104 protein-coding genes and 3 tRNA genes (2 of these 107 only partly in view) are annotated in these 113,546 nt (G+C 70.7%); 73 read left to right on the forward strand and 34 right to left on the reverse strand.

Annotated features, from left to right (window positions below; all coding sequences use genetic code 11):
- The 3 genes from AOP78_RS00770 to AOP78_RS00780 all read right to left on the reverse strand — a co-directional run.
- On the reverse strand, positions 1 to 691 hold the 5' portion of the coding sequence (locus AOP78_RS00770; protein ID WP_160297575.1) for a DUF4349 domain-containing protein. Its footprint begins 305 nt before the window's first position; only the first 691 of its 996 coding nucleotides appear in the window; it begins with the start codon at positions 689 to 691; the stop codon falls past the left edge of the window.
- Positions 692 to 870: 179 nt separating this feature from the next.
- Positions 871 to 1,533, reverse strand: coding sequence for a potassium channel family protein (locus AOP78_RS00775; RefSeq protein ID WP_062200526.1), 663 nt, complete (start codon positions 1,531 to 1,533; stop codon positions 871 to 873).
- On the reverse strand, positions 1,526 to 2,917 hold the full coding sequence (locus AOP78_RS00780) for a TrkH family potassium uptake protein (protein ID WP_062200527.1): 1,392 nt from the start codon (positions 2,915 to 2,917) through the stop codon (positions 1,526 to 1,528). The genes AOP78_RS00775 and AOP78_RS00780 overlap by 8 nt, the downstream gene beginning before the upstream one ends.
- Positions 2,918 to 3,114: 197 nt before the next feature.
- Between AOP78_RS00780 and AOP78_RS00785 the strand changes: the two genes are divergently transcribed.
- Together AOP78_RS00785 and AOP78_RS14675 are read left to right on the forward strand one after the other, a co-directional pair.
- Positions 3,115 to 3,354, forward strand: coding sequence for a helix-turn-helix domain-containing protein (locus tag AOP78_RS00785; protein ID WP_062200530.1), 240 nt, complete (start codon positions 3,115 to 3,117; stop codon positions 3,352 to 3,354).
- Between the two features lie 65 nt (positions 3,355 to 3,419).
- Positions 3,420 to 3,518 carry a 30S ribosomal protein bS22 gene (locus tag AOP78_RS14675; RefSeq protein ID WP_005504750.1) on the forward strand — a complete coding sequence of 33 codons (99 nt, stop codon included), beginning with the start codon at positions 3,420 to 3,422 and terminating at the stop codon, positions 3,516 to 3,518.
- A gap of 103 nt (positions 3,519 to 3,621) precedes the next feature.
- Here AOP78_RS14675 and AOP78_RS00790 read toward each other — a convergent pair whose 3' ends face one another.
- A complete protein-coding gene (locus AOP78_RS00790; protein WP_062200533.1) occupies positions 3,622 to 4,464 on the reverse strand; it encodes an HAD family hydrolase in 843 nt (280 codons plus the stop codon).
- Positions 4,465 to 4,560: 96 nt separating this feature from the next.
- Here AOP78_RS00790 and AOP78_RS00795 point away from each other — a divergent pair, with 96 nt between their 5' ends.
- The 7 genes from AOP78_RS00795 (at position 4,561) to AOP78_RS00825 (ending at position 10,896) form a co-directional block, all read left to right on the forward strand.
- Entirely contained in the window at positions 4,561 to 4,812 is a 252-nt protein-coding gene (locus AOP78_RS00795) for a glutaredoxin family protein (RefSeq protein WP_062200536.1), read from the forward strand.
- 79 nt (positions 4,813 to 4,891) lie between these two features.
- On the forward strand, positions 4,892 to 5,512 hold the full coding sequence (locus AOP78_RS00800; protein WP_062200538.1) for a histidine phosphatase family protein: 621 nt from the start codon (positions 4,892 to 4,894) through the stop codon (positions 5,510 to 5,512).
- Positions 5,509 to 6,186: a TlpA family protein disulfide reductase gene (locus AOP78_RS00805; RefSeq protein WP_062200541.1), complete on the forward strand. Its 678-nt coding sequence runs from the start codon at positions 5,509 to 5,511 to the stop codon at positions 6,184 to 6,186. Before AOP78_RS00800 ends, AOP78_RS00805 begins: the two co-directional genes overlap by 4 nt.
- A complete protein-coding gene (locus tag AOP78_RS00810; RefSeq protein ID WP_062200544.1) occupies positions 6,183 to 6,968 on the forward strand; it encodes a cytochrome c biogenesis CcdA family protein in 786 nt (261 codons plus the stop codon). The genes AOP78_RS00805 and AOP78_RS00810 overlap by 4 nt, the downstream gene beginning before the upstream one ends.
- Before the next feature lie 8 nt (positions 6,969 to 6,976).
- On the forward strand, positions 6,977 to 8,626 hold the full coding sequence (gene resB / locus AOP78_RS00815; protein ID WP_160297576.1) for a cytochrome c biogenesis protein ResB: 1,650 nt from the start codon (positions 6,977 to 6,979) through the stop codon (positions 8,624 to 8,626).
- Position 8,627: 1 nt separating this feature from the next.
- Positions 8,628 to 9,722 carry a c-type cytochrome biogenesis protein CcsB gene (gene ccsB, locus AOP78_RS00820; RefSeq protein ID WP_062200549.1) on the forward strand — a complete coding sequence of 365 codons (1,095 nt, stop codon included), beginning with the start codon at positions 8,628 to 8,630 and terminating at the stop codon, positions 9,720 to 9,722.
- Between the two features lie 55 nt (positions 9,723 to 9,777).
- Positions 9,778 to 10,896 (forward strand): glycosyltransferase family 4 protein, encoded by a 1,119-nt coding sequence (locus tag AOP78_RS00825; protein ID WP_062200552.1) that lies wholly within the window; start codon positions 9,778 to 9,780, stop codon positions 10,894 to 10,896.
- Positions 10,897 to 10,907: 11 nt separating this feature from the next.
- Here the strand turns inward: AOP78_RS00825 and AOP78_RS00830 are convergent, their stop codons facing one another.
- Positions 10,908 to 11,204, reverse strand: coding sequence for a PLD nuclease N-terminal domain-containing protein (locus AOP78_RS00830; protein ID WP_062200554.1), 297 nt, complete (start codon positions 11,202 to 11,204; stop codon positions 10,908 to 10,910).
- A 37-nt stretch (positions 11,205 to 11,241) separates the two neighbouring features.
- On the opposite strand from AOP78_RS00830, the gene AOP78_RS00835 reads away from it, so the two are divergent.
- A complete protein-coding gene (locus AOP78_RS00835) occupies positions 11,242 to 11,538 on the forward strand; it encodes a DUF4229 domain-containing protein (protein WP_062200556.1) in 297 nt (98 codons plus the stop codon).
- Here AOP78_RS00835 and AOP78_RS15160 read toward each other — a convergent pair.
- A complete protein-coding gene (locus AOP78_RS15160) occupies positions 11,535 to 11,702 on the reverse strand; it encodes a hypothetical protein (RefSeq protein WP_160297577.1) in 168 nt (55 codons plus the stop codon). The two genes, AOP78_RS00835 and AOP78_RS15160, sit on opposite strands and share 4 nt — an antisense overlap.
- Before the next feature lie 246 nt (positions 11,703 to 11,948).
- Between AOP78_RS15160 and AOP78_RS00840 the strand changes: the two genes are divergently transcribed.
- The 3 genes from AOP78_RS00840 to AOP78_RS00850 all read left to right on the forward strand — a co-directional run bounded on the left by AOP78_RS00840 (position 11,949) and on the right by AOP78_RS00850 (position 13,406).
- The gene (locus AOP78_RS00840) at positions 11,949 to 12,182 is read left to right on the forward strand and encodes a ribbon-helix-helix protein, CopG family (RefSeq protein WP_152659345.1); all 234 of its coding nucleotides are present in this window, start codon (positions 11,949 to 11,951) and stop codon (positions 12,180 to 12,182) included.
- Positions 12,179 to 12,523 carry a type II toxin-antitoxin system PemK/MazF family toxin gene (locus AOP78_RS00845; protein ID WP_062200559.1) on the forward strand — a complete coding sequence of 115 codons (345 nt, stop codon included), beginning with the start codon at positions 12,179 to 12,181 and terminating at the stop codon, positions 12,521 to 12,523. Before AOP78_RS00840 ends, AOP78_RS00845 begins: the two co-directional genes overlap by 4 nt.
- A gap of 91 nt (positions 12,524 to 12,614) precedes the next feature.
- Entirely contained in the window at positions 12,615 to 13,406 is a 792-nt protein-coding gene (locus AOP78_RS00850) for a DUF2202 domain-containing protein (RefSeq protein ID WP_062200562.1), read from the forward strand.
- Positions 13,407 to 13,428: 22 nt separating this feature from the next.
- Here the strand turns inward: AOP78_RS00850 and AOP78_RS00855 are convergent, their stop codons facing one another.
- Together AOP78_RS00855 and AOP78_RS00860 are read right to left on the reverse strand one after the other, a co-directional pair.
- A complete protein-coding gene (locus tag AOP78_RS00855) occupies positions 13,429 to 14,301 on the reverse strand; it encodes a 1,4-dihydroxy-2-naphthoate polyprenyltransferase (protein WP_062200564.1) in 873 nt (290 codons plus the stop codon).
- A complete protein-coding gene (locus AOP78_RS00860) occupies positions 14,298 to 15,401 on the reverse strand; it encodes an AMP-binding protein (protein ID WP_062200567.1) in 1,104 nt (367 codons plus the stop codon). Before AOP78_RS00860 ends, AOP78_RS00855 begins: the two co-directional genes overlap by 4 nt.
- A gap of 43 nt (positions 15,402 to 15,444) precedes the next feature.
- On the opposite strand from AOP78_RS00860, the gene AOP78_RS00865 reads away from it, so the two are divergent.
- Entirely contained in the window at positions 15,445 to 16,506 is a 1,062-nt protein-coding gene (locus AOP78_RS00865; RefSeq protein WP_083979635.1) for a DUF3048 domain-containing protein, read from the forward strand.
- Positions 16,507 to 16,845: 339 nt separating this feature from the next.
- Here AOP78_RS00865 and AOP78_RS00870 read toward each other — a convergent pair whose 3' ends face one another.
- Positions 16,846 to 17,775 carry a 1,4-dihydroxy-2-naphthoyl-CoA synthase gene (locus AOP78_RS00870; RefSeq protein WP_062200571.1) on the reverse strand — a complete coding sequence of 310 codons (930 nt, stop codon included), beginning with the start codon at positions 17,773 to 17,775 and terminating at the stop codon, positions 16,846 to 16,848.
- 84 nt (positions 17,776 to 17,859) lie between these two features.
- On the opposite strand from AOP78_RS00870, the gene AOP78_RS00875 reads away from it, so the two are divergent.
- The 10 genes from AOP78_RS00875 (at position 17,860) to AOP78_RS00920 (ending at position 28,058) form a co-directional block, all read left to right on the forward strand.
- On the forward strand, positions 17,860 to 18,408 hold the full coding sequence (locus tag AOP78_RS00875) for a sigma-70 family RNA polymerase sigma factor (RefSeq protein ID WP_160297578.1): 549 nt from the start codon (positions 17,860 to 17,862) through the stop codon (positions 18,406 to 18,408).
- The gene (locus AOP78_RS00880) at positions 18,405 to 19,949 is read left to right on the forward strand and encodes a hypothetical protein (protein WP_062200577.1); all 1,545 of its coding nucleotides are present in this window, start codon (positions 18,405 to 18,407) and stop codon (positions 19,947 to 19,949) included. The genes AOP78_RS00875 and AOP78_RS00880 overlap by 4 nt, the downstream gene beginning before the upstream one ends.
- A 112-nt stretch (positions 19,950 to 20,061) precedes the next feature.
- A complete protein-coding gene (locus AOP78_RS00885; protein ID WP_062200579.1) occupies positions 20,062 to 20,613 on the forward strand; it encodes an RNA polymerase sigma factor in 552 nt (183 codons plus the stop codon).
- Positions 20,610 to 22,046 carry a hypothetical protein gene (locus AOP78_RS00890; protein ID WP_062200581.1) on the forward strand — a complete coding sequence of 479 codons (1,437 nt, stop codon included), beginning with the start codon at positions 20,610 to 20,612 and terminating at the stop codon, positions 22,044 to 22,046. The genes AOP78_RS00885 and AOP78_RS00890 overlap by 4 nt, the downstream gene beginning before the upstream one ends.
- 47 nt (positions 22,047 to 22,093) lie before the next feature.
- Positions 22,094 to 22,981: an o-succinylbenzoate synthase gene (locus AOP78_RS00895; RefSeq protein WP_083979639.1), complete on the forward strand. Its 888-nt coding sequence runs from the start codon at positions 22,094 to 22,096 to the stop codon at positions 22,979 to 22,981.
- A complete protein-coding gene (menD, locus tag AOP78_RS00900; RefSeq protein ID WP_062200584.1) occupies positions 22,978 to 24,741 on the forward strand; it encodes a 2-succinyl-5-enolpyruvyl-6-hydroxy-3-cyclohexene-1-carboxylic-acid synthase in 1,764 nt (587 codons plus the stop codon). Before AOP78_RS00895 ends, menD begins: the two co-directional genes overlap by 4 nt.
- Positions 24,738 to 25,916 carry a hypothetical protein gene (locus AOP78_RS00905; protein ID WP_062200586.1) on the forward strand — a complete coding sequence of 393 codons (1,179 nt, stop codon included), beginning with the start codon at positions 24,738 to 24,740 and terminating at the stop codon, positions 25,914 to 25,916. Before menD ends, AOP78_RS00905 begins: the two co-directional genes overlap by 4 nt.
- Before the next feature lie 15 nt (positions 25,917 to 25,931).
- Positions 25,932 to 27,293, forward strand: a complete 1,362-nt coding sequence (locus AOP78_RS00910; protein ID WP_062200589.1) for an alpha-amylase family glycosyl hydrolase — start codon at positions 25,932 to 25,934, stop codon at positions 27,291 to 27,293.
- A gap of 199 nt (positions 27,294 to 27,492) precedes the next feature.
- Complete coding sequence (locus AOP78_RS00915; RefSeq protein WP_152659348.1) at positions 27,493 to 27,801, forward strand: hypothetical protein; 309 nt, start codon at positions 27,493 to 27,495, stop codon at positions 27,799 to 27,801.
- Positions 27,798 to 28,058, forward strand: coding sequence for a hypothetical protein (locus AOP78_RS00920; protein WP_062200593.1), 261 nt, complete (start codon positions 27,798 to 27,800; stop codon positions 28,056 to 28,058). The genes AOP78_RS00915 and AOP78_RS00920 overlap by 4 nt, the downstream gene beginning before the upstream one ends.
- Before the next feature lie 183 nt (positions 28,059 to 28,241).
- Here the strand turns inward: AOP78_RS00920 and AOP78_RS00925 are convergent, their stop codons facing one another.
- A complete protein-coding gene (locus tag AOP78_RS00925) occupies positions 28,242 to 29,507 on the reverse strand; it encodes an isochorismate synthase (protein ID WP_236685252.1) in 1,266 nt (421 codons plus the stop codon).
- 94 nt (positions 29,508 to 29,601) lie between these two features.
- On the opposite strand from AOP78_RS00925, the gene AOP78_RS00930 reads away from it, so the two are divergent.
- The 19 genes from AOP78_RS00930 (at position 29,602) to AOP78_RS01020 (ending at position 50,281) form a co-directional block, all read left to right on the forward strand.
- Entirely contained in the window at positions 29,602 to 29,862 is a 261-nt protein-coding gene (locus AOP78_RS00930; protein WP_152659349.1) for a hypothetical protein, read from the forward strand.
- A gap of 48 nt (positions 29,863 to 29,910) precedes the next feature.
- Complete coding sequence (locus AOP78_RS00935; protein ID WP_062200599.1) at positions 29,911 to 31,254, forward strand: geranylgeranyl reductase family protein; 1,344 nt, start codon at positions 29,911 to 29,913, stop codon at positions 31,252 to 31,254.
- 39 nt (positions 31,255 to 31,293) lie between these two features.
- The gene (locus AOP78_RS00940) at positions 31,294 to 31,653 is read left to right on the forward strand and encodes an NADH-quinone oxidoreductase subunit A (protein WP_083979643.1); all 360 of its coding nucleotides are present in this window, start codon (positions 31,294 to 31,296) and stop codon (positions 31,651 to 31,653) included.
- A 5-nt stretch (positions 31,654 to 31,658) separates the two neighbouring features.
- A complete protein-coding gene (locus AOP78_RS00945) occupies positions 31,659 to 32,210 on the forward strand; it encodes an NADH-quinone oxidoreductase subunit B (RefSeq protein WP_062200602.1) in 552 nt (183 codons plus the stop codon).
- Between the two features lie 14 nt (positions 32,211 to 32,224).
- Entirely contained in the window at positions 32,225 to 32,905 is a 681-nt protein-coding gene (locus tag AOP78_RS00950; protein WP_269082092.1) for an NADH-quinone oxidoreductase subunit C, read from the forward strand.
- Positions 32,902 to 34,251, forward strand: a complete 1,350-nt coding sequence (locus AOP78_RS00955; protein ID WP_062200606.1) for an NADH-quinone oxidoreductase subunit D — start codon at positions 32,902 to 32,904, stop codon at positions 34,249 to 34,251. The genes AOP78_RS00950 and AOP78_RS00955 overlap by 4 nt, the downstream gene beginning before the upstream one ends.
- Positions 34,248 to 34,910: an NADH-quinone oxidoreductase subunit NuoE gene (nuoE, locus tag AOP78_RS00960; RefSeq protein ID WP_062200609.1), complete on the forward strand. Its 663-nt coding sequence runs from the start codon at positions 34,248 to 34,250 to the stop codon at positions 34,908 to 34,910. The genes AOP78_RS00955 and nuoE overlap by 4 nt, the downstream gene beginning before the upstream one ends.
- Entirely contained in the window at positions 34,907 to 36,247 is a 1,341-nt protein-coding gene (gene nuoF, locus AOP78_RS00965) for an NADH-quinone oxidoreductase subunit NuoF (RefSeq protein ID WP_062200612.1), read from the forward strand. The genes nuoE and nuoF overlap by 4 nt, the downstream gene beginning before the upstream one ends.
- Positions 36,244 to 38,700 (forward strand): NADH-quinone oxidoreductase subunit G, encoded by a 2,457-nt coding sequence (locus AOP78_RS00970; RefSeq protein WP_062200615.1) that lies wholly within the window; start codon positions 36,244 to 36,246, stop codon positions 38,698 to 38,700. The genes nuoF and AOP78_RS00970 overlap by 4 nt, the downstream gene beginning before the upstream one ends.
- Positions 38,700 to 40,244 carry an NADH-quinone oxidoreductase subunit NuoH gene (gene nuoH, locus AOP78_RS00975; RefSeq protein ID WP_083979645.1) on the forward strand — a complete coding sequence of 515 codons (1,545 nt, stop codon included), beginning with the start codon at positions 38,700 to 38,702 and terminating at the stop codon, positions 40,242 to 40,244. Before AOP78_RS00970 ends, nuoH begins: the two co-directional genes overlap by 1 nt.
- The gene (gene nuoI / locus AOP78_RS00980) at positions 40,241 to 40,930 is read left to right on the forward strand and encodes an NADH-quinone oxidoreductase subunit NuoI (protein WP_083979647.1); all 690 of its coding nucleotides are present in this window, start codon (positions 40,241 to 40,243) and stop codon (positions 40,928 to 40,930) included. The genes nuoH and nuoI overlap by 4 nt, the downstream gene beginning before the upstream one ends.
- Positions 40,927 to 41,715, forward strand: a complete 789-nt coding sequence (locus AOP78_RS00985) for an NADH-quinone oxidoreductase subunit J (RefSeq protein WP_062200617.1) — start codon at positions 40,927 to 40,929, stop codon at positions 41,713 to 41,715. Before nuoI ends, AOP78_RS00985 begins: the two co-directional genes overlap by 4 nt.
- Positions 41,712 to 42,011 carry an NADH-quinone oxidoreductase subunit NuoK gene (gene nuoK, locus AOP78_RS00990; RefSeq protein ID WP_062200619.1) on the forward strand — a complete coding sequence of 100 codons (300 nt, stop codon included), beginning with the start codon at positions 41,712 to 41,714 and terminating at the stop codon, positions 42,009 to 42,011. The genes AOP78_RS00985 and nuoK overlap by 4 nt, the downstream gene beginning before the upstream one ends.
- A gap of 3 nt (positions 42,012 to 42,014) precedes the next feature.
- Positions 42,015 to 43,895, forward strand: coding sequence for an NADH-quinone oxidoreductase subunit L (nuoL, locus tag AOP78_RS00995; RefSeq protein ID WP_062200621.1), 1,881 nt, complete (start codon positions 42,015 to 42,017; stop codon positions 43,893 to 43,895).
- A complete protein-coding gene (locus AOP78_RS01000) occupies positions 43,896 to 45,386 on the forward strand; it encodes an NADH-quinone oxidoreductase subunit M (RefSeq protein ID WP_062200623.1) in 1,491 nt (496 codons plus the stop codon).
- Positions 45,386 to 46,963: an NADH-quinone oxidoreductase subunit NuoN gene (gene nuoN, locus AOP78_RS01005; RefSeq protein ID WP_062200625.1), complete on the forward strand. Its 1,578-nt coding sequence runs from the start codon at positions 45,386 to 45,388 to the stop codon at positions 46,961 to 46,963. The genes AOP78_RS01000 and nuoN overlap by 1 nt, the downstream gene beginning before the upstream one ends.
- A gap of 10 nt (positions 46,964 to 46,973) precedes the next feature.
- Positions 46,974 to 47,990: a polyprenyl synthetase family protein gene (locus tag AOP78_RS01010; protein WP_062200627.1), complete on the forward strand. Its 1,017-nt coding sequence runs from the start codon at positions 46,974 to 46,976 to the stop codon at positions 47,988 to 47,990.
- Between the two features lie 261 nt (positions 47,991 to 48,251).
- The gene (locus tag AOP78_RS01015) at positions 48,252 to 48,785 is read left to right on the forward strand and encodes a sigma-70 family RNA polymerase sigma factor (protein ID WP_062200630.1); all 534 of its coding nucleotides are present in this window, start codon (positions 48,252 to 48,254) and stop codon (positions 48,783 to 48,785) included.
- Positions 48,782 to 50,281, forward strand: a complete 1,500-nt coding sequence (locus AOP78_RS01020; protein WP_062200633.1) for a hypothetical protein — start codon at positions 48,782 to 48,784, stop codon at positions 50,279 to 50,281. Before AOP78_RS01015 ends, AOP78_RS01020 begins: the two co-directional genes overlap by 4 nt.
- A gap of 306 nt (positions 50,282 to 50,587) precedes the next feature.
- Here the strand turns inward: AOP78_RS01020 and rarD are convergent, their stop codons facing one another.
- The 8 genes from rarD to AOP78_RS01060 all read right to left on the reverse strand — a co-directional run bounded on the left by rarD (position 50,588) and on the right by AOP78_RS01060 (position 62,948).
- Positions 50,588 to 51,625, reverse strand: coding sequence for an EamA family transporter RarD (gene rarD, locus AOP78_RS01025; protein ID WP_236685253.1), 1,038 nt, complete (start codon positions 51,623 to 51,625; stop codon positions 50,588 to 50,590).
- Positions 51,626 to 51,674: 49 nt separating this feature from the next.
- Positions 51,675 to 52,205, reverse strand: a complete 531-nt coding sequence (locus AOP78_RS01030) for a tetratricopeptide repeat protein (RefSeq protein ID WP_062200635.1) — start codon at positions 52,203 to 52,205, stop codon at positions 51,675 to 51,677.
- Entirely contained in the window at positions 52,202 to 52,927 is a 726-nt protein-coding gene (locus AOP78_RS01035) for an efflux RND transporter periplasmic adaptor subunit (RefSeq protein ID WP_062200638.1), read from the reverse strand. Before AOP78_RS01035 ends, AOP78_RS01030 begins: the two co-directional genes overlap by 4 nt.
- A gap of 86 nt (positions 52,928 to 53,013) precedes the next feature.
- Complete coding sequence (locus AOP78_RS15450) at positions 53,014 to 56,067, reverse strand: glycosyltransferase family 2 protein (RefSeq protein WP_083979653.1); 3,054 nt, start codon at positions 56,065 to 56,067, stop codon at positions 53,014 to 53,016.
- Positions 56,068 to 56,404: 337 nt separating this feature from the next.
- The gene (locus AOP78_RS01045) at positions 56,405 to 58,465 is read right to left on the reverse strand and encodes a glycosyl hydrolase (protein ID WP_062200644.1); all 2,061 of its coding nucleotides are present in this window, start codon (positions 58,463 to 58,465) and stop codon (positions 56,405 to 56,407) included.
- Positions 58,466 to 58,494: 29 nt separating this feature from the next.
- Positions 58,495 to 59,226, reverse strand: a complete 732-nt coding sequence (locus AOP78_RS01050) for a phosphoadenylyl-sulfate reductase (protein WP_062200647.1) — start codon at positions 59,224 to 59,226, stop codon at positions 58,495 to 58,497.
- Positions 59,223 to 61,052: a nitrite/sulfite reductase gene (locus AOP78_RS01055; protein WP_062200650.1), complete on the reverse strand. Its 1,830-nt coding sequence runs from the start codon at positions 61,050 to 61,052 to the stop codon at positions 59,223 to 59,225. The genes AOP78_RS01050 and AOP78_RS01055 overlap by 4 nt, the downstream gene beginning before the upstream one ends.
- Positions 61,053 to 61,505: 453 nt before the next feature.
- Positions 61,506 to 62,948 (reverse strand): HNH endonuclease, encoded by a 1,443-nt coding sequence (locus AOP78_RS01060; RefSeq protein ID WP_083979655.1) that lies wholly within the window; start codon positions 62,946 to 62,948, stop codon positions 61,506 to 61,508.
- A gap of 164 nt (positions 62,949 to 63,112) precedes the next feature.
- Between AOP78_RS01060 and AOP78_RS01065 the strand changes: the two genes are divergently transcribed.
- Entirely contained in the window at positions 63,113 to 63,412 is a 300-nt protein-coding gene (locus tag AOP78_RS01065; protein ID WP_160297579.1) for a zinc-ribbon domain-containing protein, read from the forward strand.
- A gap of 97 nt (positions 63,413 to 63,509) precedes the next feature.
- Entirely contained in the window at positions 63,510 to 63,965 is a 456-nt protein-coding gene (locus tag AOP78_RS01070) for a hypothetical protein (protein WP_152659350.1), read from the forward strand.
- A 175-nt stretch (positions 63,966 to 64,140) separates the two neighbouring features.
- On the opposite strand, the gene AOP78_RS01075 is transcribed toward AOP78_RS01070, so the two are convergent.
- On the reverse strand, positions 64,141 to 65,196 hold the full coding sequence (locus tag AOP78_RS01075; protein ID WP_062200667.1) for a phospholipase D-like domain-containing protein: 1,056 nt from the start codon (positions 65,194 to 65,196) through the stop codon (positions 64,141 to 64,143).
- 134 nt (positions 65,197 to 65,330) lie between these two features.
- Here AOP78_RS01075 and AOP78_RS01080 point away from each other — a divergent pair, with 134 nt between their 5' ends.
- The 6 genes from AOP78_RS01080 to AOP78_RS01105 all read left to right on the forward strand — a co-directional run bounded on the left by AOP78_RS01080 (position 65,331) and on the right by AOP78_RS01105 (position 72,605).
- A complete protein-coding gene (locus tag AOP78_RS01080) occupies positions 65,331 to 67,292 on the forward strand; it encodes a tetratricopeptide repeat protein (RefSeq protein ID WP_062200669.1) in 1,962 nt (653 codons plus the stop codon).
- A gap of 70 nt (positions 67,293 to 67,362) precedes the next feature.
- Positions 67,363 to 68,004, forward strand: a complete 642-nt coding sequence (locus AOP78_RS01085) for a DUF4125 family protein (protein ID WP_062200671.1) — start codon at positions 67,363 to 67,365, stop codon at positions 68,002 to 68,004.
- Positions 68,005 to 68,197: 193 nt separating this feature from the next.
- Positions 68,198 to 69,571 (forward strand): FAD-dependent oxidoreductase, encoded by a 1,374-nt coding sequence (locus AOP78_RS01090; protein ID WP_062200673.1) that lies wholly within the window; start codon positions 68,198 to 68,200, stop codon positions 69,569 to 69,571.
- A 140-nt stretch (positions 69,572 to 69,711) separates the two neighbouring features.
- Positions 69,712 to 70,659, forward strand: coding sequence for a zinc metalloprotease HtpX (gene htpX, locus AOP78_RS01095; RefSeq protein ID WP_083979659.1), 948 nt, complete (start codon positions 69,712 to 69,714; stop codon positions 70,657 to 70,659).
- Positions 70,660 to 70,817: 158 nt separating this feature from the next.
- Complete coding sequence (locus AOP78_RS01100; protein WP_062200674.1) at positions 70,818 to 71,570, forward strand: SDR family NAD(P)-dependent oxidoreductase; 753 nt, start codon at positions 70,818 to 70,820, stop codon at positions 71,568 to 71,570.
- Between the two features lie 135 nt (positions 71,571 to 71,705).
- Positions 71,706 to 72,605 carry an oxygenase MpaB family protein gene (locus AOP78_RS01105; RefSeq protein WP_201774737.1) on the forward strand — a complete coding sequence of 300 codons (900 nt, stop codon included), beginning with the start codon at positions 71,706 to 71,708 and terminating at the stop codon, positions 72,603 to 72,605.
- A 68-nt stretch (positions 72,606 to 72,673) separates the two neighbouring features.
- Here AOP78_RS01105 and AOP78_RS01110 read toward each other — a convergent pair whose 3' ends face one another.
- A complete protein-coding gene (locus tag AOP78_RS01110) occupies positions 72,674 to 73,162 on the reverse strand; it encodes a YajQ family cyclic di-GMP-binding protein (RefSeq protein WP_062200676.1) in 489 nt (162 codons plus the stop codon).
- 103 nt (positions 73,163 to 73,265) lie between these two features.
- On the opposite strand from AOP78_RS01110, the gene AOP78_RS01115 reads away from it, so the two are divergent.
- Positions 73,266 to 73,347: transfer RNA gene (locus AOP78_RS01115), tRNA-Tyr, on the forward strand.
- 370 nt (positions 73,348 to 73,717) lie between these two features.
- On the opposite strand, the gene AOP78_RS01120 is transcribed toward AOP78_RS01115, so the two are convergent.
- The 3 genes from AOP78_RS01120 to AOP78_RS01130 all read right to left on the reverse strand — a co-directional run bounded on the left by AOP78_RS01120 (position 73,718) and on the right by AOP78_RS01130 (position 77,146).
- Positions 73,718 to 75,148: a sugar porter family MFS transporter gene (locus AOP78_RS01120; protein ID WP_062200677.1), complete on the reverse strand. Its 1,431-nt coding sequence runs from the start codon at positions 75,146 to 75,148 to the stop codon at positions 73,718 to 73,720.
- 113 nt (positions 75,149 to 75,261) lie between these two features.
- Entirely contained in the window at positions 75,262 to 76,638 is a 1,377-nt protein-coding gene (locus tag AOP78_RS01125) for an NAD(P)/FAD-dependent oxidoreductase (RefSeq protein ID WP_062200678.1), read from the reverse strand.
- Between the two features lie 31 nt (positions 76,639 to 76,669).
- Complete coding sequence (locus AOP78_RS01130) at positions 76,670 to 77,146, reverse strand: Lrp/AsnC family transcriptional regulator (RefSeq protein ID WP_062200679.1); 477 nt, start codon at positions 77,144 to 77,146, stop codon at positions 76,670 to 76,672.
- Positions 77,147 to 77,403: 257 nt separating this feature from the next.
- Between AOP78_RS01130 and AOP78_RS01135 the strand changes: the two genes are divergently transcribed.
- Genes AOP78_RS01135 through AOP78_RS01150 form a run of 4 tightly spaced genes read left to right on the forward strand, consistent with a single transcriptional unit; the run spans position 77,404 to position 81,409 of the window.
- Positions 77,404 to 78,585 carry a polyamine ABC transporter substrate-binding protein gene (locus AOP78_RS01135; protein ID WP_062200680.1) on the forward strand — a complete coding sequence of 394 codons (1,182 nt, stop codon included), beginning with the start codon at positions 77,404 to 77,406 and terminating at the stop codon, positions 78,583 to 78,585.
- Positions 78,572 to 79,723, forward strand: coding sequence for an ABC transporter ATP-binding protein (locus AOP78_RS01140; protein ID WP_062200681.1), 1,152 nt, complete (start codon positions 78,572 to 78,574; stop codon positions 79,721 to 79,723). The genes AOP78_RS01135 and AOP78_RS01140 overlap by 14 nt, the downstream gene beginning before the upstream one ends.
- A gap of 1 nt (position 79,724) precedes the next feature.
- Entirely contained in the window at positions 79,725 to 80,588 is an 864-nt protein-coding gene (locus tag AOP78_RS01145; protein ID WP_236685254.1) for an ABC transporter permease, read from the forward strand.
- The gene (locus AOP78_RS01150; protein WP_369401072.1) at positions 80,585 to 81,409 is read left to right on the forward strand and encodes an ABC transporter permease; all 825 of its coding nucleotides are present in this window, start codon (positions 80,585 to 80,587) and stop codon (positions 81,407 to 81,409) included. Before AOP78_RS01145 ends, AOP78_RS01150 begins: the two co-directional genes overlap by 4 nt.
- Before the next feature lie 411 nt (positions 81,410 to 81,820).
- Here AOP78_RS01150 and AOP78_RS01155 read toward each other — a convergent pair whose 3' ends face one another.
- Positions 81,821 to 83,203 (reverse strand): aspartate aminotransferase family protein, encoded by a 1,383-nt coding sequence (locus AOP78_RS01155; RefSeq protein ID WP_062200682.1) that lies wholly within the window; start codon positions 83,201 to 83,203, stop codon positions 81,821 to 81,823.
- Positions 83,204 to 83,436: 233 nt separating this feature from the next.
- On the opposite strand from AOP78_RS01155, the gene AOP78_RS01160 reads away from it, so the two are divergent.
- Positions 83,437 to 84,657 (forward strand): MFS transporter, encoded by a 1,221-nt coding sequence (locus tag AOP78_RS01160; protein ID WP_062200683.1) that lies wholly within the window; start codon positions 83,437 to 83,439, stop codon positions 84,655 to 84,657.
- A gap of 34 nt (positions 84,658 to 84,691) precedes the next feature.
- Here the strand turns inward: AOP78_RS01160 and AOP78_RS01165 are convergent, their stop codons facing one another.
- Complete coding sequence (locus AOP78_RS01165; RefSeq protein ID WP_062201639.1) at positions 84,692 to 85,999, reverse strand: winged helix-turn-helix domain-containing protein; 1,308 nt, start codon at positions 85,997 to 85,999, stop codon at positions 84,692 to 84,694.
- Positions 86,000 to 86,119: 120 nt separating this feature from the next.
- Between AOP78_RS01165 and AOP78_RS01170 the strand changes: the two genes are divergently transcribed.
- From AOP78_RS01170 to rpmG, 3 genes are all read left to right on the forward strand, one after another.
- Positions 86,120 to 86,192, forward strand: a tRNA-Thr gene (locus AOP78_RS01170).
- A gap of 34 nt (positions 86,193 to 86,226) precedes the next feature.
- Positions 86,227 to 86,300 (forward strand) — tRNA-Met (locus AOP78_RS01175).
- Positions 86,301 to 86,366: 66 nt separating this feature from the next.
- Positions 86,367 to 86,531 (forward strand): 50S ribosomal protein L33, encoded by a 165-nt coding sequence (gene rpmG, locus AOP78_RS01180; protein WP_062200684.1) that lies wholly within the window; start codon positions 86,367 to 86,369, stop codon positions 86,529 to 86,531.
- A 264-nt stretch (positions 86,532 to 86,795) separates the two neighbouring features.
- Here the strand turns inward: rpmG and AOP78_RS01185 are convergent, their stop codons facing one another.
- Entirely contained in the window at positions 86,796 to 87,362 is a 567-nt protein-coding gene (locus AOP78_RS01185; RefSeq protein WP_062200685.1) for a TetR/AcrR family transcriptional regulator, read from the reverse strand.
- A 145-nt stretch (positions 87,363 to 87,507) separates the two neighbouring features.
- Here AOP78_RS01185 and AOP78_RS01190 point away from each other — a divergent pair, with 145 nt between their 5' ends.
- From AOP78_RS01190 to AOP78_RS01205, 4 genes are all read left to right on the forward strand, one after another.
- Positions 87,508 to 88,371: an alpha/beta hydrolase gene (locus AOP78_RS01190; protein ID WP_062200686.1), complete on the forward strand. Its 864-nt coding sequence runs from the start codon at positions 87,508 to 87,510 to the stop codon at positions 88,369 to 88,371.
- 72 nt (positions 88,372 to 88,443) lie between these two features.
- A complete protein-coding gene (locus AOP78_RS01195; RefSeq protein WP_152659351.1) occupies positions 88,444 to 89,463 on the forward strand; it encodes an endonuclease/exonuclease/phosphatase family protein in 1,020 nt (339 codons plus the stop codon).
- Between the two features lie 34 nt (positions 89,464 to 89,497).
- On the forward strand, positions 89,498 to 89,944 hold the full coding sequence (locus AOP78_RS01200; RefSeq protein ID WP_062200688.1) for an FAS1-like dehydratase domain-containing protein: 447 nt from the start codon (positions 89,498 to 89,500) through the stop codon (positions 89,942 to 89,944).
- Positions 89,941 to 90,372 (forward strand): MaoC/PaaZ C-terminal domain-containing protein, encoded by a 432-nt coding sequence (locus AOP78_RS01205; protein ID WP_062200689.1) that lies wholly within the window; start codon positions 89,941 to 89,943, stop codon positions 90,370 to 90,372. Before AOP78_RS01200 ends, AOP78_RS01205 begins: the two co-directional genes overlap by 4 nt.
- 13 nt (positions 90,373 to 90,385) lie before the next feature.
- Here AOP78_RS01205 and AOP78_RS01210 read toward each other — a convergent pair whose 3' ends face one another.
- Both AOP78_RS01210 and AOP78_RS01215 read right to left on the reverse strand, forming a co-directional pair.
- Positions 90,386 to 90,742, reverse strand: coding sequence for a hypothetical protein (locus tag AOP78_RS01210; RefSeq protein ID WP_152659352.1), 357 nt, complete (start codon positions 90,740 to 90,742; stop codon positions 90,386 to 90,388).
- Between the two features lie 117 nt (positions 90,743 to 90,859).
- A complete protein-coding gene (locus tag AOP78_RS01215) occupies positions 90,860 to 91,915 on the reverse strand; it encodes a LacI family DNA-binding transcriptional regulator (protein WP_062200691.1) in 1,056 nt (351 codons plus the stop codon).
- Between the two features lie 56 nt (positions 91,916 to 91,971).
- On the opposite strand from AOP78_RS01215, the gene AOP78_RS01220 reads away from it, so the two are divergent.
- The 5 genes from AOP78_RS01220 to AOP78_RS01240 all read left to right on the forward strand — a co-directional run bounded on the left by AOP78_RS01220 (position 91,972) and on the right by AOP78_RS01240 (position 97,915).
- Complete coding sequence (locus AOP78_RS01220) at positions 91,972 to 93,300, forward strand: MFS transporter (RefSeq protein WP_062200692.1); 1,329 nt, start codon at positions 91,972 to 91,974, stop codon at positions 93,298 to 93,300.
- A 156-nt stretch (positions 93,301 to 93,456) separates the two neighbouring features.
- The gene (locus AOP78_RS01225; RefSeq protein ID WP_062200693.1) at positions 93,457 to 94,101 is read left to right on the forward strand and encodes a TetR/AcrR family transcriptional regulator; all 645 of its coding nucleotides are present in this window, start codon (positions 93,457 to 93,459) and stop codon (positions 94,099 to 94,101) included.
- Positions 94,098 to 95,126, forward strand: coding sequence for an agmatine deiminase family protein (locus AOP78_RS01230; protein WP_062200694.1), 1,029 nt, complete (start codon positions 94,098 to 94,100; stop codon positions 95,124 to 95,126). Before AOP78_RS01225 ends, AOP78_RS01230 begins: the two co-directional genes overlap by 4 nt.
- Position 95,127: 1 nt before the next feature.
- Positions 95,128 to 96,852, forward strand: coding sequence for an amidase (locus AOP78_RS01235; RefSeq protein WP_062200695.1), 1,725 nt, complete (start codon positions 95,128 to 95,130; stop codon positions 96,850 to 96,852).
- 4 nt (positions 96,853 to 96,856) lie between these two features.
- On the forward strand, positions 96,857 to 97,915 hold the full coding sequence (locus AOP78_RS01240) for a UDP-N-acetylmuramate dehydrogenase (RefSeq protein ID WP_062200696.1): 1,059 nt from the start codon (positions 96,857 to 96,859) through the stop codon (positions 97,913 to 97,915).
- A 261-nt stretch (positions 97,916 to 98,176) separates the two neighbouring features.
- Here the strand turns inward: AOP78_RS01240 and AOP78_RS01245 are convergent, their stop codons facing one another.
- The 6 genes from AOP78_RS01245 to AOP78_RS01270 all read right to left on the reverse strand — a co-directional run bounded on the left by AOP78_RS01245 (position 98,177) and on the right by AOP78_RS01270 (position 107,154).
- Positions 98,177 to 100,717: an ABC transporter permease gene (locus tag AOP78_RS01245; RefSeq protein WP_062200697.1), complete on the reverse strand. Its 2,541-nt coding sequence runs from the start codon at positions 100,715 to 100,717 to the stop codon at positions 98,177 to 98,179.
- The gene (locus AOP78_RS01250) at positions 100,717 to 101,451 is read right to left on the reverse strand and encodes an ABC transporter ATP-binding protein (RefSeq protein WP_062200698.1); all 735 of its coding nucleotides are present in this window, start codon (positions 101,449 to 101,451) and stop codon (positions 100,717 to 100,719) included. Before AOP78_RS01250 ends, AOP78_RS01245 begins: the two co-directional genes overlap by 1 nt.
- 223 nt (positions 101,452 to 101,674) lie before the next feature.
- Positions 101,675 to 104,215 carry an ABC transporter permease gene (locus tag AOP78_RS01255; RefSeq protein WP_062200699.1) on the reverse strand — a complete coding sequence of 847 codons (2,541 nt, stop codon included), beginning with the start codon at positions 104,213 to 104,215 and terminating at the stop codon, positions 101,675 to 101,677.
- A 1-nt stretch (position 104,216) separates the two neighbouring features.
- Entirely contained in the window at positions 104,217 to 104,981 is a 765-nt protein-coding gene (locus tag AOP78_RS01260) for an ABC transporter ATP-binding protein (RefSeq protein WP_062200700.1), read from the reverse strand.
- Positions 104,982 to 105,163: 182 nt separating this feature from the next.
- Positions 105,164 to 105,880 carry a response regulator gene (locus tag AOP78_RS01265; protein ID WP_062200701.1) on the reverse strand — a complete coding sequence of 239 codons (717 nt, stop codon included), beginning with the start codon at positions 105,878 to 105,880 and terminating at the stop codon, positions 105,164 to 105,166.
- Positions 105,877 to 107,154: a sensor histidine kinase gene (locus AOP78_RS01270; protein ID WP_062200702.1), complete on the reverse strand. Its 1,278-nt coding sequence runs from the start codon at positions 107,152 to 107,154 to the stop codon at positions 105,877 to 105,879. The genes AOP78_RS01265 and AOP78_RS01270 overlap by 4 nt, the downstream gene beginning before the upstream one ends.
- 159 nt (positions 107,155 to 107,313) lie before the next feature.
- Between AOP78_RS01270 and AOP78_RS01275 the strand changes: the two genes are divergently transcribed.
- The 4 genes in view from AOP78_RS01275 to AOP78_RS01290 are tightly spaced (at most 48 nt apart) and all read left to right on the forward strand, a layout consistent with a single transcriptional unit that may run on beyond the window.
- Positions 107,314 to 111,816, forward strand: a complete 4,503-nt coding sequence (locus tag AOP78_RS01275; RefSeq protein ID WP_062200703.1) for a type VII secretion EssC family protein — start codon at positions 107,314 to 107,316, stop codon at positions 111,814 to 111,816.
- Positions 111,817 to 111,864: 48 nt separating this feature from the next.
- A complete protein-coding gene (locus AOP78_RS01280; RefSeq protein ID WP_062200704.1) occupies positions 111,865 to 112,164 on the forward strand; it encodes a WXG100 family type VII secretion target in 300 nt (99 codons plus the stop codon).
- A 20-nt stretch (positions 112,165 to 112,184) separates the two neighbouring features.
- Positions 112,185 to 112,520: a hypothetical protein gene (locus AOP78_RS01285; protein ID WP_062200705.1), complete on the forward strand. Its 336-nt coding sequence runs from the start codon at positions 112,185 to 112,187 to the stop codon at positions 112,518 to 112,520.
- Positions 112,517 to 113,546, forward strand: the 5' portion of a protein-coding gene (locus AOP78_RS01290; RefSeq protein ID WP_062200706.1) for a hypothetical protein. It continues 404 nt past the right edge of the window; the window shows 1,030 of its 1,434 coding nt (coding positions 1-1,030); it begins with the start codon at positions 112,517 to 112,519; its stop codon lies beyond the right edge, outside the window. Before AOP78_RS01285 ends, AOP78_RS01290 begins: the two co-directional genes overlap by 4 nt.

Raw genomic sequence — 113,546 nt, forward strand, 5'->3', positions numbered from 1 at the left:
GGTCGATGGTCGACAGCGACACCTGGTCGTCGAGCCCTCGCTGCTGCGCCTCGAGGCTCTGGAGCTCGGCCTGGCGGCTCGCGAGCTCGTCCTCGAGCGAGATGATGTCCGCGATCTTCTCCGCGTCCGCGAGCAGCGCCTCGATGCGGTCCGTCGAGGCGCGCAGGGTCGAGATCTTCGCGTCGAGGTCGATCACCTCGGTCGTGACGTCGGCTGCGCTGGTGCTGAACTCGTCGACCGTGCCGAGCGCGCGCAGGTCCTCCACCGCGGCGTCGAGCTTGTCGGAGGGGATGCGCAGGGTGAGCCACGCGGAGCCGCCGTCCCACTCGTCGGCCGCCGTCTCGCTGCGGGCGTCGATGCGCCCGCCCGCGCCCTCGACGATGCTCGTGGCCTTGTCGGCCGCCGCGATCGGGTCCTCGACAGTCATGTACATCTCGCCGGTGACGATGATCGAGCGAGTCGTGGTGGTCGTGGAGGAGTCGGCCGCCGCGGACGCCTCGCTCATCGAGTCCGCCTCGTCGTAGTACTCCTCCCCGCCGTCGGCGGCATCGTTCGCGTACGAACCCGCCGAGTCGGAAGCGCTGCCCGAGCAGCCCGCGAGCACGCCCGCCATGCCGATGAGCCCTGCGATGACCCACGCGCGGCCGGCACCCCTGCCTGTGCGGCGCGTTCCCCCTTGAACTGCGTTCATGATGCTCATACAAGTCCGACGCGCGCGGGCGCGCAATCGTTGGGTGGTCACGATTCGGCCACGCTCAAGATGCCCCCGGGCGCCGCATCGTCCCTGGTGAGGCGACGATCTCGGGACCACCGAGGCCGAGGTGAGGCGCAAGGCGGCTCGCCCCCGCATCGTCCCGATGCGACGCGGTCCTACGGTCGCTGCGAGAAGCGCTCCAGGACGTCGGTGTCGCCACCGACCACGAGGATGCAGTCGGGCGTGATGATCGTGTCGGCGCCGCCGTACTCGAAGTCCTCGCCCGGCACCTTGACGCCGATGACCTGGAGGTCCCACTTGTTGCGCAGGTCGAGGTCCGCGAGGCGGAAGTTGTGCGTCTCCTTCGGCGGGCGCATCTTGACGATCGCGAAGCCGTCCTCGACCTCGATGTAGTCGAGCATCTTGCCGCCGACCGAGTGGGCGACGCGCGTGCCGGACTCGGACTCGGGCAGGACGACGCGGTGGGCGCCGATGCGCTGCAGGATGCGCTTGTGCTCGTTGGAGATGGCCTTGGCCCAGATCTCGGGGATGCCGACGTCGACGAGGTTTCCAGTGATGAGCACCGACGCCTCGAGGGACGTGCCGACGCCGACCACCGCCGCGCCGAAGTCCTTCGCGCCGATCTGCTCCATGGTGCGGGGGTCGGTCGCGTCGGCCTCGACCACGGGAAGGCGCTTGGACCAGCGCTCGACGAGGTCCTTGTCCTTCTCGACCGCGAGGACCTCGACGTCCATGCTGTCGAGCTCGTCGGCGAGCGCCGAACCGAAGCGGCCGAGCCCGAAGACCAGGACGCCCGATGAGGTGGTGTCGTTAGCCAATGAGGGGCCTTTCTGACGGGTAGCGGATCACCCGACGCTGCTTGTTCAGCGCCAGCGCCGCCGCGAGCGTGACCGACCCGAGTCGGCCGGCGAACATGAGGACCGACGTGAGGTGCTTGACCGAGTCAGGCATCTCGGCCACCTGGTCCGAGGTGAGCACCGACAGCCCGCAGGTCGCATAAGCCGAGACTACTTGGAACAGCACGCGATCGAGGTCCCAGCCGAGATCCCTGGTCCACGCGAGCATCAGGCCCGACCCGAGGAGCACGAAGGTCAGGCCGACCAGGGTGACGGCGACCGCCTGGCGGAGCGACTCGGTGCCGATGCGCTTGCCGAAGGCCTCCATGTCGCGGCGTCCTCGGGCCTCCGCGGTGACGGCGAGGACCAGGACCGCGAGCGTCGTGACGCGGATGCCACCGGCCGTGCCGGCGGAGCCGCCGCCGATGAACATGAGGACCTCCTCGAGCAGCCACGTGTGCTCGTAGAAGGTGCCGTGGTCGATGGCGGCGAAGCCGCCCGAGCGCTGGTTGACGCTCGCGAAGAAGACGGTGACGATGCGGGTGCCGACGTTCTCGGCGCCGAGCGAGTTCGGGTTGTTCCACTCGAACAGCGCGAGCAGGCCAGCCGAGATGACGCTCAGGATGACGACCAGGACCAGGGTGAGCTTGGTGTGGAGGCTCCACGTGCGGGGCTTGCGCCAGGCACGGATGAGGTTGAGATAGACGGGGAAGCCGAGCGCCCCGACGAAGACGCCGAGCGCGATCGGGCCGGCGACCCACGGGTCGCCCGCATACTCGACGATGCCGGTCGCGTTGGGGACGAAGCCGGCGTTGTTGAACGCGGAGACCGAGTAGAACGTCGCGTGCCACGCGGAGGTGATGAGCGGCAGCCCGTCGTGGAGGAAGCGCGGGAACAGCATCAGCGCGATCGCGATCTCGACCCCCGAGGAGACGATGAGGATCGTGCGCAGCATCTGGCGCACGTCGCCCAGGCCGCCGGCACGGGCCTGATCCGCCGCGAGCATGCGCTGGGTGAGGCCCATCCTGCGCGACACCATGAGGCCGAGGATCGACGCGAGGGTCATGATCCCGAGGCCTCCGACCTTGATGCCGATGAGGATCACGACGCGGCCGAAGTCGGACCAGTACAGGCCGGTGTCGACCACGGTGAGGCCCGTGACGCAGACCGCGGATGTGGCGGTGAAGAGGGCGTCGGCGAAGGGTGCGACGTGGCGGTCGGCCGTGGAGATCGGGAGCATCAGGAGGCCCGTGATGATCGCGATGAAGCCGGCGAACGTGCCGATCGCGAGGCGCGCGGGTGACTGGAGGGCCACCTCGTCGAACCTGCGCCCGGCGCGGTCGCGCCATCCCTGAGGCCTGCTCATCCCCGTCCCCTCGCGCGCTCGCGGGCGCGCCGGTCGCTCCTGTGGGCCGATGCGGACCCGGTCGGGCCGCGCTGGAAGCGGTCCACCTCCCACTATCGGCACTTTCTTCATTCTTCACAACTGTCACACCAGCCCCTACAGTAGGAGGAGCATTCGGCCGATATCCGCTCCGGATGAGCTGAAGGAGAAAGCGCGACATGCCCGACGAGAACGCCCCGCGGACGACGTTTCTGACCGTTGCCGAGGTCGCCGACCTCCTCAGGGTGTCGCGCATGACCGTCTACCGCTGGGTTCACGCGGGAGATATGCCGGCCGTCCGCTTCGGACGATCGTTCCGTGTGCCGCAGGCCGCGGTCGACGAGTTCCTCAAGCAGGCCGAGCTCACCGGCGGTATTACCACGGAAGATGACGGCAGGTCCGCAGGCGCGGTAGGCTAGGTCGCTGTCTGTCGCGTCCTGCGCGCAGGACGCCTGTCAGTTAGTCGATCTCGAGGGAGGGACCCATGGGTTCCGTCATCAAGAAGCGCCGCAAGCGCATGTCGAAGAAGAAGCACCGCAAGCTTCTTCGTAAGACGCGCCACCAGCGCCGTAACAAGAAGTAGTCGTGCCAGCCGCCGTGAGCGGCCAGACGACGTGCGAAAGCCCGCTCCACCTTGCGTGGGGCGGGCTTTCTGCCGTTCTCGGCACCGCTCGTCGTCGCGGGGCTCAGTCGCCTTCCGACGTCGCACCGGCGTCGCCGCGCCTGAACGGCGCGAACGCCGCGCGCTTGAGGCCGCGGAGCACCAGCATCACGACCCACACGGAGCCCGTGAAGGACGCGCGGACGATGCTGCGGCGTCCTTGGGCGTTGCGGCCCCTGAAGTCCTTGATCGGCCAGTGATGGCGCCGCGCGTGGACGCGCAGCTTGCGGTCGGGGTTGATCGCGCAGGGGCGGCCGACCGCGCCGAGCATGTGGACGTCGTTCATCGAGTCGCCGTAGGCGAAGCAGCCGTCGAGGTTCAGATCACGCTCGGCGGCGAGGTTCGCGATCGCCTCGGCCTTCGCCTTGCCGTGCATGAACGAGCCCTCGAGGGCGCCGGTGTAGTAGCCGCCCTTGTGCTGGGCCACCGTGCCGAGCGCCCCGGTGACGCCGAGGCGCTGCGCGATCAGGCGGCCGATCTCGATCGGTGTCGCGGTGATGAGCCAGACCTCGTGGCCCTGCGCGCGGTGCTCGTCGATGATCGCCTTGGTGCCGGGGAAGACGCGAAGCGCGAGGACCTCGTCGTAGACCTCCTCGCCGATCGCGCTCATCTCCGCGACGGACCAGCCGCGGATGATCGACAGCGCCTCGTCGCGCACGGAGCGCATCTGCTCCTTCGACTCCCCGAGGACGTTGTACTTGAACTGCTCCCACGCGAACCGCGCGAGCTCGCGGTTGGTGAAGAACCCGCGCTGCTTGAGCCCGCGCGCCAGATGGAACGCGCTGGCACCGCGGATGATCGTGTTGTCGACGTCGAAGAACGCCGCGATCCGCGTGCCGGGGTCGGGGGTGGGATGACCGGCAGTCACCCGTCCACTCTAGCGAGGGGCGCGCGACGCCCCTCGCAGACCCCTCCAGGAAGTGAGAGAAGGCACGGGCGTGGAAGATGAACATATTCTGTCGGCATGACAGAGCGCGTCGTCCTGTACAGCCGCCACGGGTGCCATCTGTGCGAGGAGGGCCGCGGCGTCGTCGATGCGGTCTGCTCGGGCCGCGGGGTCCTGTGGACCGAGGTCGACATCGACGGCGATCCTGAGCTCAAGGAGCGCTTCGGCGACGAGGTGCCGGTCGTGACCGTGGACGGCGAGACGGTCGCGTTCTGGCGCATCGACCCGACCCTGCTCGGCGCCGCGCTCGACTCGCACGGGACGCGATAGGCGGCTGGGACCGAGGTCGCACGGCGGCGCGCGCGGCACGCGGTACCGCGGGCGCGCGGCGCCGGGGGAGAATAGCCGCATGCCTGTCGTCCATCTCCTGCGCCACGGCCACGTCCACAACCCCGACAAGGTGCTCTACGGGCGCCTGCCAGGGTTCCGCCTGTCCGAGGCGGGTCGCGCGATGGCGCAGGCCGTCGCGGACGACCTCGTCGCCCGGAAGGTCGACATCCGGAGGGTCGTCGCGTCGCCGCTGCAGCGCGCGCAGGAGACCGCGGGGCCGATCGCCGAGGCGTTCGGGCTCGGCATCGACACGGAGCCACGCATCATCGAGGCGGGCAACGACTTCGCGGGCGGCCCGTTGCCGAGCGGCCCCAAGGACCTGCTGAACCCGCGCGCGCTGTGGATGCTGCGCAACCCGCTGCGCCCGTCGTGGGGCGAGCCGTACAAGGAGCAGTCCGCGCGCATGTGGTCCGCGCTGCGCGACGCCGCGGTCGCGACGCCCGAGGGCGAGACGATCATGGTCAGCCACCAGCTCCCGATCTGGGTCGCGCGCTCGACGTTCGAGCACCGCTCGCTCATCCACGACCCACGCAAGCGCATCTGCGGCCTGGCGTCGCTCACGTCCTTCAGCTTCGAGGACGGCGAGCCGGTGAGCCTGGACTATCGCGAGCCCGCCGCGCACATCGAGGTGCCTCGGTGAAGCGTGGTTCCCGCCTCATCATCGCCGCGGCGATCCTCATCGCGATCATCATCTCCCTGACGGCCTGCGCGCCCGAGGACGCGGCGCAGTCGCCCGGCTACGTCAGCGGCGACGGAACGGTGACCGTCTTCGGCGAGGCCGAGCGGGACGCTCTGGCGCTCACCGGCACCGCGTTCGACGGCACCGCGGTCGACACCGCCGACTGGGCGGGCGAGGTCGTCGTGGTCAACGCCTGGTACGCCTCGTGCCCGCCGTGCCGCGCGGAGGCCTCGGAGCTCGCGGCGCTCGACGCCGAGGACGGCGTGCAGCTCGTCGGCGTCAACTCGCGCGACGGCGCCGAGACCGCGCAGGCCTTCGAGCGCACCTTCGGCATCGCGTACCCGAGCATCGACGACTCCGACGGCTCCGCCATGGCCCAGCTCCAGGGCGTCGTCTCGATCAACGCCGTGCCGACCACGCTCGTGATCGACCCCGACGGCAACCTCTACGCGCGTGCGGTCGGGCGGATCGAGGAGTCGACGCTGCGCTCGCTCGTCGAGGACGCCGCCGCCGTGAGCGGCGTGACGGTCGACCTCGGCGAGGCGGCCACGGCCACGGCCGCGCCGACGGCCGCGGACGATGCTGAGGCCGGGTCGGACTCGGCCACGGACGATGCGGCGGTCGGCTCCGCGTGATCGCTCTCGTCCCCGCGTCGCTCGGCGGCGACTTCGCCAACACCGTGCTGACGGGCTCGCTGCTCGTCGGCATCCCCGTCGCGATGCTCGCGGGCCTCGTGAGCTTCGCGTCGCCGTGCGTCGTCCCCCTCGTGCCCGGCTACCTCGGCTACGTGTCGGGCATGGCGGGCGCCGGCGTCGGCGCGAGCACGCGGGCCAAGGCGACCCGTCCGCGGCTGATCCTCGGCGCGCTGCTGTTCGTCCTCGGCTTCTCGGTCGTGTTCGTCGTGCTCGGGCTGCTCGTGTCCTCCGCGGGCGCGCAGTTCCAGGCGCGGCTCGACATCGTCACGCGAGTGCTCGGGGTGCTCATCATCGTCCTGGGCTTCGCGTTCATGGGCGCGATGCCGTTCCTGCAGGCCGAGCGGCGCGTGCACGTCAGCCCGCGCGCGGGGCTCGCGGGCGCGCCCCTGCTGGGTGCGGCGTTCGGGCTCGGCTGGACCCCGTGCATCGGCCCGACCCTGTCGGCGGTCCTCACGCTCGGCCTCAACGAGGGCTCGGTCGCGCAGGGCGCGATCCTCGCGTTCGCGTACTGCCTGGGGCTGGGCCTGCCGTTCATCCTGCTCGCGGCGTGGTTCGAGCGGTCGGGCCGCGTGCTCGGCTGGCTGAGGCGCCACCGGCTCGCGCTCATGCGCGTCGGCGGCGGACTGCTGATCATCCTGGGCGTCGCGCTCGTGACCGGCCTGTGGGACCGCTTCACCGGCGTCCTTCAGGGCTGGATCGACGGCTACTGGGTGGCGATCTGATGGCGCGCATGAAGCTCGACAACTACGCGGTCGCCGACGCGCCCCGGCTGGGCCTCAGGGGCTGGGCCCGCTGGATCTGGCGTCAGATCACCTCGATGCGCGTCGCGCTCATCCTGCTGCTGCTGCTCGCGCTCGCGTCCATCCCCGGCTCGATCCTGCCGCAGTACCCGTCGAACGCGACCGCCGCGAACGAGTTCGTCGCGAGCTACGGCTGGTGGGGGCGCGCGCTCGACGCGATGGGCTTCCTGGACGTGTTCGGGTCGGCGTGGTTCACCGCGATCTACATCCTGCTGTTCGCGTCCCTGATCGGCTGCATCCTGCCGCGCATCGGCGTCTACTGGCGCAATCTGCGCACGCCCCTGTCGCCCGCGCCGTCGCGCCTGGACCGCTACGAGGACAAGGACGAGGCGGAGACGGACGATGCGCGCCTCGCCCTGGACACGGCGGCGGCCGGGCTGCGCGACCAGCGGGTGCTCGGGATCGCGATCCCTTCCCGCATCGTCGCGATCACGGGCTGGCGCGTGCGCGTCGACGAGCGCGACACCCGCGACGGCGGCCGCGAGCTCGCGCTGTCCGCGAGCAACGAGAGCCTGCGCGAGGCGGGCAACCTGCTGTTCCACCTGTCGCTCGTCGGCATCCTCGCGTCGATGGCGGTCGGCGGGCTGCTCACCTACCGCGGCCAGGCGATCATCGTCGAGGGCGGGTCGTTCACGAACGCCGTGGTCGACTACGACTCGTTCAGCTCGGGAAACCTCTTCGATGAGGACGAGCTGGACCCGTTCACCCTCACGCTCGACGAGCTCGACGCGACCTTCGCCGACGACGGCATGCCCGAGGACTTCACGGCGCACGTGACGTTCCAGGAGCCCGGCGACGACGCGTTCAGCACGACGATCCAGGTGAACCGCCCGCTCCAGGTCGACGGCGGCAAGATCTACCTCCAGGGCAACGGCTACGCGCCCGACATCACGGTGACGGACTCCGACGGCAACGTCGCGTTCTCCGACGCGGTGCCCTTCCTGCCGCAGGACGGGGTCTACACCTCGACCGGGGTCGTGAAGGTCCCCGACGTGACGTCGGGCGATCAGCTCGGCTTCGTCGCGACGCTGCTGCCGAGCGCGACCGAGAGCGACGGCGAGCTCGTGTCGGTGCATCCCGACCTGCTCAACCCCGTCCTCATCGTCCGCGGCTACACGGGCGACCTGGGCCTCGACACCGGAGTCCCGCAGAACGTCTACGTCCTCGACGAGTCCCAGCTGAGCCCGATGAGGGACGAGGACGATGCGGTGTGGACGGTCGCGCTCAGCCCGGGTGAGAGCGTCGAGCTCCCCGACGGGCTCGGCACCTTCACGTGGAACGACACGTCGCGCTACGCCGCGTTCGACCTGCGCACCGACCCGACGCTGCCGTGGCTCCTCGCGTTCGCCATCGGCGCGCTCGTGGGGCTCGCGGGCAGCCTCTTCGCGCCCCGGCGCAGGCTGTGGCTCGTCGCGCCGCTCGCGAGCGAGGGCGTCGAAGGGGTCACGGACGACGGCACGCCGGTTACAGTGGTGCGAGCGGCCACGATGGCACCCGCCCATGACGCCGGGGCCGCTGAACAGATGCGTCGAGTCCTCGATGCGGCCACCGGTCGCTCGCGGCGCGTCGAGAAGGAATGAGATGTCCCCGCAGCTCCTTTCGATCGTCACCCTGTGGGCCGCCGCGGCGCTGTACGCCGTCGCGATGGTCGCGTGGTCGATCCGCCTGTCCCGTGTCGCCGATGAGCGCGTCCGCGCGCGTGCCGGCGACGATGCCGTCGTCGCTGAGGCCCCCGCGCGCGAGAAGGTGAGCGTCGCCGCAGGCGCCGCCGCGCCCGTGGACGATGCAGCGGTCGCCGCGATGGCGTCGGGCGCCACATCGTTCGTGGTCGACGACGGCGAGGACGACGCGCCCCCGCGCTCCGCCGCGGATCGCGCGCTCGGCGCCGCGCGCGCCGCGATGTACCTCGGGATCGTGCTGCACGCCGTGGGGCTCACGGCGCGTTTCTTCGAGGCCGACCACGTCCCATGGTCGAACATGTACGGCTACACGATCACGGGCTCGTTCACCGCGGTAGCGGTGTTCGCGTTCGTCCAGTCGCGCCGCGACATCTCCTACCTCGGCGCGGCGGTGACGGGCTTCTCGACTCTCACCCTCGGCCTCGCGATGACCGTGCTGTACTCGGCCGCCGACGGCCTGCGCCCCGCCCTCCAGAGCTTCTGGCTCGTGATCCACGTGTCGATCGCGATCATCTCCACCGGCGTCTTCGTCGTCGCCTTCGCCGCGACCGTCCTGCAGCTGCTCCAGTACGAGCGCGCGGACGGCGAGCGCGAGGTCACCGGCGGCGCCCTGAAGCGCGTCGGGACCAAGGCGCGCAACGTCGTCGTCCGGGCCGCGCAGCGCGCGCGCTGGTTCGAGGCCGTGCCGAGTGCCCAGAAGCTCGAGACCGTCGCCTTCCGCCTCAACGCCGTGGGCTTCGTGCTGTGGACCTTCACGGTCATGGCCGGGGCGATCTGGGCCGAGCACGCGTGGGGTCGCTACTGGGGCTGGGACCCCAAGGAGATCTGGTCATTCGTGATCTGGGTGCTCTACGCCGCGTATCTCCACGCGCGCACGACGTCGGGCTGGCTCGGCCGCCGCAGCGCGTGGATCTCGGTGTGGGCGTTCGCGGCGCTCATCGCGAACTTCACGATCGTCAACCTGTTCTTCCAGGGGCTGCACACCTACGCGTCCTGACGCGCACGATGGCCGCGGTCGCGGCTCGCCTTGCGCGCGCCGCTAGGCTCATCGCGTGAAGATCGCGTTCGTCCTGGATGACTCCATCGCCAGGCCTGACGGCGTCCAGCAGTACGTGACGGCGCTCGGCTCGGCGCTGGTCGACGCGGGCCACGATGTCGTCTACGCGTGCTCGGGCGACGTGCGCGACGATCTGCCGTCGGTGTCGCTGACCGGCAACATCGCGGTCACGTTCAACGGCAACGGGCTTCGCACCCCGAGACCGGCATCCCGCACGCGGCTGCGCGCATGGCTCCTGGCCACCCGTCCCGATGTGATCCACGTGCAGATGCCGCATTCGCCGTTCTTCGCGGGCCGCGTCGTGCGGGAGGCGAGGCGCGTGCTGGGACGCGACGTCCGCATCGTCGGCACGTTCCACATCCTTCCCGACGGCCGCGTGAGCGAGCTCGGGACGGCAGCGCTCGGCCGCGTGCTGCGCAGCAACCTCGCGCTGTTCGACTCCTTCGCCGCCGTGTCCGAGCCCGCGGTCGCCTTCGCGAGGCAGGCCTTCGGCATCGACTGCGCGCTCGCTCCGTGCCTCGTGGACGTGGACGCGTTTCGCGCCCAGGCGCCCGCGCATCGTCCCTCTCCCCAAGGCCGCCCCCTCACCGTGTCCTTCCTGGGCCGCTTCGTGGACCGCAAGGGCGCGCCCGAGCTCGTCGAGGCGGTCGCCGCGCTGCCCGAGGGCGCGCGCTCGCGGATCCGCGTCCGCATGGGCGGCAAGGGCCCGCTGCTGCCCGCGGTGGAGCGACTCGTCGCCGAGCGCGGCCTCGCCGACATCGTCGCCCTTGAAGGCTTCGTCGCCGAGGAGGACAAGGCGCAGTTCTACGCCGACGCCGACATCGCGTGCTTCCCCGCGACGGGAGGCGAGAGCTTCGGCATCGTCCTCATCGAGGCGATGGCCGCCGGGGCCGGCGTCGTGGTCGGGGGCGACAACCCGGGCTACCGGTCGGTGCTCAAGGACGATGCGGTGCTCGTCGACCCGCGCGACGCCGACTCGTTCGCGGCGGTGCTGACGGACCTCATCGGGGACGATGCGCGCAGGGCCGAGATCCACACGCGCCAGCAGGTGCGGGTGAGGGACTTCGACGCGCCCGTCGCGCTCGCGGCCGCGCTGCGACTGTACGAGGGCTGACGGTCTGGGTCCTAGCTCGTGCCCTTCTCGCGCTTGCGGCGGCGCTCCTGCTGCTCGAGCCAGCGCAGGTAGTCGGGGTCGTCGTCCGGCGCGATCGGGCCGTCGTTGCGCGATCGCGGGGTGTCCTCGAACGGGTCCACGAACCTCATGAAGAACCACGCGGCCGCGCCGAGGAACGGCACCAGCACCACGATCAGGTACCAGGCCCACTTCGGGACGCGGTACGGGCGCGGGTCGGCGTGCTGGGCGATGTCCACGACGCAGTAGACCGCCAGCGCCAACGCAGCGAGGTACGGAAGATAACGCATGAGAAGGACAGTCTAGATCCCGGTATCGTGTGGCCGCATGAAGGTCCTCTCCTACTGGGCCGCCCGCACCGGAATCTTCCTCGCAGTGGTGGCCGTCCTCTGGCTTCTGGACGTGCTCGACATCGTCACGCTCGTCATGGCCGTCGTCATCGCCTGGGTGATCGGCTACGTCGCGCTGCCTCGCATGCGGTCCTCCGCGCAGACCCAGATGGACGGCTGGGTGAGCCGCTCAGAGAAGGGCCTGCGGGACCTCGATGCCGAGGAGGACGCCGAGGCTGACACGGCACCGGAGAGCGACCGGGTCGCCGACGACGGCGACGCGGACGACGACTAGCTCGACGCGAGCGTCGCGATCGCGGTGATCATGCCCGCCGCCATGGCGAGTCCGCCGAGCGCCGCGAGCGTGCGTGCCGTCACGGTCAGGACCGTGTCCGCGGTCGGCGTGGCCACGTCCTCAGTCTCGGCGGCAGCCCTTGTCATCGTGTCTGTGCCCGTCATGGTGCACCTTTCCCCTCAGCGCGCCGTCCGTGGCGCACGCTTAAGGTACAGCTGTCGAGGATCGACGTCCCGGGACCTGCGGGCAGCCGTGGCCAACGTCACAGGGGCGTACCGGAGAAGGCGCTCGAAATCGGGCGAATTCGCGACGAGGCGAAGCCTCGTGGGCAGGCTCGACCCCCCCTGTTCTGGCGCGAGAGCATCGCAGCAAGGTGGCACCGGCGGTAGCACCGAGGTAGCATCGCGTGCATGAGCGTGAAGCTGAGCGTGTCCCTCACGGCCGAGGACCTCGCGCTGATCGATGCAGACGTCGCCGAGGGCCGCGCGCGAAGCCGGTCGGAGGCGATCCACCTCTACGTGGCGGCGGTGCAGGCCGAGCGCGCCGAGAGCATTGTTGAGGCTCAGTTCATCGAGGCGCAGCGCGAATGGCGCGAGAGCGGACAGGCCGACGAGTGGGAGTCCGTCGCCGGTGACGGACTGTGAGTCGCGGCGCGATCTGGACCGCCGACCTCGAGCCCGCGCAGGGGCGTGAGGCGAACAAGGTCCGTCCAGTGGTGCTCGTCGGGCGTGATGCGCTGATCCGCCGCGCGCTCGCCGATGGCGGCACCGTGACGGTCGCTCCGCTCACGACCAACGTCGCGAAGGTGTTCGGCTTCCAGGTGCTGCTTCCCGCGGAGCGGTCGGGTCTGCCGCGCGACTCGAAGGTGCAGGCGGAGCAGATCCGGACCGTGTCGACGGCCCGGCTGCTCGCGCACGTCGGGCAGATCGACGAGGAGCTCAACATGCAGGTGGACCAGGCGATCAGGGTCTATCTGGGTCTCTGAGCGCCATCTTCATCGAATCTTCACCGGAACGCCTTCGAGCGCATCGGGCGGCGCTGGTCTCCTGAGGTCATAGCGAACCTTGGAGGACGCCATGGACAGGAAGATTCTCGCCGCGGCCATCATCGGTGGCACGAGCCTGGTGCTCGCGCCCGTCACGGCTTGGGCCGCGAGCTCGGTCGGCACCAGCACCCAGGACGATGCGACGGTCGCCGACGCAGACGACGGCTACGGGATGATGGGGCGCGGCTGGGCCGACGACTCTGATGACGACGGCACCGGCGGAGGCCGCGGTGGCATGGGCATGATGGGCGGCTACGGCGGCATGATGGGCGGCACCATGATGGGCGGCGCCTTCGACGACTCCGTCGTGCTCGACCTCGTCGACGACGACATCAGCGACACGGATGCCGCGTCGCTCGCGTACATGGTCGAGGAGGAGAAGCTCGCGCACGACCTGTACGTCGCGCTCGGCGACGAGTGGGACCAGCGGGTCTTCGTGGGTGTAGCGCGGGCCGAGACCCAGCACACCGAGGCGGTGCGCTCGCTCCTCGACGCGTACGACCTCACCGACCCGACCGACGGGATGGACGAGGGGGAGTTCGCCGATGCGGACCTTCAGGACCTCTATGACACCCTGCTTGCGCAAGGGCTGAAGTCCGAGGAGGATGCGCTCGCGGTCGGCGCGCTCGTCGAGGAGACGGACATCTCCGATCTCCAGGCGCGCGCGACCGATGAGGAGTCAGTGAGCCTGCTGTTCGACCACCTCGAGTCGGCGAGCGAGCACCACCTCATCGCCTTCGTGCGCAACCTCGATGCCGCGGGCGTCGACTACGAGGCGCAGGTGCTGAGCGACGATGCGCTGGCGGAGATCCTCGGCGAGTGACGGACTGAGGCGACCGTCGTCGCTAGATCGCGATGCCGACCGCGAGCAGGATGCCGTAGGCCAGCCCCACGGCGGAGGTCGCGAGGAAGATCGGCGCGAGCGCGCGGCCCTCGAACGGGCCGCGCACGGCGAGCCCGATGAGGAGCGACGGCAGCGCCGTGATGGTCGCGAGCAGCGCCCACGGGTGCGCGAAGGACACGAGCAGCGCGCACAGCAGCGGCGCCATCATGATCCCCAGGAACATGTGCCGCGCCCGCTGGGGGCCGAGCTTCACCGCAAGGGTGCGCTTGCCGGTGAGCGCGTCGGTCTCGAGGTCCCGGATGTTGTTGATCATGAGCATCGCCACCGAGGAGAAGCCGACGCCGGCCGCCGCCACGACCGCCCACCACGTGATCTGACCGGCCTGCGCGACCATCGTGCCGAGCACCGCCACGAGGCCGAAGAACACGAAGACAGAGACCTCGCCCCAGCCGTCATAGCCGTACGGCTTCGACGAGCCCGTGTAGGTCCACGCCGCGACGATCGCGATCGCGCCCACGATCAGCCACCACCACTGGCCCGCGACGGCCGTGAGCCACAGGCCCAGCAGCGCTCCGACGCCGAACATGAGGAACGCCGCGCGCTTGACCGCGGACGGCGTCGCCTTGCCCGTCGCGACGAGGCGGTCCGGGCCGACACGGTCCATGTCCGTGCCGCGCACGCCGTCCGAGTAGTCGTTCGCGAAGTTCGACGCGATCTGGAGCGACAGCGCGACGCCCAGCGCCAGGATCGCGATGAGCAGCCGGAACCCGTCCACGGCGATCGCGCTCGCGGTGCCCACAGCGACCGGCGTGATCGCGGTCCACAGCGTGCGCGGCCGCGCGCCGGCGACCCAGTCCTGCATCGTCGTGGTCATGCGTCTCCGTTCGAGGACTCGAGCAGGCGTCGTGCCTGCATCCTGTCGATCTTCCCACTGTCGAGCCGGGGGAGGGACTCGACGGCGACCACCTGCCGCGGCAGCTCGGGCGCGCTCAGGCGCGCGCCGTCATCGTGCAGCACAGGGGCGTCGTCCCGAGAACGGCCGAGCGCATCGCGCCATTCCGCCAGTGACGGCGCCTTCGCGCCGGGCGAAAGGACGACCACCGCGCCCACCCTCGAGCCCCACTCCGCGTCGGGCACCCCGGCGACCACCGCATCGTCCACGAACGGGAGCGCGAGCAGCGCGCGCTCGACGCGCAGCGGGTGCACGTTGACGCCCCCGCTGATGATGACGTCGTCGGCGCGGCCGAGGACGGCGAGGACGCCGTCATGGACGATGCCGAGGTCGCGCGTGCGCAGCCACGTCTCGCCCTCGCGCGTCACCCAGTCGGCCGGGTCTCGCACGGGGAGTCCCGCATTGTCCGCATATCCGTCGGCGAGCATCGGGCCTGCGAGCAGGACGTGGCCCTCGTCATCGATCGCGACGCGCGCGATGTCCAGCGGGACTCCGTCGTAGACGCACCCGCCCGACGTCTCCGTCATCCCGTACGTCCGCACGATGGTGCCGGGCGCATCGTCCCTGTGCAGCGCGGCCCCGCCGATGAGGACCGCGTCGAAGGCGTCCAAGGCGGCGCGGCCGACGGGGTCGTCGAGCAGGCGACCCAGCTGGGTGGGCACGAGCGAGACGTACCGGCGCGAGCCGCCGGACGCGACCAGCGCGTCGACGCCGCGCGCGAAGCCCTCAGCCGTGAACGGCCCCGGGTCCAGCGCGACCACGCGGGAGCCTGACAGCGCCGCGCGCGCGAGCACCATCGCGCCCGCGATCCGCGTGGTCGGCATCGCGAGCAGCCAGTCGCCGGGTCCGCCCAGGCGCCGGTCGGTCGCCTCCGCGCCCGCGCGCAGGGCCGCACCGGAGATCAGGACCTGGCGAGGCTCACCGGTCGAGCCCGACGTCGGGGCCGCGATGCCGGTCGCCGCGCCCGACAGCGCGGCTGCCAGCGCATCGGCCGGACCTGAGGACAGCGGCGCGTAGTTCACCTGGCTCAGCCTAGGCGGCACCTATGCTGACGAGGTGACCAGCATGAGGATGAAGGGCGGCGCTGCCGCGATGGCCGCAGTCGCGCTCCTCCTCGCGGCGTGCGCACCATCCGTCGAGAGCTCGCCGGCGGTGACCGCGAGCTACGAGTCCGAGGGAGCGCGCGCCTCGGCGCCCGCCGCGCCCGAGGACCCCTACCCGGAGGTCGTCTGGCCGCTCACCGGGCTCGACGCGACCGACGCCACCGAGGAGGAGATGGCGAACCCCGCGCTCGCGATCAAGATCGAGAACTCGATCGACGCGCGCCCGCAGGAGAACCTCGAGTACGCCGACGTCGTCTACGAGGAGTACGTCGAGGCCGGCATCTCGCGCCTGGTCGCGATCTTCCACTCGCAGATGCCCGAATCCGTCGGCCCGATCCGATCGATGCGCCCCATGGACAAGAACATCATGGGCTCCTACCTCGGCCCGCTCGTGTTCTCCGGCGCACAGAACGGGTTCATCAACCAGAACGCCGCCGCCGGCATCGTCCAGATCACGCAGGACCGCGGCGACTACGGCTTCTACCGCACCTCCGACAAGGTCGCCCCGCACAACCTCCACGGCTACCTGTCGAAGTTCCTCGAGCAGGCGGGCGACACGACCACGCCGCCGCAGCAGTGGGACTGGGCCGTCGACGTCGACGAGTCCACCGCGCAGACCGAGGGCACGAAGATCTCGAACATCGCGATCATCATGTCCGGCTGGGCGCACCCGAGCTGGGACTACGACAAGTCCACCGGGCTGTGGATGCGCTCGGAGTTCGGCGTCAAGCACGTCACCACCGACGGCACCCAGATCTCGGCGACCAACGTCGTCGTGCTGCGCGTCAAGATCGTCACGAACCACGACGGCGGCGGGTCGGGCGTGCCCGAGACGCTGCTCGCGGGCTACTCCGGCGAGGGGCAGCTCATCTCGGGCGACAAGGTCGTGGACATCGAATGGTCCAAGGACGAGATGACCGACCCGATCGAGATGACGACCACCGACGGCGAGGCCGTCGAGCTCGCGCCCGGTCAGACGTGGTTCGAGCTCATCCCCGTGTCCGGGTCGGTCACGGTCTCCTAGCACTCAAGGCTCGCGCGAAGCGGGTGCGCGGGCGTCGGCCCGGGCGCCCGCTTCTTCATGTCGGGCGCGGTCCGATGGGTCGGATCGGGGCGTCGCTGTACACGCGCGGACACTTTCTGACACATCGCGCCGGGACGCTGCGGCGTGTCGCGCGAGACACGCCGTGCGGGGCGTCCGCCGCGTGTCAGGAAGTGCTCACCGTGCGCGCGGGACGCCGCCGACGTGCCGAGAGCTGACTCACGGAGCGGTCGCTGCAAGCGGGTGAGTGAGTGTCGGTTCTGAGAGGTCGCTGCATCTGGCGGGTGAGCCAGTGTCGGCCAGCGTCAGGACGCGTACGGGTCAGTACGCATAGGGGAAGCGCGTCCAGTCGGGCGCGCGGTGCTCGAGGAACGCGTCGCGGCCTTCCTGAGCCTCGTCGGTCATGTAGGCCATGCGGGTCGCCTCGCCCGCGAAGACCTGCTGGCCCGCGAGGCCGTCGTCCGCGAGGTTGAACGCGAACTTGAGCATGCGGATCGCCTGCGGGGACTTCGTGGCGATCTGCGCGGCGTACTCGAGGGCCTTGCTTTCGAGCGACTCGTGCGGCACGGCCTCGTTGACCGCGCCCCAGGCCTCCGCGTCCGTGGCCGAGTACTCGCGCGCGAGGAAGAAGATCTCCCGCGCGCGCTTGTCTCCGACCTGACGCGCCAGCAGGGCTGAGCCGTAGCCCGCGTCGAAGGAGCCCACGTTCGCATCGGTCTGCTTGAAGCGCGCGTGCTCCTTGGACGCGATCGACAGGTCGGCCACGACGTGCAGGCTGTGACCGCCGCCGGCCGCCCAGCCGTTGACCGCCGCGATCGTCACCTTGGGGGAGTTACGCATGAGGCGCTGAACCTCGAGGATGTGCAGGCGGCCGCCGTAGGCCGGAGCGTCCTGAGCCGTGCCCTCGTACAGGTAGCCGTCCTTGCCGCGGATCCGCTGATCGCCGCCCGAGCAGAACGCGTGCACGCCGTCATCCGCGGGCCCGTTGCCCGTGAGGATGATCGCCGCGACGTCCACGGTCTGGCGCGCGTGGTCGATCGCGTGGTAGAGCTCGTCGACGGTCTGCGGGCGGAACGCGTTGCGCACCTCGGGGCGGTTGAACGCGATGCGGACGGCCGGCAGGTCCTTCTCTCCGTCCTCGGTCCGCGATACCCACCGGTGGTACGTGATGTCCGAGTCCGGGAAGCCGTCGATCGCGCGCCACTGACTCGGGTCCATCAGGTCCGACACCTGGGTGGGGATCTCGCTCATGTCGCCAGGGTAGTCGCGAGCCCACCCCAACCGATATGGCACCCGGTGGCGTGGATGGGGTACAAACGCACCCGAGGGGGATGGATGAAGGACGACCCAGTGCTCGCGCAGCTGCTCGAGCATCGTTACGCGTCGCTCGTGGGCTACGCGAGGCTCGTCGGGGGAACGCGCGACGATGCCGAGGATCTCGCGCACGACGCGATCGTCGCCGTCTTCTCCAAGCGACGCCGGTTCGACTCGCTCGAGCATGCGCATGCCTACGTCCTGCGTGCGATCGCCTCGCGGCACGTCGATGCGGTGCGGAGGCGGAGCCGCCGGATCGGGCGCGAGGCGGCGACCGCGTTCCGGGATGCTGCGGTGGTCCAGGGGCCCGAGACGGCTGTCGCTGACAATGACGCGATCATGGCCGCGCTCGCGGCCCTTGGCCCGCGGGAGCGCGCATGCGTGGTGCTGCGTCACCTCGCGGATCAGTCGGTCGCCGACACCGCGCGGGCGCTCGGCATCAGCGACGGCGCCGTCAAGCGGTACACGTCCGACGGCCTCGCGGCGCTCGCCGCCACGGGACTGGTGGGAGACGACGCGGCGGGCGTCGAACGAGAGACGAGCAGCGTGCGGACGGGAGGACGACGATGAGCGAGATCCATGAGGCCTTGGGTAAGGTCCACGCGGCGGAGTCGGCGGGGATCCTTCTCGATGATGAGGCCCGCGAGGGCCTCCAGCAGCGCGTCGGGCGTGGGCGCCGGAAGAGGGCCGTCGGGACGGCGCTCGCCTCGGTCGCAGCGGTCGGACTCCTCGGTGTCGCGACGGTCGCCGTGGCGCAAGGAGTGTCTGATGTGGCCGAGCCAGCGGTGTCGGAGTCGTCGCTCGCATCCGCGTCGGCCGAGGCGTCCGCTTCCGCGAGCCCGAGCCCCGCCGAGGTCGTCTACGACGACTACGACGGTCCGGTCGAGGTGCCGCTCGTGGCGGGCGGCACCGTGGAGTTCTCGGCGAGCTCGGAAGCCGATGCGGGCTCCATGATGAGCGTCGCCCCCGTCGCTGGGCCGAGCCTCGATCCGATCGACGCCGAGACGCTTGACGCGCTTGCGGACAGCGGTGCACTGGTGCGTGCCAGCAAGGACGAGGAGGGCGACCTCTTCGAGAAGGAGTGGTCCCGTCTCTATGTGGTCCTCCCCGACGGGACCTCGCAGGAGGTGGTGGACATGCAGGCGCTCAGTGATGAGCTCGGGCTCGGCGTCGGCGGCCCCAGCGCGACCATCTCGGTGGATCCGGAGGATGGACGGGCCCTGCTCGGGTTCGACGACCTCGATGGCAACTATGCCCTGCTGCTGTGGGACATGGAGTCGGGTGACACGACGATCCTCGCTCAGTACACGGACGCACCCGTGCTCTACACGGGCCCGGACTCCGAGATGTGGATGGGTGCCAAGTGGGACACGATCGCGTGGGATGGCGAGCGGTGGCTCGTGTGGGAGACCAACGCTCCTAGCGATGAGGAGCTCGACGCAGGCGAGATCGCCAGCAACGTGATGCTCGCGATCGCTCCCGACGGCTCCTGGAGCACCGATGGCATGTGGGTGGACCAGATCGAGAACTCGGAGGACCAGCTCGCCGGCAACGACGATGCCGAGCTGCCGGGCAGCTCCTACTCTGTTCCCGGTGTAGCGCTCTGGCTCGGCGGAGCGGACGCCATCGGCTGGTTCGCCGTGAACGATGACGGTTCCCTCACCGAGGTGTGCCCCGCCGAGGACACGGGCGTGCAGTGCAGGGTGATCGGGACAACCGCGGACGGCGACGTCGTGGTGATGGAGGGCAAGCAGCCCTACGCCGTGGACCCGGCAACGGGGGAGCGCGCCGAGATGACGGGGGTCAGCAAGCGCGCGGCGCTCGGAGGCGAGTCGGCGCCGCTCGGCGACGGCTACGTCGAGCTGCCGTACGTCTACGACGGCACGACCACCGCCATCTGGCATCGTCCCGACGGGGACGTCGAGATCGACGTACCCGATTCCGGCGACTACACCTGGGCCGACAGCACCGGCACCACCGCATGGATCGGCACCCTCGACTTCGGCCCGTACGTCGCGGTGATCGGCGAGGACGGCGTGTGGCACGAGATCGATCTCGGTCTCGACCCCGACGATGAGTCGATCAGCACCTCGATCATCGTGGTCGGCTGAGGCGCGCGGGCCCCGTCGGCGAAAAGGGGGTCGACGGGGCCCTCGCGCGGCACCCCAACCGTCCCGGCCCCCTGTGCCGTGAATCAGGTAGAAAGGCTGCCAAGGGGGATTGATGAAGGACGACCCAGCGCTCGAGCACCTGCTCGAGCATCGCTATGAGTCGCTCGTGGGCTACGCGACGCTCGTGTCCGGCTCGCGCCAGGACGCGGAGGACCTGGTGCACGACGCGATCGTGTCCGTGTTCTCCAAGAAGCGCCGCTTCGACTCGTTCGACCACGCGTACTCCTACGTCCTGCGCGCGATCGCGTCCAGGCATGTGGACGCGCGCCGCAGCTGGCTCAGGCGCGTGGGCCGTGAGGACCGGGCGGCGGCGCTCGCGCCGCGCTTCGCGCCCGGGCCCGAGGAGTCGGTCGGTATGGACGATGCGGTGGTCGCCGCGCTCGCGACGCTCAGTCCGCGGGAGCGGGCGTGCGTGGTGATGCGGCACCTCGCCGATCAGTCCGTCGCCGACACGGCGCACGCGCTCGGCATCAGCGACGGCGCGGTCAAGCGGTACACGTCCGACGGACTCGCGGCGCTGGTCGCCTCGGGGCTCGTCACGCGGGAGGTCGCCGACGCGGCGGCCGTCGAGAAGGTCGACGTCAAGATCGGAGGCGCGCGATGAACGAGTTCCACGACATGCTGCGAGGCGCGAGCGACGCCGCCGGGCACGGTTCCTCGGCGGACGGCGCCGAACGTGCCGAGATCCGCAGTCGGATCGGTGCCGGGCGCCGGCGTCGCACGATGGGCACGGCGGCCGCGGCGCTCGCGGGCGTGCTGGTGATCGGCGCGACCGGTGTCGCGCTTGCCTCGGGCGGGTCGCGCGACGCCGGGCCCGCGGGGGTCGCCGAGTCGACCTCGCCGACGCCCACCGTCTCTGCGTCCGCCGACGGTGACGTGCTCAGCCTGGGCGACCCCTCGCTCGAGGGGGAACCCGTGGTCATGGACGTCGTTGGAGGCGGGACTGTCGAGTTCGCCACCTGGAGCAACGAGCAGGTCGACGAGCTCGGACTCGAAGGCTTCGACCAGGGACCCGAGCTCGAGCCCGTCGCCGCCGAGGACCTCGACGGCTACGGCGAAGGCTGGGCCTTCATCGAGGACAAGATCATCACCGATGAGACCTCCTCGGTGCTGCTGCTGGCCGCGCCCGACGGGAGTGCGGTCGAGGTGGCCGACCTCGGTGCGCTGGCCGACGAGGTGGGTCTCGGCGGCGGCCTGTACGTGGGCGAGGTCGCATCGTCGTCCGAGGCTCCTCAGGTGATGGTGCCCCTCTCTGGCGACACGGGAAGCGCCCTGCTCTGGCTCGACTTTGAATCGGGGGAGACGTGGGTGTTCCCGCTCGATGACAAGGTGGACGTCAGCGCGATCCTCTGGACGTCCTCGGAGACATGGATGGTCTGGGGGTCTGCCGACGGGACTCCGATCGCGATCTCCCTCACGGTGGGGGACGGAGCGGCGGGCTGGGGCGTCGACGATGCGTGGGTGCCGTGGTCCGCCGACGACTCCGCACTCGGCGGGAACGTCGGCACGGTCAACGGTGGCGTTACCGTCTGGCTCGGCGATGCCTCCCTGCTGGTGACGCGTGGACAGGTGGTGTACACGCTCGAGGACGTGTCGATGGTGCTCGGCGAGTCCGAGTATCAGCGGGTGGCGGCGGGCGGTGTCCACGACTGCTTCCTCGTGGTGCTGTCGCAGGCGATCGGATGCCTCGATGCGGCGACGGGGGAGGTGTCCGAGGTGGAGGACCTTCCGGCACCCTCGGGGATCACGGCGACGGCGGCGCTCGGGGACGGCTATGTGGAGAGCCCGGCCTTCGAGTCCGACGACACCGTCGCCACGTGGCACCGTCCAAGCGGGGACGTGGAGATCTCCGTGGCTCCCGGCGCTCAGTCGAGCGGTGGTGGCGGCGGCGTCGTGTGGTTCAGCACGACGACAGGCGGGGAGCCCGCGGTGGCGAACGTCGGCGCGGTCGGCACGGACGGCGTCTACCGCGCTGTCGACCTGCCGTTCGCGGAGGCCGGGGTCGACGAGGAGGCGTACGTCTACCCCGTCGGTTGAGCCGCGCGGACATCTTCCGGACACGCGCTCACCCCTAGAGTGTGCGCATGGAGTTCCGCCCGTTCCGCGTGCCGCTGTCCACCCGCTTTCGAGGGGTGACGGAGCGCTCGGGGGTGCTGATCCGTGGCACGGCGCCCGACGGAACGGACGCATGGGGCGAGTACTCGCCGTTCCCCGACTACACGCCCGACAGGGCGAACCGCTGGTGGGAGGCCGCGATGGAGGCGGCCCACGGCCTGTGGCCGGAACCGGTGCGCGACAGCGTGCCGGTCAACAGCATCGTCCCTGAGCTGCCAGCCGGCCGCGCCGCCCAGCTCGCGGTCGCGAACGGCTGCACCACGGCCAAGGTGAAGGTCGCGGGCACGGGCGGGCTCAAGGACGACGTGCGGCGCGTCGAGGCGGTGGCCCGCGCGCTCGGGCCCGAGGGCAGGGTGCGGGTCGACGCGAACGGCGCGTGGGATGTCGACACCGCGGTGAGGTCCCTGATTGAGCTCCACGCCGCCGCGAAGGCCGGCGGGGGCGAGGGGCTCGAGTACGTCGAGCAGCCGTGCCGCACCGCAGCGGAGCTCGCCGAGGTGCGGCGGCGCACGAGTGTCCTGGTCGCCGCCGACGAGTCCGTCCGCATCCCCGGCGACGCCGACGAGGTGATGCGCCTTGGCGCCGCCGACATCCTCATCCTGAAGGCGGCCCCCATGGGCGGCGTGCGAGCTTGCCTCGACGTCGTGGACCGCTGGGACGTGCCGATCGTCGTCTCGAGCGCGATGGAGTCCTCGGTCGGCCTCGCCGCGGGGCTCGCGCTCGCGCTCGCGGTCCCCGACCTGCCGTACGCATGCGGGCTCGGGACCAGCGCGCTGCTCGCGAGGGACACCGTCGCCGTGCCTCTCGTTCCCGAGAGTGGGACAATGCGCATGCGTCACATGGAGGTGATCGCGTGAGCACGACGCAGCCGTCAGCGGCCTTCGCCCGCGAGCTCATCGCCTCGCTCGCCGTGCACGGCGTCCGCGATTACGTGCTGTGCCCGGGCTCGCGTTCGGGCCCCATCGCGCACGCGCTCGCGGCCGCGGCCGGCCCTGATCGCCCGACGCTCGCGCCCAAGATCGAGCTTCACGTCCGCATCGACGAGCGCGCCGCGGCCTTCCTTGCCCTCGGCATCGCGCGCGCCCACATTGCCGCGGGCGATCCCCGCCCTGTCGCGATCGTCACGACGTCGGGCACCGCGGTCGGCAACCTGCTGCCCGCCGTGATGGAGGCCCACCACTCGGGCGTCCCGCTGCTGCTGCTCACGGCCGACCGGCCCGGCGAGCTCAAGGGCGTGGGAGCCAACCAGACGACGGATCAGACGGGGCTGTTCGCCTCGTTCGTGCGCTGGTCCGCGGAGTCCGCCGCGCCGACCCCGCACGAGGGCGAGGGGAGGGCCGCCCGCCTCGCCGCGCGGGCGGTCGACGCCGCGATCGGCGCCGACGACGAGCATGACAGCGTGCCCTGCATGGGGCCCGTGCACCTCAACCTCGAGTTCCGCGCGCCGCTCCAGGACGACGGGGGAGCGTGGCCGATCGTCAAGCGCGAGCCCGTGGTGCGGATGCGTCGCAGGTCGATGGGCCTCATGGAGGCGCTCAAGGGGTCCGGGCCCGCCCACCTTCCCGACAGGAAGCGCGGGGTCGTGATCGCGGGCGACGGCGCCGGCGACGACGCGAGGAGGCTCGCCGAGACCCACCGTTGGCCGCTGCTCGCGGAGCCCACCTCGGGCGCGCGCACGGGAGAGTGCGCGATCCCCGGCTACGTCGACTTCCTGCGCTCCGAGCGGGGCCGGACGGTGTCGGGGGAGGCCTCGATCGTGATCGTGGTCGGGCGTCCGACGCTCACCCGCGAGGTGCAGAGGATCATCGGCACCGCGAAGGATCTGCGCGTCGCGGGGCACGGCGCGCGCTGGCGCGAGGCGCCGCGGCACGCGAAGAAGGTCGTCGGCAAGGTCCCCGACGAGTGGTTCGAGCGCGCCGCCGACGCCGGCGAGCCGGACGACGCGTGGCTCGACTACTGGAGGGCCGCCCCCGCGCCCACGGTCTCCGGATGGGGCGCCGACAGGGTCGCCGCCGAGGTCGTCGCCTCGCTCGGGCCTGACGCTGTGTGCGTCGTCGGCTCGTCGGGGCCGATCCGTGCGCTCGACCGCGTCGCCCCCGCGTGGGAGGCGGGCTCCGCGCCCGCCCTGATCGCGAACCGCGGCCTCGCGGGCATCGACGGCACGGTGTCGACCGCGGTCGGTGTCGCGCTCGCGGCACGCGGCCCTGCGACCGCGTACATGGGCGACGTGACGTTCCTGCACGACGTCGGCGGGCTGCTCGTCGGCCCGCGCGAGCGCCGCCCCGACCTGCGCATCGTCGTCGCGAACGACGGCGGTGGCACGATCTTCGGTCGCCTCGAGCACGCCGGGGCCGACCCGGACGTGGTCGAGCGCGTCTTCACGACGCCGCATGGAGTCCAGATCGGTCCGCTCGCGGCCGCCTACGGGGCGCGGCATGTGGTCGTGGACGATGCCTCCGGATTGGCGCGCGCGCTCGCGTCGCCCCCGTCGGGGATCGAGATCGTCGAGGCGCGGCTCGCGCCCGCGCCGGTCGACCCGACGGCCGAGTCGACGGGGCACGACGCCGAGGCGACGGGCGAGATCCCGCAGGTCCCGTCACCGGGCGAGGCCCGGTGAGGCCGATCCGCGGACCCCGCTTCTGGGGCGGGCTGACGGCCGTGCTGAGCGTCGCGATCGTCGCGGCGCTGCTCGCGCTCACGCTGCCCTACCTCAACGAGGGCGCGGACGATGCGGGAGTCAAGGACGATGCCGCGGTTACCTCGGCGTCGGCGACCGCCTCGGACGACGCGTCGGCGAGCGCATCGTCTCCCGCGTCCTCCGATCCGTCCGCTACCGAGGACGTCGGGATGGACACGGACCAACTCGACTACCAGGCGCTCGAGGCCGTCGGCGAGGGCTGGGCCCTCGCGACCGCCGTCGACGACGCGGACGCGGTCACGCTCATGGCGATCGACCCCGCGGGCGGTATCTACCAGGCGGCGTCGCTGCCGGAGGGATCGGAGCTCCTCGGCTGGCTCGCGACTGCCCAGGCCGTGGTCTACGACCCGGCGACCACGGAGCTGTACGAGGTGATCATCGTCGACGGCACGAAGACCTCGTTCGGGACCGGGTGGGAGGACCCCGAGATCGCGATCCCCGCCGACGGCTCGGTCGAGCAGGTCTTCGTGCTGTCCGGACCCGAGGGCGAGCGCACCATCAGAGCCGTCGACACCTTGACCGGGGACGTGGACGACGTCGCGGACGCCGCGGACCGCCGCAGCCCGGTCTCGAGCGCCGACGGCGCGACCGTGCTCACCGCCGTCGGCGAGTCCCCCGTCGACGTGGTCGCCTCCGCGGCCGGCGCCGCGGACTCGTCGCTCGGCGCCCCCCTCGGCGGGACCGACTGCGAGCCGTCCGCGTGGGAGGACGGCCGCCAGGCGATCGTCGTGTGCGCCGACTCCGACACGACCGTCTGGGCGCTCGAGGCGACCACCGGAACCTACGCGCAGGCGGCGACCCTCGCATCGTCCGGGCACCTCGCGCTCGCCGCGTCCGGGACGCGCGTGCTGGTCGCCGGCAGCGTCTACGGGGTCGACGGGACGCTCAAGTGGGAGCTTCCCGCCGAGGCCGCCGACGCGACCGCCGGAGCCTTCAGCGGTACGACGCTCGTGCTGTGGTCGCCCGACAAGGACGGGCTCACCGGCTCGGTCTCACTCGTGCGGTCCACGGGGGAGTTGTCCGGCGTGGCCTCGGTACCGGACGGGTACCAGGGCTTCGCCCAGGTGGTTCCCGCCGCGGCGTACTTCGAGTAGGAGTACGTTGGCGGTGTGTCCACCGCCCGCCCCGAGCCCGAGTGGGTGCGGCACGCCCTGTGGTGGCACGTCTACCCGCTGGGCTTCACCGGCGCGCCGATCCGGCCCTTCGCGCGGCCAGGGCTCGAGCATCGTCTGGGGCATCTCGAGAGGTGGCTGGACCACCTGATCGAGCTCGGACTGTCGGGCCTCGCGCTCGGCCCAGTGTTCGCGTCCGAGAGTCACGGCTACGACACGACGGACCACTATGCGATCGACCCGCGGCTAGGGGATCTGGCCGACTTCGACGCGCTCGTGGCAGCCGCGCATGAGCGCGGGATCCGGGTGATGCTCGACGGCGTCTTCAACCACGTCGGCCGCGCTCACCCTGCGTTCCAGGACGTGCTCGCGCACGGTCCGTCGTCCGCGTACGCCGACTGGTTCCGGCTCGAATGGCCGGGCGGGCCCTCCGCGTGGGCGCCGGGCGTCGAGCCGGGCTACGCCGACTTCGAAGGGCATGGCGCTCTCGTCGCGCTCAACCACGCGGCGCCCGCCGTCGTGGACCTCGTGGCCGACGTGATGAGCTTCTGGCTCGATCGCGGGGCCGACGCGTGGCGGCTCGACGCCGCCTATGCCGTGCCCCTCGACTTCTGGGCGGCCGTGGCGGCGCGGGTGCGTTCCGCTCACCCCGAGGCGTACCTCATGGGCGAGGTGATCCACGGCGACTACGCGTCGTTCGTGCGTGACGGTGGGCTCGACTCGGTGACGCAGTACGAGCTGTGGAAGGCGACCTGGTCGAGCCTCAACGACCGCAACCTGCACGAGCTCGCGCACTGTCTCGGCCGGCACGCCGCCTTCCTGGACGAGTTCGTGCCGTTCACGTTCATCGGCAACCACGACGTGACCCGCATCGCGTCGCGGCTGACCGACGCGCGTCACCTCGAGCACGCTGTTGTCCTGCTCGCGACGCTGCCCGGCACCCCGGCCGTCTACTACGGAGACGAGCACGCCTTCCCGGGCATCAAGGAGGATCGCGCGGGCGGGGACGATGCGGTGCGCCAGGCCTTCCCCGCGTCGCCTTCCGACCTTGCCGGGGTGGGCGCGCACGCGGTCGCCGTGCATCGTGAGCTGCTCGCGCTTCGGCGAAGACTGCCGTGGTTGCATGACGCGGCGGTCGCGGTGCTCTCCGTGACGGATTCCGAGATCGTCTACGCGTGCTCGGGCGACGGCGAGGCTGAGCGCGCCCTGGTCGCCCTGTCCGTGGGTGACGGTGAGGTGACGCTGGCGGTGCCCGGCGCGACGCACGTACTGGCCGGGTCCTGCGCGTTGGAGGGGACGGGGCCGGATGATGCTGTCGTGCGGCTGGGGTCGCACGGCTGGTGCGTGCTCGCGGGGTGACCGCCAGGCCCTGTCGGCGCCACATGCCTGGCCGATGCTGCTCGCCGCGCGCGTCGACGCGGTGACTTCTCCACAGGCGCTCACCGAACGGCCTCCCGACTGGCTACCTTGGACCGGCTGAGGGGCGAGCAGAAGGGTGAAGCATGAGGCGCAGCGTGCGCAAGATGGCGGCAGGAGCTTCACCGACCAGAACAACACCTTGAGCATCCAGAACAACTGTCGGTACGGCAACGTGGTCTGGAGTATTCGCCTGAGCGCCGCGATGAAGTCGATGATCGTCTCGACCGTTGACGAGCTGGGGGCAGTCGGCTACCGCGATGGCACGCGCATCGGGAGGAACGCGCAACACCTCAGCAAGGCGGACTCCTACTGGTTCCACGGAAGCTTTCCGATCGGACAGACTGGGGTCAAGTTCAGGATCACGGACACGTTCCAGTTCACCGTGAAGGTTGGCGGGAAGAACCTCCCGGGGGCGCTGTTCGTCGACAAGACGGTGAGGCTGGCATGAAGGCGGATGAGCGGGTCGACGACGCGTGTGAGGACGCGGCGACGATCATCGACTGGGACGGTGCCCACGGCACGGGAGTCGCGCGCACGGACTTCGAAGGGTGCGAGGTGTGGCTCCACAGCTCGATGCACGCGCCGGGTTCTCCTCCCTCCATGTTCGCCCTGGGTGCGCGTATCCGGCTCCGGTTCTGCAGCACTCCTGATCAGGACGGCTACAGGTGGATCGGTGAGGTGGCCTGGCCACTCGAGGTCGAATGACGCGCACTGTGCTCTGCCGCCGTTCGGGTCCGCAGGTGGGTCGCTGACGGTGGGCACAGTCGCGGTCGGTGATTGCTGAGGCTACGGGCATTCCCGGCTTGGCGGAGCACGCTGCTTGCGAGCCCCGGCGTCGCCTCGCGGAACCGACGCTGGTCGACCCGAAAGGGTGGGAAGGGGACTTCGTCAAACGAGGCCGAGGGCCTGGCGCATCGGCTCGAGCTTGGCCTCCGACTCCGCCCACTCCGACTCCGGCTCGGACGCCGCGACGATGCCGCAGCCCGCGAACATCCTGACCTTGCGCGGGTCAGTCGCGTCGATCTCGGCCGACCTCAGCCCGATGCAGAACTCGCCGTCGCCCGCCGCGTCGATCCAGCCGACCGGGCCCGCGTAGCGGCCCCGGTCCAGGCCCTCGAGCTCGTCGATCATGCGTGCGGCGGCGAGGGTCGGGGTCCCGCAGACGGCCGCGGACGGGTGGAGCTCGCGGACCATCTCGAGCACGGATGCAGCATGGTCGAGCGATCCCGTGATGTCCGTCGCGAGATGCATCACGTTCGGCAGGTGCAGCACGAAGGGCTCGTCAGGCACGTTCACCGATGCGCAGTGCGACGCGAGCACCTGCGTCACCGAGCGCACCGCATAGCCGTGCTCCTCGCGGTCCTTCGAGGAATGGGCGAGCGAAGCGGCCCGCGCAAGGTCGGCGGTCTCGTCTCCCGTGCGGCGGATCGTGCCCGCCAGCACGCGCGAGGTCACGAGCCCGTGGTCGACTCGCGCGAGCAGCTCGGGCGTCGCGCCCACGAGCCCGTCCACATGGAAGGTCCAACAGCCGTCGTAGTCGCGCGCGAGCGTCGGCATGACGGAACGAGGGTCGACCGGCGCCTCGGCCGTGGCGCTCACCGCGCGGGCCAGCACGACCTTGTCGACCTCGCCCCGGCCGATGCGGCCCACCGCCGCGGACACGGAAGCGTCCCAGGCCTCGCGGTCCCCCGGCGCCTGGGCGAGCCGAGGCAGAGCCGGGGCGGGGGAGGAGGTGCCGAGGGCATCGGCCAGGTCCGGCGACGCGCCGTGCTTCCCGTCCGTCGTGATCTCCGTCAGGAAGCCGCGCCCGTCGCGGACACCGAGCACGTAGCGGGGCACGATGAGCGCGCCGCCGTGCGCCGAGCCGTCCGCGAACGAGAACGAGCCGAAGGCGACCAGTCCCGACCCGCGCACGTGCGCATCGTCTCTGACCACGGCGTGGCGCGTGATGCGTCGCCACCAGGTGGCCGCATCGTCGATGCGCGACGACCCGCGGGACTCGAAGCGCGCGACCTCGCCCCACGCGATCATCCCCTCGCCGCGACGCACCCACGCCATCCCGCCCGGAGGAACCAGGGCGAGCAGATCGTCGGGGGCGTCGACCGCGACGGTGCGGGCGGCCAGCGTCGGCATCGAGGGGAGCTGGAGGGTCACACGGTCAGCCTAGGACCGTGGCGGGACAGCGGGGTTCGCGCCGGGACGATGCTGGGGCTGGGGGCCACGCCGCCGCGCGGCTAGGGTGGCGAGCATGGTTCTTGCGATGGCCGGTGGATTCGCCGTGACGGCGGGGGCGGGCGCGCTCATGCTCGTGCAGAAGCATCGCGTGGGCGCGGGCGTGCTCATCGCTGCCGGCTTCCTCGCCGCGATCGCGCTCTCGGTCACGCGTGGCGCCGCGGTGCGCGGCGACTACGTGGAGGGACTGCTCGTCGGGCTTCCGGTGATGCTCGGCGCCGGGTTCTGGCTCGATCGCCGTCAGCGGGCGGGAGCGTCCGGACAGTCTCGCGGTTGAGCGGACAGGGCGTTCAGAGCACCCCTGTAGGACGTTTAACCTAGGACGGTGAAGACAGAGGCGGACGTCATCGTCGTGGGCGCAGGCCCCGGTGGTGCCGCTGCCGCCCGGTACCTCGCCACCGAGGGCTTCGACGTCATCGGCCTCGAGAAGTCCCGCTTCCCACGCGAGAAGGTGTGCGGCGACGGCCTCACCCCCCGCGCGGTCAAGGAGCTCCAGCTCATCGGGCTCGAGACCCCCCGCGAGGAGGGGTGGATCCCCAACTACGGTCTGCGCATGGTCGGCGGCGGTCACCGCCTCGAGTTCCCGTGGCACGAGCTCGAGTCCTTCCCGAACTACGGGCTCAGCCTTCCCCGTGCGCAGTTCGACCACCGCCTCGCGCAGCACGCGCGCGCAGCGGGCGCCGACGTCCGCGAGGGCTGGCACGTCGACTCCCTCATCGTCCGCGACGCCGACGGCGAGTTCGTCGTCACCCTCGATCTCGCCGATCGCGCCGCCGCCGTCCGCCCGGGAGGCGAGGCCCGCGTCGTCGGCGTGGTCGCCCGCGAGACCGACGAGAACGGCCGCAAGGTCGGCGAGCGCACCGAGTTCAGGGCACCGCTGATCATCTCCGCCGACGGCGTGAGCGCCCGCCTGGCCCTGGGGCTGGGGATCGAGCGCAAGATGAACCGCCCGATGGGCGTCGCGGTGCGCACCTACATGGAGACCCCCCGCCACGCCGAGGAGTGGATGGAGGGGCACGTCGAGATCTGGTCCGGCGAGCGCGGCGCCTCCGACATGCTCCCCGGCTACGGCTGGATCTTCCCCCTCGGCGACGGCACCGCCAACGTCGGGCTCGGCACTCTTAGCGCGAAGGGCACCCCGTCGGGGCTCGACCACCGCGCGCTGATGCAGGGCTGGCTCGAGCACTCCGCCAAGGACTGGGAGTTCGGCGACCAGATCGGCAAGATCAAGGGCGCCGCCATCCCCATGGCATTCAATCGTCAGCCGCACTACGTCCCGGGCATGATGCTCGTCGGCGACTCGGGCGGCATGGTCAACCCGTTCAACGGGGAGGGCATCGCCTACGCGATGCAGGCCGCGCGTCGCGCCACCGAGGCGGCAGTGGCCGCCCGCGAGGCAGGGGCGGACGACAGGGCACGCGAGCAGGCGCTCGCGGCATATGCCCGAATGATGAAGGACGACCTCGGCGGGTACTACTCGCTGGGCAGGGTGTTCGCTTCGTTGATCGAGCATCCGACGGTGATGAGCATCTGCGTCAAGTACGGGTTGCCTCGTCCACTGATCATGGAATTTGTCTCTAGACTGCTGGCAGACGTCTATGAACCCCGGGGCGGAAGCTGGTCCGACAAGCTGTTGTCGGCACTGGTGAAAGCGGCTCCGGCGGCCTGACGCGACAAAGACTGTCGGACCCCGGGAGGGATAGCGCAAGTGAACCCCTATGTACCGATCCTCGTGATGGTGGGCATCGCCGCCGTCATGGCGGTGGCTGGCCTCGCGGCCAGCCGTGTCCTGGGACCGCACCGCGACAATGCCGCGAAGCTCGACCGCTACGAGTCCGGTCTCGAGCCGACGCCGCTCGCGAAGGGCGGCGGTCGCATCCCCGTGAAGTACTACCTCACGGCCATGACGTTCATCATCTTCGACATCGAGGTCGTCTTCCTCTACCCGTGGGCCGTCGCGCACGACGCGCTCGGCTGGTTCGGGCTGATCGCGATCATGACCTTCCTCGCCCTCATCACGATCCCCTTCGTGTACGAGTGGCGCCGCGGCGGATTCGACTGGGAGTGATCTGAATGGGTATCGAAGAGAGCGCACCTCCGTTCATGCTCGGCACGGTCGAGTCCTTCGTGGGCTGGGCCCGCGCGGGCTCGATGTGGCCCGCGACGTTCGGCCTCGCGTGCTGCGCGATCGAGATGATGGGCACCGGCACGTCGCGCTTCGACATCTCGCGCATCGGCTCCGAGGTCTTCCGCGGCTCGCCGCGCCAGGCCGACGTGATGATCGTCGCCGGCCGCGTGTCCAACAAGATGGCCCCGATCGTGCGCCAGGTCTACGACCAGATGGCCGACCCCAAGTGGGTGCTGTCGATGGGCGTGTGCGCCTCGTCCGGCGGCATGTTCAACAACTACGCGATCGTCCAGGGCGTCGACCACGTCGTCCCCGTCGACATCTACCTCCCCGGCTGCCCGCCGCGCCCCGAGATGCTCATCAACGCCCTGCTTGAGCTCCAGGAGCAGGTCAAGAGCACGCCGATGGGTCGCAACCGCCGCGAGATCGCCGCCGCCGCCGAGGCCGCCGCGCTCACCGCCACGCCGACCTCCGACATGAAGGGACTGCTCCGTTGAGCGAGACCCAGGACCTGTCCGGCGCCGCCCCCGTGGCGCCCGAGGGTCGCACCCTCATCAACGTCCGTCAGGGCATGTTCGGCGGGCCCGGCGGTGACACGTCGGGCTACGGCGGCCTCAAGCGCGTCATCGAGATGCCTGGAGCCACCGAGCGCCCGTACGGCGAGTGGTTCGACGGCGTCGTCGACGTCCTCGAGGAGCTGCTGGGCGAGCGTGCGGGAGAGGCGATCCAGTACGTCGTCGTCGACCGCGGCGAGCTCACGCTCCACGTCGCGCGCGAGCACCTGCTCGAGGTCGCGACGCACCTGCGCGACGACCAGGACCTGCGCTTCGAGATGTGCCTCGGCGTGTCCGGCGTTCACTACCCTGCCGACGAGGGCCGCGAGCTTCACGCCTGCTACCCGATGCAGTCGATCACCCACAACCGTCGGTTGCGCGTGGAGGTCGCCGTGTCGGAGGACGACGCGCGCATCCCGTCGATCACGTCCGTCTACCCGATGAACAACTGGCACGAGCGCGAGACGTACGACTTCTTCGGCATCGTCTTCGACGGCCACCCCGCCCTCGCGCGCATCGCGATGCCGGACGACTGGGTAGGCCACCCGCAGCGCAAGGACTACCCGCTGGGTGGCATCCCGATCGAGTACAAGGGCGCCGAGGTTCCGTCGCCCGACACGCGGAGGCAGTACCGATGACACCTGAGCAGACCATGCCGCAGGCCACGGGGCCCGACTTCGACGACCCGAACGCCCCCGAGTTCACCGCGTACGGCGGCGACTGGAGCGAGATCGCCGACGAGGCCGCCCGCCTCGGCCAGCAGCGCGTCGTCATCAACATGGGTCCCCAGCACCCGTCCACGCACGGCGTGCTGCGCGTGATGCTCGAGATCGAGGGCGAGACCGTCACCGAGGCCCGCGCGGGAATCGGCTACCTCCACACGGGCATCGAGAAGAACATGGAGTTCCGGACGTGGACGCAGGGCGTCACGTTCGCGACCCGCATGGACTACGTCGCCTCGATGTTCAACGAGGCCGTGTTCTGCCTCGGCACCGAGAAGCTCCTCGGCATCACGGACGACGTGCCCGAGAAGGCCAACGTGCTGCGCGTGCTCATGATGGAGCTCACGCGCATCGGCTCGCACCTGGTCGCGATCGGCACCGGCGGCAACGAGATGGGCGCCACGACCGTCATGACGACGGCGTTCATCGGCCGCGAGGACACGTTCCGCGTCATCGAGATGCTCTCGGGACTGCGCACCAACAACGCGTACATCCGTCCCGGTGGCGTCGCGCAGGACACGCCCGAGGGCTTCGTCGACTACGTGCGCGACATGATCCCGCTGGTCAAGCAGCGCCTCGATGAGCTGGCCGACATCCAGCTCAAGAACCCGATCTTCATCGGGCGCCTCAAGGACGTCGCCGTCCTGGACCTCGCGCCCGCGATGTCGCTCGGCGTCACCGGCCCGATGCTGCGCTCGGCAGGCGTGCCTTACGACGTCCGCAAGGCGGACCCGTACTGCGGCTATGAGGACTACGACTTCCAGGTCCCGACCTCGACGGACGCCGACGCCTACTCGCGCGTGATCCTCCGCCTCGAGGAGTGCTACGAGTCGCTCAAGATCGTCGAGCAGTGCGCGGCCCGCCTCGAGGAGCTCGAGGGCGCGCCCGTCATGGTCGCCGACAAGAAGATCGCGTGGCCGGCCCAGCTGTCGCTCGGCACCGACGGCCAGGGCAACTCGCCCGAGCACATCAAGCACATCATGGGCGACTCCATGGAGGCGCTCATCCACCACTTCAAGCTGGTGACCGAGGGCTTCAAGGTCCCCGCCGGCCAGGCCTACGTGGCGGTGGAGAACCCGAAGGGCCTGCTCGGCTGCCATGTCGTCTCCGACGGCGGCACCAAGCCGTGGCGCGCCCACTTCCGGGACCCCGGCTTCAACAACCTGCAGGCGCTCTCGATCCTCACGCAAGGCGGCCAGGTCGCCGACGTCGTGGTCGCGATCGCCACGATCGACATGGTCCTGGGAGGCGTCGACCGATGACCTACGACGAGTCCACGCTCGAGAAGCTCAAGGCCGACGCGGCCGAGGTTCGCGGCCGCTACCCGGTCGAGCGCTCCGCGCTGCTGCCGCTCCTGCACCTGGTCCAGTCCGTCGACGGCTACGTGTCGCCCGACGGCATCCAGTTCTGCGCCGAGCAGCTGGACCTGACCGCGGCCGAGGTCAGCGCGGTCGCCACGTTCTACACGCAGTACAAGCGCCGTCCGAGCGGCGAGTACCAGGTGGGAGTGTGCACCAACACCCTGTGCGCCGTCATGGGTGGCGACGAGATCTGGAAGCGCGTATCCGAGCGCTGCGGTGTCGGCCACGATGAGACCACCGAGGACGGCAAGATCTCGCTCGAGCGTCTCGAGTGCAACGCGGCGTGCGACTTCGCGCCCGTGGTGATGGTCAACTGGGAGTTCTTCGACAACATGACGCCCGAGACGGCGCTCCAGCTGGTCGACGACATCCTCGACGGCAAGGCGGTCAAGCCGAGCCGTGGGCCCGACGAGGTGCCGACGTTCAAGGAGGTCTCGCGCGTGCTCGCGGGCTTCGAGGACGGGCGCGCCGATCAGGGCGTCGGGGCGGGGGAGCCGACGCTCGCCGGCCTCAAGACCGCCAAGGAGCAGGGCTGGACCCTCGAGGGAGGCGCCAAGTGACCGAGCTCGTCCCCGTACTGTCCGACATCTGGGACCAGGAGCAGTCCTGGAAGCGCGACACCTATGCGGCCAACGGCGGCTACACCGCGCTCAAGAAGGCGCTCGGCCTGGACAAGGCCGACCTCGTCCAGATGGTCAAGGACTCGGGCCTGCGCGGCCGCGGCGGCGCTGGCTTCCCGACCGGCATGAAGTGGGGCTTCCTGCCCCCGGACGACGGCAAGCCGCGCTACCTCGTCGTCAACGCGGATGAGTCCGAGCCGGGCACCTGCAAGGACATCCCGCTGATGATGGCGAACCCGCACGTCCTCATCGAGGGCGTCGCGATCACGTCGTACGCGATCCGCTGCAACCACGCGTTCATCTACCTGCGCGGCGAGGTGGTCCACGTGTACCGCCGCCTGCTGCAGGCGGTCCGCGAGGCCTACGAGGCCGGCGACCTGGGCAAGAACATCCACGGCTCCGGGTTCGACCTGGACGTCACCGTCCACGCCGGCGCGGGCGCCTACATCTGCGGTGAGGAGACGGCGCTGCTCGACTCCCTCGAGGGACGACGCGGCCAGCCTCGCCTGAAGCCGCCGTTCCCCGCCGTGGCGGGCCTGTACGCGCGCCCGACCGTGGTCAACAACGTCGAGTCCGTCGCCTCGGTCCCCGCGATCGTCAACAACGGCGTCGAGTGGTTCACCGCGATGGGCACCGAGCGCTCCAAGGGTCACGGCATCTTCTCGCTGTCGGGACACGTGAAGCGCCCCGGCCAGTACGAGGCGCCGCTCGGCATCACGCTGCGCGAGCTGCTCGAGATGGCCGGCGGCATGCGCGAGGGCCACGAGCTCAAGTTCTGGACGCCGGGCGGCTCGTCGACGCCGATCTTCACCGAGGAGCAGCTCGACACCCCGCTCGACTACGAGTCCGTCGGCGCCGCCGGGTCGATGCTCGGCACGCGCGCGCTCCAGATCTTCGACGAGACCACATGCGTCGTGCGCGCGGTCACCCGCTGGACCGAGTTCTACAAGCACGAGTCGTGCGGCAAGTGCACGCCCTGCCGCGAGGGCACGTTCTGGCTCACGCAGATCCTCAAGCGCCTCGAGGCAGGCAAGGGCACCGAGGCCGACATCCAGCAGCTGCTCGACACGTGCGACTCGATCGCCGGCCGCTCGTTCTGCGCGCTCGGCGACGGCGCCACGTCGTCCATCATCAGCTCCGTCAAGAAGTTCCGCGAGGAGTACGAGCGGCACGTGACCGAGGGGAAGTGCCCCTTCGACCACGCCGCCTCGGCCCTGTTCACGTATTCGTCGGACACTGCCTCCGACGAGGCCACCACCGAGGAGGCGCACGCATGACAGCGACCGACCCCAAGGCCGCAGTCGACACCGTCACGCTCACGATCGACGGCAAGGAGGTGACGGTTCCGAAGGGCACCCTCATCATCCGCGCCGCGGAGCAGATCGGCATCGACATCCCCCGCTTCTGCGACCACCCCGCGCTCGAGCCGGCCGGCGCATGCCGCCAGTGCCTCGTCGACGTGGCCGCCCCGGATCGCGAGGGCAACGTCCGCCCGTTCCCGAAGCCGCAGGCCTCGTGCACCATGACGGTGATGGACGGCATGGTCGTCAACACGCAGCACACCTCGGAGGAGGCGGACCGCGCGCAGAAGGGTGTGATGGAGCTCCTGCTCATCAACCACCCGCTCGACTGCCCGGTGTGCGACAAGGGCGGCGAGTGCCCGCTCCAGAACCAGGCCATGAACATGGGCCGCCCGGAGAGCCGCTTCGTGGACGTCAAGCGCGTCTTCGAGAAGCCGCTCGCGCTGAGCTCGGAGATCCTGCTGGACCGCGAGCGGTGCGTGCTGTGCCAGCGCTGCACCCGTTTCTCCAAGCAGATCGCCGGCGACGCGTTCATCGACCTGCAGAACCGTGGCGCGATGCAGCAGATCGGCACGTTCGACGAGAACGTCCTCGACTTCGACGGGTACAGCCCCGCGGGCCCCGCCGCCGAGGACGAGTCGGGTCGTGCGTTCAGCTCGTACTACTCGGGCAACACCGTCCAGATCTGCCCGGTGGGCGCGCTCACGAGCTCGGCCTACCGCTTCCGCTCGCGCCCGTTCGACCTCGTCAGCTCGCCCGGAATCTCCGAGCACGACTCGTCGGGCTCCGCGATCCGCACCGACCACCGCCGCGGCAAGATCCTGCGCCGCATGGCCCACAAGGACCCGGTCGTCAACGAGGACTGGATCACCGACAAGGACCGCTTCGCGTTCTCGTGGCAGAACCAGGCCGACCGCCTGACCCGCCCGCTCGTGCGCAAGGACGGCGAGCTCGTCGAGGTGTCGTGGCCCGAGGCGATCGCCGCCGCGGCCGCCGGCCTCAAGGCGGCCCGTGACGGCAAGGGCGTCGGCGTCCTGCCTGGCGGCCGCCTCACGCTCGAGGACGCGTACGCGTACGCGAAGCTCGCGCGCCTCGCGCTCGGCACGAACGACATCGACGCCCGCGCCCGCGCGGCCTCGGCGGAGGAGCAGGCGTTCCTCGGCTCGACCGTGGCAGGCGCCGGCCTCGGCGTCACCTTCGCGGACCTCGAGAAGGCCCCCGCGGTCCTCATGGTCGGCTTCGAGCCCGAGGACGAGGGCGGCGTGGTGTTCCTGCGCATGCGCAAGTCGCTCGGCAAGCAGCAGGTCTTCACCGCGGCGCCGTTCCTGAGCCGCGGCGCGGAGAAGCTCGCCGCGACCCTCCTGCCTGTGGCCCCGGGCCGCGAGGCGGGCCTGCTCGACGGACTGGTCGGCGACGCCTTCGAGGCGCTCGAGGCCGACGGAGCCGTCATCATCGTCGGCGAGCGCCTGGCAGCCACGCCGGGCGCTCTCACCGCGGCCCTCAAGCTGTCGCAGAAGACCGGCGCCCGCCTGGTCTGGATCCCGCGTCGCGCGGGTGAGCGTGGAGCCGTCGAGGCCGGCGCGCTGCCCGGGCTGCTTCCTGGCGGCCGTGCCGCCTCCGTGGCCGCCGCCCGCAAGGCCGTCGCCGCGGCGTGGGGCGTCGAGTCCGTGCCGTCCGCGGCGGGACGCGACGTCGACGCGATCGTGGCCGCCGCATCGTCCGGGGACCTGGAAGCCCTGCTCGTCGGCGGCGTCAGCCCGTCCGACGTGACGGGGCTGACCGACGCGATCGACAAGGCCGGCTTCGTCGTGAGCCTCGAGGTGCGCCGCTCCGCGGTCGCCGAGGCCGCAGACGTCGTCCTCCCGGTCGCCCCGCCGTCGGAGAAGGCCGGCACGTTCGTCAACTGGGAGGGCCGCCTGCGTTCGTTCGCGACGGCCATCGCGACCGACGCGCTATCCGACCACCGCGTGCTCGACCTCCTCGCGCGCGAGCTGGGCGTCGAGCTCGGCACGGGCAGCATCGGCGCCGTGAACGCGGAGATCGCCGCGCTCGGCGCCGCCGCGGACAGCCACCGCCCCAAGGCGCCGACCGCCAAGGCGGGCCGCGCGCCGAAGAAGGGCGACGTGGTCCTCGCCTCGTGGCACCAGCTGATCGACGAGGGCGCCCTCCAGGACGGCGAGCCGTACCTCGCCGGCACCGGCCGCGCGACCGTCGCCCGCCTGTCGCCCGCCACGGCGGACCGACTCGGCTTCGCCGAGGGCGCGCTCACCGTCACGGGTGAGGGCGGCGAGGGCGTCACGGTGCCCGCGGTCGTCACCGATATGGTCGACGACGTGGTGTGGCTCCCGACCAAGTCGCCTGGCAGCTGGGTGGCCCAGGAGCTCCGGACCGTCCCCGGCAACGTCGTCACCGTGAAGGTGGGTGCCTGATGTCCGTCCTCACTGGAATCTCCGGGCTCGCGGCGTACAACGCCGACGACCTCAGGAACGCCTACTGCGGCGTGACGGACGCCGCGGACGTCACCGACGCGCAGCAGGTGTGCCTCGACAACTGGGGGACCCTCGCGGGCGACCCGGTGTGGCTCGTCATCGTCAAGGCCGTCCTGATCCTGGTCTTCCTGCTCACGTCCGTGCTGTTCGCGGTGTGGTTCGAGCGCCGCGTGATCGGTCGCCTCCAGCAGCGCCCCGGACCCAACATGCACGGACCGTTCGGCCTGCTCCAGTCCGTGATGGACGCGATGAAGCTCCTGTTCAAGGAGGACATCACCGTCCGCGCCTCGGAGAAGGTGCTGTACATCCTGGCGCCGATGATCTCGGTGTTCTCCGCGCTCCTGATCTTCGCGGTGATCCCGTTCGGCCCGGCCACGCACATCCCCGGCACGAACATCGTCACGCCCGTCCAGCTCACCGACTTCCCCGTCGCGGTGCTGTACATCCTCGCGTGCGCCGCGCTCGGCGTGTACGGCATCGTGCTCGGCGGCTGGGCCTCGGGCTCGATCTACCCGCTGATGGGCGCCGTCCGCTCGACCGCGCAGATCATCTCCTACGAGCTCGCGATGGGCCTGTCGCTCGTCACGGTCTTCATGCTGTCGGGCTCGATGAGCACGTCGCAGATCGTCGACGCGCAGACCGACCGCTGGTGGATCTGGCCGCTGCTGCCCGCGTTCATCCTGTACGTGATCTCGATGATCGGTGAGACGAACCGTCTGCCGTTCGACCTCCCCGAGGCCGAGGGCGAGCTGGTCGCGGGCTTCATGACCGAGTACTCGTCCATGAAGTTCGCCTGGTACTTCCTCGCGGAGTACATGAACATGATCAACGTCTCGGCCGTCGCCTCGGTGCTGTTCCTTGGCGGTTGGCGCGCTCCGTGGCCCGCCTCGTGGGCCGGCGCGGACATGCTGAACTCCGGGATCTTCCCGCCCATCTGGCTGATCATCAAGATTTGGCTGCTCATGTTCGTCTTCGTGTGGGTGCGCGGCACGCTGCTGCGCTTCCGCTACGACCAGTTCATGAAGTTCGGCTGGAAGGTCCTCATCCCCGTGGGCCTCGGCTGGCTGGTGTTCTTCGCCGTCGGCCGCCAGTTCATGTCGTACTACAACCGCGACCTGAACCTGTACGACGCGGTGGCCTGGCTGGTCGCGATCCTCCTGGTCTACGCGACCTGGGGCTTCATCAAGGACTCGCGCACCGAGAAGGAGCGCAAGGAGCTCGAGGCGGCCGAGGCCGCCGCGGTCGACGAGCCCGAGGAGCCGTTCGACGCGTTCGCCGGCGGCTACCCCGTGCCCCCGATGCCCGGCCAGTCCTTGCCGCCGTCGCCGCGCTCGGGACGGACCGTGGAGGCCGCGATCAAGCTCGCGACGCCGCCCGAGGGCGTCGCCGTCGCCGACATGGACGATGCGGACCAGGACGATGCGGTGGCCGAGGACGACGCCTCCGATTCAGACGCGAAGACCGAGAAGGGAGGCGACGCATGACCGACGCCGACGAGACCTGGGAGGTCAACCGGGCCAAGGACGGCCAGGAGAAGCCCTTCGAGTCGAACCTGCCCAAGAAGGGCGCGCTCGGACAGGCGCTCGCGCCGGTCGCGGGCTTCGGCATCACGCTGCGGAACTTCTTCAAGCCGACCGTGACCGAGCAGTACCCGCGCGTGAAGACGCCGCCGATGCCGCGCTATCACGGCCGTCACCAGCTCAACCGGTACCCCGATGGGCTCGAGAAGTGCATCGGCTGCGAGCTGTGCGCGTGGGCGTGCCCCGCTGACGCGATCTACGTCGAGGCCGACTCGAACACCCCGGACGCGCAGTTCAGCCCCGGTGAGCGCTACGGCCGCGTCTACCAGATCAACTACCTGCGCTGCATCTTCTGCGGCCTGTGCATCGAGGCGTGCCCGACTCGCGCGCTCACGATGACGAACGACTACGAGCTCGCGGGACCCACCCGTGAGGGCCTCATCTACGAGAAGCAGGATCTGCTCGCGCCGCTCGAGGACGGGATGCTCCAGGCGCCGCACCCGATGGTGCCCGGCACCACCGACGGCGACTACTACCGCGGCGACGTGACCAAGGTCGCCAAGGAGCAGACGGCATGGGTGCGCGAGCACCGCCCCGACGACCCGACGCTTCCGGAGAATGCGGTCATGGCCGCCGAGGAGACGCGATGATCAGCCCGATCCTGTTCTGGTGCGTCGCCTTCCTCACGGTCGTGCCCGCGCTGTCCCTGCTGTTCGCCAAGAAGGCCGTCCACATCGCGATGGCCATCGTCGCGGTCATGGTCGGCCTTGCGGTCGCGTACGTCGCGCTCGACGCGCCGTTCCTCGGCGTCGTCCAGATCGTCGTCTACACGGGCGCGGTCATGATGCTGTTCCTCTTCGTCCTCATGCTGGTCGGCGTCGACCAGCGCGAGGAGATGAAGGAGACGCTCGTCGGCCAGCGCTGGATCGCGCTGTTCGGCGCGGGCGGCCTCGTGGCCCTGCTCATCTCCGTGATCGCGGACGTCACGATGGAGCCCGCCGAGGACATGACCTCGGGTGAGCCCGACGCCGTCGCCGGTCTCCTGTTCACCGACTACGTCGTGATCATGGAGATCCTGGGCGCGCTGCTCATCACGGCAGCGGTCGGGGCGCTCGTGCTCACGCACATGCCGCGCCTCGCGCCTCGCCGCACGCAGAAGGAGCAGCAGCGCGACCGCGTGCTCGCCGGCGCGAACCCGGTCAACAAGCCGATGCCGGGCGTCTACGCCCGCCACAACGCGCTCGACGTCCCCGCGCTCGACCCCGAGGGCAAGCCCATCGAGGACTCGGTCTCCCGCGTGCTCGAGATCCGCCACCAGATGGATACGGCCACGAGCTACCGCGCGGACCTCAACGATCCGTCGAAGCGCGTCAGCGACAAGCCGGAGCACGAGGCGACAGCCGAGACCGACTCTGAGAAGGGGGAGGACAAGTGAGCCCGATCGCCTTCGTCTACCTCGCCACGGTGCTGTTCGGCATCGGGGCGGCGGCGGTGCTGACCCGGCGCAACGCGATCATCGCGTTCATGGGCGTCGAGCTCATGCTCAACGCCGCCAACCTCGCGCTCGTCGCGTTCTCCCGCATCCACGGTGAGATCGACGGCCAGGTGATGGCCTTCTTCGTCATGGTGGTCGCCGCCGCCGAGGTCGTGGTCGGACTCGCGATCATCATCGCGGTGTTCCGTGCCCGCCAGTCCATCTCGCTCGACGAGCCTGCCGAGCTGAAGGGTTGATCGATGCTTGACCTGACATGGCTCCTCATCGCCGTGCCGCTGGCCAGCGCCTTCGTGCTGATCCTCGCGGGCAAGCGCGCGGACGCATGGGGACACTGGATGGGCGTGGCCGCGTCCGCGACGGCCTTCGTCGTCGGATTCGGAGCCTTCCTCCAGATGCTCGGCCTCGACGCCGAGTCCCGCGAGCACGCCGTTCATCTCTTCACGTGGATCTCGGGCGGTGAGCTGACCGTCGACGCCGGGCTGCTCGTGGACCCGCTGTCGATCTCGTTCGTCCTCCTCGTGACGTTCGTCGGCACGCTCATCCACATCTACTCCGTGGCGTACATGGAGCATGACCCGCGCCGCCGCATCTTCTTCGCGTACCTCAACCTGTTCGTCGCGTCGATGCTGCTGCTCGTCCTCGCGGACTCGTACCTCCTGCTGTTCGTCGGCTGGGAGGGCGTGGGTCTCGCGTCGTACCTGCTCATCGGCTTCTGGAACCACAAGCCCGAGTACGCGACCGCCGCGAACAAGGCGTTCATCGTCAACCGCATCGGCGACATCGGCCTGATCATCGCGATGGGACTGCTGTTCGCCAACTTCGGCACGCTGAGCTTCGACGAGATCTTCGCGGAGGTCGGCTCGGTCGACACCGCGCAGCTCACCGCGATCGGCCTCGCGCTGCTCGTGGCCGCGACCGGAAAGTCGGCGCAGTTCCCGCTGCAGTCCTGGCTGGGTGACGCGATGGCGGGCCCGACCCCCGTGTCGGCGCTCATCCACGCGGCGACCATGGTCACCGCCGGTGTCTACCTCATCGTCCGCTCTGGCGACATCTTCGCGCTCACCGAGACGGCCCGCGTCGTCGTCGCGGCCGTCGGCGCGATCACGCTCATCATGGGCGCGATCATCGGTATGGCGAAGGACGACATCAAGAAGGCGCTCGCCGCCTCGACCATGTCGCAGATCGGCTACATGATGCTCGCCGCGGGCCTCGGCCCGATCGGCTACGCGTTCGCGATCTTCCACCTCGTCACGCACGGCTTCTTCAAGGCCGGCATGTTCCTCGGCGCCGGCTCGGTGATGCACGCGATGAACGACAGCGTCGACATGCGTCGCTACGGAGCCCTCCGCACCGCGATGGTCGTCACGTGGGTCACGTTCGGCCTCGGCTGGCTCGCGATCCTCGGCGTCCCGCCGTTCTCGGGCTTCTGGTCGAAGGACAAGATCATCGAGGCCGCGTTCGTCGGCGAGGGATGGCAGCCGTGGGTCTTCGGCCTCGCCGCGCTCATCGGCGCCGGGCTGACCGCGTTCTACATGTCGCGCCTGTTCTTCATGACGTTCCACGGCAAGGCCCGCTGGACCGACGACGCGCACCCGCACGAGTCGCCGTGGCTCATGACCGGACCCATGATCGTCCTGTCCGTCGGCTCCGCGCTGCTGGGCTGGTTCCTCGCGAGCGGCGACCGCTTCACGACGTGGCTCGAGCCCGTGACCGGTCACGCCGAGGAGCACGACCCCGTGCTCGCGGTGCCCGTGATCATGACGCTCACGCTCCTGCTCGTCGCGGTCGGCGTCGTCGTCGCGTGGCTCAAGTACGGACGAGCCGACGTCCCCGAGGAGGCGCCCGCGCCGTCGCTCGGTGTGCTCGTCGCGAGCAACGACTTCTATCAGGACTCCTTCAACCGCGCCGTCCTCCAGCGCCCGGGCACGCACCTCACGCGCACGCTCGTGTACGCGGACGCCGCGGTCGTCGACGGCGCCGTCAACGGCACCGGGGTCGGGCTGCTCAAGCTCGGCGAGTTCCTGCGCAAGTTCCAGTCCGGGCAGGTGCGCCGCTACTCCGCACTGATCCTGATCGCTGTCGCCGCGCTCATCGCCGGCGTCGTCCTGGGGGTGCTGTAGATGTTCCCGTTCCTGACCGTCCTGGTGCTGCTGCCCGTGGTGGGCGCCGTCGTGGTGCGCGCGCTCCCCGAGGGCGCGCGGGGCCGCGTGCGCGAGATCGCGCTCGGCTTCACCGTCGCGGAGGCGCTGCTCGGCGTCGTGATGCTCACCCAGTTCGACCTGGGTGACGCGGCCACGCAGCAGTTCACCGAGGTCTACTCGTGGATCCCGCAGATCGGCACGAGCTGGGCGCTCGGCGTCAACGGCTTCGGCCTGTCGATGATCGCGCTGTCGCTCATCCTCACGCCGCTCGTGATCCTCGCGGAGTGGCGCAAGGACAAGGACGATGCGACCGCCGCCCGGTACCTCGCGCTCATCCTCGTGCTCCAGGCCTTCATGGTTGGCATCTTCGCCGCGCGTGACGTCTTCCTGTTCTACGTGATGTTCGAGGCGATGCTCATCCCGCTGTACTTCCTCATCGGAGGCTTCGGGGGAGAGCAGCGCCGCTATGCCGCGGTGAAGTTCCTGCTGTACTCGCTGGTCGGCGGGCTCATCATGCTCGTCGGCGTCGTCGCCCTGTACTTCGTGGGCCCCGGAGGCGAGCAGGCGTACCTGATCGACAACCTCACGGGCTACGCGTTCGGCACCACCGCCGAGCGGCTCATGTTCCTCGCGTTCTTCATCGCCTTCGCGATCAAGGCGCCGATGGTGCCCGTCCACACGTGGCTGCCGACCGTGGCCGAGACCGCGCGCCCCGGCACGACGGCCCTGCTCGTCGCGGTGCTCGACAAGATCGGCACCTTCGGCATGATCACGCTCGGGCTCGCCCTTTTCCCCGAGGCGTCGAAGTGGGCCGCGCCGGTCATCATCGTCTTCGCGGTGATCTCCGTGATCTATGGCGCGATCGCGGCGATCGGCCAGACCGACATGCTGCGCCTCGTGTCGTTCACCTCGGTGAGCCACTTCGGCATCATGGTGCTCGGCATCTACGCGTTCCAGCAGACGTCCGTCGAGGGCGCCGCGCTGTACATGTTCAACCACGGCCTCTCGACCGGGGCGCTGTTCCTCGTCGTCGGCTTCCTGATCGAGCGCAAGGGCACACCCTACGTGGGCGAGTACGGCGGCCTCCAGAAGACCGTTCCGGTCTTCGCCGGCACGTTCCTCATCATCGGCCTGAGCGCGCTCGCCCTGCCCGGCCTGTCGCCGTTCGTGTCGGAGATCATGGTGCTCGTCGGCGCGTTCGGCGTCGCGAAGATCGCCGTGATCATCTCGGCGCTCGGCGTCGTCCTCGCCGCGCTGTACGTCCTGCTGACCTATCAGAAGGTCTTCACCGGACCGCCGAACGAGAAGCTCGGGAAGACCCGGGAGCTCGGCCTGCGCGAGCGCCTGGTCCTGTGGCCCCTGATCGCCCTGATGCTGGTGCTCGGCTTCGTGCCCAGCCTGGCCATCGACTACCTGCGTGAGCCCACCGCTGCGGTGCTCACGACCGTCAACGCGGAGGTTTCCGAGTGATGTTCACCGCGCCCGAGATCTCCTACATGGCGTTCGCGCCGATGATCGTCGTGCTGCTCGGCGGCGCGGCCGGCGTGCTCGTCGAGGCGTTCATCCGCACCCCCGCGACGCGGCGGAGCGTGCAGCTCGCGCTCACCCTCGTCGCGACCGTCGGCGCGCTCGGCGTCGCCGTCGTCCAGTGGGCGACGTACTCGCCCGACTCCGCCGGCGTCATCGGCCAGACCGGCTACTTCGTCATGGACCGCCAGGCCCTCGCCTGGCAGAGCATGATCCTCATCTTCGGCGCGCTGTCGGCGCTGCTGTTCGCGGCGCGCACGCGTGCGGGGGAGTCGGCCTTCACGCCGCTCGGATCCGCCGCCCCCGGCTCTCCCGAGGAGGCCGAGGCGCACCGCCGCGGTCTCGAGGTGACCGAGGTCTTCCCGCTCATGCTCTTCGCCGTGGGCGGCATGATGGCGTTCGTCTCGGCAACCGACCTCATCGCGCTGTTCGTCGCGCTCGAGGTGTTCTCGCTGCCGCTGTACCTCATGGCCGCTCTCGCGCGCCGCAAGCGTCTCCTGTCCGAGGAAGGCGCCCTGAAGTACTTCCTGCTCGGCGCGTTCTCCTCGGCGGTGTTCCTCTTCGGCGCGGCGCTGCTCTACGGCGCGACCGCATCGACCGGGTACGGCGACATCCTCGCCTACGTGCTCGCGAGCCCCGGCGACCTCACGCTCATCATCCCCGGCGCGGTGCTCGTGCTCGTCGGCCTGCTGTTCAAGCTGGGCGCCGTGCCGTTCCACACGTGGTCGCCGGACGCCTACCAGGGCGCCCCGACCCCGGTGACGGCGTTCATGGCCGCCGCGACCAAGGCGGCCGCCGCTGCCGCCCTGCTGCGCATCGTCTATGTCGCGCTGTACCCGCTCGAGTGGGAGCTCAGCTGGATGATCTGGACGATCGCCATCCTCACGATGGCGGTCGGCACGATCGTCGCGCTCGTCCAGACCGACATCAAGCGCATGCTCGCCTACTCGTCCGTCGCGCACGCCGGCTTCATCCTCGTGGCCTTCGCGGGCTTCTCCGCCGAGGCGCTGTCGGCCGTGCCGTTCTACCTGCTGACCTACGGCATCGCCACCATCGGCGCCTTCGCGATCATCACGCAGGTGCGCGAGAAGGCCGCCGACGGCACCGTGGGCGGCGAGGCCACGCGCCTCGGCCAGTGGGCCGGGCTCGGCCGCCGCGACCCGCTGCTCGCGGGCGCCATGGGGCTGTTCCTGCTGTCCTTCGCGGGCATCCCGCTCACCGCGGGCTTCATCGGGAAGTTCCAGGTCTTCGCCGCGGCGGTGGACCAGGGCGGCTGGCCGATCGTGCTCGTCGCGGTGCTCGCCTCCGCGGCGGCGGCGTTCTTCTACGTGCGGCTCATCGTGCTCATGTTCCTCACCGACGTTCCCGAGGACCAGCAGGAGTCTGTCGAGGTCGACTACCACCCGTACACGCGGGTGGTCGTGTGGATCACGGCGGCCGCGACGCTGCTCCTCGGCGTGCTCCCGGCGGGCGCCCTCGCGCTCGCCTCGGACGCCGGGACGCTCCTGACCGGCCTGTAGGCTCGAACGCATGCCAGTCCCACTTCAGACCTCCGCCCTTCAGGAGTCTCTGACGCCACGGCTCGAGCTCATCGAGGAGCGGCTGCGCGACGCGGTCGCGCAGTCCGACCGCCTCGCGGACGCGACCTCGCGCCACCTCGTCGACGCGGGGGGCAAGCGGCTGCGGCCGATGCTCGTGCTGCTCGCGGCTCAGCTCGGCGACGGCTCGCGTCCGGAGGTGCTCGACGCCGCCGTGGTGTGCGAGCTCACGCACCTCGCGACGCTCTATCACGACGACGTCATGGACTCGGCGCCCACCCGGCGCGGGGTGACGTCGGCGCATGAGGTGTGGGGCAACTCGGTCGCGATCCTCACGGGCGATCTGCTCTTCGCGCGCGCGTCGATCGTCGTCGCGGGACTCGGCCCCGAGGCGGTGCGGCTCCAGGCCGCGACGTTCGAGCGGCTGTGCCTCGGCCAGCTGCACGAGACCGTCGGCCCCGATGAGGGCGAGGACCCCGTCGAGCACTACATCCAGGTGCTCGCCGACAAGACCGGATCGCTCGTCGCGATGTCCGCGCGGTTCGGGGCTCGGTTCGCCGGGTGCGCGCCCGCGATCGTCACGCAGGTCACGGAGTATGGCGAGCTCGCGGGCGTCGCCTTCCAGCTCGCCGACGACGTGCTCGACATCCGCTCCGACACCGAGGTGTCCGGGAAGACTCCCGGCACCGACCTGCGCGAGGGCGTCGACACGATGCCGACGCTGCTGCTCAGGCGCCGCGTCGCCGCGGGGGTCGTGGAGGGCGTCACCGCTGAGGACCTCGCCGCCGACGTGGCGCTGCTCGCGGACATCGACGGGGATCTCACCTCCGATGAGGCGCTCGCCTCGGTGGTCGCGCGCCTGCGCGTGCACCCCGTGGTCGACGAGACCGCGCGGCTCGCGCACGAGTGGGCCTCGCGCGCCAAGGCCGCGATCGACGGCCTGCCCGAGGGCGAGGTCAAGGACGCGCTGATCGCGTTCGCCGACGCTCTGGTCGCCCGCGCGGCCTGACGTCCCGCTCCCGGCCGTCCGCACCCGGGCAACTGGCGCATCGTCCCCGCCCCATGTGCTTCGCATCTTCCTCGCACCGCTCCGTCCGGTCAGTGTGAACCAATCTGAGTTCCGACACCCCGGCGACGCGCCTCGCCGGGGTGTCGACACACTGGGGTGTCGCCGCCGAGATTGGTTCAAACTGTCCGGCCGTGAAGGAGGACCCAACGTTTTCGCCCCCGGCACCGTGTGACAGGGTAAGAACCGCACGAAGGGGACAACATGGGGGACTGGCAGGCGCTCGTCGAGCGACTGATGCGCGAACGCGGGCCACGGCTCACCGCGTACGCCGCGATGCTCGTGGGCCGCGACGGCGACGCCGAGGACCTGGTGCACGACGCGATCGTCAAGGTGTTCTCACGCGGGCGCTCGCTCAGCGACATCGATCACGCCGAGGCCTACGTCCGCAGGACGATGCCGACGCTCGCGATCGACAGGGCCCGCCACCGCACGGCCGGAGGCCGCGCGACGGTGCGTTCGTTCCAAAGGGACGATGCGCCGGCCGACCTGGACGCCGGGCTCGACGTCCGCCGCGCGCTGAGGACGTTGTCCCCCCGTGAGCAGGCGTGCGTGGCCATGCGCTACTACGACGATCTGACCGTTCCGCAGATCGCCGACGCCCTGCATCTCGCGCAGGGCTCGGTCAAGCGGTACCTGCATGACGCGACGGCCCGGCTGGCAACGCAGCTGGGCGTCGACGACCCGGGCCCTGAGTCCGAAGTGGTGGAGCTGACGACGGCAAGGAGGCGGCGATGAGCGACCTCGGAGACATGATCAAGGGCGCGGGAGATGCGCACGCCGCGGCGCTGGGCGCCCGCGGTGACGAGGCAGCGACGACGCGCATGGTGTCATCCATCCGGCGTCGCCGGGTGGTCCGGGCGAGCGCCACAGGGCTGGTCGCGGCAGCGGCCGTCGGCGCTGTCGGGATGACCGCGATGGCGGCGCTCGGGCCGGACACCTCGGGCCTCGCCCCGGCGGGGGACGGCGTCAATGCGTGGTGCGACCTGGACTCGTACCCGTTGCCGAACGTGGACGCGATTCCCGACGCCGGGTTCCAGGGGCGGCTGTATGCGGACTTCGCCTCGGATACCTACATGTACAGGACCGTCGACGGTGAGCTGCGCCAGCTCGAGCAGGACGACGACGGAGTGTGGCGAGACCCGGAGACGGGGAATGCCTTCGATGAGCTGCAGATGTACGAGGACGGTCCGTTCGCCGCCTGGGGCCTTGAGCGGGCCGTGTTCGACGTCACCGACAGCAACGGATTCACCTGGGTGGAGGACCCCGCGGACCTCTACTACGAGTGGACCACGACCGTCCCGGCCACTGCACCTGACGAGGTGAGCATCGGCCAGCTGACTGCAGCGCACGAGACGGTGATCTTCCACGGCGGGACCGGCATCTCCGAGAGCCTCGGCGGTGAGGGGGCGGTCATCGAGCAGCTCGTGACAAGGACGGATGGGTCTGAGGAGGTCGCCAGGGTCTTGATCGGCGAGATCCCGCAGGACGTGGAGGACCTGACCGACCTTGCGAGCGTGACCACGCGGGTTACCACCGCCGAGGGGGAGACCGCGGAGGTGGTGAGCACCTACGACGCCTCCCAGACCTACGAGGCGAAGTGCGGCGAGAACACGTCGGAGTGGCAGGACGAGATGGCGGCTCAGGACGCGGAGGCGTCCGCCTCTGCCGAGGCCGATCGCGAGCAGCTGTACCTCGACGGTCCCGAGGTCGAGGTCTTCGCGTGCGAGGAGCCTCTCGACCCGGAGCTGGAGGCCGAGCCGGTGTGGGAGGAGCGCCGCAGCGGCATCTACGACGACGAGGAGGAGGGCATGCAGATCGACTACGGCGACGGCGCTACCGTGCTCGCGCTCCCCAACTACGGCGAGACGTTCGACGATTACGAGCAGTACGACGGCTACACGAGCAAGGGGTGGGGCGGCGCGTACGGGTATGACCAGGAGACCGGTGAACCGACGACCGGCTACTTGGACTACCTGCTCGAGGTCTTCGTCGACCAGGACGGCGTGATCGTCGGCTACTCCGACCCGTCGTCGGACGACGACACGTTCAACGTGTGGGGCGGCTCGGGCACCACGCCGCAGCAGGTGCACGTCTTCGACTCGGCCGAGCGCATCGCATGCGGCGACGCGACCGACGAGGAGCTCGCCGCGGCGACCCCGGTGCTGCTCACCGGCTACGGCGCTAGCGTCGACACCATGGAATGGGCCTGGTACGAGGTGATCCAGGACTGACCTGGCTCAGGACCGATCGGCCCGAGAACCAGCCGGCGGGGGCACGGCTGACACGGCCCGGACGATGCGGCACCGTTGAGGTGACGGCCGCATCGTCCGGGCCGCGCGGCGTGAAGGCACGTGGCGCATCGTCCCGACCCCGTCCCGTCGCCCCGCCCCCGCCTGCGGCCGACACTTTGAACCAATCTGAGTTCCGCCACCCCGGTGACCCGCCGAGGTGGACTGCGACACGCTGGGGTGTCGAGGCCGAGATTGGTTCACACTGTCAGCGCGGGCGGGTGCGCTGCGGTGGCAGCAGGGCGAGCGCTACACCGGTTCGCCCGCCTCGACCTCGACCTCGCGCGGGTCGCGCCGAGATGAGCGCGAGGCTCGCACGCTGTCCACCGTCAGCACCACGAGCGCGATCCACACGAGCACGAACCCGACCCAGCGCCCGGCCGACATCTCCTCGCCGAACACCCACACGGCGAGCATGAACATGATGGTCGGCGCGATGTATTGGAGCAGGCCGACGACGTTCAGGGGGAGCCGTTGCGCGGCGCCCGAGAACAGCAGCAGCGCGCCCACGGTGAACACGCCCGTCGAGGCGAGCAGCAGATCATGCGAGAGCCCGAGCCCGGAGGACCCGCGCACACCGAACGTCGCCTCGCCGTGCGCCGACATCCACCACACGGCGGCCGCTGCGAACGGGGCGAGCACGAGCGTCTCGACCGTGAGCCCGGTGATCGGATCGACCGAGACGCGCTTCTTGATGAGCCCGTACAGCCCGAACGAGAACGCGAGCACGAGCGAGATCCACGGCAGGCCGCCGAGCTCGACCCCGATGACGACGACGGCCACGGTCGCGATGAGCACCGCCACGATCTGGAGCCGCCGCAGCCGCTCGCCGAGCACGAGCACCCCGAGCGCGACGAGCACGAGCGGGTTGATGTAGTACCCGAGCGACGCGTGCGCCACGCGGTCGGTCACGACCGAGAAGACGTAGGTGAGCCAGTTCGTCACGATCAGTGCGGCGGCGAGCGCGAGCGTCCCGAGCGTGCGCAGGTCGGTCAGCGCGGCGCGCAGGCGCCCCCACCCACGCACGGCGGTCACGAGCACGAGGCACACCGCGACCGACCACAGCACGCGCTGCGCGGTGATCTCGACGGCCGAGGCTGGCTCGAGCGCGTGCATGAGGATCGGGAACAGCCCCCACACGAGGTAGGCGCCGAGCCCGAGGCCGAGTCCCATGCGGTCGAGCGCGCCTGAACGCGAGGACGACGCCAGGCCGGGGGACGATGCGCGAGCCACGGACGATGCGGCGGTCACCGGCGACGACGAGGGTGGTGGGGCGGGTTCGGTCACCCGGCCAGTGTGAGCCAGGCGCACGGTGCCACGCCAGCCGCTGGTGGCGTCAGCCGCGCACGGCGAGCGCGCGCAGGAACCCCGCGTGGAAGCGGTCCTCCTCATTCGCGCCGTACGCCTCGGTCACGACCTCGAGCAGTGTCGAGAACGCCTCCTCGACCTCGCCCGAGGTGTGCAGTGAGATCGCGTCGAAGACCTTCTGGGACGGCGCTCCGGGGAAGCGGCGACGCACCTCGGCGATGATCTGCGCGGCCTCATCCGCCTCGCCGAGAGCGTGGAGCACCGACGAGTAGCGCAGCAGGCATCGGCGCAGTAGCTCTCCGACGGGCCCCGCCGCCAAAGCGTCCTGGTAGCGGAGTCGCGCGGTGGGCAGGTCGCCGTTCAACGCGTGCGCGCACGCGAGCTCGTAGAGCACCTCGGGGACGCCGGGATGCTGAGAGTCGAGCTCCTCGAGGGCGCGCAGCGTCGGGCCGAGATCGTCGAGGTCGCGGCCCGCGAGGAGGGCGTCGAGGCGCTCGTCGATCGGGGAGGTGCCGGGGCGTCGTCGGATGGGGCGGCGGCGGGGCAGAGCGTTCGTCACAGGCCGATGCGGTGGACGAACTGCTGGAGCATGTCCCCGACGCCCGCGAGGATGGAGGAGTCCTCGAGATTGAGGGTCGACAGCACGGGCGTGCCGGGAGCGACCAGGCCGTTGACGGAGCCCCAGTCGAGATCGTTCGAGGAGATGATGCCCGTGACGGTCGAGTAGTCGCCGGCCTGCTCCACGGTGAAGTCCTCGAGGGTGCCGGTGATGATCGTGTCGTCGGGAAGGGTGATGTCGACGGACTCGACGGCGGGGATCCTGTCGAAGTCGAGGCGGTTCACCTGGAAGTCCGACGTGACGTAGAGGGTGTCCTCCTCCGAGATGGTGGCCACGGGGGAGCCCTGCCACGCGTAGCTTCCGGCGTTCACCGCGATGTCCGTGACGATCCCGTCGACGGACGCGACGATGGTCAGGTCGCCCTCGGCGCTCACCAGGCCGTCCTCGACATCCACGAGGCCCTCGGCGACGTCGCGCTCGAGGGTGGTCGACGAGATCTGCATCAACGGGTCGCCGACGCTGACCTCGTCGCCCTGCGCGACGTACGTTGTGGTGACGATGCCCGCATAGTCGGTGCCGACGGGGTGCTCCACCGCCTGGATGGAGCCGGTGACCGAGTCGAGGCGATGCTCGCGCTGGTTGAAGACGACGGTCGAGAGTGCTCCGATGAGCAGCACGACCGCGAGCCCGAGCGCAAAACGCACCTGGTTGGTCAGAAGCATGGGGGAGGTCCTTCAGGAGGTCGGGGCCGAGGGGTCCGGCGACGATGCGGAGGAGGTGGGGGTGGGGACAGGCGCGCCCGGAGGCGTCAGCGACGGGGCCCGCGGTCGCCTGTCGGCCCCGGACGGCGACCATCGTCGGGCGGATAGGGCCCGGGCCGGTTCTGAGTCCAGGCCTGCGGCGGACCTTGGCGCTGCCCTGCCTGCCGATATCCGTATCCGTCCCACCCCTGGCTCGCTCCGGGCCAGGCGGGTGACTGCGGCGACGGCGCCCAACCCTGGCCGTAGCCCACTGCCTCGGGATAGGGGTAGGCAGGTGCGGGCGCTCCCGCGTACGGCTGCGCGCCGTAGGGCTGTCCGGTGTACGGGTCGTAGCCCGCGGGTGCTCCGTACGGCGGATAGGCCGGGTTGGCGGCGGGCTGACCGCCGTACTGGGGGGTGTACGGCCGGACGCCGGGACGCTGATCGGTCTCGGGAGAGTATCCGGGGTAGGCCTCGTAGCCGGCCTGCGGGTCGTACCCGCCGGGTCCGTAGGCGGGGTACGGCGCGTACCCGGGGTGGGCCCACCCGCCCTGCGCGGGGCCGTAGCCGTCAGCCTCGGGAGCGTAGGCGCCCAGACCGTACGGCGGCTGCCCGTAGGCGCCCTGATCGTATGCACCCTGCCCGTACGCGGCCTGCTCGTAGCCCTGCTGAGGGGACGGCTGCCCGTAGGCGGCGCGCTCGTGCGCCGGCGGAACGGCGGGCGGGAAGTGTCCGGGGAGCGGATAGTCGCCGGCCTGGTAGGCCTGTCCCCACGGTGCGGAGGGGGAAGGTGCGGAAGGCGCGTGGCCCTGGGCCGCCGGGGCGAGGGGCGGCTGTGCGGGGCTGTCGTGCTCGGCCGGGCCGGCCTGCTGCGGCTGGGACGGGAGCGATGCCGGCGTGCCGTCCTCCTCGTGGGAAGCGGTCGCATTATCGCTGGTGCCAGGGGCGATGCCGGCGGTGGCGCCCGCGGACGCATCGTCCGGGGCGTGGCTCGCGGGTGCGAGGCCGGGCCCTCCCTGCGGCGGGGTCGCATCGGAGGCCGCCGGGGCGTCGCCGGCCTCGACGTCCACGCCTGCGCCATCGACCGCGGCGGTTGCGGTGTCGGAGTCGAGTGTGGCGTCGGAGTCGAGCTGGGCCTCGGGGTCGGCGAGGCCGACCGAGCCGGCGTGGTCCTCCGGCGCCTCCCGGTCGGGCACGGCGACGAGCGGCGGGTGGGCCGTGTCGGCGGCGGCCGCTCGGGTCTCGTTCGCCGCGCGGGCGGCCATGCTGGCGGCGCGCGCGGCGGCCGCGGTCGCCGTCTGCGCCGCCCACGCCGGCCCTGCCCAACCCGGCCCGGAGGGATCCTGGAACACGACGCTCGCCGGTGGGACCGCATCGTCCTGGTGACTCTGCGCGTAGAACGCCTGCGTCGCGAGACGCGCGCCCACGCCGACGGGCATCGCACCCGGGGCGATCTCGCCGTGCTCCTCGAGCAGCGCGGCGATCTCGAGGTCGAGCTCGTCGACGTGCGCGGGCGCTTCCGCGGGTGTGGACCTCGTGGCTCCGGCGCGCACGCGCGGCTTGAGGTTGAGGCCCGCGGTCACGATGAACACGCCCAGGATCGCCGTGTTGACGAGGTTCCAGACGGTGGCGAGAGTGAGGATGCCGTTGCCCATGTCGCGCCAGATCGCGACGAACGATGCGATGAGCAGGAACGCGAAGAACAGCATCTGCGGCACCATGTAGTTGAAGGCGGAGCTCTGCTTCACGGAGCCCGTCGCCTGCCAGCCGACGTCCTTGCCCCGCAGCACGTTGAACAGCGCCTTCGTGTACACGGGGAACGAGACGGTGGCGAGCGTCAGCGTCTGCCATTTGTACGTGCCGAGCGCGTACCAGGCGAGGATGATCTGCATGACGTAGAAGCCCGCGTAGAACAGCGCCCATTCGAGCACGGTGATTGACAGCGACACGGGCCTCAGGTCGAAGAAGATCTCGAGCGGCGGCACGAGCAGCAGCGGCAGGGGCGCGATGCCGGTGAGGTAGAACGATGCGGTCGTCAGGTACTGCAGTCGCTGATCGAGCGTGAGGTTCGACTTCTTGCGGCTCAGCAGCGGATGGGTGAAGAGGATCTCGAAGCCTCCGGTGGCCCAGCGCAGCTGCTGCTTGGAGAACGCCTCGACGGAGTCCGGGGCGTCGCCGATCGCGAGGACCTCGGGGATGAAGATCGTGCGCCAGCCGCGTTCGTGCAGCATGAGCGACGTCCACACGTCCTCGGACTTCGAGTCCGTGTAGATGCCGCCGATGTCCAGCACGGCCTCGCGCCTGAACATCACGTTCGTGCCCACGCAGAACGCGGCGTTGAACTTGTTCTTGCCCGGCTGCACGAAGCGGTAGAACACCGTCTGCATGTACGCGGCGCCCTTCGAGATGACGCTGTCGTTCTCGTTGCCGTACGCCTGCGGTGTCTGGACGAAGGCGACCTTGCGGTCCACGAAGAACGGCAGGGTCTGCTCGATGAACTCGGGGCGCGGCACGAAGTCCGCGTCGAAGATCGCGAAGAACTCGCCCTTGGCGAGCGTCAGGGCGTGGTTGACGTTGCCCGCCTTCGCGCCGTTGGAGCTGAGGCGGCGCACGTACCGCACGCCGATCTCGGCGGCGAGCTCCTTGACCGCGTCGCTGCGGCCGTCGTCCAGGATCCACGTGCGATGCTGCCCTCGCATCGCCTGTGCGGCGCGAGCGGTGCGCTCGATCACGTCGAGCGGCTCGCCGTACACCGTGATGAGGATGTCGACCGTGACCGGGCGTCCGGCCATGAGGATCGGCCACCGCGTGGGGTCGCCGTGGTGGTGGGCGTACAGCGCGCTGCGCGCATGGTGCACGGCGTAGGTGCGGGGGTTCTGCCCGCCCGCGAGGATCGTCCAGCTCGTCATGAGCGCGTGCAGCACGAGCACGAGCTCGGCGGACACGACCATGACGTACGGCACCAGATCTCCGCGGTTCGCGGGATTGAGGAGGAACCCCGTGTACGCGAGGACGCCGAGCGTCGCGATCATCACGAGCGTGATGAGGACAGGGGACTGCTCCGAGCCCATGAAATGGTGCTGCTCAGGGCGCCCAGGGTGGGCAGACTGCATCGTGCTCATCGGTGACTCCGGGGGAAGGGCGTCGGATGGGGGGACCCGCTCGGGGAGAGCGGAGGCGGCGCTGCCTTCGGGGCGACACCGGCTGAGCCGAGCTGCCGAGCGCGACCGGGGGTGCCATCCTCCCGGTGAAGCGCTCGCCGATGTGACCTCGGTCACACTATGCAGGTCGAGTCATCTGGTGTCGTGCAAGTGTGAAAAATAGCACACCGAGTGCCGCCAAGCACGTGTCTGCGCGGGATCATGCCTGGTCTCTGCTAGGAGGGCTCAAGCGGCTGGACCTGGGCGCGGCGCTGACCGCGGCGCTGACCGCGGCGCGGACCGCGGCGTGGACCGCGGCTCAGCCCGCGTCGGCGATGAACGTGAGCATGTACGCGCGCGACATCGCGTCGTCGATCGCGCTCTCGGGGAGCGTGAGAGCGATGTCCCACGCGGTCGCCTGCTCGGTCGAGTCGGCGAGGGCCGCGTACATCGTGATGAGGTCGGTGAACTGGGGGGCCGTGCCCGACGGCATGGCCTCGGCGATCGACGCGAGGATCTTGGTGTGATCCGCGTCGTCGTCGGTCGAGAGGAGCGCGAGCTGCGTGGGGTTCAGCGGCAGCAGCTGGATGCCGAGCATCGCGGCCGGGTCGGTCGAGAACCACGTGGCCCAGTCGCGCTTGCCGCCCCACTCGATGCCGACCACCTGATGCAGGTACTCGGGCGCGAACGAGGTGTCGGGGCGCAGGTACAGCGACAGCGCGGAGTGGGCCTCGGCCGACAGCATCCACACGGCCCGGTCGTATGCCGCGTCGTCGCCTCGCAGCTGCGACCAGGCGGCGACGGCGGTCCACGCGTTGACGGCCTCGGAGCTCGACTCCTGGTTGTTGCCGTCGGCGAACTCCGCGGTGCCGGACGCCCACGAGTGCCCCGCGTACGGATCGAAGACGCGGGTCGTCGGAACCTCGTCGGAGCCCTCGGACGCGATGTCCGCCACGAGTGCGTCGATCACGGGGGCCACGTCGGCGAGCTGGACGACGCCCTCCTCGACGGCGATGGTCGCGGCGTAGATCAGGTACCCGTAGTGGAAGTGGTGGTCGTTGAACTCCTCCGACCCGTACGCGGTGTCGTAGCCGACGACGCCGCTCCAGTTCGGGTCGTAGACGAAGCAGCGTGACGTCGCGGTCTCGCAGCGCGAGGCGTCGGTCCACTCGCCCAGCGCGGTCGCGAGCCTGTCGCCGATGAGCGTCGCCGAGTCCTCGTCCCCGAGATCGTTCGCGAGCGCGAGCAGCTGCGCGTCGCGGTACAGCTCCTTGGCGCCGAAGTACGTGTCGGACGGGTAGTCGCTCGCGCTCGTCGCATCGTCCGCGATGGCGGACAGGACCGACTCCTTCTGGACGGCGTCGAGGCTGCCCGTGTCGAGCGTGAGGGTGGGCTCGATCGTGTCCACCGTCCACGACAGGGTCGTGCCCTGGCAGGCGGTGGTGGGGCCGTCGATCGTGAGGAACGACCCGGCGGCGCACTCGCCCGCGTCGTCGTCGGCGATGCTCGCGGTCGCGTCGACGGTCGCGGGGGGCACGAGCACGGTCGAGCCCCCGTTGAGGGTCGCGTACTCGAGGCTCGTGTCGCCCTCGGAGCCGGTCGTCGTCACGGAGGTCAGCGGTGAGCCCATCGCCTCGATGTACGAGGAGGCGTCAGCGTCGGAGGGGATCGGGAAGGCCATGAGCCAGCCGCCCTCTGCGAGCGTCACCTTCCGCTCGCTCACGGTCGCGCTCGACGTCTTCACGGCGTAGGTGGTGCCTTCGATGTCGACCGTCCCTGTCGCGCCGGACCAGGTCGGCTCCTCGGAGAGCTTGAGCGTCACCTCCGAGTCCGCGACGACGCCGATCGCCGGCCACCCCTCGGCGATCGTCGCGGTCGCGAGCGGCCCGTCCTCGCCGGGGAACTCGAGCGACGTGTAGACGGGGTCGTTGACGCTCACCTGGGGTCGCGAGGTCGACTGTGGAACCGACACGGTGAGGACCGTCCCGGTCTGCGCCGCGATCAGGGCGTCGGACGCGGCCACGGTCGGCAGCGCGACGCCGATGGACCGCCTGCCCACCTCCACCGTGACGGGCGACGGGAACGCGCGCGCGGGCAGCGTGGCGTACGCGAGAGAGGAGTACCAGCGGTTCGTCGGCGCGAGCACGCCGTCCGCGACGCCGTTCGTCGCGGGCGCGTCCCCGACCGCCTCGACGGGGAGGGTCTCGGTGAGAGCCGAGGCCGCATCGTCCACCGTCCCGAGGTCCTCCGTCGAGGTCGTCCCCGACGAGGACGTCGTCCCGCCGTCGGCCGAGTCAGAGTGCGTGCACCCCGCGAGCACGAGCAGGCTCGCCGCGGCGCACATCGCGGTCACGAGGCGGGGCGCGCGTCCGGGGGTCACATCACGATCCTAGGTGCGCGTCCGACGATTCAGATGTGCATCCCGCATTCCATCTTGTCGGTGCCTGCCCAGCGTCCCGCGCGCCGGTCCTCGCCCGCCTCGACCCGCCTCGTGCACGGCGCGCAGCCGATGCTCGGGTAGCCCTGGTCGACGAGCGGATTGCGCGGCAGGTCATGCTCGACCTGGTAGCGCTCGAACGTGTCGTCGTCCCAGGCGGCGAGCGGGTTGACCTTGACCATGCCGCGCGTCGCGTCCCAGTCCACGACGGGCAGGGTCGCGCGGGTCTCGGCGTCGATGCGCCGCGCGCCCGTCGCCCACGCGCGGTAGCCCGCGAGGGTGACGCGCAGCGGCTCGACCTTGCGGCGGGCGCAGCACAGGTTGGGGTCGCGGTCGTGCAGTCGCGGCCCGGCCTCGGCGTCCTGCTCCGCGACGGTCTGCCGCGGGGTCGCGTTGACCACGGTGATCGGCAGTCGGCGCGCGGCCTCGTCCCTCGTCGCGAGCGTCTCGGGGAAGTGGTAGCCGGTGTCGAGGAAGACGATGTCGATGCCGGGCAGCCGTGTGCCGAACAGGTGGGCGAGCACGGTGTTCTGCATGGACGATGCGACGGCCAGGTCTCGCCCGAAGGTCGCCACCGCCCAGTCGGCGATGTGGCCCGCGGACGCGGTCTCGAGCCTCGCGTTCACCTCGGCGCACGTCTCGGCGTTCCACTCGCTCGGGTTGAGCAGGGTGAGCGAGGCGGCGGCGGGCAGGATCGATGTCATCGGATCAGCTCCTCGTCCACCCTGAACGCCCAGTCGGCGAACGCCTCGTCCTGCTCCCGGGTCTCGAGGTAGTGGCGGGTGACGCGGTCCACGTAGGCGGGCATGCCGTCGGCGGTGACCTTGTGGCCGCGGATCTTGCGGCCGAACTCGTCGTCCTCGCCCCTGCCCAGGCGTCCGCCGAGGTGGACCTGGAAGCCGGGCACCTGCTCGCCCGATGCCTCGTCCAGGACCAGCTGGCCCTTGAAGCCGATGTCGGCCACCTGGATGCGGGCGCACGAGTTCGGGCAGCCGTTGACGTGCACCGAGATAGGGGAGTCGAGGTCGGGGAACCGCTCGTCGAGGATCTTCACGACCTCACGCGCGGTGGCCTTGGTCTCGACGATCGCGAGCTTGCAGTACTCGATGCCCGTGCAGGCCATGACGTTGCGGTGGAACTCGCCGGGCTCGGCCTCGAGCTCGAGCTCGCGCAGGCCGTTGACGACGTCGTTGACCTTGTCCGTCGGCACGTCGAGGACGAGCAGCTTCTGGAGGGGGGTCAGGCGGATGCGGTCGGAGCCCGCAGCCTCGGCGAGCTCCGCGATGCGCTCGAGCTTGGCGCCCGAGATGCGGCCAGCGATCGGCGCGGCGCCGATGTACCAGCGGCCGTCCTTCTGCTCGTGGATGCCGACGTGGTCGCCGCGGTCGCCCGGCTTGGAGACCGCGGGCGCGGGGCCGTCGGGCAGCTCCCAGCCGAGGTAGTCGTCCTGGAGGACCTGGCGGAACTTCTCCGCGCCCCAGGCCTTGACGAGGAACTTGAGGCGCGCGCGGGTGCGCAGGCGGCGGTAGCCGTGGTCGCGGAAGATGCCGATGACGCCGGCCCACACCTCGGGAACCTTGGCGGGCTCCACGAAGGCGCCGAGGCGCTGGCCCAGGTGCGGGTTGATGGACAGGCCGCCGCCGACCCACAGGTCGTAGCCGAGCCCGAGCTCGGGGTGCTCGACCGCGACGAACGCGATGTCCTGCACCTCGTGGACGATGTCGGGGATGCGGGTGCCGGAGATCGCGGTCTTGAACTTGCGGGGCAGGTTGGAGAACTCGGGGCTGCCGATGCCGCGCTCGATGATCGCCTGGATCTGCGGCGTGGGGTCGAGCAGCTCGTCCTTCGCGACGCCCGCGACGGGGGAGCCGAGGATGACGCGCGGGCTGTCGCCGCACGCCTCGGTCGTGAACAGGCCGACCGCCTCGATGCGTCGGAAGATCTCCGGCACGTCCTCGATGCGGATCCAGTGCAGCTGGATGTTCTGGCGGTCGGAGATGTCGGCGGAGTCGCGGCCGAACTCCTGCGAGATGCGGGCGATCTCGCGGGCCTGCGCGACGGTGAGCTGGCCGCCGTCGGAGCGGACGCGGAGCATGAAGTACTCGTCGTCGAGCTGGTGCGGCTCGAGGATCGCGGTCTTGCCGCCGTCGATCCCGGGGCGGCGCTGCGTGTACAGGCCCCACCAGCGGAAGCGGCCGCGCAGGTCGCTCGGCGGGATCGACCAGAAGCCCCATCGCGCGTACATCGTCTCGATGCGGTGTCGCACCTCGAGCGGGTCGGAGGTCGCCTTGAACTCCTCGTTGGGGTTGAGCGGCGTGCGGTCGCCGGCGGCCCACTGGCCGTCCTTGGAGGCGGTGTTCTTGCGCGCGGCGGCCTCGCGGGTGCGGATGAGGCGTGCCTCCTCGCGCTGACGCTGGCGTGCCTCGGCCTCGCGCGCGGCGGGGTCGAGGGTTGCGGGCGCGGCCGACGTGGGCGCGACGACACCCGCGTCGGGCGACGCGGTCGTGGAGGGGGTGGTGTCCGGGTTCACCGTGGCTCCTGGGTGGTGATGGGAGCTCGGCCTGCGCGGGCGTACGAGGAGTGCGCCCGGTTCAGCCGAGCGCCCTGGGTACGGGTGGGTATCCGAGGGCGACTCAGGCCGAGGGACACATGACGCAGCACATCGAGCGCATGGAGCGCATCGCCTGTGCCGAGTTCGTCATGGTGAGAGTGTGACACATCAACTACGCACTGGCTAGGCCGATACCAGGGGCGATGCCTGCGGGGGTATCGCTACCAGGCGCATCGTCTGGCGCGCGTGACCAAGTCGACGTACCAAGGTGGCCAATTCGATGCGCCGGGGTGAGCGGCTCGATGCGCCGGGTTGGGCGGGTCGATGCGCCGAGGCGTCGGCCTACCTGCGCTCGCGCGACGTTCCGCATCCGCCTTCGCCTGAGGTTGCCGCGCAGGCCAGCCTTTGCCCAGACGTCCGCGTCCCTGCGGTTCATGCTGCGAGGTCGAGGGCTGCTCGGCCGCCGAGGCGGGGTGTCTGGGTGGGGTCGATGTGTCGGGGTGGCACGATCCATACCCGGTGACCCTGTACCTGGATGTCCCAGCCGTCGCGGTGCAGGTCGTGGTGACATGACGTGCACAGGAGAACGCCGTTGTCGACGTTGGTCGGGCCGGAGTCTCGGTCCCACCAGCGGATGTGGTGGGTCTCGCACCAGTCGGGCGGGGCGTGGCATTTCGCGCAGCCGCCGTCGCGTTCTGCCAGGTACAGGGCCTGGGCCCGCGTGAAGAGCCGTCGTTTGCGCCCCCAGTCGAGGACCTCGCCCTTGCTGCCGAGCACGGCGGGGATGATCTCGGCGTCGGCGGCCAGCTGCCGTGCGGTGGTTACGGATACGGGGGTGTCGAGGCCGTCGACCTCCGCGACACCCTCGCCGGCCTGCAAGTCGGCGAGGGTCATGCGCACCACGACGGTGGTCTTCACGCCCGCGTGCCCCGCCTCGCAGCCTGCGCCGTGGCGTGCCAGAGCGACGAGCGCGTCGGCACGCATCTGCGCCGCGCTGCGACGATCCTCACCGCTCTTGCCTTGGCGATCGCTGTCGCCCCGCTGGTCGTGGAAGCCTGCGCGCACGTAGGCGTCCATGAATGCCTTGATGGGTGCGGCCGACGCGGCATCGAGTACGGCGGTCAGCCTCCACGATCCGTCGGGCTTGGCCGTCAGCGTCGCGGAGCGCTGCTGACGGTGTCGGTCTTCACGCTTCTTGAGCTCATCGGGGTTCACGCGCGCCTCGGCGGCCGCGATCATCCGCCTCACCTGCGCCAATGGCAACCCCATGGCCTTCGCCACCGCGTCACGCTCGAAGACCGCCAGCGCCTCGCCCGAGAGGACGTCGGCGACCCGCAGCAGCGCCTGGCCGATCACATCACCGGCCTCGACGGACAGCTCCATCCGACGCAAAGCCTCAGCAAGGACCGGGAACACCGGCCCCTGAGGTGCACCGTCGCCCGCCTCGGCCTCGCCATCAGCGCCAAGGTCGAACAGGTCCTCGCCCAGCTCCTCGGCCAGCGCCTGCGCCCGAGCGGCCGCCTCCTCGGCGCGCCGAGCCTTCTCCGCATCGTCCAGCACCTTGCCCACCCGAGCCTGACGGCCCGCCTCGGCCGTCGACCCGCCTGATATCGACGCGACGAACCCCTCCGCGGTGCGGAACCCCTGCCCGCGAGCCAGCCCGACGCCCTCGTCGTCATCCGAGCGGCGGAACGTCTCCGCGACCATCCGCGCGGACTCGACGTCGAGCTCTCGCCGCACCGCGAACAGCTCCTTCTGTCGCTCCAGCAGCAGCCGCTGCGGCCACGCCTGCGCGCCGTCGACGAGCGCACGCAAGGCAGCCAACCCCGCTCGCACCTGGGCGAACGCCGCGCCCATCTCGTCGTCTGAAGTCATGAGTACAGTCAAGCACCGGGGTCTGACAAAACGGACAAACAGGATGTGCGGGCGTTCGCGGCCGACCTGGAATGCGGCGCGACGGAGCCGGGCCTGGCGGGGCGACTTCGCGCCCCTGGATGCCACATGTGGGAGAGTGGGAGGTACACGGAGCCAAGGGGGCCATGAGGATGTTCGCACTGAAGTCGCTGGCTGAGCGGTGGCCAGAACTCACCAAGGAGTTCGACCTGGAGCGCAACGCGCCTCTCACGCCCGACAAGCTGCGCGCGAGGTCGTTCAAGAATGTCTGGTGGACGTCTCCCCTCTGCGGACACTCCTGGAGGGACTCGCCTCATGGGCGGACGCTGCGCACGCCGCGCGACTGCCCGTTCTGCGACGCGGGCGGCGGCTTCGTGGCACGTGAGATCGCAGCCGAGGCGAACCTGAGGAACACCGCGCTGCGCGGTGGCCCCATCGTCCCCTGACGCGGACCTGATCACTCGCCGACGCCAAGGGCCACGTGCGCGCATCTGGGGGTCGTCCAAATGGAGCGCCGAGATGTCCTTGGCGGAGGGGGTATTGATGTCTGTCCGCAAGATGGCCGTGACCACGGTCGTCGCGGCGCTGGCGGTTGCCTTGCTTGCCGGGTGCACCGGCGCGTCCGAGTTGCGGGTGCCCGAGGTGGCGGAGGTCGAGTCGCTTGTCGAGCACGCATACGATTCGCGCGGTGACGAGACAGCGCTGTGCGATCTCGCGTCGTCGCAAGGCAACTGCGAGATCCTCCTCCAAGACGCGGGAACGGCGCCCACCGCCCAGCCCGAGATCGTCTGTACGCAGCCGTACGAAGGCCACGACAGCTACAAGGCGGGCCTCCTGGTGAGAACCGTCACCGCCGACGGCTCAGGAGACGCCATCACCCACGACACGATCGCGATCGACACCCCCGAGGGCGCGAAGCTCATGAACGTCGTCTACTGGAGGCCATCCACGGTCTCCGCCGGAGACGCGACGGACGACGCGATCGACTTCACCTGTTGACCGCGGCGGCCGAGGCCCCGGCGGCCGCACGTCTTGCACACGTTTCGTCCTGCACCCCGCGTGTCGCGTGCTTCGCAGCCTCCGACACGCCGTCCGCCGAGCCAACTGTGTGCAGGACGTGCGGCGGGGCGAGGGGTGCGGAGGTGCGTGGGGTGTGGCGGGGCGCGCGCGGGGGTCAGTCGGTGAGCGTCCTCGCGACCTCGCGCGCGTGGAACTCGAGCACCTGGTCCACGGTGGCGGGGTCGCGGGTCTCCAGCGCGATCTCGCGCGTGCCGAGCTTCACGCCGCCGACGACCCAGTTGTGGGAGCCGGTCATCGAGATGCGCGTGCCGTTCGAGCGGAAGAACACGATCGCCTTCGCGTGGAGGTAGCGCGGGTCGGCGTACTGCGTGCGGTAGCCGGTCCACATCATCGACGACGCGATGAGCGCGCGGTTCGCGGGCGCGGCGTTGCGCGGCGGGTTGAACCACAGCTCGTGGTCGCGCTCGCGGATGACCTTCCCGAGCTCGCCCGTGGGGCAGTACTGCGACATCAGGAGGATCCGGTCGGCCTTGCGCGCGTGGTGCAGCGCGCGCCGGTAGATGATCGAGTCGCCGGGGATGCCGCCGTCGACGAGCACGCGGTCGGTGCCGTACCTCAGCTCGAGCGACCGATGGCCGCGCTCGTGCAGGTTCATGCGCTGGATCCGGCCGTAGACGCCCTCGATGTCGTCGGCGAGCCGCGCGTCGTCGATGCGCAGCATGAAGTCGGCGTTCTCGACTCCCTTGCGGTCCAGGTTGACCCCGCCGAACGCGTAGACGACGTCGTCGACGACGCAGAACTTGGTGTGCGTGCGGCCGCGCCAGGGGAGGCCCTGCTCGCGTCCGAGCCACGAGAACGCGACCCCCTCGCGTGCGAGCTTCGAGGCGAGCCGGTTGGAGGTGCGCCATGCGGTGGTGCGGTAGCCGGTGGGGAGGAACGTTCCCGCCAGGTCGGCATACGTGAACGTGTCGGCCGCGACGCCGACCTTGACCCCGCGGCGCGCTGCCCAGACGAGCGCGTCGATGAGCGTGTCGGTGCGGTGGTCGTCCGCGATGGTCAGCGTGGTGATGAGCACGCGGTGCTTGGCGGCGTGGATGCGGTGCGTCGCGTCCGCGATGTACTCGTGCGGCGTGAGCAGCTTGGGACGCGCGAGGGCGCCGCGGCGGCCGTCCGGGGAGGCGCCGCGTGCGTGGGTCGGTGCACTGGCCACGTCTCTACGCTCTCACGCTGCTCGCCTTGTTCACCACAAGGCGAGATGACCTTCACTCAAGGTTTACCACCTATGGTGGACGGAGCGGCATCGTCCCCGCCCAGACGCCGCGTCAACGGTGAAGGTGGACCTCCATGGAGGAAGCGCGCCCCGATTCGGGTGCCTACGACGTCGAAGCGATGCTCCGCGGGCTGGACCGCATCCTCGCGGATCAGGACGGTCCCTCGGCGGTCCCGTACCTGGACGATGCGCTGGCCGGGGCCCGCGCGGCGGGGGACGGGGGCGCTGTCCTCACGGTGCTCAACGAGATGATGGGGCTGCACCGCTCGCTCGGCGCGCATGATCGGTCGCGGCAGGCGGCCGACGACGCGCTCGCGCTCGTCGACCGGCTCGGCCTGAAGGGCTCCGAGGCCCACGCCACGACGCTCATCAACGTCGCGACCGCGCGTCGCGCGGCGGGGGACCTGGACGATGCTCGGGTCGCCTACGCCGAGGCGCTCACGGTCGCCGAGCGGACGATGCCCGCGGGGGACCGCCGCCTCGCCGCCCTCCACAACAACCTGTCGATGCTGCACAGCGAGGCCGGCGACGCCCAGGGGGCGTACGACGAGCTGACCGCCGCCCTGAGCATCGTCGAGGGCGCCTCGACCGACCCAGGCCGCGACCTCGACGTCGCCGGTACGCTCACCAACCTCTCGCTCGTGTGCCATGACCTGGGCCGCGGCGAGGAGGCCGAGGCGCTCGCTCGGCGCTCGCTCGCGATCTTCCGTGCGGGAGGGCATGACGCGAACCCGCACCTCGCGGCCGCGCTCGCGGGCCTTGCCGAGGTGTGCTTCCGCTCGGGGCGCGCGGCCGACGCCGCAGACCTCTACCGCGAAGCGCTCGTGATCGTCGACGCCAACTACGGCCCGCAGAGCGACCAGCACGCGGTCACCGCGGAGAACCTCGCGCAGGCGGAGGAGGTCGCGGCCGCGTCCCCCGGCCCGAGGCTGCTCGGCGACGCGGGCGCCGAGTCCGTTCCCGCATCGTCCGTTCCCGCATCGTCCACACCCGACGAGCCCGAGCCTGGTCCGCCCGCGCTGACCGTGCCGCGCATGACGGGTCTCGCGCTGTCGCGCGCGTTCTGGGAGGAGCACGGCCGGCCGATGCTCGAGCGCTACCCCGAGCACCGCGGGCGCATCGCGGCGGGTCTCGTGGGTCACGGCTCCGAGTGCTACGGCTTCGACGACGACCTGTCGCGCGACCACGACTTCGGCCCCGGCTTCTGCCTGTGGCTCACCGAGGCAGACCATGCGGAGATCGGGTCCCGACTGCAGGCCGACTACGAGGCGCTGCCTTCGACGTTCCTTGGCTTCGGGCCGCGCGTCGAGACGACGCGCGCGCAGGGCGAGGGGCGGCGCGTGGGCGTGTTCGAGATCGCCGACTTCTTCCAGGGGATCACCGGGCTGCCGTCCGCGCCGCCCGCCGATCAGCCGCACCTGTGGGTCACGCTCGAGGAGGCGACGCTCGCCGCCGCGACCAACGGTGAGGTCTTCGCCGACCCGTACGGAGCCTTCAGCTCCGTCCGCGGCGCCTTCACGCGGATGCCGGACGATGCGCGCCTGGCCAGGATCGGTCAGCGCCTGGGGATGATGGCGCAGGCTGGGCAGTACAACGTGCCGCGCATGCTCGCGCGCGGCGACGGCGAGGCCGCGTGGCTGTCGGTCGCGGAGTTCGTCAAGGCCGCGGCGTCGCTCGTGTTCCTGCTCAATCGGCCCACCGCTGTCGGGTACCTGCCGTACTACAAGTGGCAGGGCGCGGCTATGCGCGCGCTTGCGGCCCGGCCCGTCTCGCGGCTCCCTCGAGTGCATGCGCGGCTGACCGACGCGCAGCGGCTTGCCTCCGCGGCGTGCTTCGGGGGCGCCGGCTTCGGCGAGGGCGGCGCCGGCGCCGGGCCCGCGCGCGAGGCGCTCGCCGAGGCGATCGAGGACGTGTGCGCGCAGGTCGTGACCGAGCTGCGGATGCAGCGGCTGAGCGTCGCGGACTCGACGTTCCTCGAGGCGCATCGGGACCAGGTTCGCGCCCGCATCGGAGACCCGTGGCTGAGGGCGCTGTGATGTTGATGGGCGCTGTGATGTTGATGGGCGCTGTGACGTTGACGAACGCTGTGATGAGGAAGGCCGACGTATGACCGAGACGATGGAGGAGCGCGCCGCCCGGCTCGAGCGCGCGCGGCAGATCGTCGCCCACGAGTGGAACCAGTTCCAGCTCGTGCGAGGCGAGGACGGGCGCGCGTCGTGCCAGGACAACCCGGCCGAGTTCGAGGTGCAGCGGCTCGGGCAGTTCATGACGTGGCCCATGGCGCTGCTGGACTCGTACGCGGCGGATCTCGACGCCGCCGACGCCGCCGGCCGCAACCTGCTCACCGAGAAGTACGCGCGCATGATGGAGCCCACCGAGCCCGAGCGGTACGCCGCCGAGCTGGCGCCGCACCTGCCGGCCTTGTCTCCCGAGCGCGTCGCCGCGCAGGAGGAGATCGTCCGCGTCCAGGTCGCGTGGGCCCGGGACTTCCACGAGCGCTACCCGGCGCTCGGCGCAGCGATGCGCGTCCTCACCACCGCTGAGGACACCCTCGAGGCGACGTCGTTCGAGACGTATCTGCGTGGCGAGCTCGGCACCTACTCCGATGCGACGCTCGCGCGGTACCGCGAACTGATCGACGACCTCGTCGAGTCCGACCAGAACCTCACGTGGCGCACCCTCGCGTACACGTCGATCCTGGCCGGGTACGAGGACCTCGACGCGGCCGAGGCGGCGTCCGCGTCGTGACCGCGGCGCCGTCCCGAATCCGTGGCGCGCGGGACCTTTCAACTCCCGGTGACCACCGCATCGTCCCTATCCCCCCAGGGGGATACGGCCTCTCAACGAGGCATTTTGAGCACGCGGACGTGCCTATACTCTGGACTCATTGCGCCGGTGTGAGGCCCCGGCGCGGACCTTCCCCGAACGAATCGAGCACATCGTGACCGCCAACCGCCCGCTGCGCGTGGCCATCATCGGCGCCGGCCCCGCCGGCACCTACGCCGCCGACATCCTCAGCAAGACCGACCTCAACGTGTCGATCGACATCCTGGAGCGGCTGCCCGCGCCGTTCGGCCTGGTCCGCTACGGGGTCGCACCCGACCACCCGCGCATCAAGCAGATCATCGTCGCGCTCGCGAACGTGCTCGGCCGCGGCGACATCCGGTTCCTCGGCAACGTGAACATCGGCACCGACCTCACGCTCCAGGACCTGCGCGAGCACTACGACGCCGTGATCTTCGCGACCGGCTCGTTCAAGGACGCCGATCTCGACATCCCGGGCATCGACCTGGACGGCTCGTACGGCGCCGCCGACTTCGTGTCGTGGTTCGACGGCCACCCCGATGTGCCCCGCACCTGGCCGCTCGAGGCCAAGGAGGTCGCGGTGCTCGGCGTCGGCAACGTCGCGCTCGACGTCGCGCGCATCCTCGCGAAGCACCCCGCGGACCTCATGTCCACCGAGATCCCCGCGAACGTTGAGGAGGGGCTCAAGGCCTCGCCGTGCACCGACGTCCACGTCTTCGGCCGCCGAGGCCCCGCCCAGGTGAAGTTCACGCCGCTCGAGCTGCGTGAGCTCGGCCAGGTGCCCGACGTCGACGTGGTCGTGTACCCCGAGGACTACGACTTCGACGACGCGTCGATCGAGGCCGCCGAGACCAACAAGCAGACCAAGCAGGTCGTCAAGACGCTGACCGACTGGACCCTCAGGGAGCCCGGCACCGCGTCGCACCGCATCCACCTTCACCTGCTGCAGCAGCCCGTCGAGATCCTCGGCGAGGACGGCAAGGTCGCGGGCATCCGCATGGAGCGCACGGCGCTGCAGGGCGACGCGTCGGTCAAGGGCACCGGTGAGTTCATCGACTACCCCGTGCAGGCCGTGTACCGCGCGGTCGGCTACTGGGGCACGGAGATCGAGGGCATCCCGTTCGACGACCGCAAGGGTGTGATCCGCAACGAGGGCGGCCGCGTGGTCGACGCCAGCGGCGAGCAGGTCCCCGGCTACTACGCGACCGGCTGGATCAAGCGCGGCCCGGTGGGGCTCATCGGCCACACCAAGTCCGACGCGCAGGAGACCATCGCGAACCTCGTGGCCGACGCCGACGACCTCTACGCCAACACCCAGGCGCACGCCGAGCAGCTCAGCCCCGATAACCTGCTGCGCCTGCTCAAGTCGCGCGACGTGCCCGTCGTGGAGTGGTCCGGCTGGGAGGCGCTCGACGCCTACGAGCGGGCGCTCGGCGAGGGCGAGGACCGCGAGCGCATCAAGGTCGTGCCGCGCGAGGAGATGACCGACATCGCGCTCGGTCGCGACTGACGGGGTCGATCCCAGTCAGCTCGGCTCGGAATCTGCGGATCCGCTGCGGCGGAGGGTGAGAGAATCGGCGCGTCACGGGGAACCGGGGCGCGCCGATGCCCGTTCTCCTGGTGGATTCATCTTTCGGAGGCTGAGGGACAGTGGGCGGTAGCAAGCATTTCAACGGGCTGAAGACCTTCGGGCTGTTCGTGGCCATGTGGATGGTCATGCTTGCGTTGGGCACCTACATCGCCGACGGTCAGTACCTGTGGATGTTCGCCGCGTTCTCCGTGATCGGCACCTTCGTGGGCTACTGGAACTCCGACAAGCTCGCGATCAAGGCGATGCACGCCCGCCCGGTCACCGAGGTGGAGCAGCCTGCGATGTACCGCATCGTCAGCGAGCTCAGCCGCGAGGCCAACCAGCCGATGCCGCGCCTCTACGTCTCGCCTACCGATGCGCCCAACGCCTTCGCGACGGGGCGCAACCCCAAGAACGCGGCCGTGTGCTGCACCACGGGCATCCTCGGGCTGCTCGACGAGCGCGAGCTGCGCGGCGTGCTCGGCCACGAGCTCATGCACGTGTACAACCGCGACATCCTCATCGGCTCCGTCGCCGCGGCGTTCGCGGGCATCATCACCGCGATCGCCCAGTGGCTGCTGTTCTTCAGCGGCGGCCGCGACTCGCGCGACAACCCGCTGGGCATCTTCGGCGTGCTTGCGATGATGGTGCTCGCTCCGATCGCCGCGACCCTGATCCGCATGGCGATCTCCCGCACCAGGGAGTACGACGCCGACGAGGACGGCGCGAAGCTCACGGGCGACCCGCTCGCGCTCGCCTCGGCGCTCAAGAAGCTCGAGGGCGGCGTGCAGCGTCGTCCCCTCCCGCAGGAGACGCAGTTCGAGAACGTGAGCCACCTCTTCATCGCGAACCCGTTCTCGGGCGCGGGCATGGCGAAGCTGTTCTCCACGCACCCGCCCATGGACCAGCGGATCGAACGCCTTGAGAACATGGCGCGCGAGAACGGCCAGGGCGGCTTCGGGTACGGCGGCCCTGGACGCGGTGGCCCCACACGCGGTGACGACCTGGGCGGATTCACGCTCAACTGACGCGGCGGCTTCACGCTCTCCTCGGCCGATGTCCTGACCGAGGACGATGCGGCGGGCGCCCGACGTCTTCGGAATACCTTTTCCTTGACACGTGTTGATCTATGCGTACGCAATCAACACGCCGCGTCGACGCGGCACAGCAGAAGGAAGTGGTCCCCATGGCCAGGTTCGACGGAAAGGTCGCCATCGTCACCGGCGGCGGCAGCGGCATCGGCGCGGAGATCTCGCGCGAGCTCGCGGCGGAGGGCGCGAGCGTCGTCGTCACCGACATCAAGCTCGAGGCGGCCCAGGCGGTCGTCGACCAGATCGAGGCCGCGGGCGGCAAGGCCTCGGCCTTCGCGCAGAACACCGCGAAGTGGGAGGACTCCGAGGCCGCCGTCGAGTTCGCCAAGAAGACCTACGGCGCCCTGCACCTCGCCGTGAACAACGCCGGCATCGGCGCCGCACCGATGAACATCGGCGACTACGACATCGCCGCGTGGGACCGCGTCCGCGCGGTCGACCTCGACGGCGTCTTCTACGGCCTGCGCTTCCAGCTGCCCGCGATGGTCGAGGCCGGCGGCGGCGCGATCGTGAACATGGCGTCTGTGCTCGGCTCGGTCGGCATCGCCCAGAACGCGGCCTACGTGACCTCCAAGCACGCGCTGACCGGCCTCACGAAGGTCGCCGCGCTCGAGTACACCGCGCAGGGCGTGCGCACCAACGCGGTCGGCCCCGGCTTCATCGACACCCCGCTCGTGCGCGCGACCCTCTCGCCCGAGGCGCTCAGCGCCCTCGAGCAGCAGCACGCCGCGCGCCGCCTCGGCACCGACAAGGAGGTCGCGGCGCTCGCCCTGTTCCTCCTGAGCGACGACGCCTCCTTCATCTCCGGCAGCTACCACCTCGTGGACGGCGGCTACTCGGCGCAGTGACATTCACGGCCCAGTGATGCCGTTGGCATAGGGACGATGCGGGGCGGCCCCGGGGAGCGATCCCCGGGGCCGTTCCTCGTCGGGGCCGATGGCGCCGCCGGGCGCGAGCGCCAGGCCTCACGTACCTTGGGCAGGGTGAAGCGCGATCACTGGAGACGTGTCAACGAATCCCTGGACCCCGAGCGGGACTTCGTCGAGATCTACCGCAACCTGGTCATGCACGAGTTCCCGTGGGACATGAACCAGGCGCTCAGCTTCGCCCTGTTCAGGACGTACGCGGTGCCGGGCATCGGGGCTCTGCTGTGCCGCACGGGCGAGTTCACCGAGCGCACCCAGAAGCGCTACGACGACACGGCCCTGCTGCTCGAGGTGCCGACCCGCAAGGGCTTCGAGGACGCCGAGTCGCGCAGCGCGATCCGCCGCATCAACCAGATGCACCGCGCCTACGACATCCCCGATCACGAGTTCCGCTACGTCCTGTCGACCTTCGTCGTCGTCCCTCAGCGCTGGCTCGAGTCCTACGGGAAGCGGCCCCTGAGCGCCGCCGAGTCGCGCGCCTCCGTCGTGTACTACCGGACGCTCGGCAGGCACATGGGCATCTCGGACATCCCCGAGGACTACGAGGGCTTCGCCGCGCTCATGGATGGCTACGAGGCTCAGCATTTCGCGTACGACGAGGGCGCGCGCCGCGTGGCCGACTCCACCATGGCGCTGCTCGGCACGTTCCGGCCGGCCGTGCCGGCGCGGGCCATGGAGCTCCTGAGCCGGTGCCTCATGGACGATGCGCTCCTCGCCGCCTTCCGCTACGAGGTGCCTTCACCCGCGGTCAGGTCCGTCGCCCGCGCCTCGGTGCGGCTGAGAGGCAAGGTCGCGGGCCTGCTGCCCGCGAGCGCGAAGCCGACGCGGGTCGCGGACCTGCCCTGGATCCGCTCGTACCCGGACGGGTTCAGGGTCGAGGATCTGGGCACCTTCCCGCACGGCTGTCCTGTGCCCCATGAAGCCGCCCCCGCATCGTCCCTGAACAAGGAGCCCTGAAGAAGGAGCCCTGACGCGACAGGAGGCAGTGACGAGCCCTCGGGCCCGTCACCGCCTCCTGTCGCGTGTCAGCGGAAGTTGACGAACTGCAGCGCCGCGTCCACGTCGGCGCCCTTGAGCAGCGCGATGGTCGCCTGCAGGTCGTCGCGGGACTTCGAGGTCACGCGGAGCTCGTCGCCCTGGATGAGGGCCTTGACGGACTTGGGGCCCTCGTCGCGCACCATCTTCGTGAGCTTCTTCGCGACGTCCTGCGCGATGCCCTCCTTGACCTTCGCGACCAGGCGGAACTCCTTGCCCGAGGGGATGGGCTCGCCCCACTCGAGCGCCTTCATCGCGATCTGCCGCTTGGCGAGCTTCGCGATGAACACGTCGAGGATCGCCTTGACCCGCTCGGGGCTGTTGGCCTTCATGAGGATGTCCTCGCCCGAGAACTCGATCGACGCGCCGACGCCCTTGAAGTCGTAACGCTGCGCGATCTCCTTGGCGGCCTGGTTGAGCGCGTTGTCCACCTCCTGGCGGTCCACCTTGCTCACCACATCGAAGCTGCTGTCGGCCATGAGTCCTCCTCGTCGTCGGGCTGGGGGAAGGGGGTGGCGACCGCGGGTTCGCGTGCACCCCTATTTCCTTGCTATCCTTCCATGCGCGCCGCTTGCGGCGCACGGCAGGTTGCCCGAGCGGCCAAAGGGAGCTGACTGTAAATCAGCCGTCTGTGACTTCGGGGGTTCGAATCCCTCACCTGCCACGTCGAGAGGCATGAGCCCTCTCCGGGAGACCGGAGGGGGCTTTTGTCATGCCTGTGACGGGTTTCTGTCACCGCTGTGACGGAATTGACACTCGGGTGCGCAACACATGTCGTTTTCTGCGCAAACTCTGTGAAATCACCCACGGAACTGCGTGACACGACACCCCGTAGGGTGTAGCGTTTTGCTCAGCGCGCACCCCCCTCGCGCGCAAGATGGCTCCCGTACGACCCCCCTTTTTCGTTGCGGGAACCACGATAGAGGCGCATCGCCCCCCTTGATGCGCCGCACGGCCCCACCCGCTGGCCTAGCCGCGGTGGGGCCGTGGTTCGTCGTGGGGGTGTTTCGCCCGGACGCCGAGGCGTCCGGCGCTCACATGGACGATGCGCTCTCCATGTCCTCGAGCTCGATCCCCTTGGTCTCGGGCACCCTGGCCAGCACGAACCACAGCGACAGCCCCGCCATGAGCGCGTAGAACCCGTAGGCGAACTGCAGGCCCCACCCCGCCATCACGGGGAACGTCAGGGTGATCGTGAAGTTCGCCAGCCACTGCGCTGCGGCGGCGACGGCGAGGGCGGCGGCGCGCAGCCGGTTGGGGAACATCTCGCCGAGCAGCACCCACACCACGGGGCCCCAGCTCGCGGCGAAGAAGACGACGAAGAGGTTCGCCGCGACGAGCGCGATGATCGACCACGGCTTCTCGAGCTGCGCGTCTCCCGCGGCGTCCACGGCCGCCTGGTTGAACGCGATCGCCATCGTGAGCAGCGAGATCGTCATGCCGCCCGAGCCCACGAGCAGCAGGGTGCGGCGCCCGACCTTGTCGACGAGCGCGATCGCGACGAGCGTCATGACGATGTTCGTGATCGACGTGATCGTCGACGTCGTGAAGGCGTCGGACTCGTCGAAGCCGACGGACTTCCACAGGGTGGTCGAGTAGTAGAAGATCACGTTGATGCCGACGAACTGCTGGAACACCGACAGCAGGATGCCGACCCAGACGATCGGCTGCAGCCCGAACCGCGGCCCGCGCAGGTCGCTCAGGGTGAGGTGCTCGTCCCCGCCGAGGGAGGCGCGGATGAGCGCGATGCGCCCGTGGGGGTCGGGTTCGCCCGTGTAGTCGGCGAGGATCGCCGCGGCCTCGTCGTCCCTGTGCCTCTCCACCAGGAAGCGCGGCGACTCGGGCAGCGTGAGCGCGACGCCTCCGTAGATGACCGCAGGGATCACCGCGGTGAGGAACATCCAGCGCCACGCCTCGAGCCCCATCCACAGGTCGGACGATGCGCCGCCCGCGGAGCCGGCGAGCACCTCGTCGGACAGCAGGGATGCGAAGATGCCGAGCACGATCGCCATCTGCTGGAGCGAGCCGAGGCGGCCGCGGAACGCGGCAGGCGCGACCTCCGCGATGTACGCGGGCGCGATCACCGATGCTGCTCCGATCGCGAGGCCTCCGACGATGCGCCACCCGATGAGATCGCCGATGCCGAACGCGAGGCCCGAGCCGATCGACGAGACCAGGAACACGACGGCCGAGATCACCATGACGCGCACGCGTCCGAAGCGGTCCGCGAGGCTGCCCGCGAACCATGCGCCGACCGCGCAGCCGAGCAGCGCGGACGCGACGGCGAAGCCGGTGAAGGTGTCGGTCAGCTCGAACTCGCTCGAGATGGAGTCGACCGCGCCGTTGATGACCGACGAGTCGAAGCCGAACAGGAATCCGCCGAGAGCGGCGCCGATGCTGATGGCGACCACCTTCGCGTGCAGGCCACGCGAGGGGCCGTCCGTGGAGGAGTTCTCCGGGGTCATGGTGCCTCCTGGGCGTGCGAGCCAGCCCTGCCGAGGCGGCACCCCGGTGTACCGGCGACTATTGCCGACGTTAGTCGGATTCGCCCCGTTTCGCGCGGCGGCGGGATCCTTCCTCAGTGCCCGCCGATGAGCGGCGCCATGGCGCGCGCGACGACGCTCGGGCGCCCGGTGATGCGCTCCTCGACGTCGGCCGCGGTCATCGCCCGCAGCCCTGCGTTCACGCCGAGCCAGCGCAGCGGTTCCGGCTCCCACCGGCGCGAGCGATGGCCGACCCACGGGAGCGCCGTCAGGGCGGTCTCCTCGCCGAGGATGAGGTCGCGCAGGGTGCGTCCAGCCAGGTTCGTGGTGGTCACCCCGTCGCCCACGTAGCCGCCTGCCCATGCGAGCCCGCTGTCGCGATCGAGGCCGACGGACGCATGCCAGTCGCGGGCCACGCCGAGCGCTCCGCCCCAGGCGTGCGTGAACCGCACGCCCGTGAGCTGGGGGAGCATGGCGACGATCTCGGTGCGGAGGGCCTCGTGGACCTTGGGGTGGCTGTCGTGCTCGGGCGCGACCTTCGATCCCAGGTGGTAGGGGGCCCCGCGGCCGCCGAAGACGAGGCGATCGTCCGCGGTGCGCTGCCCGTAGACCACGAGGTGGCGGTGATCGCTGAACGTCTCGCGCTGCGCGAGCCCGATCTCGTCCCACTGCGAGGCGGGAAGCGGCTCGGTCGCGACGATGAGCGAGTGGATGGGCACGACGGCGCGCTTGAGCTCGGCGATCGTCGGCGTGTAGCCCTCGGTCGCGCGCACCACGACGTCGGCGCTCACGGTCCCGTTCGCAGTCTCCACGCGATGGGGGGCGATGCGCGTGACGGGGGTCTGCTCGTACAGGGCGACTCCGAGCCCCTGGACGATGCGGGCGAGGCCCCTGACCAGGCGGCCGGGGTGGATGGCCGCGCAGTCGGGCGTGTAGGTGGCGCCGCGCACGTCGGTGGCCGCGAGGCGCTGTCGGGCCTGGTCCGCGTCGAGCCACGCGAGCTCGTCGGGGCCGCGGCCCCAGGACCGCGCATCGTCCACCTCGGCGCGGGCGCGACGCTCCTGAGCCGCGGTGCGGGCGAGCACCAGGGTGCCGCCCTTCGCGATCCCTGCGTCGATGCCCTCAGCCTCGGTGACGCGGATGATCTCGTCGACCGAGGCGCGCATCGCCGCGTGCAGCGCGAGCGCGCCCTCGCGTCCGCCCTCGTGCGCGAGCGTCGCGAGGGACGAGGGGAGCAGTGCGGAGGCCCACCCGCCGTTGCGGCCCGAGGCGCCGAAGCCCGCGAGCTCCTTCTCCAGCACGACGATGCGGAGGTCGGGGCGCGCCTTGGCCAGGTAGTACGCGGTCCACAGGCCGGTGAAGCCCGCGCCGACGATCGCGACGTCGACCGTGAGGTCCTCGGTCAGCGGGGCGGTGGGCGTGACGGGCTCTGCGAGGGTGTCCCACCACAGCGAGTCGGGCAGGCGGGTCATCGTGCGCTCCTCGGGTGCGTCGTCGAGAGGCTCACCGCACGCCCCACGAGTAGGTCTGCTTGCGAAGCTCGAGGTACATGAAGATCTCGGTGGCGATCACGCCGGGGACCGTCCGGATCGACGAGCTCACGAGCTCGAGCAGGTGGTGGTCGGACTCGCATACGACCTCGACGAGGATGTCGAAGCTTCCCGCCGTGACGACGACGTAGTCGACGGCCTCGAGAGCCTCGAGCGTCGCGGCCACCGGCTCGATCGGGCCGGAGACCTTGATTCCGACCATCGCCTGCCGCGCGAAGCCGAGCTCCATCGGGTTGGTGACGCCGATGATCTGCAGCACCCCGGCGTCCAGCAGGCGCTGCACGCGGGCGCGCACGGCCGCCTCGGACAGGCCGACGACCTTGCCGATCGCGGCGTACGAGATGCGGCCGTCCTGCTGGAGCTGCTCGATGATCACCTTGTTGATCGGGTCGAGCGCGGCTGGGGTCTTCGGGGACTCGGCTGAGGTCATGTGACGAAGTGTTCTCTCCCGACGTTTCAGCGGTCAAGCCGAAAACGGCACCCAACGCTACGGTTTCGTTACGTAGGTGTTAAATCTTCTGCGAGATCCGTTGCGATTGGGCCACTTTGCTTCGAAAAGGGTCGCCCTGGGGCGAGATCCGTGTCAGTATCGCCACCAACGTCCTGCCGGCGCAGGATGCCCCACCGCAGAGGTGACACTGGCTGCGAGGTTCGGTGCCACCACCCCCGAGAAGTGAGGATGGCGACATGTCCGAGGAAACGACCCCCGAAGAGACCGCGAAGAAGGGCGTCTCGCGCCGCGGTCTGATCATCGGAGGAGGCGTCGCCGCAGCGGGTATCGCGGGCTTCTCCCTCATGAACCGCGGTGGCAGCGGCAGCTCGAGCGGCGACTGCGTCACCACCGACCTGTCCGACACCGAGGCCACGCTGAACGTCTCCAACTGGCCCGCGTACATCGACGAGGACGACGGCGACTACGTCTCGACGCTCACCCAGTTCCAGAAGGACACCGGCATCGACGTCACGTACACCGCGGACGTCAACGACAACGTCGAGTTCTTCGCCAAGGTCCGCAACCAGCTCGGCGCGTGCCAGCCCACGGGCCGCGACCTCTTCGTCATGACCGACTGGATGGCCGCGCGCATGATCGACGCCGGCTGGATCCAGAAGCTCGACAAGGCGAACGTGCCCAACCTCGACAAGAACCTGCTGTCCTCGCTCCAGGGCGTCGGCTGGGACCCCAACCGCGACTACTCGGCCCCGTGGCAGACCGGCTTCACCGGCATCGCCTACAACAAGTCGCTCGTCGACGAGGTCGGCAGCATCTCGGATCTGCTGACGCGCTCGGACCTCAAGGGCAAGGTGACCATGCTCACCGAGATGCGCGACACCATGGCCCTGATCATGCTGGCCAACGGCGCCGACCCGGAGGACTTCAGCGACGACGACTGGGGCAACGCGATCGAGACGCTGACCAAGGCGCGCGACGACGGTCAGATCCGCGCTTTCACCGGCAACGAGTACATCAACGACCTTGCGGCGGGCAACATCGCGGCGTGCGTCGCGTGGTCCGGTGACGTCGCCGCGGCCGAGGACGACAACCTCGTCTTCCTCGCGCCGGAGGAGGGCATGAACATCTGGTCCGACAACATGCTCGTGCCGGTCCAGGGCCAGCACAAGGCGAACGCCGAGAAGTGGATCGACTACTACTACGACCCGGTGGTGGCCGCGAAGCTCGCCGCCTACGTCTGGTACGTGTGCCCGGTCGAGGGCGCCCAGGCCGAGATGGAGAAGATCGACGCGTCGCTCGTCGACAACCCGCTGATCTTCCCGACCGACGACTTCCTGTCCAAGACCCACGGGTTCATGGCACTGTCCGAGGACAAGGCGTCGCAGTACGAGCAGGAGTTCTCCGATGTCATTGGCTGACGGCGTGCGTGGGGACCTCAAGCTCACGGGTCTTCACAAGCGCTACCCGAACGGCTTCGTCGCCGTTCAGTCGCTCGACCTGGTCATCCCGCAGGGATCGTTCTTCGCGCTGCTCGGCCCGTCGGGCTGCGGCAAGACGACGACGCTGCGCATGGTCGCCGGCCTCGAGGACGTCACCAAGGGCTCCATCCACATCGGGGACCAGGAGATCACCCACGCGAAGCCGTACAAGCGGCCCGTGAACACGGTGTTCCAGAACTACGCGCTCTTCCCGCACCTCACGATCGCGGAGAACGTCTCGTTCGGTCCGAAGCGCCGCGGGATCAAGGACCCCAAGGACTCCGTGAAGGAGATCCTCGCCCTGACCGAGCTCACCGAGCAGGCCTCCAAGAAGCCCACCCAGCTTTCTGGTGGACAGCAGCAGCGCGTGGCGCTCGCTCGCGCGCTCATCAACCGCCCCGACGTGCTGCTGCTCGATGAGCCGCTCGGCGCGCTCGACCTCAAGCTGCGTCGCGCGATGCAGGTCGAGCTCAAGCGCATCCAGGAGGAGGTGGGCCTCACCTTCGTGCACGTGACGCACGACCAGGAGGAGGCCATGACCATGGCCGACACGGTCGCGGTCATGAACGAGGGCCGCATCGAGCAGCTCGGAGCCCCGTACGAGCTCTACACCAACCCCCACACGACGTTCGTCGCGAACTTCCTCGGACGCACGAACCTCATCAAGGGCACGGTCGTGGGGCGTGAGGGCTCCGGTGCCGACGAGGTCGTCAAGGTCGACATGTACGGCACGGTCGCCTCGATCAAGGCGAGCCGCGTCCACACGGACGCCAAGGAGGGCTGGATCGGCATCCGCCCCGAGAAGGTGCTCATCCAGCCGGAGGGCACGTCGATCGATGCCCCCGGCGCGAGCCTTCCCGGCGCGGTCGTCACCGACGTCAGCTACATCGGCGTCTCGACCGACTACACGATCCGCATGCCGTGGGGCCAGGAGATCACCTGCTTCGAGCAGAACACCGGGCGTCGCGGCGGGCTGATCCCCGTGGGCACCAAGGTGGACGTCTCCTGGCGTCCCGAGTTCGCATTCCTCCTCGACTCCGCACAGGATGCCGAGGCAGGAATCGTCGAGGAGGACTGACGTGGAGGCCCTCCAGAGGGTGTTCGGCAAGAACTCCGCGTACTGGCTGATCGGGCCGGCTGCCGTCTGGCTCGCCGTCTTCTTCGCGTTCCCGATGCTGTCGCTGCTCAGCACGTCGCTGTCCGACCCGTCGGGCTCGCCGATCTACGGCTACACGATGACGTGGGAGCTCCAGAACTACGTGGAGGCCGTGGGCGACTACTGGCCGTACATGGTGCGTTCGCTCTGGTACGCCGGCATCGCGACCCTGCTGTGCCTGATCCTCGGCTACACGCTCGCCTACGCGATCGCGTTCAAGGCGGGGCGCTGGAAGAACGTGATGCTGGTGCTCGTCGTGGCTCCGTTCTTCACATCGTTCCTGGTTCGCACCCTGTCGTGGAAGCTCATCCTCGCGGATAACGGGTGGCTCGTGGAGTCGCTGAAGTGGCTTCACGTGCTGGGCGAGGACGGGCGTCTGCTCGCGACGCCGTTCGCGGTGATCATGGGTCTGACGTACAACTTCCTGCCGTTCATGATCCTGCCGCTGTACACGAGCCTCGAGAAGATCGACCCGCGCCTCAACGAGGCCGCGGCCGACCTCTACTCGACCCCGTGGCAGCGCTTCACCAAGGTGATCTGGCCGCTGTCGCTCCCCGGAGTGGTCGGCGGAACCCTGCTCACCTTCATCCCCGCCTCCGGCGACTACATCAACTCCGATCTGCTCGGCAATCCGAACACGCAGATGGTCGGAAACAAGATCCAGACGCTGTTCACGGACGCGAGCGACTATCCGCATGCGGCGGCGCTGTCGGTGATCCTGATGGTGCTGATCGTGGGGATGGTGCTGTTCTACGTCCGCCGCGCGGGAACGGAGGACCTCCTGTGATCGTCCGACTCGGAAACTGGATCGGGAAGCACCTGATGCTCACGCTGGGCATCATGGTCCTGATCTACATGTACATCCCGAACATGATCGTGGCGCTGATGTCGTTCAACGACTCCTCGGAGTCGCGGAACCTCTACCAGTTCCAGTCGTTCACCTGGGACAACTGGCTCAACCCGTGCGCCCCGCAGGGCATGTGCGAGGCGCTCGAGGTCAGCATCAGCATCGGCCTGCTGTCCACGCTCGTGGCCACCACGATCGGCACGCTCGCCGCATTCGCGCTCGTGAGGCACCGCTTCGAGGGTCGGGCGACGATGAACCTGATGCTGTTCCTTCCGATGGCGACGCCCGAGATCGTGATGGGCTCGTCGCTCCTCGCGCTGTTCGTGGCTGCGGGATTCGGCGGTCAGCTCGGCTTCTGGACGATCCTCATCGCCCACATCATGTTCAACATCTCGTTCGTCGTCGTGACCGTGAGGTCGCGTCTCGCCGGACTGGACTCGAACCTGGAGAAGGCCGCCTCAGATCTGTACGCCAACGAATGGCAGACGTTCTGGCGCGTCACCTTCCCGCTGGTGTTCCCCGGCATCCTGTCCGCGGCGCTGCTCGCGTTCTCGCTGTCGTTCGACGACTTCATCATCACGAACCTCAACTCGGGCACCACGGTGACCTTCCCGATGTTCGTGTGGGGCGCCGCGCAGCGTGCGATCCCGATGCAGGTCAACGTGATCGGCACGCTCATGTTCGTGATCGCGCTCACCGTGGTCATCAGCGGCGAGGTCATGTCGCGCCGCCGGGCCAAGGGCAAGGCCGCAGCGTTCTGATCCTGATCTGACGCTCTCGACGAGGGGGCGGTGCCTGAGGGGCGCCGCCCCCTCGTCGCGTCCGCGCCCCGGGCCCCCGCATCGTCCGTCTGCCGAAGCCGTCCGCCTCTGCCTCCGCCTCCTGTCTCCCGCCTCCCGACCCGACACTGTGAACCAATCTCGAGCTCGACACCCCAGCGTGTCGGGGGTCGGCGTGGCGTGTCGCCGGGGTGTCGCTTTCCAGATTGGTTCGTACTGATTGCGACAGCAGGGAAGCGGGGCGATGCTGGGCGTGACGGGGACGACGCGGCGGTTGCCGTGGGTGTCCCGGTCGCCCTGGGTGCCCAGGTCGCCCAGGTCGCCCCGTGATCGGGGTATGAGAAAGGGGACGATGCCGGAGCATCGTCCCCTTTCCCCGTCGCCCGGGTGGGGCTACAGCATCGCCTGCGCCCGCGTGATGACGTCGCGCAGGATCTGCTCCATCTCGTCGAACTCGGCCTGGCCGATGATGAGCGGCGGCGAGAGCTGGATCACGGGGTCGCCGCGGTCGTCGGCGCGGCAGTACAGGCCGGCCTCGTACAGCGCGGGGGAGAGGAAGCCGTAGAGGATGCGCTCGCACTCCTCGGCGGTCAGAGACTCCTTCGTGGCGTTGTCTCGGACGAGCTCGATCCCGTAGAAGTAGCCGGCGCCGCGCACGTCGCCGACCATCGGCAGGTCGCGCAGCTTGGACAGCGTCGCGAGGAACGCGTCCTCGTTGCGGCGCACGTTGCCGAGCAGGTCCTCGCGCTCGAAGAGGTCGAGGTTCGCGAGTGCCACGGCGGAGCCGACCGGGTGGCCGCCCCACGTGTAGCCGTGCGCGAACGACTCGCCCTTGGCCAGGAACGGCTCCATGAGGCGGTCCGAGGCGATCATCGCGCCCATGGGTGCGTAGCCCGAGGTGAGGCCCTTCGCGGAGGTGATGATGTCCGGCAGGTAGTCGTATCGCGTCGCTCCGAACATCTCGCCCAGGCGGCCGTACGCGCAGATGACCTCGTCCGAGACCAGCAGCACGTCGTGGCGGTCGCAGATCTCGCGCACGCGCTGCCAGTAGCCGGGGGGCGGCGGGAAACAGCCGCCCGCGTTCTGCACGGGCTCGAGGAACACGGCGGCGACGGTGTCGGCGCCCTCGTTGAGGATCGCGATCTCGATCTGGTCGGCGGCCCAGCGGCCGAAGGCCTCGGGGTCCGAGCCGTCGAGCAGGCCGCCGGTCATCTCCGAGGCGCGGTAGATGTTCGTGTTGGGGACGCGGAAGGTAGACGGGACGAGCGGCTCGAACTGCGCCTTGAGCCCGGGCAGGCCCGTGATCGACAGCGCGCCCTGCGTCGTGCCGTGATAGGCGACCGCGCGGCTGATGACCTTGTGCTTCATCGGCTTGCCGACGAGCTTGAAGTAGTTCTTCGCGAGCTTCCACGCGGACTCGACCGCCTCGCCGCCGCCCGACGTGAAGAACACGCGGTTGAGGTCGGCGGGCGCGTAGCCCGCGATGCGCTCGGCGAGCTCGATCGCGCGCGGGTGCGCGTACGACCAGATCGGGTGGAACGCGAGCTCCTTGGCCTGCGCAGCCGCGGCCTCGGCGAGCTCGGTGCGGCCGTGGCCGGCCTGGCTCACGAACAGCCCCGCGAGCCCGTCGAGGTAGCGCTTGCCCTTGTCGTCGTAGATGTAGGCGCCCTCGCCGCGCACGATGATGGGGATGTCGGCGTTCTCGTATCGGGTGTGGTCGGTGAAGTGCATCCAGAGATGCCGCTTCGCGGACTCCTGCATCGCGGTGTGATCCATGGGTCCATGGTCCCTGAGTGTCAGGTGATAAGCAAACGTCGCAACACCGATTTAACAATCGATTTCGCATCTCGATCGCGATTCGCCACGCGATATTGCTTGTCAATGGCGCCTGCTACTACGTAATCCGCATCGTCGTCATGAGCCTTCGCGGCCCGCGCCGGGGGCTGCGGGAATATCCGTGCCGCGCACGCCCTTGCTTCACACGAGGACGAGGCGAGGAGCTGCACCCTATGGCGACGATCGAGGCGAGAGGCCGCGCGCGCACCCTCCCCGCGTCCGGGTGGAGCCTCGCTGCGTCCGCCTACGTCCTGGCCGTCGTGATGATGGGGACGACGATGCCGACCCCGCTGTATCCGCTCCTTGAGGATCGCTTCGCGTTCGGCAACGCGACCACCACGGTGCTCTACGCGATCTACGCGGCCGGCGTCATCGCCTCGCTCGTGCTGTTCGGGAGCCTGTCCGATGCGGTCGGCAGGCGGCCGATGCTGCTCGCGGGGCTCGGGCTGTCGCTCGCGTCCGCGGGGGTGTTCTTCGGCGGTGATGCGCTGGGGATGCTCTTCGTCGGTCGCGTCCTGTCCGGTCTCGCGGCGGGCATCCTCACCGCGACGGGCACCGTCGTGGTGCTCGAGAACGCGCGGGAGGGCAAGGCGCGGCTGGCTGCTTCGCTCGCCACCGCGTCGAACATCGGCGGACTCGGTCTCGGCATGCTCATGGCGGGAGCCGTCGCGCAGGTCTCGTCGGCGCCGCTGCGGGCGCCGTTCGTGGTCCACTCGCTGCTGCTCGTCCTCGGCATCGTCGCCCTGTGGCAGGTGAGGGAGCGCGGCGGACGCGCGGATGCGCCGCGAGGACTGCGTCTGCCTCGCCTCCCTCCCGCGGTGCGAGGCCTGTTCGCCACAGCCTCGGTGGGGGCCGTCGCCGGATTTGCGGTGTCGGGCATCTTCGCCGCGCTCCTGCCGAACTTCATGAGCTCGGTGCTCGGGGTGAGTGCTCCCGCCCTCATGGGCTTCGTGACCTTCCTCTTCTTCGGCGCCTCGGCCACGGCGCAGATCGCGCTCAAGCGCTACGGGGACGTGGCCCTCGTCCGGCTCGGCGGCGCGAGCCTCGCGGTGAGCACGCTGCTCCTCGTCGGGGCGCTCCTCGCCGCGTCGTTGCCGCTGTTCCTGGCGTCGTCGGCGCTCGGAGGCGTCGGGCAGGGCCTGCTGTTCATGGCTGGCATGCGGGCCCTCACCGGCGCCGCGCCGCCCGAGTCGCGGACCCAGGTGACGACCTCGTACTTCCTTGTCGCCTACCTGTCCATCTCCGTGCCTGTCATCGCCGCCGGCGCGCTCTCGACTGTCGTCGGGCTGACCGTGACCGGCCTCGTATTCGCGGTGGCGCTGGGCGCGCTCGCGCTCGCAGCGTTCGCGGGCTCCGCGCGCTTCGCGGACTCGGGCCAGGCGCGGCCGTCCTGACCACCTGCCTCGTCCTCGGGGGCGGCCGTCGGGATCAGCCGCTCGAGGATGACAGGGCCGCCGCAAGGTTCCCTCGCGGAGCGATGCGTACCTCGTCGAGGCTCAGCCAGGACGCCATCAGGTCCAGCTCGCCCCGCAGGGCCGCCGCGATCTCGTCGTCCGACCGTCGGCGCGCGCCAGGCGCGGGCCGCTCCTCACGCCATGCGGCCTGCACGAGCAGCGCGCCGCCCTTGCGGTCGGCCTTGAGGTCCACGCGGCCGACCATCTGGTCGCCCAGCAGGAACGGCAGGCAGTAGTAGCCGTAGACGCGCTTGGGCTCGGGCGTGTAGATCTCGATCCGATAGTCCATGCCGAACATGCGCAGCAGCCGCGGCCTGAACCATGCCACCGGGTCGAAGGGGCTGACCAGCGCCGCTCCGGTTGCGCGCCCGGGGTCTGAGGCCGCGCGGTGCCAGGTCGGAGCATCGTCCGCGTCGACGGCCAGCAGCGCGGGCTCCTTCCAGTCCTCGACGCTCACCCACCGAGCGATGCCGCGGTCGACCGCGGAGGCGGCCCACGCCTTCCCTCCTGCTCCGCCGCCCTGCTTGGCCCCCGGCGCGACGGCTAGCCGGAAGTGGTCGCACAGGTCCTTGACGGTGCCGATGCCCGTCGCGGACAGGGCGCGGTCGAACAGCTCCTGATGCGCGATGGCCGGCGGCAGCCCCCACCCGGCCCCCGCATCGTCCGCGGGAGGCAGGCTCCAGGCTCTGGACGTCGCGTCATAGGTGCGGGAGAAGTGCCGACCCCTCGAGGCTGCGACGGCTCCCGTGATGAACAGGTACTCGAGCGCGTCCTTGACGTGGGTCGAGTCCCACCATGGGCCGCGCGGGCCGTCGTGCGGCGCGAGGTGCTGAAGCTCGCCCGCCGTGAAGGGGCCCGACGCTTCGACCTCGGCTCGAACCTGGTCCAGCAGCCCCGGCCGCTCGCGCTCGAGCCGTGACCGGGTGCGCGCCTTCCAGCTCGTCTTGCCGCGCATCCGATGGTGCATCGCGGGCAGCAGCGCCTTCGGCATCACCGAGGCCTCATGCCCCCAATGCTCGAAGACGTGCGGCGAGTGCGCGTCGGGATCCCCCCACAGGTGCGCGTCCAGCGCCTCGCGGGAGTAGGGGCCGAACCGCGAGTACAGCGGCAGATGATGCGCCCGCGCGAGCACGTTGACCGTGTCCAGCTGTAGCACGCCCTGGGTGTCGAGGTAGGCCTGGAAGTCCGCGGGGCGAGGCCGCCGTGACGGCCGCTTGCGCGCGAGCGACTGGGCGCCGAGGAACACCCGACGAGCCTCGGCGGCGGAGAGCGACTCGGTCATGAGCGACACTCTAGGGGCGGGGTCCGACATGCGCGCAGGCGCCCGGGGAGTGGGGGTGTGAGCGAGGCCACCGGCACGATTTCGCATTCGGGCCCTGTGGCGTGTAACCTATTCCGGCTGGCCCCGATAGCTCAGTCGGCAGAGCGTTTCCATGGTAAGGAAAAGGTCCAGGGTTCGATTCCCTGTCGGGGCTCTCAGTTCGACGCTTCTCACGAGCGTCGGACCGTGGCGGGGTAGCTCAGCTGGTTAGAGCGCACGACTCATAATCGTGAGGTCGCGGGTTCGAGCCCCGCCCTCGCTACTGAGGCCCGGAGATCTTCCGGGCCTTCGCGCTGTAGAGCGCGTCCTCGAAGGCTGGGAGAGACCCATGGCAAAGAACGACGTTCGTCCGAAGATCACGCTCGCGTGCGTGGACTGCAAGAACCGCAACTACATCACGCGCAAGAACCGTCGCAACAACCCCGACCGTGTGGAGCTCTCCAAGTTCTGCCCGAAGTGCGGCAAGCACACCGCGCACCGCGAGACGCGCTAACTGCTTCGCGGCCGTCAGGCCGCTGACCGAAGCCCCCGACCTGGGAACAGGCCGGGGGCTTCGTCTTTCCCGGGGGTCGTCGTTCCCCGGGGCGCTGCGGCCGTCAGGGCCGGCTCGTGGCGGTGGGCGGACGCTCTCTGACACGACGCGGCGTCGTGCGGCGGCGTGTCGCGGGCGGCGCGCCGAGCTGCGTGAGCCGGCTGTGTCAGAAAGTGTCCGGACGCGCCGCCGCTGCCCGAGTGGCCGGATGCGGGAGGTGTCCCGTCAGGCGAGGTCGGCCCCGGTGACGGCCGAGGCCGCGTCGAGGAACGCCTCGCGGATGCTCTCCGCGCCGTCGAGGTACCCGCCGACGAGCGCCGCGTCGCGCAGCATCACGAGCGCGGCCGCGACCCGTTCGGGGTCGGTGGCGCCAGCCCCCGCGGCGGCCTGCGTCAGGACGCCCCGGAACCAGGCGCGGTGCGTCGCGATGAGCCGCCGGACGGGGCTCGCCTCGTCGGGGTACTCGGCCGCCGCGTTGATGAAGGGGCAGCCGCGCGTGTGGCGATGAGCGACGTCGTCCGCGATGCCGTGGATGGCGGCCGCGAGCGGGTCCGGTGCGCCGCCTGCGGCCGCGACCTGGGAGCGGATGGTCCGGTCCTCGCCCTCGAGGTAGGCGACGACGAGGTCTTCCTTGCCGCCGAAGTGCCGGTACATGGTCGCGCGCGACATCCCGGCCTCGGACAGGATCCGGTCGACGCCCACGGAGTGGATGCCCTTGCGATAGAAGAGGTCCGACGCGGTGGCGGCGAGGCGCTCGCGCGCGTCGTTGGTGGGGGCTGCAGGGGTGGTCATCTCATTCACGGTAGTGGAACGTTCGTTCCCTCTCCGGCATGCCCGAAAGAAATTTCTGGGAAGTCGGGAATGAATCGAGAGAGAACGATCGTTCTCTCTGGCGTCAGGGTCGAGCGACCCGGACCATCCCGACAAGGAGAAGACCATGAACACCACCCTCACCACCCAGGAAGTCCAGCAGATCGCCGCCGCCAACGCGTCAGGCCGCCCCACCGCAGTCCTCATCCACGGCCTGTGGCTGCTCGCGGGCAGCTGGGACGCATGGCAGGCCAGGCTCGAGGACGCGGGCTACGCCGTCGTCGTCGCTCGCTGGACCCGGGAGCCCGAGGACGTCGCCGACGCCCGCCGCCGCCCCGAGGCCTTCACCGGCGTCGGCGTCCAGGAGGTCACCGACCGCGTCGCGCAGATCGCACGCTCGCTGAACCGCAAGCCGCTCGTGATCGGCCACTCCTTCGGAGGCCTGCTCGCCCAGCGCGTCGCCGACCTCGGACTCGCCTCCGCGACCGTCGCGATCGACCCGGCCCCGTTCAAGGGCGTCCTGCCGCTGCCTGCCTCGACGCTCAAGGCAGCCTTCCCGGTGCTCGGCAACCCCGCCAACCGCAAGCGCACCGTGACCCTCACCTTCGACGAGTTCCGCTACGGCTTCGCCAACGCGGTGAGCGAGGACGAGGCCCGCGCGCTGTACGCGGAGCACCACGTCGCGGCCCCCGGCCGCCCGCTGTTCCAGGCCGCCACGGCGAACTTCACCGCGGGCACCGCGACCCGGGTCGACACCCGCAACCCCGAGCGAGGTCCGCTGCTCGTCATCTCCGGCGAGAAGGACACGATCGTCCCGCGGGCGGTCGCGCATGCCGCGTACCGGCTCCAGTCCCGCAACGCGGGCGTGACCGAGTTCGTCGAGATCCCGGGACGGGGCCACTCGCTCACGATCGACAGCGGCTGGGCAGAGGTGGCCGACGCGGCGCTGGCCTTCGCCGCGCAGCACGCGGAGGTCTCCGCGGCGCGATGATCAGCGCTCACGATGACGGCCGTCATCCCCAGGCCGGGGGCGGCGGCCGTCGTCGCGTGCCATGATCGCGGCATGGATCAGGGGGAATCGCTCAGGGACGATGCGCGGGCAGGAAGGGCCGCGCGGTCGCGGCGTCGTGTGGGAGTGGGAGAGCGCGCCCTGCTGGTCGCGATGGCCGCGCTGCTCGTCCCCTTCCTTGCGCGCCTGACCGGGGTCGAGGCCGGACCGCTCGCGTACGCGGTCGCCTTCACGCCGTGGTTCACGCTGTGCTGGCTCGTGCTGGTGGTGGTCGCGGCCGTGGTCCGCGCTCCGAGGGCCCTCGTGGTGTCCGGGATCGTCGCCGCGGTCTCGGTCGCGTGGGTCGTCCCGCTGTTCACCTCGTCGCCGAGCGTCGACTACGACGCGCTCGGGGTCGCCCCGGGGGACACCTTCAAGGTCGCCACGATCAACGCGACCTTCGGGCGCGTCGACGCCGATGAGGTGGTCGCCATGGTGGATGACGCTGCCGTGGACGTGCTCGCGGTCGAGGAGCTGACCCCTGACTGCCTCGACGCCCTCGTCGCGGCGGGTCTCGACGGCATGCTTCCTTACTCGCGCACCGCGGCCGAGGACGGCTTCGGTGGCGTCGGACTGTGGTCCAGGATGCCCCTCGTGGACGATGCGGAGATCGATGGCTTCACCTCGCGCGCGGTGCTCGGCTCGGTGGAGGTCGGAGGGGACGCGGTCGCCGTGCTGGCGGCTCACCCCGCAGCGCCCGGCCCGTTCTCGCATGAGGCATGGGCCGCCGACCTCGAACTGCTCGCGACGGTGACGAGCGCCGTCGAGGGCCCCGCGATGATCGTGGGCGACCTCAACAGCACCCTTGACCACGCGGGCCTCCGCACGCTCGAGTCCGACGGCTTCGTCGACGCCGCCGATGACGGTGGTGCCGGTCTTCAGCTCACCTTCCCCGAGGGCCGTCTCCCGTTTCCCGTCGTGGCCATCGACCACGTGATGACGCGGGGCCTGGACTGGGACGCCTACGCGGTGCGGACCCTGCCGCTCACGGGCGCCGATCATCGCGCGCTCGTGGTGACGTACGCGCTTGACTGAGTGCGGCATCGTCCCGCTTCGCTAGGCTGGCCGTGTGCCAGTGAACTCCGATGCCCAGGGCCGCAGCTACGGCCCGCACGAGCCCTACGAGGTCTCGCGCGCCAAGATCCGCGAGTTCGCCGACGCGGTGGACGCCCGTTCGTTCGCGCATCGCGACGTGGACGCGGCCGCCGCCGAGGGCTACTCCGACCTCGTCGCCCCGACCACCTTCGCGGTGGTCATCGCGCAGCGCGCCGAGTTCCACGTGGTGCAGGACCCGGAGGTCGGCGTCGACTTCTCCAAGGTCGTGCACGCGGATGAGCGCTTCACGCATCACCGCCCGATCGTCGCGGGGGACGAGATCGCCACGACGATCCACATCGACAAGATCGTGAGCCGCGGGGGAGTGTCGACCGTGACGACCCGAGCCGAGCTCGAGGACCTCGACGGCGGCCCCGTCGCGACCGTGATCTCGACGCTGGCCGTGAGGGAGGACGCATGAGCGAGCAGGACGCGCCCACCTACGAGGGGCTCGAGAAGGGGCAGGTCGTCGCGACCCGCGAGGTCGAGTTCACGCGCGACACGCTCGTCCGCTATGCGGGCGCCTCGGGCGACTTCAACCCGATCCACTACAACGACGCGTTCGCCGAGTCCGTCGGGCTGCCAGGCGTGATCGCGCACGGGATGCTCACCATGGGCACGGCAGCGTCGGTCGTGGAGGAGTGGGCCGGCCCCGGCAACGTCGTCGACTTCCAGTGCCGCTTCGCGCGCCCCATCCCCGTGCCGAACCCGGGATCGGCGGTCGTGACGTGCACCGCGACCGTCGGCGCGCTCATGGACGAGGCGCGCATGGCCCGCGTCGACGTCGCCGTCGAGCTCGGCGGTCAGAAGGTCCTCATGAAGGCGCAGGCGCTGGTCCGCTGCGCGTGACCGGAGCTCCGCGCTAGATCAGCCGTTCGTCCGCGTCGCGGGCGCCGTGCCCCAGCACGAGCCTGATGCCGCGGCTGTCGCGGCGCGCCTGGGCGTCGATCCGGAAGGCCAGGTGGGCGAGCGTCTCGACGCCGTCGCCGACGTGCCGTCGGTCTCGTGCGGAGCAGAGGGACGATGCGCCGCTGCCAGGTGACGTCGAGGCCGTCGGCTCGTCTCGGGTGGGGTCCGTGTGGAGGTCGTCGGCCGTGGCCGACCGCTCGTGGACGCCCATCGCATAGGCGCTCACCGCTCGTGCGAGGCTCGCCTCGAGCTCCGCGGGCGCAAGGCGCGCGTGAAACGCGGTCGTCCGAGCATCGTCCATGGTCGTCATTCGTCGTGCCCCTCAGCACCGCGGCCCTCGCCGCGTCACCGCAAATCTACAACTGTCGCCTGCGTGTGCCGGGGCTTCGTGAGGAAGTCCACATCCTGCTCGGCCTGGGCGGAGCCTTCAGGCGCGGGGCGGCGCGACGGTCGTGCCCTCGCGAAGCTCAAGGTCGATTCGGATCTCGCCGGGGGTCCCGCCCGCGAGCAGATCGCGCACCGCGCCCGCGACCGCATGTCCCTTCGCGGCGCCGTCCTGCGCGGCCGTGGTGAGCGCGAGCGGTGCGAGCCACGGCAGGTCGAGGCCGTCGAAGCCGGTGACCGAGAGGTCGCGGGGCACCTCGAGCCCCGCCTCGCGTGCGGCGACGATCACGCCTCCCGCGAGCAGGTCCGACTGGCACACGACCGCGGTCGGCCGGCTGGGGTGGGACAGCAGCACGCGGCCGGCCTCCATGCCCGCCTCGACCATGGTCGAGCTCGTCTCGATGATCACGCACGGCTCGACACCCTCGGCTGCGAACGCGTCGAGACGGTTGCGCGCGGCGGTCCACATCGGGTCCGGGAGGTCACCAGGATCGACGACCCGGGTCGGAGCGGCCATGGTCATCGGCAGCGTGACCGTCGCGATCCGCTCGTGCCCCAGGGCGACGAGCCGCCGGATCAGCGCCCCGGTCGCGGCTCCGTCGTCGATCGTGACGCGTGCGTCGACCACGCCCGCGGGGGCCTCCATCGCGACCGTGGGCAGGCTTCGGCGGCGCAGGACGTCGAGGATCGGCTCGTCGTGGTCGCGGACGTTCAGCACGATGGCCGCGTCCATGGCCGCGGTCTCGAGCAGCGTCCGCTCCTGGCCCGCAGCGGGGTAGGGGACGAGGAGGACGCCCATCCCCATCTCGCCGAGGTCGTCCATGATTGCGTCGAGCACCCGCAGCTGGAGGGGGTCGCGGAACGATCGCACCAGACGCTCGTGCACGACGACCCCGACGATGCCAGTGCGGCCCGAGCGCAGGGCGCGGGCCTGGGGCGACGGCCCCGCGTAGCCGATCGCGGCGGCGGCCTCCATCACCCGGTTCCTGGTCGCGTCCGTGAGGGGGCCGGAGCCGGAGTAGGCGAGGGACACCGTGGACACGGACACGCCCGCGCGCGCGGCGACGTCCGTCATCGTGGGTCGACCGAGGCGTGCCATGGGGCCAGGGTAGTCGTATCATCGTCCAAGTCGAAACGTTTCGAACCCAGGACCTCATGATTCCCTCCTTCGGCTTCGCGCCCACCACCTCGCCAGACGCCGCCCGACTCAAGGGCGCCCGCGTCGGCGTGCTGCTGCTGTTCGCCTTCCTCGGGCTCCTCACGGCGACCTTCCTGTCGCGCGTGCCGTCGATGCGGGACCTGCTCGACGTCAGCCCCTCGGGGCTCGCGATGCTGCTCATCTCCGGCGCGGTGGGCGCCCTCACCGCGCTGCTCGTGACGGGATGGGCGGCGGTCCGCTTCGGCACCCGGGCGCTGCTCGCGTGGTCCAACGTGTCCTACCTGGTGGCGATCGCGCTGGTCGGGGTCGCGACCGAGCTGGGCAGCCGCCCGCTGTTCTCGCTGGGCTACTTCCTGGTGAGCTTCTCGTTCGCGTTCACGAACGTGGCCATGAATGCCGAGGCGGCGAACGTCGAGCGGCTCGTCGGCAAGGCGATCATGCCGCAATTCCACGCGGGCTTCTCCGTCGGCATGGCGGTCGGCCTCGGCCTCGGCGTCGTCTTCTCGCACGCGGGCGTCGCTCCGATGTGGCACTTCCTCACCGTCGGCACGACCGCGATGCTCCTCCGGCTGTGGGTGGTCCCGCTGTCCACGATCGACGGCCGCCGCGATCCCGACGCGGCAGGCGCCGGCATCGGGGGCCCGTTCGCGACCGCCAAGGCCGAGTATCGCGACCCGCACGTGGTGCTCATCGGGCTCATCGTCTTCGCGGGCTCCATGACGGAGATGATCGCCGCGCAGTGGCTGCCGCTGTCGGTGGTCGACGACTTCGGCCAGACCGAGGCGATCGCGGACCTCATGTACTGGGTCTTCGTCGTCGCGATGGTGACGGTGCGCTGGTTCGGGTCCTCGGTGATCGGCAGGCTCGGTCGCGTGGTGTCGCTGCGGATCTCCGCGGGGCTCGTGGCGACCGGCGTGATCCTGTACGCCGTCGCGCCGACCGTCTACCTCGTGCCCGTGGCCGCGGTGCTGTGGGGCATGGGAGCGGCGCTCGGCGCCCCTATTGGATTCTCCGCGGCGGCCGACGATCCGTCGAGGGCCGCGGCCCGCATGGCGGCGGTCGCATCGTTCTCCACGGTCGCGGGCCTGCTCGTTCCCCAGATCGTCGGTCGCGTCGCCGAGGTCGTCGACCTGCGCTACGCGCTGCTGCTGGTCCTGGTCGCCGCCGCGATCACGTTCACGCTCGCGCGCGCCGTCCGCTCCCCGAGGAAGCTGTTCCGCTCGCGTCGCGCTGAGGAGCGCATCGTCGGCTCGGCCGTGCTCGCGGCGGACGAGACCGCCGCGTCGTCCGGCGCAGGAAGCGCGCCCGCCGCTCCGCTGCGCTGAACCCGGGCGCGCATCGTCCCGATCTCGGGGCCTCTGGCCCCGCCGGTTCGCGTGCTCAGCATTGCCTCAACGCCCGACCCTGCCGTACTCTGATCCAAGTTTTGAACGGCATTCAAAAACGCGGGCGGGCGCCCGACGGCTGTCTCGGGAGGTGACGTGAGCGATCGAAGGTCGCAGCGGCGGGCGCAGATCGCCAGGGCCGCGATCGAGCCGCTGAGCCGCCTGGGCGTGAGGCACGCGAGCCTCGCTCAGATCGGCGCGACCATGGACATGAGCGCGGCCCACCTCCTGTACTACTTCCCGAGCAAGACCGCGCTGTTCCTCGAGGCGCTGCGCGTGGTCGAGGAGGACCTGCGCGCCGCCATCGCGGCGGACGCCGCGCGAGTCCCGACCGCCCGCGAGCGATGGCGCCTGCTGGTCGACGCGGCCTCGCCCGCTGGCGTCCACGACTCCAACCTCCTGCTGTGGCTCGAGGCATGGACCGAGGCCGTCCACGACTCCGAGGTGCGTGAGGCGATCGCCGCGCTCGAGGCGGCCTGGCAGGCGACCGTGGCCGACATCCTCCGCCACGGCGTCGCGACCGGCGAGCTGCCCGCGAGCCTCGACGTCGACGGGCTCGTGGAGGGCTTCTCCGCGCTCCTCGACGGCCTGACGATCCGCGCCGTGGTCGGCCACCGGCCGCTGACCAAGGCCGATGTCGTGCGCATCGCCGACGAGATCATGGGGCCGCATCTCACGTGGCGCGACGCGCCCGACAGCCTCACCGCCACGACCGACACCGACACCGAGGAGGACGCATGACAGTCCGGATGCCCGCCGAGTGGGAGCGTCACGAGCGCTCGTGGATGGCCTGGCCGATCGCGCCCTACACGCTCGGCGAGACGGAGGCGGAGGCCGACGAGGCGCGTCTCACCTGGGCGTCCGTCGCCAACGCCGTGGTCGCGCACGAGCCGCTCACGATGCTTGTCCCGTCCGAGGCGGTCGCGATCGCGCGCAGGCACCTCGACCCCGCCGTCGAGATCCTCGAGGCGTCGCTCGACGACGCCTGGTTCCGCGACATCGGCCCGACCTTCGTCGACCGCGACGGCGAGCTCGTCGGGGTCGACTGGACGTTCAACGGCTGGGGCGCCCAGGACTGGGCCGCGTGGGGTCACGACTCCCTCGCCGCGCGCCGCGCTCTCGAGTCCGCAGGCATCGCCCGCGACGACTCCCGCATGGTCAACGAGGGCGGCGGCATCCACGTCGATGGCCGCGGCACGGTGCTCGTCACCGAGACGGTCCAGCTCGACCCTGGCCGCAACCCCGGGTGGTCGCACGAGGAGGTGGAGGCGGAGCTCGCGCGCACCCTCGGCGTCACGAACGTCATCTGGCTGCCGCGCGGGCTCACGCGCGACTCGCAGCGCTTCGGCACGCGCGGCCACGTGGACCTGCTCGCGTCGTTCGTCCCCGACGGTCGCGTGCTGTTCCACGACCAGCGCGACCCCGCGCACCCCGACCACGAGGTGTCGGCCCTCCTGCGCGAGACGCTGAGCGCCGCGACCGACGCCGAGGGGCGTCCGCTCGAGCTGGTGGCCGTGCCCGCTCCCGCCACGCTGACCGACGACGAGGGCTACGTCGACTACAGCTACCTCAACCACTACGTCCTCAACGGCGCCGTGATCGCGTGCGGCTTCGGGGACGCGAACGACGCGCAGGCGGTCGAGATCCTCCAGGACGCGTATCCCGGGCGCGAGGTCGTCGCGCTGGACGCGCGGCCGCTCTTCGCGCGCGGTGGCGGCATCCACTGCATCACCCAGCAGCAGCCGGCGCTCGGCGCGGACGCCTGACATGGTCGACGTCGTCGAGACCGGCATCGCGGCGCTGCGCTCGGCTCTGGAATCCGGCCGCGTCACGAGCGAGGGGCTCACGCGGACGTACCTCGCGCGCATCGAGGCCTACGACCGGCCGGGCACCGCGACCGCGCTGAACGCGGTCGTCGTCGACAACGAGGCGGCGCTCGACGAGGCCCGCGCGAGCGACGCCCGTCGCGCCGCGGGCGAGACGCTCGGCCCGCTCGACGGGATCCCCTACACCGCGAAGGACAGCTATCTGGTGCGGGGGCTCACCGCCGCGGCGGGCAGCCCCGCCTTCGCGAGCCTCATCGCGCGGCGCGACGCGTTCGCGATCGAGCGGCTGCGCGCGGGCGGCGCGATCTGCCTGGGGCTCACCAACATGCCGCCCATGGCCAACGGCGGCATGCAGCGCGGCGTCTACGGTCGCGCTGAGAGCCCGTACAGCGCTGACTTCCTTCCGGCTCCCTTCGCCTCCGGGTCCTCGAACGGCGCCGGCGCCGCGACCGCCGCGTCCTTCGCCGCGTTCGGCCTCGCGGAGGAGACCTGGTCCTCGGGCCGCGGCCCCGCCTCCCACAACGGGCTGTGCGCCTACACGCCGTCGCGCGGCCTCATCTCGGTGCGCGGCAACTGGCCCCTCGTGCCGACCATGGACGTCGTCGTCCCCTACGCGCGCACCATGGCGGACCTGCTCGAGATCCTCGACCTCCTCGTCGTCGACGATCCCGAGACCAGGGGCGACCTGTGGCGCGCCCAGCCGTGGATCGACCTGCCCGCCCCGTCCCAGCATCGTCCCGACTCCTATCCCGCGCTCGCGGACGATGCGGTGGCCTCCTTGGCGGGCCGGGTCGTCGGTGTCCCGCGGATGTACGTGAACGCCGACGCTCACGCCGGCACCGACCCGGACGGCGGCATCGGCGGACCCACGGGGCGCGCCATCGAGACCCGCGAGTCCGTCGTGGCGCTGTGGGCGGCCGCGCGGCGTGACCTCGAGGCGGCCGGTGCGATCGTGGTCCAGGTGGACCTGCCGGTCATCACGAACTACGAGGGCGACAGGCCCGGCGCCCCCACGATCCTCACGCGAGGCTTCGTGACGCCCGCGTACCTGCGCCGCGAGATCCTCGACCTGTCCGCATGGGCCTGGGACGACTTCCTCGACGCGAACGGCGACCCGGCGCTGTCCTCGCTTGCCGAGGTGCCCGGAGAGGACATCTTCCCCGCGCCCGAGGGAGCCCTTCCCGACAGGTACACGGGCTTCGACGACGACATCGCGGCCTACCCGGACCTGGCGCGTGCCGGGCTGCCCGAGGCGTTCACCGACATCCCCGAGATCGAGGCGGGCCTGCGCGGGCTCGAGCGCACGCGCCGCGTCGACCTCGAGGAGTGGATGGATCGGCTCGGGCTCGACGCGCTCGTGTTCCCCGCGGTCGCCGACGTCGGCCCGGCCGACATGGACGTGAACCCCGACAGCGCCGACCGCGGCTGGCGCAACGGCGTCTGGGTCGCGAACGGGAACCTCGCGATCCGCCACCTCGGGATCCCCACGGTGACCGTGCCCATGGGGACGATGCCGGACACGGGGATGCCCGTCGGGCTCACCTTCGCGGGGCGCGCGTACGACGACGTGTCGCTGCTGCGGCTCGCCTCCGGATTCGAGGCGACAGGGCAGAGGAGCGGCGTTCCCCGCCGCGCCGAGCCTCCGCGGACGCCGCGACTACCCTGAACCCATGACCGCACCGCGCCTCGCCGACCTCACCACCTTCCACCTCGGCGGACCGGCGAGGTCCCTCGTGGAGGCGCAGTCCGAGGCCGAGCTGATCGACGCGGTGCGCGCGGCCGACGCCGACGGCTCGCCGCTGCTCGTCGTCGGCGGGGGGTCCAACCTGCTCGTCGCGGACGAGGGCTTCGATGGCGTCGTCGTCCGCGATGCCCGCTCCGACGTGAGGCTCGACAACCACGGCTCGTGCGGCGGGATCGAGGTCATCGCGACCGCCGGCACCCCGTGGGACTCGCTCGTGGCGCAGGCGGTCGAGTCGCAGTGGAGCGGCTTCGAGGCGCTGTCCGGCATCCCCGGCTCGACCGGCGCGACGCCTGTGCAGAACGTCGGCGCCTACGGAGCGGAGGTCAGCGAGATCGTCGCGCTCATCCGCACGTGGGACCGCGAGACGCAAGCCGTGAAGTCGTTCCCCCTGGTCAAGGCCCAGTTCGGCTACCGCGACTCGATGCTCAAGCGCACCATGACCGACGGGACCTGGGGTCCGACGCCGCGCTACGTGGTGCTCGACGTCACCTTCCATACGCGCATGGCGTCGCTGTCCGCGCCCGTCCGATATCAGCAGCTCGCGTCCGCTCTCGGCGTCGAGCTCGGCACTCGCGTGCCGATCGTCGAGGTGCGTGAGGCCGTCCTGGCGCTGCGCGCGTCGAAGGGCATGGTCGTGGACCCCGCCGATCACGACACGTGGTCCGCCGGCTCGTTCTTCACCAACCCCATCGTCCCCGCGTCCTCGATCCCCGAGGGCGCCCCGGCCTACCCCGCCGCGGGCGAGGGGATGGCCAAGACCTCGGCCGCGTGGCTGATCGAGCGCGCGGGCTTCCCCAAGGGCTTCGCGGTGCGCGCCGACGCGCGGGCGTCGCTCAGCACCAAGCACACCCTCGCGCTCACGAACAGGGGTGGCGCCTCGGCGTCGGACCTGCTCGAGCTCGCGCGCGCGATCCGCGACGGCGTGGCCGAGCGGTTCGGCATCACGCTCGTCCCGGAGCCGATGCTCGTCGGCGTGGAGCTGTAGCCGGCCCGTTCCCGGGCCCAGCCCCCGCATCGTCCCTCTCATCACGAGCGCGCAGACAGTTTGAACCAATCTGAACCGCGCCACTCCGGTGTCTCGGCCCATCGAGCGCCGTGGCGCGGCGTGTCGATATGGGATTGGTTCAAACTGTCAGCGTTCGAGCGCCAAGACCGACGAAGGGCCCCCGAAGGCGATGCTCCGAGGGCCCTTCGATAACCATGCACCTGGCGGGTGACCGCCAGGCACCCGGCCCGGATGTGGCGGTCAGCCGTCCGTCGCGATGGCCTTGAGGATGTCCATCCGCGAGGCCTGCCACGCGGGCCAGATCGCCGCGACCACGCCCGCGATCGCGGCACCGACCGTGTACACCGCGAGCCACACCCACGGGATCGCGATCGTCGTGAAGCCGAACTCCTCGAGAGCCCTCACGAGCGCCGCGCCGAGTCCGACTCCCAGGAGCATCCCCAGGATCGTGCCGAAGATCGCCATCACCATCGCCTCGATCGTGATCATCCGCCAGATCGACGACTTGCGGACGCCCACGGCCCGCAGCAGGCCGATCTCGCGGGTGCGCTCGGTGACGGACAGCAGCAGGGTGTTCGCCACGCCGAGGATCGCGATGAGGAGCGCTGCTCCGAGCATCGCGGAGATGACGCCCAGGATGAGATCGATGAAGCTGTTCGCGAACTCGGCCAGGTCGCCGGGCTGCTGGAGCAGCACGAGCGGGTAGTCGGCGGCGAGCGCCTCGGTGAGGTCCGTCTGCGCCTGGTCGACGTCCACGCCCTCGTCGAGCACGACCATCGCCTGGTAGATCGGCACCTCGGAGAAGAGCTCCGACGCCGTGGACTCGTCGATCCAGAACGCCGAGTCGCCCTCCGTGTTGTACGTGCCGGTGACCGTCAACGTGGCCTCGCCCGCGTCGCCCTCAAGCGTGACCTCGTCGCCGACCTCGACGCCGAGGTCCTGGATCGTGGGGTCGATGAAGACGCCGCCGTCGAGCTCGTCGAAGTCCGGGTCGTTGTCGTAGTCGTACGCGAGGTCCGCGAGGTCCTGCTGGACGACGGCGATCGACTCGGCCGTGCCGTCGTACATGACCGAGGTCACCGCGGTGGTGGTCACGAAGTCCACGCCATCCTGATCGGCGAGCAGCGTGATCGCTCCCTCGGGGATCTCGCCCTGCGTGCTGAGCACGAAGAACTGCGCCTCGATCTGCGTGAACTGGCTTGTGACGACCGACTTGAGCGACTCGGTGAACGTGGACACGAGCGCGAGCAGCATCACGCCGATCATGAGGGCGGCCGCAGTGTTGGCCGAGCGCCTCGGCTCGCGGTGGATGTTGTTCGCGGCGAGCTTGCCGTCGATCTTGAACATCCGGGTGAGCAGGTCGCGCAGCCCGAACGCGAGCGGCACGAGCACCTGGGCGGCCAGCAGCGTCACGCCGATGACGAGGGCCATCGCGCCGATGCCGACGTACCAGTAGGGGCTCGCGACGTCCGTGTAGAGGCCGACGACGATGCTGACGACGCCGAGCAGCGCGATGCCGCCGCCGACGATGTTGCGCATCTTGAGAGGCTTCTTGGACTCGGTCGCGGCCTCGCGCAGCGCCTCCATCGGGGAGATGGTCGAGGCGTGGATCGCCGGCATGAGGGCCGACACGAGCGTGACGAGCGCGCCGAGCGCATAGCTCCACAGGACGGCGTCGAGCGGCAGCGTGACGGTTCCGAAGATCTCCCCGGAGAAGGCCTCGACGACGGCGGCCATGCCGAGCGCGGCGAGGTAGCCGAGGATGATGCCGATCGTCGCCGAGACGGCGGCGATCACCACTGCCTCGAGCAGGATCATCGAACGCAGCTGGCGGCCGGTGACGCCGATCGCGCGCATGAGCCCGAACTCTCGGGTGCGCTGCGTGACGATGATGCGGAACGTGTTGATGATGATGTACGAGCCGACGAACAGCGCGATCAGCGCGAAGGCGATCGCGAAGATGTCGATGTACTGGAGGATGTCGTCGAGCTCCGCCGCGGACTCGGCGGCCTTGGCCTCGCCGGTGATCGCACGGGTGCCGTCGGGGATGACCTCGGAGATCGCCTCCGCGACCTTCTCGGAGTCCGCGCCGTCGTCCACCACGACCGCGATCTGCTGGTAGCCGTCGGTGTCCATGAGCGTCTGCGCGGCGGACTCGGTCACGTACGCGAGCGTGGCTCCCTGGAGCGAGTTGGAGTCGCCGAACCTCACGAGGCCGACGAGCGTGAACTCCTCGACGCCCGTGTCGGTCGCGACGGAGACCGTGTCCCCGATCTCGTAGCCGAGCGTCGGCGCCGAGTCGATGTCGAGCACGATCTCGTCGTCCGCGGTGGGTGCCGAGCCCTCCTCGAGGGTCGCGCGGTCCACGTCGGGCTCGCCGCTCCAGTTGAAGATCTGGCTCGGAGCCCCGCCGGCGGACATGAGGTCGCCCGACGGCTCGTAGTCCTTCGCGAGCACCGCGCCGGTGACCTGGATGCCGCCGTACGCGGCGGCGACCCCGTCGACCGCCTCGATCGCCGCGATGTCGTCGTCGGTGAACAGCGAATCGGACGCGGCGAACATGTCGCTGCCGGTGTCGTCGGCGGTCTCCTGTGGCACCTCCTCGACGATCACGTCGGTGCCGCCGTAGATGTCGCTGAAGAGGGTGTTGAAGCCGCTCGACAGCGCGTTGGTGAGGGTCAGCGTCGTCGCCACGAGCGCGACGCCGAGGGCGACCGCGGCCGCGGTGAGCAGCAGCCTCTTCGGGTTGTGCTTGACGGACTTGTAGGCGAGGCGGAACATCAGTGCCCCATCTGCTTCATGCGGTCGAGCACCTTGTCCGCGGTGGGCTCGCGCATCTCGTCGACGATCTGGCCGTCCTCGAGGAACAGGATCCGGTCCGCGTACGCGGCCGCCGAGGGGTCGTGGGTGACCATGACGATGGTCTGGCCGAACTCCTTCACGGCACGGCGCATGAAGCCGAGCAGCTCGGAGCCGGAGCGGGAGTCGAGGTTGCCGGAGGGCTCGTCGGCGAAGATGATCTCGGGGCGGGCTACGAGAGCGCGCGCCACGGCGACGCGCTGCTGCTGGCCGCCCGACAGCTCCGCCGGCAGGTGGGTGAGGCGGTCGCCGAGGCCCAGGATGCCGATGATCTCCTCGAACCACTCCTTGTCCACGGGCTTGCCGGAGATGTCGAGCGGGAGGGTGATGTTCTCCTTCGCCGACAGGGAGGGGATGAGGTTGAACGACTGGAAGACGAACCCGATGTGGTCGCGGCGCACCTCGGTGACCTTCGCCTCGGGAAGCGACGTGATGACGATGTCCGCGATCGAGGACTCGCCCGCGGTGAGGCGGTCCAGCCCGGCGAGCGTGTGCAGGAGCGTCGACTTGCCCGAGCCCGATGGGCCCATGATCGCGGTGAACTCGTGGCCCGCGATGTCGACGTTGATCCCGTCGAGCGCCCGCACTGCGGTGTCTCCGAAGCCGTAGTCCTTGTAGCCGCCGCGCATGGTCGCGGCGAGGGCGGTGGTGGTCATGCTGTTCCCCTTCGAGACTGCCGCGCCGGTGCGCGAACGATCCTGACGGGTCCAGTGTGGCCACGCTTCGCGGAAACGGGCATCGTCCTTCAGGACGGTTCTTGCCGGTCGTCCGCAGGGACGATGCGGGGGTGGTCCCCCAGTGGGACCCGGCCCCAGCATCGTCCGTGTGCACGGCCAGGGCCCCCGGAGCTCGCGCTCCGGGGGCCCTGAGTGGAAGCGGTCAGCCGTCCGCGGCCACCGCCTCGAGGATGTCGAGGCGCGACGCCCGCCGCGCGGGCCAGATCGCGGCCATCACTCCCGCGAGGGCAGCGCCCACCGTGTAGAGCGCGAGCCAGCCCCACGGGATCGTCGCGGTCCCGAAGCCGAACTCCGCGAGGGCCTTGACCAGGGCCGCCCCCAGCCCGACCCCCAGGATCATCCCGAGGACCGTGCCGAAGATCGCCATCACCATCGACTCGATCGTGATCATCCGCCAGACCGACGAGCGCCTCACGCCGACCGCCCTCAGGAGGCCGATCTCACGGGTGCGCTCGGTGACCGACAGGAGCAGCGTGTTCGCCACGCCGAGGATCGCGATCACGAGGGCCGATCCGAGGAGCGCCGAGATCACGCCCAGGATCATGTCCGTGAACGAGGTGGCGAGCTGCGTCATCTGGTCCGGCGTCTGCAGGACGACGAGGGGGTACTCCTCGGTGAAGCGGTCGAGGATCGCCGACTGGACCGAGTCCACGTCCTCGCCGTCGTCGAGCACCACGAGCGACTGGTAGGCGCCGAGGCCGTCCTCGAGGGCGTCGGCGGTCGACCAGTCGACCCAGAACGACCCGTCCTCCGAGGAGTCCACGAGGCCCGTGACCTCGAGCGTGACGGACCCGGTGGCGCCGACGAGGGTGACCTCGTCGCCGACCTCGACGCCCAGGTCCTGGACGTCCGGCGCGATGAACACGCCGTCGCCGATGCTGGACAGGTCGCTGTCGGCGTCGGTCTCGTACGCGGACTCGAAGGTCGCGGTGTCGATCGCGACGAGCGTGCGCGCCTCGTCGTCGTACTCGACGGACGTGAGCCCCACCGAGGTCACGAAGTCGACCCCGGCCGCGCCCTCGATGATGTCGAGCGCGCCCTCGGGCACGACCCCGTCGCCCGAGTCCGTGACGAAGAGGTCCGCCTCCATGGCATCGAACTCGCCCGTGATCACCGACTTGAGGGACTCGGTGAACGTGGACACGAGGGCGAGCAGCATCACGCCGATCATGAGCGCGGCCGCGGTGTTGGCCGACCGCCTGGGCTCGCGGCGGATGTTGTTCGCGGCGAGCTTGCCGTCGATCCTGAACACGCGCGTGAGCAGGTCCCGCAGCCCGAACGCGAGCGGCACGAGCACCTGAGCGGCGAGCAGGGTCACTCCGACGACGAGCGCCATCGCTCCCGCTCCGACGTAGACGTACGGCATGGACAGGTCGGTGTAGAGGCCGACGAACACCCCGACGAGGCCGAGCAGCGCGATCGCGGCACCCACGATGTTGCGCGTCTTGAGCGGCTTCTTGGACTCGGTCGCGGACTCCCTCAGCGCCTCCATCGGGGAGATCGCCGAGGCATGGATCGCGGGCAGCAGCGCGGAGACAAGGGTGACGAGCGCGGCGAGCGCGTAGCTCCACAGCACGGCGTCGAGAGGCAGGGACATCGTTCCGAAGATGTCCCCGACGAAGCTCTCGGCGACCGCCGCCATCCCGAGCGCGCCCAGATAGCCCAGGCCGATCCCCAGCGTCGCGGCGACCACCGCGATCACGAGCGCCTCGAGCAGCACGGTGCGTCGCACCTGGCTCCCCGTCACCCCGATCGCCCGCATGAGGCCGAACTCGCGGGTGCGCTGGGTGACGACGATGCGGAACGTGTTGACGATGATGTACGAGCCGACGAACAGCGCGACGAGGGCGAAGGTGATCGCGAAGATGTCGATGTACTGGAGCATGCTGTCGAGGCTCTCGGACTGCTCGGCCTGGAGCTGCTCGCCCGTGACGGCGCGGGTGCCGGCCGGGACGACATCGGCGAGCGCCTCGGCGACGGCGTCGTTGTCGGCACCGTCCTCGGTGACGACCGCGACCTCCTGGAAGCCGTCCTGGCCCGTGATCTCCTGGGCCCGCGCCTCGGTCATGTAGCCGAGCGTGGCGGTCTGAAGCGAGTTCGACTCGCCGAAGCGGACAAGGCCGACGAGCGTGAACTCCTCGACGCCCGTGTCGGTCGCGACGGAGACGGTGTCGCCGATCTCGTAGCCGAGCGCCGGCGCGGAGTCGACATCCAGGACGATGTCGGTGTCGGCGGTCGGCGCGCTTCCCTCGACGAGGGTCGCCTTGTCGACGTCGGGGACGCCGTGCCAGTTGTAGAGGATGGTGGGGGCGCCGTTGCCGGACATCATGGAGCCGTCGGCCTCGTAGCCGGATGGCATGGCGGTGCCGTCGACCTGGATGCCTCCGTAGGCGGCGGCGACGCCGTCGACCGCCGCGATCGAGGCGAGGTCGTCGGTCGAGATCAGGGCGTCCTCGGGTGCCCACATGTCGTCGCCGGTCTCGGCGTCCGACGTCTCCTGCGCCTCGACGGCGACGTCGGTGGTGCCGGTCGTCTCCGCGAACAGCTCGTCGAAGCCGTTCGACAGCGCGTTGGTGAGGGTGAGGGTCGTGGAGACGAGCGCGACGCCGAGGGCGACCGCGACCGTGGTGAGCAGCAGCCTCTTGGGGTTGTGCTTGACGGACTTGTAGGCGAGCCGGAGCATGTCAGCGCCCCATCTGCTTCATGCGGTCGAGCACCTTGTCCGCGGTGGGCTCGCGCATCTCGTCGACGATCCGGCCGTCCTCGAGGAAGAGGATGCGGTCAGCGTGGGCGGCGGCCGAGGGGTCGTGGGTGACCATGACGATGGTCTGGCCGAACTCCTTCACGGCACGGCGCATGAACGACAGCAGCTCGTTCCCCGAGCGCGAGTCGAGGTTGCCCGACGGCTCGTCGGCGAAGATGATCTCCGGTCGGGCGACGAGCGCGCGGGCGACTGCGACGCGCTGCTGCTGGCCGCCCGAGAGCTCCGCCGGCAGGTGGGTGAGGCGCCCCGCGAGCCCGAGGATCCCGATGATCTCGTCGAACCACTCCTTGTCCACGGGCTTGCCGGAGATGTCGAGCGGCAGGGTGATGTTCTCCCGCGCGTTGAGCGACGGGATGAGGTTGAACGACTGGAAGACGAAGCCGATGTGGTCGCGGCGCACCTCGGTGACCTTCGCCTCCGGCAGGGACGTGATGACGATGTCCGCGATCGACGACTCGCCCGAGGTGAGCTTGTCGAGCCCCGCGAGCGTGTGCAGGAGCGTCGACTTGCCCGAGCCGGACGGGCCCATGATCGCGGTGAACTCGTGGCGCGCGATGTCGACGTCGACGCCGTCGAGGGCGCGGACGGCGGTTCCCCCGAGGCCGTAGTCCTTGTATCCCTTGCGCATGGTCGCGGCGGTCGCGACGGTGGTCGGTGCGGCGATGGTGGCGGTGGTCGTGGTCATGCTGTTCCCCTTCAGATTCCCGCGGCCGATCCGCGGATGATCCTGACGGGTTCAGTGTCGGCAGGCGCCCGGGCGCGGGGCATCGCCCGTGGGGACGGTTCGCGACCCCGAGGTTTCAGGGCCGTGAGTCAGGGTGTGACCCTGAGGCCGCATCGTCCTTGGGGCGTCGTCGCCCCGCGGGGTCAGCCTCGCGGCAGGACGATGCCGGAGTCGTAGGCCTCGACGACGGCCTGCACGCGGTCGCGCACCCCGAGCTTGGTCAGGATGTGGCTCACGTGGGTCTTCACCGTGGTATTCGACACGAACAGCGTGGCAGCGATCTCCTGGTTGGACAGGCCGCGCGCCATGAGCTGGAGCACCTCGACCTCGCGGTCGGAGAGGTCCCCGATCGCCTCGGGCGAGGGCTGGTAGGGGGCGTCCGACGTGGGCTCGGGCGTCGGGGAGGCGGCCGCGACGGGGATCGGGGCAGTCCCTGAGGCGGAGGTCGCGAAGCGTTCGATCACGCGGCGGGTGACCTCGGGCGCGAGGAGCGCCTCGCCGCCGGCGACCACGCGGACCGCGTCCACGAGCGCGTCGCCCTCGGCGCTCTTGAGGAGGAAGCCGGAGGCGCCGGCACGCAGCGCCTCGTACACGTACTCGTCGTCGTCGAAGGTGGTGAGGATGACGACGCGTGCGGTCGGGTGGCGGGTGATGAGCTCGCGCGTGGTCGCGATGCCGTCCATCCCTGGCATGCGCACGTCCATGAGGATGACGTCGGCGGCGTGCTGCTCCGCGAGCTCGAGCGCCTGCTGACCCGAGGCGGCCTCGCAGCACACCTCGATGTCGCCCTCGGACTCGAGGATCATCCTGAGCCCCACGCGCACCATCTGCTGGTCATCGACCAGCGCCACCTTGATCATCGGCTCCCCTTGGCTCGACCGCGCGCCATCCCCGCGCGCACCTGGTCGTCCGTGACCGGAAGCATAGCGTGGACCGCGAAGCCGCCGCCCTTGCGAGGGCCGAGGTCGATCGTGCCGCCGAACTGCGCGACGCGCTCGCGCATCCCGGCGAGCCCGTGCCCGCCGCTCGAGCTCGCGACCTCGGAGATGGTGCCTCGGCCGTCGTCCTCGACGTCGATCATGACGGCGTCGGCGCTGCGCGTGAGCGTGACGGTCGCATGCGCGCCCGGTCCCGCGTACTTGAGGGCGTTCGTGAGGGACTCCTGGACGATGCGGTAGGCGCTGAGCTCGACGCCCGCCGGCACGTGCGTGGTGCCCGTGATGCTCAGGGTGACCGGCAGGCCCGCGTCCTCGACCTGCTGGGCGAGGTCGGGGATCGCGGCCAGCGACGGCATCGGCGCGAACTCGTCCCCTGGGACGGCTCCGACGAGGCCCGTCCGGCGCGTCCTGCCCGTGAGCTCGGCCGCCTCGTCCTCGGCCTCCCTCTCGGAGGTGCGCAGCACCCCGATCATGCGCTGCATCTCGGCCAGGCCCTTGCGGCCCGAGTCGGAGATCGTGCCGAGCGCCTCGGCGAGGACGGGGTCCTCCTTCGAGGCGAGGCGGCGAGCGCCCTCGGCCTGCAGCGTCATCACGGTCATCTCGTGCGCGACCACGTCGTGCAGCTCGCGCGCGATGCGGGCACGCTCCGCGCGCACGGCGTCGGCCGCGGCGAGGCGCTCGGCCTGCTTGCGGCGCTGCGCGTCGAGCTCGAGCGCCGTGACGCGCTCGCGGCGGCGGTAGTCGGTGAAGCCCATGCCCACGGGCACGGCCACCGCGAGGCCCGCGGAGACGTACGACCACGCGGACACGTAGTCGGTCACGAGCAGGCCCACGGTGATCCAGAAGAACATCACCCCTGTCGCCGAGCCGATGTGCACGAGCGCCTGGCGCGGAGGCAGGTACGACGCGACGCCGTAGAAGGCGATGTAGACCGCGAGCATCGCGGGGCTGTCGACGTACCCGATCCCCGCTGCGATGACCCAGAACAGCATGGTCGCCCACAGCACCGCGCGGGGGTAGCGCTGGCGGAAGGCCAGCGGCGCGATCTGCAGGACGATGAGGAGCCACCCGACGGCGTCCATGGCGTGCGCGCCGGTGTCGGCCGCCGGCTCGGCCGCGAGCACCGTCACGATGGTCAGCACGAGCATCGCCGCGGCGACGAGCACGTCCGGCAGGCGAGGCAGCTTGAGGTCCACGAAGTCAGGCTAGTCGTGCAGCCGCCCGCCGCCCAGGGACTCACAGGCCCGGCGCGCGAACGCGGTTGTCCACAGATCACCCGGACCCCCGGACCGCCGGCCCGCGCCGCGGTTAGCGTCGGCGCGTCGAGCGGGACGGTCGAGTACGACGGGAGGGCGATGGATCTGCTGCTGACCCTGCGCGAGGGCGATCGCGAGCGCATGGTCGGCGTGTCGATCGAGGACGGGGCGACCGTCGGCGAGCTCGCGCGGCGGCTCGGTCGTCGCGGTCCGGACGCCGCGGTGACGCTCCGCCTGCGGTCGCGCTCGCGGGGGCCCGGCGCGGACTGGTCGGTGCTGGGGCCCGAGACGGACCTGCGAGCGTCGACGGTCCGCTCGGGGGACGAGGTCGCGGTCGTCGACGCGCCGCGCGGCACGGACGGCACGGAGGCCGCCACGGTGCGCGCGATCGCCGGGCCCGACATGGGGACCTCGTTCGCGCTGCGGCCGGGCGTGAACGTGGTCGGCAGGGACGCCGGCTCGGCCGTGCGCCTGTCGGATCCGCTGGTCGCGGGTCGGCACGCCGCGCTCCACGTCGGAGCGGGCGTCGAGGTGCGGGACCTCGGATCCACCGGTGGCCTCAGCGTCGGGGGCGTCGCGGCGACTCGCGCGCCGCTGGGCGAGGGCGAGGAGGTCACGGTCGGGGAGACGACTCTGCGGCTCGGGGAGGGCCCGGCGGTCGGGGGCGTCGCGGAGGCCGACGACTCCGTGGTCACCCCGACCCCGGTGACGATGCCTCTCCTGCCCTCCGACCCGGTCGACCTGCCCGAGCCGCCGAGCGAGCCCGAGCCGAGGGGGATGCCGAGAGCGGCGCTGCTCGCTCCCGCGCTCATGGGGATGGCGATGTTCGCCGTCACGGGGCGCGCGATCTCGCTGATCTTCGTGGTGATGTCGCCGCTGATGATGGTCGCTGGCGTGGTCGACGCGCGCTGGGAGCGGCGCCGAAGGCTCGCGTCGATGCGGGCCACGTTCGAGGCCGAGCTCGAGGAGGCCGAACGGCTCCTCGTCGATCGCATCCCGGTGGAGAGGGAGGCGCTCGCGGCGCGCTTCCCCTCGACGGGGACCGCGTGCGAGCAGGCCGGTGAGCGAGGGCCGATGCTGTGGAGCCGGCGGCCCGAGCATCCGCGATTCCTCGCGCTGCGGCTCGGCACGGGGGAGGTCCGCGCGAGCGCGCCGCCGGTCGCGCGTGCGGGAGGCCGGGCGCTCGCGGAGGCGCGTGCGCGCGTGGCGGCGCTCGCGGAGAGCTTCGCCGTGGTCCCCGACGCGCCCGTGGTGGCCGCGCTCGACGCGTGCGGCGCTGTCGGCGTGACCGGACCGCGCGCGAGCGAGGCCGCGCGGGCGGTGGCCCTTCAGGTGGCCGTCCTGCATGCGCCGACGGACTGCGCGCTCGCCGTGCTCTCCGGGGCGGAGCGAGCGGGCCAGTCCTGGGGATGGGCGAGGTGGCTTCCTCACGCGTCCGCGGGCGAGGCTCTGCTCGGGTGTCCCGCCGTCGCGTCGTCCGGCGCCTGCGCGCCGCTCCTCGAGGCGCTCGAACGACTCGTGGAGTCGCGCGCCGGAGCCGACCTCGACGCGATCGCCCCCGGGCCCCGCCCCGGAGAGCGCGAGCCTCGGGGCGGCGTCCCCGGGACCTCCTCGGTCGTCGTGATCGTGGACGATCACGACGCTCTCGAGCGTCCGCGCCTCGTGCGCCTCGCCGAGCGGGGGCCGGACCTCGGCGTGCACGTCGTCTGGGTAGCGACCGCATCGTCCCAGGTCCCGGGCGCATGCCGCATCGTCCTGGCGACCGGGCCAGGCGAGGAGGGGACGGTCCTCGACGTCGCGCGAGGAGGGCCCCCGACCCGGGTGCGCGCGGAGCTCGCGTCCGCCGAGGCCGCGGACCGCACCGCGAGGATGCTGGCCCCGCTCGTCGACGCGGCCGCGGTCGCCTCCGACAGGTCCGCGATCCCGGACGAGGCTCCCCTCGCTCCCCTCCACGGCGCCGGTGTGCTCGATCCCTCGGTGCACGTCGCGCGGTGGCGCAGCGCGCGCGGGGCCACCGCGCGAGGCACGCTGAGGGCCCTCGTCGGCCATGCCGGAGACGCTCCGTTCTACCTCGACCTCGTGCGCGACGGCCCGCACGCGCTCGTCGGCGGCACCACGGGCGCGGGCAAGTCCGAGCTCCTCCAGGCCTGGATCCTCGGCATGGCCTGCGCCCACGGGCCGGACCAGGTGAGCTTCCTGCTCATCGACTACAAGGGAGGCGCGGCCTTCGCAGAATGCGTGAGGCTGCCCCACTCGGTCGGTCTCGTCACGGACCTCGCCCCGCGGCTCGCCGACCGCGTGCTCGCCTCGCTGCGCGCCGAGCTGTCGCACCGCGAGCGCGTGCTCGCGGCGGCGGGGGCGAAGGACCTTGAGACCCTGCTGAACCGTGGTGGGTCGGGGCTCTCCCGGCTGGTCGTGGTGATCGACGAGTTCGCGACGCTCGCCTCCGAGGTGCCGGCGTTCCTCGACGGCGTGCTCGACATCGCGCAGCGCGGGCGATCCCTCGGGCTGCACCTGATCATGGCGACGCAGAGGCCCGCCGGCGTGATCCGTGACAACCTCCGCGCCAACACGAACCTCCGGCTCGCGCTGCGCATGGCGGACGAGGCGGACTCGCGCGACGTCCTGGGCGAAGGGTCGGCAGCACGCCTCGATCCGACGATCCCCGGGCGCGTGCTCATGCGGGCGGGTCCCGGACCGGTGAGGCGCTTCCAGTCGGCCTTCGGAGGCGCGAGATCACGCGGGGAGGACGCCGGCCCCGCAGTCCGGGTGGTCGAGGTCGGCATGGGGACGATGCGGCAGTGGCCCGAGCCCGAGCCCGAGCCTGAGCCTGAGCCGGAGGTCGGGCCCGAGGCCGAGCTCGGGGCCGGGGCCGGGGCCGGAGCCGAGGGCCCGCTCGCGGCGGGGTCGGGTACGGGCGCCACCGGCGCCGCGGTCGAGCCGGTCTTCGACACGGACGCCGCGCGCGTGGTCGAGGCGCTGCGGCGCGCGAGCGTCATCGCGGGACAGCCCGAGGTGCGGCGTCCGTGGCTCGACGAGCTCCCCGCCCGTCTCGCCCTCGAGGACGTGCCACGTCGGGCGGGGTCGCTGGTGCTCGGGCTCGTGGACGACCCCGCACGCCAGCGCCAGGACCCGCTCGCGCTCGACCTCGAGGCCGACGGCGCGATGCTCATCGTCGCGGGCCCGGGCGCGGGGGCCTCCGCCGCGCTCAGGACGCTGGCCGCGTCCGCCTCGCGAGCCGACGAGGGCCGACCGATCCACGTCTACGGCGTCGACTCGGGCGGCGGAGGGCTCTCGCCGCTGCGCGCGCTGCCGTGCGTCGGCGACGTGATCGAGGCGACCGACGCGGAGCGGGTGCGACGGCTGCTGCGGGACCTCGCCGCCGAGGTGCGCCGACGGCGCGGGCTCGGCACGCCAGGGGGCGGGCCTGACGCGCCCGGCGCTGGCGGCCCCGGCGCGCCCGGCGGCGCCCGCCCGCCGAGGGTCCTGCTCCTCATCGACGGTGCCGCCGAGCTCCAGGCGGAGACCCTGCACGTGCCGGGGCGCGAGCAGGTCTGGGACGACCTCCGCGCCATCGTGTCCGATGGTCCGGCGGCGGGCGTTCATGCCGTGATGACGGTGGCCAGGACGGGAGCGCTCCACACGTCGCTCCGATCGCTCACGACACGACTGCTCGTGCTGCGGACCGGCGACGACGCGGAGTACGCGCTCGCGGGCCTGCGCGCGAGCCGGCTCGCCGCCGACGCGCCGCCAGGCCGAGCGCTCGACGCCGCGACCGGCCTCGAGGCGCAGATCGCGGTGCCCGGCGGATCTCCGCGCGTGGACGCGCAGGCTCGCGCGCTCGAGGACCTCGGCAGAACGTCGCGTACGAAGGCGCCGCCCGTCCCCCGGATGCCGCGCGTGGTCGATCCGCGAGGCCTGCCAGCGGACGTCGACGGGTTGCCCGTCCTCGGCATCGAGGAGTCCACCCTCGCTGCCACGGGGTTCGTGCTGGAGCGCTCGTACGTCATCGCGGGCCCCGCGGGATCGGGGCGCACCGCGGCGCTCGCCTGGATCGGGGCCGCGCTCCGGGCCGCCGACCCCCGCGCCCGACTCGTGCACCTGTCGCCTCGACGGTCCGCTCTCGCGCGCCACGGCACGTGGACGTCCTCGCACAGCGGGCCGCGCGCGGGGGAGGAGCTGCTCGCGCGATGGGGCCGGACCCTGGGCGAGCCCGCGCCGGACGACGACCCGGTCACGATCCTGCTCGAGCACCTGGGAGACCTCGGGCCGGGAGGGACCGACCCCGCGTTGGCGCAGGCGCTGCGGCAGTCGTTGCGGCTCGGTCACAGGGTGGTCGCCGAGGCCGACTCGCAGGCGTGGATGGGGCCGCTCGCGGCGGATCTGCGCTCGGCGCGCAGGGGCATCGTGCTCGCGCCCGAGCCCGCGGACGTCCAGCTCCTGTTCGGCGTGAGGGGGCCGCGGCTCTCCGAGGGCTGCCCACCGGGGCGGGCGGTGGCCGTGGAGCCAGGCGGTCAGCGCGTTATCCAGATCCCCTACCTCGCCGACGCGTTCTCCACAGATGGCGAGCGGGCCCTGGGGCTCAACGCTCGCGGCTCATAGGTTCGCAGTCGTCCGCCGAGCCCGGCGGCGCACACCAAGGGGGAGAGCATGGCCAACATCACCGTCACGTACGACGAGTTGCGCACCGCGGCCGATCAGCTGCTGTCGGGGCAGAGCGACATCGACGCGCGTCTCGCCGAGCTCAAGGCGTTCATCGACTCGCTCGTCTCGGGCGGCTACGTCACGAGCGCCTCGTCGGGCGCGTTCCACGAGCAGTACACGGCCTTCACGACGGCGTCCCATCAGACGATCTCGGCGCTCGAAGGTCTGAGCCAGTTCCTGCGCGGCGCAGCCGACACGCTTCAGCAGACCGATGAGGCGCTCGCGAGCGCGATCCGCGGCCAGTAGCACGGGTCCGGGGAGGGGACGTGAGGGACAGCCTGGTCGTGACCGGGGCCGCGCTCGAGGAGGCCGCGACGCGCATCGACGCGCTCGCGGTCGACCTCGCGCGTGCGGACGAGGATGCGGGGGCCGCCGAGAATGCGCTGGGGGAGGCCCCTGAGGCCGCCCCGATGAGGCACGCCGTCTCGCGCTTCGCCTCAACGTGGAGCCTGCGACGCGAGTCGCTGCACGGGACGCTAGCGTCGCTCTCGGGAGCGCTGCGCCAGATCGACGGAGCGCTCGACGAGGCCGACTCGTCGCTCGCTCGCGCCGCATCGCCCTCCACGGCAGCCGGTCACCGCGGCCACGCGGGGGCCCGATGACGAGCGTCCTCGACGAGCCGTCGCCGATCACCGGTGATCCGCCGCTCATCGACGCTCAGGCGCGCAGGCTCGGCGGGGTCGCGGACGCGCTCGCGGTCACCATCGCGGAGCTGCGCGCCATCCGAGCAGGGACCGTGATGAGGGGCGAGGCGATCGCGGCCTATCTCGAGGCTGCCGAGGTCATCGAGCAGGAGCTCGGGCTCGTCGAGAGCCGGTACGCGGCGACGTCGGCCGCGCTCGCCGGCTACGCGGCCTCGCTTGCCGGGTTCCAGGCCGAGGGCGAGGATCTGCGCCGCCGGGCGGCCTACGCGCACACCGCTATCGCGTGGGCGGACCAGCGCATCGCGGCCGAGCAGGCGGACATCGGCTCCGAGGCCGCCGCCTCCGCCGGCGCGGGCATGGACGCCGTCCTCATCCCCGCGCTGCGCGGGCAGACCGCCGCGGAGCGCGAGCGTGCCGACGCGGCGGCGGCGCTCGCCGCCTGCGAGCGGCAGCTCGACGAGCTCCGCACGCGATGGGCCGCGATCGCGGAGGCGAGGGCCAGCGAGATCGACTGCGTGATCGAGGCGTCCGCGCTCAACGACAGCGGGTGGGACGTCCTCATCGACCGCCTCGAATGGCTTCTCGACGAGGCGATCCCCTGGGTCGAGACCGCGCTCGACGTCATCGCCCTCGTCGCCGCCGTCGCGGCCGTGGTACTCGTCCTGACAGGGGTGGGGGCGCCGCTGGCCTCGGCACTGTTCGTCATCTCCCGACTCGCTCAAGCGGGGGCCCGCATCGTCACGGTGATCAAGGCCGTGACCACCTCGACGCTCGTCGCCACCGGCAGGCGCCCGGTCTCTGCTCTCGCCGACCTCGGGACCGGGCTCGTCCTCGACCGGGTCGGAGGGAAGGCTGGCGACATCGTCGTCGCCCGCGCGGCGCGTGGGGCGCCGGCGGTCGTCTCCGGAGCGCTCGATCGGGTCGGATCGGGGGCCGTCGCCCTGACCGGACGGGTCTCGCCGTCGACAGCCGCGGTGGGCGTGG

It is taken from the genome of Demequina salsinemoris (assembly GCF_000974805.1).
In the GTDB taxonomy this organism is placed as follows: Bacteria; Actinomycetota; Actinomycetes; order Actinomycetales; family Demequinaceae; genus Demequina; species Demequina salsinemoris.

Excerpts from the sequence above, each read along its gene's own strand:
- AOP78_RS00780 (WP_062200527.1), bottom strand. The coding sequence starts at position 2,917 with ATGAGCAGGCCTCAGGGATGGCGCGACCGCGCCGGGCGCAGGTTCGAC.
- AOP78_RS00785 (WP_062200530.1), top strand. The coding sequence starts at position 3,115 with ATGCCCGACGAGAACGCCCCGCGGACGACGTTTCTGACCGTTGCCGAG.
- AOP78_RS14675 (WP_005504750.1), top strand. The coding sequence starts at position 3,420 with ATGGGTTCCGTCATCAAGAAGCGCCGCAAGCGCATGTCGAAGAAGAAG.
- AOP78_RS00795 (WP_062200536.1), top strand. The coding sequence starts at position 4,561 with ATGACAGAGCGCGTCGTCCTGTACAGCCGCCACGGGTGCCATCTGTGC.
- AOP78_RS00800 (WP_062200538.1), top strand. The coding sequence starts at position 4,892 with ATGCCTGTCGTCCATCTCCTGCGCCACGGCCACGTCCACAACCCCGAC.
- resB (WP_160297576.1), top strand. The coding sequence starts at position 6,977 with ATGAAGCTCGACAACTACGCGGTCGCCGACGCGCCCCGGCTGGGCCTC.
- ccsB (WP_062200549.1), top strand. The coding sequence starts at position 8,628 with ATGTCCCCGCAGCTCCTTTCGATCGTCACCCTGTGGGCCGCCGCGGCG.
- AOP78_RS00830 (WP_062200554.1), bottom strand. The coding sequence starts at position 11,204 with ATGCGTTATCTTCCGTACCTCGCTGCGTTGGCGCTGGCGGTCTACTGC.
- AOP78_RS00835 (WP_062200556.1), top strand. The coding sequence starts at position 11,242 with ATGAAGGTCCTCTCCTACTGGGCCGCCCGCACCGGAATCTTCCTCGCA.
- AOP78_RS15160 (WP_160297577.1), bottom strand. The coding sequence starts at position 11,702 with ATGACGGGCACAGACACGATGACAAGGGCTGCCGCCGAGACTGAGGAC.
- AOP78_RS00840 (WP_152659345.1), top strand. The coding sequence starts at position 11,949 with ATGAGCGTGAAGCTGAGCGTGTCCCTCACGGCCGAGGACCTCGCGCTG.
- AOP78_RS00850 (WP_062200562.1), top strand. The coding sequence starts at position 12,615 with ATGGACAGGAAGATTCTCGCCGCGGCCATCATCGGTGGCACGAGCCTG.
- AOP78_RS00855 (WP_062200564.1), bottom strand. The coding sequence starts at position 14,301 with ATGACCACGACGATGCAGGACTGGGTCGCCGGCGCGCGGCCGCGCACG.
- AOP78_RS00865 (WP_083979635.1), top strand. The coding sequence starts at position 15,445 with ATGAGGATGAAGGGCGGCGCTGCCGCGATGGCCGCAGTCGCGCTCCTC.
- AOP78_RS00870 (WP_062200571.1), bottom strand. The coding sequence starts at position 17,775 with ATGAGCGAGATCCCCACCCAGGTGTCGGACCTGATGGACCCGAGTCAG.
- AOP78_RS00875 (WP_160297578.1), top strand. The coding sequence starts at position 17,860 with ATGAAGGACGACCCAGTGCTCGCGCAGCTGCTCGAGCATCGTTACGCG.
- AOP78_RS00880 (WP_062200577.1), top strand. The coding sequence starts at position 18,405 with ATGAGCGAGATCCATGAGGCCTTGGGTAAGGTCCACGCGGCGGAGTCG.
- AOP78_RS00885 (WP_062200579.1), top strand. The coding sequence starts at position 20,062 with ATGAAGGACGACCCAGCGCTCGAGCACCTGCTCGAGCATCGCTATGAG.
- AOP78_RS00890 (WP_062200581.1), top strand. The coding sequence starts at position 20,610 with ATGAACGAGTTCCACGACATGCTGCGAGGCGCGAGCGACGCCGCCGGG.
- AOP78_RS00895 (WP_083979639.1), top strand. The coding sequence starts at position 22,094 with ATGGAGTTCCGCCCGTTCCGCGTGCCGCTGTCCACCCGCTTTCGAGGG.
- AOP78_RS00920 (WP_062200593.1), top strand. The coding sequence starts at position 27,798 with ATGAAGGCGGATGAGCGGGTCGACGACGCGTGTGAGGACGCGGCGACG.
- AOP78_RS00930 (WP_152659349.1), top strand. The coding sequence starts at position 29,602 with ATGGTTCTTGCGATGGCCGGTGGATTCGCCGTGACGGCGGGGGCGGGC.
- AOP78_RS00945 (WP_062200602.1), top strand. The coding sequence starts at position 31,659 with ATGGGTATCGAAGAGAGCGCACCTCCGTTCATGCTCGGCACGGTCGAG.
- AOP78_RS00955 (WP_062200606.1), top strand. The coding sequence starts at position 32,902 with ATGACACCTGAGCAGACCATGCCGCAGGCCACGGGGCCCGACTTCGAC.
- nuoE (WP_062200609.1), top strand. The coding sequence starts at position 34,248 with ATGACCTACGACGAGTCCACGCTCGAGAAGCTCAAGGCCGACGCGGCC.
- AOP78_RS00970 (WP_062200615.1), top strand. The coding sequence starts at position 36,244 with ATGACAGCGACCGACCCCAAGGCCGCAGTCGACACCGTCACGCTCACG.
- nuoH (WP_083979645.1), top strand. The coding sequence starts at position 38,700 with ATGTCCGTCCTCACTGGAATCTCCGGGCTCGCGGCGTACAACGCCGAC.
- nuoI (WP_083979647.1), top strand. The coding sequence starts at position 40,241 with ATGACCGACGCCGACGAGACCTGGGAGGTCAACCGGGCCAAGGACGGC.
- AOP78_RS00985 (WP_062200617.1), top strand. The coding sequence starts at position 40,927 with ATGATCAGCCCGATCCTGTTCTGGTGCGTCGCCTTCCTCACGGTCGTG.
- nuoL (WP_062200621.1), top strand. The coding sequence starts at position 42,015 with ATGCTTGACCTGACATGGCTCCTCATCGCCGTGCCGCTGGCCAGCGCC.
- AOP78_RS01000 (WP_062200623.1), top strand. The coding sequence starts at position 43,896 with ATGTTCCCGTTCCTGACCGTCCTGGTGCTGCTGCCCGTGGTGGGCGCC.
- nuoN (WP_062200625.1), top strand. The coding sequence starts at position 45,386 with ATGTTCACCGCGCCCGAGATCTCCTACATGGCGTTCGCGCCGATGATC.
- AOP78_RS01010 (WP_062200627.1), top strand. The coding sequence starts at position 46,974 with ATGCCAGTCCCACTTCAGACCTCCGCCCTTCAGGAGTCTCTGACGCCA.
- AOP78_RS01015 (WP_062200630.1), top strand. The coding sequence starts at position 48,252 with ATGGGGGACTGGCAGGCGCTCGTCGAGCGACTGATGCGCGAACGCGGG.
- AOP78_RS01020 (WP_062200633.1), top strand. The coding sequence starts at position 48,782 with ATGAGCGACCTCGGAGACATGATCAAGGGCGCGGGAGATGCGCACGCC.
- AOP78_RS01035 (WP_062200638.1), bottom strand. The coding sequence starts at position 52,927 with ATGCTTCTGACCAACCAGGTGCGTTTTGCGCTCGGGCTCGCGGTCGTG.
- AOP78_RS15450 (WP_083979653.1), bottom strand. The coding sequence starts at position 56,067 with ATGAGCACGATGCAGTCTGCCCACCCTGGGCGCCCTGAGCAGCACCAT.
- AOP78_RS01050 (WP_062200647.1), bottom strand. The coding sequence starts at position 59,226 with ATGACATCGATCCTGCCCGCCGCCGCCTCGCTCACCCTGCTCAACCCG.
- AOP78_RS01060 (WP_083979655.1), bottom strand. The coding sequence starts at position 62,948 with ATGACTTCAGACGACGAGATGGGCGCGGCGTTCGCCCAGGTGCGAGCG.
- AOP78_RS01065 (WP_160297579.1), top strand. The coding sequence starts at position 63,113 with ATGAGGATGTTCGCACTGAAGTCGCTGGCTGAGCGGTGGCCAGAACTC.
- AOP78_RS01070 (WP_152659350.1), top strand. The coding sequence starts at position 63,510 with ATGTCTGTCCGCAAGATGGCCGTGACCACGGTCGTCGCGGCGCTGGCG.
- AOP78_RS01080 (WP_062200669.1), top strand. The coding sequence starts at position 65,331 with ATGGAGGAAGCGCGCCCCGATTCGGGTGCCTACGACGTCGAAGCGATG.
- AOP78_RS01085 (WP_062200671.1), top strand. The coding sequence starts at position 67,363 with ATGACCGAGACGATGGAGGAGCGCGCCGCCCGGCTCGAGCGCGCGCGG.
- AOP78_RS01100 (WP_062200674.1), top strand. The coding sequence starts at position 70,818 with ATGGCCAGGTTCGACGGAAAGGTCGCCATCGTCACCGGCGGCGGCAGC.
- AOP78_RS01110 (WP_062200676.1), bottom strand. The coding sequence starts at position 73,162 with ATGGCCGACAGCAGCTTCGATGTGGTGAGCAAGGTGGACCGCCAGGAG.
- AOP78_RS01120 (WP_062200677.1), bottom strand. The coding sequence starts at position 75,148 with ATGACCCCGGAGAACTCCTCCACGGACGGCCCCTCGCGTGGCCTGCAC.
- AOP78_RS01125 (WP_062200678.1), bottom strand. The coding sequence starts at position 76,638 with ATGACCCGCCTGCCCGACTCGCTGTGGTGGGACACCCTCGCAGAGCCC.
- AOP78_RS01130 (WP_062200679.1), bottom strand. The coding sequence starts at position 77,146 with ATGACCTCAGCCGAGTCCCCGAAGACCCCAGCCGCGCTCGACCCGATC.
- AOP78_RS01135 (WP_062200680.1), top strand. The coding sequence starts at position 77,404 with ATGTCCGAGGAAACGACCCCCGAAGAGACCGCGAAGAAGGGCGTCTCG.
- AOP78_RS01140 (WP_062200681.1), top strand. The coding sequence starts at position 78,572 with ATGTCATTGGCTGACGGCGTGCGTGGGGACCTCAAGCTCACGGGTCTT.
- AOP78_RS01155 (WP_062200682.1), bottom strand. The coding sequence starts at position 83,203 with ATGGATCACACCGCGATGCAGGAGTCCGCGAAGCGGCATCTCTGGATG.
- AOP78_RS01160 (WP_062200683.1), top strand. The coding sequence starts at position 83,437 with ATGGCGACGATCGAGGCGAGAGGCCGCGCGCGCACCCTCCCCGCGTCC.
- AOP78_RS01165 (WP_062201639.1), bottom strand. The coding sequence starts at position 85,999 with ATGACCGAGTCGCTCTCCGCCGCCGAGGCTCGTCGGGTGTTCCTCGGC.
- rpmG (WP_062200684.1), top strand. The coding sequence starts at position 86,367 with ATGGCAAAGAACGACGTTCGTCCGAAGATCACGCTCGCGTGCGTGGAC.
- AOP78_RS01185 (WP_062200685.1), bottom strand. The coding sequence starts at position 87,362 with ATGACCACCCCTGCAGCCCCCACCAACGACGCGCGCGAGCGCCTCGCC.
- AOP78_RS01190 (WP_062200686.1), top strand. The coding sequence starts at position 87,508 with ATGAACACCACCCTCACCACCCAGGAAGTCCAGCAGATCGCCGCCGCC.
- AOP78_RS01195 (WP_152659351.1), top strand. The coding sequence starts at position 88,444 with ATGGATCAGGGGGAATCGCTCAGGGACGATGCGCGGGCAGGAAGGGCC.
- AOP78_RS01205 (WP_062200689.1), top strand. The coding sequence starts at position 89,941 with ATGAGCGAGCAGGACGCGCCCACCTACGAGGGGCTCGAGAAGGGGCAG.
- AOP78_RS01210 (WP_152659352.1), bottom strand. The coding sequence starts at position 90,742 with ATGACGACCATGGACGATGCTCGGACGACCGCGTTTCACGCGCGCCTT.
- AOP78_RS01215 (WP_062200691.1), bottom strand. The coding sequence starts at position 91,915 with ATGGCACGCCTCGGTCGACCCACGATGACGGACGTCGCCGCGCGCGCG.
- AOP78_RS01220 (WP_062200692.1), top strand. The coding sequence starts at position 91,972 with ATGATTCCCTCCTTCGGCTTCGCGCCCACCACCTCGCCAGACGCCGCC.
- AOP78_RS01230 (WP_062200694.1), top strand. The coding sequence starts at position 94,098 with ATGACAGTCCGGATGCCCGCCGAGTGGGAGCGTCACGAGCGCTCGTGG.
- AOP78_RS01235 (WP_062200695.1), top strand. The coding sequence starts at position 95,128 with ATGGTCGACGTCGTCGAGACCGGCATCGCGGCGCTGCGCTCGGCTCTG.
- AOP78_RS01240 (WP_062200696.1), top strand. The coding sequence starts at position 96,857 with ATGACCGCACCGCGCCTCGCCGACCTCACCACCTTCCACCTCGGCGGA.
- AOP78_RS01245 (WP_062200697.1), bottom strand. The coding sequence starts at position 100,717 with ATGTTCCGCCTCGCCTACAAGTCCGTCAAGCACAACCCGAAGAGGCTG.
- AOP78_RS01250 (WP_062200698.1), bottom strand. The coding sequence starts at position 101,451 with ATGACCACCACCGCCCTCGCCGCGACCATGCGCGGCGGCTACAAGGAC.
- AOP78_RS01255 (WP_062200699.1), bottom strand. The coding sequence starts at position 104,215 with ATGCTCCGGCTCGCCTACAAGTCCGTCAAGCACAACCCCAAGAGGCTG.
- AOP78_RS01260 (WP_062200700.1), bottom strand. The coding sequence starts at position 104,981 with ATGACCACGACCACCGCCACCATCGCCGCACCGACCACCGTCGCGACC.
- AOP78_RS01265 (WP_062200701.1), bottom strand. The coding sequence starts at position 105,880 with ATGATCAAGGTGGCGCTGGTCGATGACCAGCAGATGGTGCGCGTGGGG.
- AOP78_RS01275 (WP_062200703.1), top strand. The coding sequence starts at position 107,314 with ATGGATCTGCTGCTGACCCTGCGCGAGGGCGATCGCGAGCGCATGGTC.
- AOP78_RS01280 (WP_062200704.1), top strand. The coding sequence starts at position 111,865 with ATGGCCAACATCACCGTCACGTACGACGAGTTGCGCACCGCGGCCGAT.